At 52.9% G+C, this 115343-nt stretch carries 87 protein-coding genes, 1 rRNA gene and 3 pseudogenes (1 of these 91 only partly in view); 43 read left to right on the top strand and 48 right to left on the bottom strand.

Features of this window, described 5'->3' with window-relative positions; all coding sequences use genetic code 11:
* Positions 1-121 precede the first annotated feature (121 nt).
* Positions 122-430 (bottom strand): hypothetical protein, encoded by a 309-nt coding sequence (locus tag JMJ04_RS31495; protein ID WP_201374304.1) that lies wholly within the window; start codon positions 428-430, stop codon positions 122-124.
* Between the two features lie 65 nt (positions 431-495).
* Here JMJ04_RS31495 and JMJ04_RS31490 point away from each other — a divergent pair, with 65 nt between their 5' ends.
* Genes JMJ04_RS31490 through trpA form a run of 3 tightly spaced genes read left to right on the top strand, consistent with a single transcriptional unit; the run spans position 496 to position 3470 of the window.
* Positions 496-1461 carry a sugar-binding transcriptional regulator gene (locus tag JMJ04_RS31490; protein WP_201374303.1) on the top strand — a complete coding sequence of 322 codons (966 nt, stop codon included), beginning with the start codon at positions 496-498 and terminating at the stop codon, positions 1459-1461.
* 16 nt (positions 1462-1477) lie between these two features.
* Positions 1478-2734, top strand: coding sequence for a tryptophan synthase subunit beta (gene trpB, locus JMJ04_RS31485; protein WP_201374302.1), 1257 nt, complete (start codon positions 1478-1480; stop codon positions 2732-2734).
* A complete protein-coding gene (gene trpA / locus JMJ04_RS31480) occupies positions 2655-3470 on the top strand; it encodes a tryptophan synthase subunit alpha (protein WP_201374301.1) in 816 nt (271 codons plus the stop codon). Before trpB ends, trpA begins: the two co-directional genes overlap by 80 nt.
* A gap of 85 nt (positions 3471-3555) precedes the next feature.
* Here trpA and JMJ04_RS31475 read toward each other — a convergent pair whose 3' ends face one another.
* The 4 genes from JMJ04_RS31475 to JMJ04_RS31460 all read right to left on the bottom strand — a co-directional run bounded on the left by JMJ04_RS31475 (position 3556) and on the right by JMJ04_RS31460 (position 7503).
* Positions 3556-4527, bottom strand: a complete 972-nt coding sequence (locus tag JMJ04_RS31475; protein WP_201374300.1) for a COX15/CtaA family protein — start codon at positions 4525-4527, stop codon at positions 3556-3558.
* 266 nt (positions 4528-4793) lie between these two features.
* Entirely contained in the window at positions 4794-5039 is a 246-nt protein-coding gene (locus tag JMJ04_RS31470; protein ID WP_201374299.1) for a hypothetical protein, read from the bottom strand.
* Positions 5040-5072: 33 nt separating this feature from the next.
* Entirely contained in the window at positions 5073-6113 is a 1041-nt protein-coding gene (locus JMJ04_RS31465; protein ID WP_201374298.1) for a cytochrome d ubiquinol oxidase subunit II, read from the bottom strand.
* A gap of 13 nt (positions 6114-6126) precedes the next feature.
* Positions 6127-7503: a cytochrome ubiquinol oxidase subunit I gene (locus JMJ04_RS31460; RefSeq protein WP_201374297.1), complete on the bottom strand. Its 1377-nt coding sequence runs from the start codon at positions 7501-7503 to the stop codon at positions 6127-6129.
* A 351-nt stretch (positions 7504-7854) separates the two neighbouring features.
* Between JMJ04_RS31460 and JMJ04_RS47180 the strand changes: the two are divergent.
* The 5 genes and pseudogenes from JMJ04_RS47180 (at position 7855) to JMJ04_RS31425 (ending at position 12784) form a co-directional block, all read left to right on the top strand.
* Positions 7855-10315: pseudogene (locus tag JMJ04_RS47180) on the top strand (molybdopterin-dependent oxidoreductase).
* A 19-nt stretch (positions 10316-10334) separates the two neighbouring features.
* Entirely contained in the window at positions 10335-11108 is a 774-nt protein-coding gene (locus JMJ04_RS31440) for a 4Fe-4S dicluster domain-containing protein (RefSeq protein ID WP_201374524.1), read from the top strand.
* Between the two features lie 201 nt (positions 11109-11309).
* The gene (gene nrfD, locus JMJ04_RS31435; protein ID WP_201374293.1) at positions 11310-12119 is read left to right on the top strand and encodes an NrfD/PsrC family molybdoenzyme membrane anchor subunit; all 810 of its coding nucleotides are present in this window, start codon (positions 11310-11312) and stop codon (positions 12117-12119) included.
* Positions 12043-12366, top strand: a complete 324-nt coding sequence (locus JMJ04_RS31430; protein WP_201374292.1) for a hypothetical protein — start codon at positions 12043-12045, stop codon at positions 12364-12366. The genes nrfD and JMJ04_RS31430 overlap by 77 nt, the downstream gene beginning before the upstream one ends.
* 67 nt (positions 12367-12433) lie before the next feature.
* Complete coding sequence (locus JMJ04_RS31425; protein WP_201374291.1) at positions 12434-12784, top strand: hypothetical protein; 351 nt, start codon at positions 12434-12436, stop codon at positions 12782-12784.
* Between the two features lie 10 nt (positions 12785-12794).
* Here the strand turns inward: JMJ04_RS31425 and JMJ04_RS31420 are convergent, their stop codons facing one another.
* Positions 12795-13769: a phosphotransferase enzyme family protein gene (locus tag JMJ04_RS31420; protein WP_201374290.1), complete on the bottom strand. Its 975-nt coding sequence runs from the start codon at positions 13767-13769 to the stop codon at positions 12795-12797.
* 116 nt (positions 13770-13885) lie between these two features.
* A complete protein-coding gene (locus JMJ04_RS31415; RefSeq protein WP_201374289.1) occupies positions 13886-14515 on the bottom strand; it encodes a LysE/ArgO family amino acid transporter in 630 nt (209 codons plus the stop codon).
* 249 nt (positions 14516-14764) lie between these two features.
* Between JMJ04_RS31415 and JMJ04_RS31410 the strand changes: the two genes are divergently transcribed.
* Positions 14765-15895, top strand: a complete 1131-nt coding sequence (locus JMJ04_RS31410) for a M4 family metallopeptidase (RefSeq protein WP_201374288.1) — start codon at positions 14765-14767, stop codon at positions 15893-15895.
* Between the two features lie 91 nt (positions 15896-15986).
* Here JMJ04_RS31410 and JMJ04_RS31405 read toward each other — a convergent pair whose 3' ends face one another.
* The 3 genes and pseudogenes from JMJ04_RS31405 to JMJ04_RS31395 form a co-directional block, all read right to left on the bottom strand.
* Positions 15987-16307 (bottom strand): RNA recognition motif domain-containing protein, encoded by a 321-nt coding sequence (locus JMJ04_RS31405; RefSeq protein ID WP_201374287.1) that lies wholly within the window; start codon positions 16305-16307, stop codon positions 15987-15989.
* Positions 16308-16636: 329 nt separating this feature from the next.
* Positions 16637-18150: pseudogene (locus JMJ04_RS31400) on the bottom strand (ISNCY family transposase).
* Between the two features lie 230 nt (positions 18151-18380).
* Positions 18381-19256 (bottom strand): SRPBCC family protein, encoded by an 876-nt coding sequence (locus JMJ04_RS31395; protein WP_201374286.1) that lies wholly within the window; start codon positions 19254-19256, stop codon positions 18381-18383.
* Between the two features lie 234 nt (positions 19257-19490).
* Here JMJ04_RS31395 and JMJ04_RS31390 point away from each other — a divergent pair, with 234 nt between their 5' ends.
* The 6 genes and pseudogenes from JMJ04_RS31390 to JMJ04_RS31370 all read left to right on the top strand — a co-directional run bounded on the left by JMJ04_RS31390 (position 19491) and on the right by JMJ04_RS31370 (position 28946).
* Complete coding sequence (locus JMJ04_RS31390; protein ID WP_201374285.1) at positions 19491-20759, top strand: M4 family metallopeptidase; 1269 nt, start codon at positions 19491-19493, stop codon at positions 20757-20759.
* The gene (locus tag JMJ04_RS31385; RefSeq protein ID WP_201374284.1) at positions 20743-21051 is read left to right on the top strand and encodes a protealysin inhibitor emfourin; all 309 of its coding nucleotides are present in this window, start codon (positions 20743-20745) and stop codon (positions 21049-21051) included. Before JMJ04_RS31390 ends, JMJ04_RS31385 begins: the two co-directional genes overlap by 17 nt.
* Positions 21052-21126: 75 nt before the next feature.
* The gene (locus JMJ04_RS31380) at positions 21127-22785 is read left to right on the top strand and encodes an isovaleryl-CoA dehydrogenase (RefSeq protein WP_201374283.1); all 1659 of its coding nucleotides are present in this window, start codon (positions 21127-21129) and stop codon (positions 22783-22785) included.
* 683 nt (positions 22786-23468) lie between these two features.
* Positions 23469-23657, top strand: a pseudogene (locus tag JMJ04_RS49035) (helix-turn-helix transcriptional regulator); the annotation flags it as partial.
* A 308-nt stretch (positions 23658-23965) separates the two neighbouring features.
* Positions 23966-26260 carry a tetratricopeptide repeat protein gene (locus JMJ04_RS31375; protein WP_201374282.1) on the top strand — a complete coding sequence of 765 codons (2295 nt, stop codon included), beginning with the start codon at positions 23966-23968 and terminating at the stop codon, positions 26258-26260.
* Positions 26261-26540: 280 nt separating this feature from the next.
* Entirely contained in the window at positions 26541-28946 is a 2406-nt protein-coding gene (locus tag JMJ04_RS31370; RefSeq protein ID WP_201374281.1) for an FAD-dependent oxidoreductase, read from the top strand.
* Positions 28947-29126: 180 nt separating this feature from the next.
* Here the strand turns inward: JMJ04_RS31370 and JMJ04_RS31365 are convergent, their stop codons facing one another.
* The 3 genes from JMJ04_RS31365 to JMJ04_RS31355 form a co-directional block, all read right to left on the bottom strand.
* Positions 29127-29339: a DUF2795 domain-containing protein gene (locus JMJ04_RS31365; protein WP_201374280.1), complete on the bottom strand. Its 213-nt coding sequence runs from the start codon at positions 29337-29339 to the stop codon at positions 29127-29129.
* 225 nt (positions 29340-29564) lie between these two features.
* Positions 29565-31469: an SWIM zinc finger family protein gene (locus tag JMJ04_RS31360; protein WP_201374279.1), complete on the bottom strand. Its 1905-nt coding sequence runs from the start codon at positions 31467-31469 to the stop codon at positions 29565-29567.
* 175 nt (positions 31470-31644) lie between these two features.
* Positions 31645-34401, bottom strand: coding sequence for a N,N-dimethylformamidase beta subunit family domain-containing protein (locus JMJ04_RS31355; protein ID WP_201374278.1), 2757 nt, complete (start codon positions 34399-34401; stop codon positions 31645-31647).
* A gap of 149 nt (positions 34402-34550) precedes the next feature.
* Between JMJ04_RS31355 and JMJ04_RS48205 the strand changes: the two genes are divergently transcribed.
* The 4 genes from JMJ04_RS48205 to JMJ04_RS31335 all read left to right on the top strand — a co-directional run bounded on the left by JMJ04_RS48205 (position 34551) and on the right by JMJ04_RS31335 (position 39093).
* Complete coding sequence (locus tag JMJ04_RS48205; RefSeq protein WP_201374277.1) at positions 34551-35105, top strand: MFS transporter; 555 nt, start codon at positions 34551-34553, stop codon at positions 35103-35105.
* Positions 35106-35200: 95 nt separating this feature from the next.
* Positions 35201-35626 carry a DUF6069 family protein gene (locus JMJ04_RS31345; protein WP_201374276.1) on the top strand — a complete coding sequence of 142 codons (426 nt, stop codon included), beginning with the start codon at positions 35201-35203 and terminating at the stop codon, positions 35624-35626.
* A 262-nt stretch (positions 35627-35888) separates the two neighbouring features.
* Positions 35889-36347 carry a MarR family winged helix-turn-helix transcriptional regulator gene (locus tag JMJ04_RS31340; RefSeq protein WP_201374275.1) on the top strand — a complete coding sequence of 153 codons (459 nt, stop codon included), beginning with the start codon at positions 35889-35891 and terminating at the stop codon, positions 36345-36347.
* Entirely contained in the window at positions 36301-39093 is a 2793-nt protein-coding gene (locus tag JMJ04_RS31335) for a PEP/pyruvate-binding domain-containing protein (RefSeq protein WP_201374274.1), read from the top strand. Before JMJ04_RS31340 ends, JMJ04_RS31335 begins: the two co-directional genes overlap by 47 nt.
* A 28-nt stretch (positions 39094-39121) precedes the next feature.
* On the opposite strand, the gene JMJ04_RS31330 is transcribed toward JMJ04_RS31335, so the two are convergent.
* Positions 39122-41695: a PEP/pyruvate-binding domain-containing protein gene (locus JMJ04_RS31330; protein WP_201374273.1), complete on the bottom strand. Its 2574-nt coding sequence runs from the start codon at positions 41693-41695 to the stop codon at positions 39122-39124.
* 76 nt (positions 41696-41771) lie between these two features.
* The gene (locus JMJ04_RS31325) at positions 41772-42509 is read right to left on the bottom strand and encodes a TetR/AcrR family transcriptional regulator (protein WP_201374272.1); all 738 of its coding nucleotides are present in this window, start codon (positions 42507-42509) and stop codon (positions 41772-41774) included.
* Positions 42510-42759: 250 nt separating this feature from the next.
* Here JMJ04_RS31325 and JMJ04_RS31320 point away from each other — a divergent pair, with 250 nt between their 5' ends.
* Together JMJ04_RS31320 and JMJ04_RS31315 are read left to right on the top strand one after the other, a co-directional pair.
* Complete coding sequence (locus JMJ04_RS31320) at positions 42760-44265, top strand: alpha-amylase family glycosyl hydrolase (protein WP_201374271.1); 1506 nt, start codon at positions 42760-42762, stop codon at positions 44263-44265.
* Between the two features lie 246 nt (positions 44266-44511).
* Positions 44512-44847, top strand: coding sequence for a VOC family protein (locus JMJ04_RS31315; protein WP_201374270.1), 336 nt, complete (start codon positions 44512-44514; stop codon positions 44845-44847).
* 91 nt (positions 44848-44938) lie between these two features.
* On the opposite strand, the gene JMJ04_RS31310 is transcribed toward JMJ04_RS31315, so the two are convergent.
* The 3 genes from JMJ04_RS31310 to JMJ04_RS31300 all read right to left on the bottom strand — a co-directional run bounded on the left by JMJ04_RS31310 (position 44939) and on the right by JMJ04_RS31300 (position 46986).
* Positions 44939-45553, bottom strand: a complete 615-nt coding sequence (locus JMJ04_RS31310; protein WP_201374269.1) for a transposase — start codon at positions 45551-45553, stop codon at positions 44939-44941.
* On the bottom strand, positions 45550-46065 hold the full coding sequence (locus tag JMJ04_RS31305) for a helix-turn-helix domain-containing protein (RefSeq protein ID WP_201374268.1): 516 nt from the start codon (positions 46063-46065) through the stop codon (positions 45550-45552). The genes JMJ04_RS31310 and JMJ04_RS31305 overlap by 4 nt, the downstream gene beginning before the upstream one ends.
* Positions 46066-46311: 246 nt before the next feature.
* A complete protein-coding gene (locus JMJ04_RS31300) occupies positions 46312-46986 on the bottom strand; it encodes a 5'-methylthioadenosine/S-adenosylhomocysteine nucleosidase (RefSeq protein WP_201374267.1) in 675 nt (224 codons plus the stop codon).
* Between the two features lie 332 nt (positions 46987-47318).
* Between JMJ04_RS31300 and JMJ04_RS31295 the strand changes: the two genes are divergently transcribed.
* Together JMJ04_RS31295 and JMJ04_RS31290 are read left to right on the top strand one after the other, a co-directional pair.
* Entirely contained in the window at positions 47319-48194 is an 876-nt protein-coding gene (locus JMJ04_RS31295) for a class I SAM-dependent methyltransferase (RefSeq protein WP_201374266.1), read from the top strand.
* A gap of 36 nt (positions 48195-48230) precedes the next feature.
* The gene (locus tag JMJ04_RS31290) at positions 48231-48941 is read left to right on the top strand and encodes a TetR/AcrR family transcriptional regulator (protein ID WP_201374265.1); all 711 of its coding nucleotides are present in this window, start codon (positions 48231-48233) and stop codon (positions 48939-48941) included.
* A 158-nt stretch (positions 48942-49099) separates the two neighbouring features.
* Here the strand turns inward: JMJ04_RS31290 and pdxR are convergent, their stop codons facing one another.
* Positions 49100-50611 carry a MocR-like pyridoxine biosynthesis transcription factor PdxR gene (gene pdxR / locus JMJ04_RS31285; RefSeq protein WP_201374264.1) on the bottom strand — a complete coding sequence of 504 codons (1512 nt, stop codon included), beginning with the start codon at positions 50609-50611 and terminating at the stop codon, positions 49100-49102.
* 172 nt (positions 50612-50783) lie between these two features.
* On the opposite strand from pdxR, the gene JMJ04_RS31280 reads away from it, so the two are divergent.
* Both JMJ04_RS31280 and JMJ04_RS31275 read left to right on the top strand, forming a co-directional pair.
* Complete coding sequence (locus JMJ04_RS31280; protein WP_201374263.1) at positions 50784-51227, top strand: carboxymuconolactone decarboxylase family protein; 444 nt, start codon at positions 50784-50786, stop codon at positions 51225-51227.
* A 110-nt stretch (positions 51228-51337) separates the two neighbouring features.
* Positions 51338-52651, top strand: coding sequence for an MFS transporter (locus tag JMJ04_RS31275; RefSeq protein WP_201374262.1), 1314 nt, complete (start codon positions 51338-51340; stop codon positions 52649-52651).
* Between the two features lie 87 nt (positions 52652-52738).
* On the opposite strand, the gene JMJ04_RS31270 is transcribed toward JMJ04_RS31275, so the two are convergent.
* Positions 52739-53983, bottom strand: coding sequence for an MFS transporter (locus JMJ04_RS31270; protein ID WP_201374261.1), 1245 nt, complete (start codon positions 53981-53983; stop codon positions 52739-52741).
* 128 nt (positions 53984-54111) lie between these two features.
* Entirely contained in the window at positions 54112-54579 is a 468-nt protein-coding gene (locus tag JMJ04_RS31265; RefSeq protein ID WP_201374260.1) for an Rrf2 family transcriptional regulator, read from the bottom strand.
* Positions 54580-54860: 281 nt separating this feature from the next.
* On the opposite strand from JMJ04_RS31265, the gene JMJ04_RS31260 reads away from it, so the two are divergent.
* Both JMJ04_RS31260 and fumC read left to right on the top strand, forming a co-directional pair.
* On the top strand, positions 54861-56594 hold the full coding sequence (locus JMJ04_RS31260) for an NAD-dependent malic enzyme (protein WP_201374259.1): 1734 nt from the start codon (positions 54861-54863) through the stop codon (positions 56592-56594).
* Positions 56591-58102 carry a class II fumarate hydratase gene (gene fumC, locus JMJ04_RS31255; RefSeq protein ID WP_201374258.1) on the top strand — a complete coding sequence of 504 codons (1512 nt, stop codon included), beginning with the start codon at positions 56591-56593 and terminating at the stop codon, positions 58100-58102. Before JMJ04_RS31260 ends, fumC begins: the two co-directional genes overlap by 4 nt.
* Positions 58103-58154: 52 nt before the next feature.
* Here fumC and JMJ04_RS31250 read toward each other — a convergent pair whose 3' ends face one another.
* The 4 genes from JMJ04_RS31250 to JMJ04_RS31235 all read right to left on the bottom strand — a co-directional run bounded on the left by JMJ04_RS31250 (position 58155) and on the right by JMJ04_RS31235 (position 61598).
* Positions 58155-58970 (bottom strand): hypothetical protein, encoded by an 816-nt coding sequence (locus JMJ04_RS31250; protein ID WP_201374257.1) that lies wholly within the window; start codon positions 58968-58970, stop codon positions 58155-58157.
* Between the two features lie 194 nt (positions 58971-59164).
* On the bottom strand, positions 59165-59596 hold the full coding sequence (locus JMJ04_RS31245; RefSeq protein WP_201374256.1) for a hypothetical protein: 432 nt from the start codon (positions 59594-59596) through the stop codon (positions 59165-59167).
* A 119-nt stretch (positions 59597-59715) separates the two neighbouring features.
* The gene (locus JMJ04_RS31240; protein ID WP_201374255.1) at positions 59716-60105 is read right to left on the bottom strand and encodes a hypothetical protein; all 390 of its coding nucleotides are present in this window, start codon (positions 60103-60105) and stop codon (positions 59716-59718) included.
* Between the two features lie 23 nt (positions 60106-60128).
* Positions 60129-61598, bottom strand: a complete 1470-nt coding sequence (locus JMJ04_RS31235; protein WP_201374254.1) for a serine/threonine protein kinase — start codon at positions 61596-61598, stop codon at positions 60129-60131.
* A gap of 438 nt (positions 61599-62036) precedes the next feature.
* Here JMJ04_RS31235 and argE point away from each other — a divergent pair, with 438 nt between their 5' ends.
* Both argE and dinB read left to right on the top strand, forming a co-directional pair.
* On the top strand, positions 62037-63233 hold the full coding sequence (gene argE / locus JMJ04_RS31230; RefSeq protein WP_201374253.1) for an acetylornithine deacetylase: 1197 nt from the start codon (positions 62037-62039) through the stop codon (positions 63231-63233).
* Positions 63234-63239: 6 nt separating this feature from the next.
* Positions 63240-64328: a DNA polymerase IV gene (dinB, locus tag JMJ04_RS31225; RefSeq protein ID WP_201374252.1), complete on the top strand. Its 1089-nt coding sequence runs from the start codon at positions 63240-63242 to the stop codon at positions 64326-64328.
* Positions 64329-64362: 34 nt separating this feature from the next.
* On the opposite strand, the gene JMJ04_RS31220 is transcribed toward dinB, so the two are convergent.
* The 3 genes from JMJ04_RS31220 to JMJ04_RS31210 form a co-directional block, all read right to left on the bottom strand.
* Positions 64363-64722, bottom strand: a complete 360-nt coding sequence (locus JMJ04_RS31220; RefSeq protein ID WP_201374251.1) for a nitroreductase family deazaflavin-dependent oxidoreductase — start codon at positions 64720-64722, stop codon at positions 64363-64365.
* A gap of 32 nt (positions 64723-64754) precedes the next feature.
* Positions 64755-65435: a VOC family protein gene (locus JMJ04_RS31215; protein ID WP_201374250.1), complete on the bottom strand. Its 681-nt coding sequence runs from the start codon at positions 65433-65435 to the stop codon at positions 64755-64757.
* 129 nt (positions 65436-65564) lie between these two features.
* The gene (locus JMJ04_RS31210) at positions 65565-66578 is read right to left on the bottom strand and encodes a phosphotransferase enzyme family protein (RefSeq protein ID WP_201374249.1); all 1014 of its coding nucleotides are present in this window, start codon (positions 66576-66578) and stop codon (positions 65565-65567) included.
* Between the two features lie 290 nt (positions 66579-66868).
* Between JMJ04_RS31210 and JMJ04_RS31205 the strand changes: the two genes are divergently transcribed.
* Positions 66869-67366: a hypothetical protein gene (locus JMJ04_RS31205; protein WP_201374248.1), complete on the top strand. Its 498-nt coding sequence runs from the start codon at positions 66869-66871 to the stop codon at positions 67364-67366.
* Between the two features lie 280 nt (positions 67367-67646).
* On the opposite strand, the gene JMJ04_RS31200 is transcribed toward JMJ04_RS31205, so the two are convergent.
* The 3 genes from JMJ04_RS31200 to JMJ04_RS31190 form a co-directional block, all read right to left on the bottom strand.
* Positions 67647-68714: an alpha/beta fold hydrolase gene (locus JMJ04_RS31200; RefSeq protein ID WP_201374247.1), complete on the bottom strand. Its 1068-nt coding sequence runs from the start codon at positions 68712-68714 to the stop codon at positions 67647-67649.
* Between the two features lie 3 nt (positions 68715-68717).
* Entirely contained in the window at positions 68718-69506 is a 789-nt protein-coding gene (locus JMJ04_RS31195; protein ID WP_201374246.1) for an SDR family NAD(P)-dependent oxidoreductase, read from the bottom strand.
* A gap of 216 nt (positions 69507-69722) precedes the next feature.
* Positions 69723-70550, bottom strand: coding sequence for a MerR family transcriptional regulator (locus JMJ04_RS31190; RefSeq protein WP_201374245.1), 828 nt, complete (start codon positions 70548-70550; stop codon positions 69723-69725).
* Between the two features lie 347 nt (positions 70551-70897).
* Between JMJ04_RS31190 and JMJ04_RS31185 the strand changes: the two genes are divergently transcribed.
* The 5 genes from JMJ04_RS31185 (at position 70898) to rrf (ending at position 74730) form a co-directional block, all read left to right on the top strand.
* Complete coding sequence (locus JMJ04_RS31185; protein ID WP_201374244.1) at positions 70898-71467, top strand: RNA polymerase sigma factor; 570 nt, start codon at positions 70898-70900, stop codon at positions 71465-71467.
* Positions 71468-72331 carry a hypothetical protein gene (locus JMJ04_RS31180; protein WP_201374243.1) on the top strand — a complete coding sequence of 288 codons (864 nt, stop codon included), beginning with the start codon at positions 71468-71470 and terminating at the stop codon, positions 72329-72331.
* Between the two features lie 89 nt (positions 72332-72420).
* A complete protein-coding gene (locus JMJ04_RS31175; RefSeq protein WP_201374242.1) occupies positions 72421-73389 on the top strand; it encodes an ABC transporter permease in 969 nt (322 codons plus the stop codon).
* A gap of 54 nt (positions 73390-73443) precedes the next feature.
* Positions 73444-74322: an ABC transporter ATP-binding protein gene (locus JMJ04_RS31170; protein WP_201374241.1), complete on the top strand. Its 879-nt coding sequence runs from the start codon at positions 73444-73446 to the stop codon at positions 74320-74322.
* A gap of 291 nt (positions 74323-74613) precedes the next feature.
* Positions 74614-74730, top strand: a 5S ribosomal RNA gene (gene rrf / locus JMJ04_RS31165).
* A 149-nt stretch (positions 74731-74879) separates the two neighbouring features.
* Here the strand turns inward: rrf and JMJ04_RS31160 are convergent.
* Positions 74880-75620 (bottom strand): alpha/beta fold hydrolase, encoded by a 741-nt coding sequence (locus JMJ04_RS31160; protein ID WP_201374240.1) that lies wholly within the window; start codon positions 75618-75620, stop codon positions 74880-74882.
* Positions 75621-75834: 214 nt separating this feature from the next.
* Here JMJ04_RS31160 and JMJ04_RS31155 point away from each other — a divergent pair, with 214 nt between their 5' ends.
* Together JMJ04_RS31155 and JMJ04_RS31150 are read left to right on the top strand one after the other, a co-directional pair.
* Complete coding sequence (locus JMJ04_RS31155) at positions 75835-76389, top strand: hypothetical protein (protein ID WP_201374239.1); 555 nt, start codon at positions 75835-75837, stop codon at positions 76387-76389.
* A gap of 143 nt (positions 76390-76532) precedes the next feature.
* Entirely contained in the window at positions 76533-76745 is a 213-nt protein-coding gene (locus JMJ04_RS31150; RefSeq protein WP_201374238.1) for a hypothetical protein, read from the top strand.
* Positions 76746-76830: 85 nt separating this feature from the next.
* On the opposite strand, the gene fxsT is transcribed toward JMJ04_RS31150, so the two are convergent.
* From fxsT to JMJ04_RS31110, 8 genes are all read right to left on the bottom strand, one after another.
* A complete protein-coding gene (gene fxsT, locus JMJ04_RS31145; RefSeq protein WP_201374237.1) occupies positions 76831-79122 on the bottom strand; it encodes an FxSxx-COOH system tetratricopeptide repeat protein in 2292 nt (763 codons plus the stop codon).
* Between the two features lie 271 nt (positions 79123-79393).
* Positions 79394-79630: a hypothetical protein gene (locus tag JMJ04_RS31140; RefSeq protein WP_201374236.1), complete on the bottom strand. Its 237-nt coding sequence runs from the start codon at positions 79628-79630 to the stop codon at positions 79394-79396.
* A 357-nt stretch (positions 79631-79987) separates the two neighbouring features.
* Positions 79988-81367 carry an MFS transporter gene (locus JMJ04_RS31135; protein ID WP_201374235.1) on the bottom strand — a complete coding sequence of 460 codons (1380 nt, stop codon included), beginning with the start codon at positions 81365-81367 and terminating at the stop codon, positions 79988-79990.
* Positions 81368-81399: 32 nt separating this feature from the next.
* Positions 81400-81960: a helix-turn-helix domain-containing protein gene (locus JMJ04_RS31130; protein WP_201374234.1), complete on the bottom strand. Its 561-nt coding sequence runs from the start codon at positions 81958-81960 to the stop codon at positions 81400-81402.
* Positions 81961-82007: 47 nt separating this feature from the next.
* On the bottom strand, positions 82008-83261 hold the full coding sequence (locus tag JMJ04_RS31125; RefSeq protein ID WP_201374233.1) for a M16 family metallopeptidase: 1254 nt from the start codon (positions 83259-83261) through the stop codon (positions 82008-82010).
* A gap of 174 nt (positions 83262-83435) precedes the next feature.
* Entirely contained in the window at positions 83436-83636 is a 201-nt protein-coding gene (locus tag JMJ04_RS31120) for a hypothetical protein (protein ID WP_201374232.1), read from the bottom strand.
* A 259-nt stretch (positions 83637-83895) separates the two neighbouring features.
* Entirely contained in the window at positions 83896-84096 is a 201-nt protein-coding gene (locus JMJ04_RS31115; protein WP_201374231.1) for a hypothetical protein, read from the bottom strand.
* Positions 84097-84182: 86 nt separating this feature from the next.
* The gene (locus tag JMJ04_RS31110; protein ID WP_201374230.1) at positions 84183-86135 is read right to left on the bottom strand and encodes a RiPP maturation radical SAM C-methyltransferase; all 1953 of its coding nucleotides are present in this window, start codon (positions 86133-86135) and stop codon (positions 84183-84185) included.
* 304 nt (positions 86136-86439) lie between these two features.
* On the opposite strand from JMJ04_RS31110, the gene JMJ04_RS31105 reads away from it, so the two are divergent.
* Positions 86440-87198 carry a DUF72 domain-containing protein gene (locus JMJ04_RS31105; RefSeq protein WP_201374229.1) on the top strand — a complete coding sequence of 253 codons (759 nt, stop codon included), beginning with the start codon at positions 86440-86442 and terminating at the stop codon, positions 87196-87198.
* 18 nt (positions 87199-87216) lie between these two features.
* Here JMJ04_RS31105 and JMJ04_RS31100 read toward each other — a convergent pair whose 3' ends face one another.
* Entirely contained in the window at positions 87217-88242 is a 1026-nt protein-coding gene (locus JMJ04_RS31100; protein ID WP_201374228.1) for a substrate-binding domain-containing protein, read from the bottom strand.
* A 353-nt stretch (positions 88243-88595) separates the two neighbouring features.
* Between JMJ04_RS31100 and rhaI the strand changes: the two genes are divergently transcribed.
* From rhaI to JMJ04_RS31080, 4 genes are all read left to right on the top strand, one after another.
* Complete coding sequence (gene rhaI / locus JMJ04_RS31095; protein ID WP_201374227.1) at positions 88596-89819, top strand: L-rhamnose isomerase; 1224 nt, start codon at positions 88596-88598, stop codon at positions 89817-89819.
* A gap of 78 nt (positions 89820-89897) precedes the next feature.
* On the top strand, positions 89898-91988 hold the full coding sequence (locus JMJ04_RS31090) for a bifunctional aldolase/short-chain dehydrogenase (protein WP_201374226.1): 2091 nt from the start codon (positions 89898-89900) through the stop codon (positions 91986-91988).
* A 16-nt stretch (positions 91989-92004) separates the two neighbouring features.
* Positions 92005-93483 carry a rhamnulokinase gene (locus JMJ04_RS31085; RefSeq protein ID WP_201374225.1) on the top strand — a complete coding sequence of 493 codons (1479 nt, stop codon included), beginning with the start codon at positions 92005-92007 and terminating at the stop codon, positions 93481-93483.
* Positions 93484-93606: 123 nt separating this feature from the next.
* On the top strand, positions 93607-93870 hold the full coding sequence (locus JMJ04_RS31080) for a hypothetical protein (RefSeq protein ID WP_236038549.1): 264 nt from the start codon (positions 93607-93609) through the stop codon (positions 93868-93870).
* A 125-nt stretch (positions 93871-93995) separates the two neighbouring features.
* Here JMJ04_RS31080 and JMJ04_RS31075 read toward each other — a convergent pair whose 3' ends face one another.
* Positions 93996-94727 (bottom strand): thioesterase II family protein, encoded by a 732-nt coding sequence (locus tag JMJ04_RS31075; protein WP_201374523.1) that lies wholly within the window; start codon positions 94725-94727, stop codon positions 93996-93998.
* Between the two features lie 682 nt (positions 94728-95409).
* On the opposite strand from JMJ04_RS31075, the gene JMJ04_RS31070 reads away from it, so the two are divergent.
* Positions 95410-98271: an NB-ARC domain-containing protein gene (locus JMJ04_RS31070; RefSeq protein ID WP_201374223.1), complete on the top strand. Its 2862-nt coding sequence runs from the start codon at positions 95410-95412 to the stop codon at positions 98269-98271.
* 65 nt (positions 98272-98336) lie between these two features.
* On the opposite strand, the gene JMJ04_RS31065 is transcribed toward JMJ04_RS31070, so the two are convergent.
* The 6 genes from JMJ04_RS31065 to JMJ04_RS31040 all read right to left on the bottom strand — a co-directional run.
* On the bottom strand, positions 98337-99389 hold the full coding sequence (locus JMJ04_RS31065) for an ornithine cyclodeaminase family protein (RefSeq protein WP_201374222.1): 1053 nt from the start codon (positions 99387-99389) through the stop codon (positions 98337-98339).
* Positions 99390-99479: 90 nt separating this feature from the next.
* Complete coding sequence (locus tag JMJ04_RS31060; protein ID WP_201374221.1) at positions 99480-101249, bottom strand: ABC transporter ATP-binding protein; 1770 nt, start codon at positions 101247-101249, stop codon at positions 99480-99482.
* Complete coding sequence (locus tag JMJ04_RS31055; RefSeq protein WP_236038547.1) at positions 101246-102919, bottom strand: ABC transporter ATP-binding protein; 1674 nt, start codon at positions 102917-102919, stop codon at positions 101246-101248. Before JMJ04_RS31055 ends, JMJ04_RS31060 begins: the two co-directional genes overlap by 4 nt.
* A 147-nt stretch (positions 102920-103066) precedes the next feature.
* Positions 103067-104044 (bottom strand): 2,3-diaminopropionate biosynthesis protein SbnA, encoded by a 978-nt coding sequence (gene sbnA / locus JMJ04_RS31050; protein WP_420799534.1) that lies wholly within the window; start codon positions 104042-104044, stop codon positions 103067-103069.
* Positions 104045-104103: 59 nt separating this feature from the next.
* The gene (locus JMJ04_RS31045) at positions 104104-108135 is read right to left on the bottom strand and encodes a non-ribosomal peptide synthetase (RefSeq protein ID WP_201374218.1); all 4032 of its coding nucleotides are present in this window, start codon (positions 108133-108135) and stop codon (positions 104104-104106) included.
* Positions 108136-108172: 37 nt separating this feature from the next.
* A protein-coding gene (locus JMJ04_RS31040) for an amino acid adenylation domain-containing protein (protein WP_268887390.1) crosses the window boundary here: on the bottom strand, positions 108173-115343 show its 3' portion. It continues 1466 nt past the right edge of the window; only the last 7171 of its 8637 coding nucleotides appear in the window; its start codon lies off the right edge, out of view; the stop codon is at positions 108173-108175.

Below are 115343 nucleotides of genomic sequence, written 5' to 3'. Positions count from 1 at the left end.
AAGCCTTACCACAAATGCTTCCTCCTTAGGCGTGGTGAGTGTCACGAAGAGGTATGTTCTGCCTATACAATGCTCTCCTCTTGTTCAGGAACAAGAGGAGAGCATTGCTTCTCTGCTCTTCTCACGTGTACTTGCCACTGAGAAAACCACCAGTTAGCAGACGCCAAGGCAAGATAGCGAGACCCGCGTACTGTGTGAGCGGCACCAGTTCATGTTCAATTAGGGGATCATCAGCCACATAGGAGTGCGTTCCATTGAAGACCAGATCGCCCACAAAGGCGACTCCAGGTTCGGTCTCGACCACCCAGAGCGCGTTCGCGCCACAGTCACCACCCGGCCCAAGATCATAGACCTGGTAGGTAATGAAGTATACTAACAGGCCTTCATGTTTACTGTACCGATACTTGCCAGAAATCGAAAGAAGGTGCATAATAGAGATGTACAATATTTCATACCATGTACATTTGTGCAAACATAATTTGCGGAGATAAAAAAATGACCGATCTGCAAAATGAAAGGGTACGATTACTGGTTAAAATCAGTCGGCTTTATTACGAAGATGGACTCAATCAACAGGACATTGCCAAACGATTAGGTATTTCACGACCTCACGTGAGTCGAATGCTCACTGCTGCAAGGGCCGAAGGGATCGTCAACATCTCGATTAACAATCCTTATTCACGAGAGCAGAACATTGAGCAGGAACTCATTGAAACGTTTGGCATTCTCGATGCTTTTGTCGTAAGCACAGAAGAACATTCTGAACAAAGACTTCTCCATCAACTAGGGCGAAGTTGTGCAGTGCTTCTCGAATCTATGCTCAAAGATAACGATATTGTGGGAGTTATGGCTGGGCGTACGGTTACTGCTGTTGCTGCTGAGCTAGAGTATTTTGCACGAAACGGGCTACAGTTTACTCCACTTGTCGGTGGCTGGGGTTCTACTGGCTCATCCTGGCATGCAAACTCGAATACCATGATGTTTGCGGAAAGGATGAAATCTAACTACTGGCTTCTGCATGCACCTGCGGTTGTTGTCTCCCAGGAAACCAAAGAGCTTTTGGTGAAAGAACCAGAAATAGCCAACGTACTTGAGGTTGCTCGGAAGAGTACCGTGGCGGTTGTCGGTATTGGTCAAGTCTCAAAGGAGGCGACGATTGTCCAAACCGGTTACTTTGGAAATGCTGATTTGAACGATGTCCTTCGACAAGGAGCCGTGGCAAACGTATGCGCGTCTTTTCTCAACATTCAAGGAGAGAACATAGCTTTTTCTGCAAAAACAAGAATGCTCGGCATTGACATATCAGAGCTGAGACCACATACCCATGTCATCGGTGTCGCTGGTAGCCAGGACAAAGTCAAAGCGATCACGGCAACGTTGCGAGGAAAATGGATTGATACTCTTGTGACGGATCTCGAGACCGCCCAACGGGTTTTAGATTTTCATAAGCACAATAAATAATAGGGAGATAAAGCAATTGAGTGTAAATGGTTACTACGGATCATATGGAGGGATGTTTATTCCTGAGATCTTATTCCCTGCTTTTCACGAACTAAAAGAAAAGTTCGCTGAAATACAAAATGATACCGCGTTTTGGCAGGACTATCAGGATAGCCTGGCAAACTTTTCCGGTCGTCCAACACCACTCACCTATGCCGCAGGGCTAACAAAGTATTTTGGTGGACCCAAAATTTACATGAAGCGGGAAGATTTGAATCACTCAGGTGCCCATAAACTGAACAATGCCTTGGGGCAAGCGCTGCTCGTGAAACGGATGAACAAAACACGCGTCATTGCTGAAACAGGTGCCGGGCAACACGGGGTTGCAACAGCCATTGTAGCAGCGAAATTCGGTTTAAAGGCTACCGTTTACATGGGGAGTGAAGATGTAGAACGCCAGTATGCGAACGTTTTTTGGATGAAACGCTTCGGCGCGGAAGTTGTGCCTGTGGAAGCTGGTTCTCGCACCTTAAAAGACGCTATGAATGCGGCGTTGAGAGACTGGGCTTCGAGTTTTGAAACAACCCATTACTTGCTGGGAACCGCATCAGGACCCCATCCTTTTCCAGCTCTAGTAGCTTTATTTCAATCGATCATTGGGACCGAGGCCAAGGAACAAATTCTTCGCTTGGAAGGTAAGCTTCCCAATCGTGTCTATGCCTGTGTGGGTGGAGGGTCGAATGCCCTTGGTATTTTCCAAGCGTTCATACCCCACGAAGAAGTTGAACTGGTTGGAGTAGAGGCTGGGGGAGAAGGACCAATGGCCGGAAAGCATGCATCACGAATCGCGTATGGGCAAGGCAGGACTGGCATCGCCCAGGGGTACAAAACCCTCTTTCTGCAGGACAAAGACGGGCAAATGTTAGAGACTTCCAGTATTGCAGCGGGACTTGACTATACAGGCGTGTCACCTCTCCTCGCAAATTTATCAGAACGTGGGCGCGTGCGCTTCGAAGCAGCGACCAACGAGGAAGTTGTGAATGCCCTCCAACTTGTCATGACCAAAGAAGGCATTGTTCCTGCATTAGAATCTGCCCATGCTTTTGCAGGGGCTTTTCGGGAGATGCAACAGTGTTCGGAGGGTGAGAGCGTCATCATTAATATGTCGGGCCGGGGCGATAAAGATATTTTTAACATAGCGGAAGGATTACGAGATGAAGAATGGAAGGCTTTTATCCAGCGGAAAAGCACACAATATCAGCAATCTTGCTCAGGAGATTCTGGAAAAGCGTAAAAGAAAATCTATTTTACTGATGGCGCATCAAATTGTAGGCTATCCCGATTTCGAGACGAATTACGAAATGATCCGTCTGTTTCACGAATGTGGCGTGGATCTGGTGGAGTTACAACTTCCTTTCTCTGAGCCGATTGCGGACGGTCCGCTGTTTCTGAAGGCAAACCAAAAAGCATTGGAACGAGGGACGACCATAGAACAATGTCTGGACTTTGCGCAAAAAGTAACGAGGGATTTCCCTCTCTTTTGTATTTTCATGACGTATTATAATATTTTACTCCAATATGGAGTAAAACAGTTCGTTGAAACTGCCGGATCCATTGGAATTCGCGGGCTGATAGTCCCCGATGCATTTCCCGAGGAGAGCGATGAATACTTTGCTGCCTGCAAGCAAGAGCATGTTGATCCCATTCTAGTGGTTACTCCCTACACACCAGATACGCGAATGGAGTATCTAGCGGACAAGACAGAAGGACTTTTGTATTGTGCTGCAAGAAAAGGCGTGACCGGATCACCAACGTCTTTTGGTGATGCGACAACAGATTTTCTCTTACGATGCCGTCAGTATTCATCCACTCCCATTGCAGTCGGGTTTGGCATTCAGCGTCCAGATGATGTTCGCTATCTCGTCAACAAAAGTGATATTGCCATTGTGGGAAGCACACTCCTCAACGTATTAGAAGCAGAAGGAATTACTGGTGTAAGGGAATTTTTGCTTTCTCTCAGGCCTGAATGACGCGAGCACAAGACATAACAAAAAAGGGGCTGGATGTAAGACAATTTGCCTTACATTCAGCCCCTTTTCTTCAATAGAAAATTCTTTACCCCCGGCTGGAGGCCATCTGAACTTGCTCGACGGGTTGCCGGGCCTTCCAGGGCCAGCCAACCTGCATGCAGAGAAAGCTGAGGACCGCGAAGAGGACCGCGATCAGCGTGGTATGCAGCAGTTCGACGACAAGCTGACCGCCGGTGACGACGGTGAGCATACCAGCCGCGCCCTGCAAGATGACCATGATGAGCGCAAGCCAGGCACCTCGCACGAGGTCACGGCGCTCGCGATAACGGCGCAGAACCCAGATGAGGAGGCCCACGATGAGCAGGCCAATTAACGTGGCAGCATAACGGTGGAACATCTGTACACCGGGATGGCTGGCGAGGTCTGGCACAAGTGTGCTACATCCAGGCCACTGCGTGCCACAACCCAGGGTGGAGGAGGAGTGACGCACAAGGGCGCCCGTGTAGACGACGATGTAGCAGTAGGCGGTGATGCCCCAGACTACGTACTGCATGCTCTTACTCACCAGGCCTGGCTTCCGCTCCTCACGCTTTTCCACAGCCTTACCAGCTTTCATCTGGAAAAGATAAATGGTAAGCAGTATAACGCTGGCAAAGGAGATCAATGCGAAACCGAAGTGCAGCGAGAGAATCCACTCCTCGGCGAAGGTGCCTTCGTACATGACGGTTACCGCGCCTAGAGCACCCTGGAGGATGACGAAGAACAGGCTCATAAAGCCGAGCAGTTTGACGCGCCCATTATGCCTGAAGACCCACCAGGACCAGACCGTCAAAAAAAGGATCAAGAATCCATCGATACCAGAGGCGATACGATGGCTGTACTCCAGCACAGAATCAACCGACATATACGCGGGTATGAGTTGTCCCTTACAGATCGGCCACGAGGTACCACATCCCTGGCCCGCTCCAGTTTTGGTAACTATGGCCCCCATCAGCACCATTATATATGCGCCGATAGAGGTCAGGACGGCCAATATTTTCATCAAACGCAGTGTCATACTATTCCCATTATCTCTTTTTGTATCTTGTGCAGGCAAGCCCCTCGCGCCTGCGGCGCTCGCCCTGTAGGTGGTGCGTCCTGGCTGCCGCAGGCAGCCAGGACGCACCACCTACAGAAGGTAGTTGCTTATTTTTGCATATTATAGCACGGTATGTCAGGTGGAAGCACAGTCCCCGCACATAAGTCCAACGCGTCATGGACCCCTCTTCCCGCTGCAAAAATCAGGGGCTCCCCTGCCTGGATAATTGTCCATCAATCCCTTGTTCATACTCTACTATGCATCATCTGCCGATTTGCCTGCACAGCTGCCAGAATCATGAACAAGAGTAAAAGAGCAAAGGCGATATATCCTGAAACGCCAACTCGCTCCTCGGTCGCGGTTCCCGACTCCTGCGAAGACACAGCTTGTTCAGTTCCAGGGAGGGGCTGCGCAATGAATAACGTCCCCACCACGGCCAGCAGGAGTAGAAAGAAGAGCAGCACAAGGCCATATACAAAGATTATCTCCATAAGGTCATCCTTTCTCGCATGACTATTCCACATTTAGCTTGCTGATCGCTCAAACAAGCGCACGCCTCCTTTCACTTTGAAAATGTAGAAGAGGAACCAGATAGAAGGCAGAATAATGCACAGGCCAATGCTAACGCCAATAACCAGTAAAAGCAGGGTGCTGGGCGCGCCCGCACTACTCTCAACGGTCACATCAGGCGGCACAAGATACGGTACCTGTGAGACACCCCATGATCCCAGGAGGAAAGCTGTTTCAAGCACAATGAAAAAACGCGCCAGCAGGTAATACCTGAAGAATAGTGTGCCAGCCGCACAAATGCCAATCAGCATGGTGGCAATAACAAGCGGCCAGGCATGGTTCAACATGCCATGCCAGAGCAATGGGGCCGCAGATAGCGAGAGCCAGAGCCCCAACAGGCCCAGCAGCGCCATAACCGCGCCCGAGATCAGGCCACGTATGCGAAAGGCCTCAGCAAGATCATGCTCACTATTATTGGTCGCCTCAACCGTTAGATAAATGGCCGCCAGGGTCGCGCAGAGCATGACGGACATCGCACCAATAGTGAGCGCGAATGGGGTAAGCCAGAGCGAACCAAGATCGGTCACGTTCGGTCCATGCCCCACCCGAATCTGCCCGCCCGCTACGGCCGCCGCCGAGAGGCCCAGGAAAAAAGGGGTGATCAGGCTGGAGAGGCTAAAGACCCGACTCCATACGCGAAAGGCTGGCTTCTGGGCATGCAGTCCATGCGTGCGGAAGATGAAGGCCGAGCCACGCAGGACACTGCCAATCAGCGCGAGCGTCAAGGGAATGAACAGCACGGTCGCGATAGCAGCGAAGGGCACCGGGAAGCCAGAGAACAGGCCCACCACAAGGAAGACCAGCCAGACATGATTGGTCTCCCAGACGGGTCCCAAAGCTCTATCGATCAGTTGATGCTGGTGCTCCTTTTGGGAACCAACCGCCAACAGATCCCATATGCCCGCGCCAAAGTCGGCTCCGCCAAAGGCGGCATACGCGATGAGGGCGAACCAGATGATACTGATAACTATGTATGGCAAGCTCGGTAAACTCACGCGACACCTCCTCTTATAAGCCAACCTTCAGTTCTTCGTTTAGCTCTTTATTCTCGGCATGTGGACCGCTAACGACCGTTGGCCACGCCATCACCGGCAAGGGTTTACGCGCCAGGCGCCACAGCAACACTACCATCGTGATCGAGAGGGCGATATAGAGCGCGAAAAACACCGTAAAACTCACAGGTAGGAAGGGCGCGGTCGTTACGGCCTGGCTTGTGCGCAGGTGCCTGTAGATGGCCCAGGGCTGTCGCCCCTCCTCGGTAACAATCCAGCCAAGCTCCACAGCTACAAAACTCAGGATACTGGCAAGCACTACTCCCCACAGCAGCCAGCGCTGCTCCGGTATACGCTTCTTGCGCAGGAAGTAGAGACCCCAGAAGAGGGCCGCAATAAAGAGAGCAAAGAAGCCGCTGCCGACCATGCCATCAAAGGCGAGATGGATAGGGATGGGATTAGGGCGATCCTGGGGCGGCACCTCATTGAGACCATACACTATGGTGTCAGGATTATAGCCAACCATAAGACTCAAGCCATCGGGGATGTCTATGGAGAGATAGTACTTCTCAGTGCGTGGATCTGGGATGCCACCTATGTGCAGGGGAACATGGCTTGATGTGTTAAACACGCCTTCCATCGCAGCCAGTTTGGTCGGCTGTGCTCGTGAAAGATAACGTGCGTTAAAGTCGCCGCTGATGATCTGTAATGGGGTCGCGATAAGCGCTATAGCCAGTCCCAGGGCTAGCCCCTTACGCCTATAGGCGGTCCGCTTGCCACGCGCCAGCATAATCGCATACACGCCCGCGACGGCAAAGCCACATACCACATAGCAGGCCAGGGCCATATGCACCGTCTCATAGGGTGTACTGGGATTCATAATGGCCTGTATGGTATTAATACCTGTTAAGCGTCCCCCGGTAAACTCAAAGCCAGTCGGGGTATTCATCCAGGAATTGGTGGTCACAATAAACCAGGTGGAGGCCAGGCCCGCGATCCAGATGGGGAAGGAGCAGAGCCAGTGCAGACGTGGCGGGAGCACATCCCACCCATAGAGATAGATGCCAAAGAAGATGGCCTCAGTAAAGAAGGCAAAGCCCTCAAAGGCGAACAGAGGGCCAATAACGGCACCAATAAATTGAATATAGTTCGGCCAGAGCAGGCCCAGCTCGAACTCGACGATAGTCCCTGAAACCGCACCAATAGCGAAAATAATGACTGAAGCCTGCGCCCAACGCCGCGCCAGCATCATCCACTCGGGGTCTTTATGCCGTAGCGCAATCCCCTCAGCAATACACATATAGAGCGGGAGACCCACTCCCAGCACAGAAAAAATGATGTGAAAGATAAGCGACATCCCCATCTGGGAGCGCGCGGCAATAAGATCAGGCATACAGTCTTCCCTTTGTCAAATTAAGCTGATTGACGCTACTTGCGTACGCGTATATGGTTGTTATATGTAGACGCGTACGCAAGTAGCATCGGGCACGACAAAGCCTCTCTGCAGCCAACACGAAATGGCATAATTAAAGGTTGCAAATAAAGCGGCCCGGGGCGATATGTTACACCATTGCGTTAGCATTCGTGGGGAAAATAGGGGCCATCCACATTCACTATCAGCAACTTAAAAGAGAAATGTTTGAAGGAGATGAACATACCTGTATTTGCGGCATTATTTGGCAAGCTTGCTCAACGCCTTACTCCGCAGAGTGTAGAGCAGGCATTTCGCGCCCACGTAGGCACTGTGCCTAATCCAGTCAGCGAGCGCAGTAAACAGCTTAAGCCACGCATCCATAACGCCAAGGTGGTCAAAAGCGTTTGCCCCTACTGCGCCGTTGGCTGCGGGCAGCGCGTCTATGTCAAGGATGACAAGGTTATCGATATTGAGGGCGACTATGACAGCCCCGTCAGCAATGGCTGCCTCTGCCCAAGGGTGGAGCAAGCTATCAGCTGGACATCAATAAGCGGCGCTGGACTACCGTCAAGTATCGTCCGCCCTATAGCACAGAGTGGGAAGATAAGCCTTGGACTGGGCCATGGACCGCATCGCGCAGCTAACCTATGAGACGCGCGAGGCCACCTTCCGTGAGTTAAAGATGAGGGTAAACCCATCAATAACACGCTGGCTATCGGCTCGCTGGGCGGCGCGACCCTTGATAATGAAGAGAATTACCTGATTACCAAGCTCTTCCACTCCCTAGGAATGGTGTGTATCGAGAACCAGGCCCGTATATGACACAGCGCGTCTGTGCCGGGTCTCGGCGCAAGCTTCGGGCGCGGTAGCGCCACCACCTTCCTTCAGGATTTACAGAACAGCGATTGCATTCTCATTCAAGGAAGCAATTTCGCTGAATGTCATCCCGTGGGCTTTCGCTGGGTTATGGCCGCCAAGGAGCGTGGAGCCACCATTATCCATGTCGATCCCCGCTTCTCACGCACCTCACAAATGGCCGATATCTACGCCCAAATCCGCGTGGGTACTGATATTGCCTTCCTCGGCGGTATTATCAACTACATTCTGCAAAACAAACTCTACTTTAAAGAGTATGTGCAGACGTATACCAACGCGACGGCAATTCTCAGCAACGATTTTCAGGATACAGAGGACCTCGAAGGCGTCTTCTCAGGCCTGAAAGATGACCATAGTTCCTACAATACGCGCAGCTGGCAATATAAAGTGACTCCAGAGGCTAGAACCAGCGAGAAGCCCGCGCATAAGACCTGCGCTCCCAGCAAGGGCGAGGCCGAAGAGCATCATGAACAACATGTGATGCCTGATGCCCAGGAGGGCCAGGGCTTGCTACCACACGCTCATCCCAGCCAGATTGAGCATGACAAGACGATGCAGCATCCACGTTGTGTTCTCCAGGTGCTTAAGCGGCACTTCGCGCGCTACACACCCGAGGTTGTTGAGCAGGTCTGTGGTATTCCACAGGATATCTTCCTGAAGATCGCGGATACACTGGTGAAAAACTCGGGTCGCGAACGCACCACAAACATCTCCTACGCCGTAGGCTGGACACAACATACCGTGGGTGTGCAGATGATTCGAACGGCGGGCATCCTTCAGCTCCTGCTGGGCATATGGGACGGCCCGGCGGTGGCATTATGGCTCTGCGAGGTCACGCCAACATGCAGGGTTCAACCGACATACCTACACTCTACAACCTCTTGCCGGGCTATCTGACAATGCCCAGCGCCCTGCGCGGTGAGTATGATTTCAAGACCTATATGGAGCATAACTACCAGGACGCGGGCTGGTGGGTACATTATCCCGCCTACTTTGTCAGCTTGATGAAGGCCTGGTATGGCGACGCCGCGACGAAAGAGAACGACTTCGCCTACAGCTATCTACCCAAAGTGGTCGAGGATCACTCAGACCTGGCAATGTTTGTCACCATGAAGGATGACAAGATGAAGGGCCTCTTCATGATGGGACAGAATCCAGCGGCAGGCGGCGTCAATGCCGGCTTCCATCGCGCCGCCATGGAGAAGCTGGACTGGCTGGTCGTGCGCGATCTCTATGAGACGGAGACCGCAGCCTACTGGAAACGCTCCGGCATCGATGCCACCAAGATCCCCACAGAGGTTTTCTTCATGCCTGCTGCGGCCCATGTGGAGAAAGAAGGTAGCTTCACTAATACCCAACGCCTGGTGCAATACCGTGAGCTGGCCGTAGACCCTCCCGGCGACGCCCGCTCCGAAAACTGGTTTTTGACCGAACTCTATGTACGCTTGAAAGAGATGTACAAAGATAGCACACGCGAGCGCGATAAGCCCATCCAGCATTTGACGTGGAACTATCGGCGCGAGGGACCACAACAAGAGCCAATCATCGAGGATATCGTCAAAGAGATTAACGGCTATACCGTTGCCGATGGCAAGGTGGTAAAGGACTTTAACGCTCTCAAGGATGATGGCAGCACCGCCTGCGGTGTCTGGATCTTCAGCGGCATCATGCCCGAGGAGGGGAGGAACCTGGCGCATAGCCGCAAAATGGTCGCACCATCCACCAGATCGGGCTACCCTTCCATTGGGGCTTCAAGGGAGTCGTCACGGGAGATGTGGCCAACGACCTGCTACTCCTGGTCGCAGACCGCAACGTGAGTATGCACGAAGCCAAATCCTTCACCTGTAATATGCGCCCTGGGCGACGCTCACATCAGGGTCAAGATGGCAGTTACGTAGGGCGCGAGCAGCCTTAGAGGAGTGGGAGCTTTGAACATGGAACAGTATGGTTTCTTCACTGATACAACCCTGTGCATAGGGTGCAAGGCCTGCGAGGTCGCCTGCAAACAATGGAACCAGTTGCCAGCAGACGGGTACAAGTTGAGCGGCTACAGCTACGACAATACTGTCTCCCTCTCCGCGACGACCTGGCGGCACGTTGCCTTTGTTGAACGCCCTCGCGTCCCCGATGGAATGGGTAAGCAGGTCAACTGGCTGATGATGAGCGATGTCTGCAAGCACTGCGAGCATCCCGGCTGTATGGAGGCCTGCCCAACAGGAGCTATTATTCGCAACGAGTTTGGAAACGTCTATGTCCAGCCAGACATCTGCAATGGCTGTGGTTACTGCGTCCCCTCGTACCCTTTTGGCGTTATTGGGCGCAACGAGGAGACGGGGTTGGCATCCAAGTGTACACTGTGCTATGACCGGCAAAAAGACGGGATTGAACCGGCCTGTGCCAAAGCCTGCCCCACGGACTCCATCCGCTTTGGCAAGGTCGGTGAGTTACAAGAGCTAGCGCGCAAACGCGTCACAACGCTACATGAGCGGGGTGAGACCTCAGCCTATCTCTATGGCGTGGATGAGGATACCAGCGTTGGCGATCTCAACGCCTTCTTCCTGCTTACCGATCGGCCCTCGGTCTATAATCTGCCCGAGAAACCCCGGCTACCGCAGGAGAACATCGCCACCGGCTTTGTCACCAGCGCGCTTACCGCCGCTTTCCTGGCCCTGGCGACCACCATTTCACTCTGGAGCAGAAAGAAGTAACCACTCAGGCTATAGGTGTCTAACAAAAGCTTGCGAAGGCGCTTTCCCAGCCACGTGAAACGGCTTCTCTGGCCGGTAGAGACCAGCTTTAGCGCATCCCTACCGTGGCCGAACGCACATCTCATGCGAGGAGTCCAAGCCAGCCTGAACCATACAACTTCACGACTGCTCCATTGAGATACAGTTACGAGGAGAATAATCATGAAAAAAACAGTGCCTGCCACCCGGGATACTCGCACGGCAACGACACTCCTTCCTGGCTCCGCTAATGGATATAAGAATTATTGGAGCGGCAAGCCCGGCACATATTATGATGTCCCGCTCATCAAGAAGGCGCACTGGGGTTGGCAGATTGTGCTCTACTTCTTCTTTGGTGGCATTGCCGGGGGATCTTATTTAGTGGCAACACTCGCTCACCTCTTTGGCCTGGATAGAAGCAACACCATCACACGAGCTGGGCGTTACCTCTCGTTTGTCTGTCTGCTTGCCAGCCCGGTGCTTTTGATTCTTGATCTGGGCCGCCCGGCCCGCTTTCATCACATGCTGCGCGTCTTCAAGTTGCGCTCAGTAATGTCGCTTGCCACCTGGGGCCTGAACTCCTTTGGCCTCTGTTGCGGCTTTACCGCCGCCTTTCAGATGGCGAAAGACGGTCTTTTGAACTGGTTCCCATTGATGGCACGCCTGGTAAAGGCTTTGCCCATAAAAGTCATAGAGAGCCTGGGGGCCTTCTTTGGCCTCTTTGTTGCCTCATATACAGGCGTCCTGCTCTCCTCTACAGGTGTTCCTGTCTGGGCACGGGCCAGGAGAATTCTGGGGCCGCTCTTCCTCACTTCGGGACTCTCCACTAGCCTCTCCAGCCTCTCCTTGATCCTCTCGTTCCTACCTCGCAGCCAGGAGAACCCTCGAGAGGCTAGAGCATGCAGAGATTGTCGCCATGACGACCGAGGTTGGCCTGATTTCGGCTCTTCCGCCCACGCTTGGCCCGCTCAGCAAGCCGCTCTTCAAGGGTAAAACGGGCAACATCTTTAAGGCCGGAACCATAGGCGGGGGATTGCTGCTGCCGCTCCTGCTGCGCCTTGGTTGGAAATTAACGCGAAAATCGACTCCAGTCAGCCTGAATAGAGGCGCCTCGCTCCTGATCCTTGCCGGAGGCCTGATCCTACGCTATATCTGGATCGTGGCGGGCCGCGCCTCAGCCGATACGACTGAGGATGTCCATCACTACAACGCTCTTGAATGGCACGAAGGGAATTGCTAACATTAAACACTAATGGGGGATTTATGTTTGAAGGCAGATTATCTCTAGACGAAAAAAACACAATTATGTGCTAGGTGAGAACAATGACCAGGCACTTGTGAGCGGACAACGTGTGGAACTGCGACTCAATGGTCAGTGGGTACCTGGACATATCACAACCGACACCACACCAGCCAGTGCAACTAATACGCGTGCACAACGCCAGGGCCTCTACTCCACTTTCACAGAAGAGGACGAGGACATCGTTACCGAAGCTTCAGAAGAATCCTTTCCCGCCAGCGATCCTCCCGCCTGGAGTATATCCCGGCATACAGAAAACGAGGCGCGTAGCTTCCATGCCGCTCAGGGCGACTACTTCATTGCCGACACAGACGGCCATATCTACGGCCTCTGCACAGGTATGCTGATACGCGCATAGAAAGATTGCCTCAGAATGCGATATCCACAAAAGGGACATCCTCCAGGATGCGCTGACGACGATTCTGCATAAAGCGTTCCGACCATGAACCCTCCGGCAGTTCATATTTGAGTGCAGTCAGCACGATGTAGAGATTGATCTCGCGCTGCTTGAGGAAGTAGGGGATCTCCTGCCACCACGCGGCATCGAGAGTGTAGACCTGGCTATAGCCTTCCATAAAGTGCTGGTAGAACTGGCGTGCGAAGTCTAGCTCCTCCTGCCTCTGGGCCTGGGGCGAGATAGCATAAAATACGGCCATCGCCAGGTCTTCGGCAAACCAGGAGTACTGGCTATCGTCAAAGTCAAACAGGGTGATGCGCCCATTTAGTACATGAAAATTGCCCCGGTGAAAGTCGGCGTGGATCAGGCCATAGGCGTCACGCTCCTGGGGTAGGCTTTCTGGATAGGCGCGAATGGCCTGAAACTTGGCCGCGATGTTGGCATCCACTGCATGTAGATACTCCTGCGCGAAGACATCCAGGTCCTCGTGCCAGGCAGACCTGCGCTGAGTAGCTGGCATATACTCCCTGGTCGTCTGATGCATCTGGCCAACAAAATGCCCCATTGCTGTGAAGAGTTCGGGCGTCCATTCTTCTTTACCTGGATGCTTCCCTGGAGCCTTGTGCATAGCGACAACTGGAACCTGCCGCCCCTCATGCTCAATGATCTCCACAAAATTCCCCCTCTGCGAGGGCAAAGGGTCAACGACCGCAAGGCCTCGCCCGGCCAGATAATGCATCCAATCCATCTCGGCATGGATCATATCAGCCGAGCGCTGACTCTCAGACGAGATACGCAGAATATAACGCTGCTCATTCTGGCCGTACTCATAGACCCGATTCCGAAAACCGCCCAGGAAGCTCAGCGACGCAGGATCAACCTCATAGCGCACAAGTGCTTCACGTAATATGGGATCATCTTCAAAAGATACAGGCGACATGCTCATAGAAGGAGTCTCACTTTCGACTTGCTAAAATAAGGGGGTTGCGCGGAGGATTAAACAGCAGTGAATCGCATTATAGATTTTGCTCTATGTTTCTGTCAATCCTCAATGCATATTTTCTAACGATAAAGCACGCTCCAGATCAAGGAGGCTGCGATAAACCACATGATGCATCCTATTAAGCAATCCAGGACCCGCCAGGCTAGAGGGGAACGAAATAAAGGCGCCAGCCAGCGAGCACCATATGCAAGGGCAAAGAACCAGGTGAGCGAGGCAAGCATAGCCCCCAGGGCGAACAACAGGCGCATTCCAGAGGGATAATGGGCACCAACACTTCCAATAAGCACCACCGTGTCGAGGTAAACATGTGGGTTAAGTAAACTGAAGGCCAGCACCGCCAGCATGATCTCACGGGTACGTGTAGGTTCTCCAGCCACTTCATGCGTGTTAAGTTTATCCGATTGAAAGGCTGCGCGAAAAGAGCGAAGGCCATAGATCAGCAAGAATAATGCGCCACCCCACGTCGCCACCAGGGTTAAGACAGGAAGCGCATTTATCACTGCTCCGAGTCCTCCAACTCCCAGCAAGATAAGCACGGCATCACACAAAGAACAAAGGGCAGCCACCAGAAAAACATGCTGCTTCTTCAATCCCTGGCGCAACACAAACGCATTTTGCGCACCAATAGCAACAATAAGGCTCATCCCAAGGCCAAATCCCTGCAAGAGGGGCAAAACTACCTGTGACATATTCCTTCAACTTTCTTGAATGACACTGCTCCTCATAATTTACCACATCTAGTGAAGCTAATTAGCAAATTATTGCAGTACAAAACATACATTAAATTCTATTTAAAGTAGCACAGTTGTAAAAACTATTGTTATATTTTATACTTATGCTACAGGCGTCTTCCTTAATTAGATGCTTTCTCCCCCTTTAGAGGGTTCTCTTGTGGTGATTGACAGAAGATGTTGTGAGATGAAAGGAGAGACTCTCTCATGAAGCGCTCCACCCGACACTCCAGGTATGGTATCGTTCCACCATACATCCTGTCTTCTATCGCAAATCATGGCACGGCAGAACAGCGTATGCGTGCCCTCAAGACACTGCAACATCAGCAGCAGCAGCATATTCATCCAGCACCCGACACATATGAGCAGGCTGAAACTCATGTCAAGGCAGACAAGTCCGACAAGGAGGATCATACCATCCTGGCTCGACAAGCTAAACGCACCATTTGTGATGTGCAACATACCAGTCGGCTTCCAGGGAAAATCGTCCGTAAAGAAGGCCAGGACTCTAACAGCGATATTGCCGTGAATGAAGCTTATGGTGGTCTAGGCTGGGCATTCAAACTCTACAAACAGAAATTTAACCGCAACTCTATCGATAACAAAGGTCTCGCCCTCAAAGCCAGCATTCACTACAACCAGGACTATGACAATGCCTTCTGGGATGATGTGGGCAAGTGTGTGGTCTTTGGGGATGGCGATGGCGATTACTTCAACCGCTTTACCATTGCCCTTGAAGTCATTGGGCATGAGCTAACACACGGAGTTACAGGTAACGAAGCCAATCTCGACTATAATGACCAGCCGGGCGCGCTCAATGAATCCATCTCAGATGTTTTTGGCTCTCTGGTGAAGCAGTTCTCTCTTAATCAAAGCTCAGAGGAGGCCGATTGGCTGATTGGCAAAGGCCTGTTTACCAGCAAGGTTCAAGGAGAGGCGCTACGCTCCATGAAAGCGCCTGGTACTGCCTACGATGACCCCGTTCTGGGGAAGGATCCTCAACCTGCCACCATGGATGACTATGTTGATACGACCGACGATAATGGAGGCGTACATATCAACTCGGGCATTCCCAATCACGCATTCTATCTGGTCGCCAGCACGCTAGGAGGCTATGCCTGGGAGAAAGCCGGCCTCATCTGGTATAAAACCTTGACTGACCCAGATCTGGAGACCAGTGCCAACTTTAGCGATTTTGCCCAGCTCACTATCAAGCAAGCCAAAGCCCTTTACGGCGCCAGGAGCCCCGAGAAACAAGCTGTGCGGCAAGCCTGGGAGGCCGTCAAAGTCCTTGGGGCCACAACGACTCATTCCCACGAAGGACAGGCTGCCGATTGATCGCTCTCATAGATACCTGTTATAAGAGTAAAAGAGACGCCCTCCCTGAGGGGGGCGTCTCTTGTTTTTTCACTGCTAGTGATCTACGCGCTTAGTAGCGGTCGCGGTAACCACCACCATTTGAGCGACGATCGCGGCTCTGGTAGCCGCCACCACCACCACCGGGAGCGCGGCGCTCGCGCGCCTCGTTGACCGTAATGGTGCGGTTGCCCAGGGTTGAGCCATTCAGCTGCTCGATAGCCGCGCGGGCCTCGTCATCGCTGCTCATCTCAACAAAGCCGAAGCCTTTGCTGCGCCCGGTCTCACGATCGGTGATGACTGTGGCGAAGGTAACCTGGCCGATCTGCTCAAAAAGCTGGATCAGATCCTGCTCGGTTGACTGGTAGGGGAGGCCCCCAACGTAAATTCTCATCTTAATTCTGCTCCTGTGCTGACATCTCTCGACAATTGATGCTCGTGAAACCAACTCTCACAGGAGCGATCCAATTCCTTCTGATGCCATACGTTATCAAAAACAACATATAGGGATAGTCTATTCCCTGAAAAGCATAACGTCAAGACTATTTTTGTGCAGAATGGAACCTTTTTATCATTGTGTGACAAAATTACTTATCCGAGCCAGGCGGCTAGCCGGAATTACCCGGCGGGACTTCTCACTACTACGTGGCTCGCGTGATTATATTAATATGTGGCGTGAAGATGCCGCTGGCAATTTCACACCACATATTAACTCTTTTTTTGCTACGTTGGCAATCTTTCAGTGAGAAGCATTTCTTCAAGAGCGGCTACATACGCTTCGGGAGATTTACGGAAGCGAGAGCGATCACGACATATCGTCTGACGATAATCCAGTTCATTGCGCAGGGTACGCCAGCGAGCAATATCCGTGAGACGAAGGTCATCGCAGCTGAATTGCTGGTGGCAGGAAGCAACCAGCGTAATGACACGAACAGGGCCGCGTATAATCAGACCGGGAGAAGCACTCTTTCGCCCAGTCGCTCGTCGCTCATAGTGCCGGGCCGAACCAAAATAGTGCTCCAAATCATTGTTGGTGCGAGGGAGGTCAGGCACATCGTAACAATGAAACAATCCAGGCCAATAGCTGGTGGTGACTTTGCGAAAGGTGGTCAACATTGTGGTGAGTGCTTTAGAAGATGCCGAGACTTCCGCCATTTCGGTCAGGAGCTCCTCATAGCGTTGACGAACCTGCGCCCCCTTTAGTGTTTCATCATTTGAGAGGATATGTGCTGCTCGATATACCCAATGATAGCCGGTTTGCACATCTGACCACAGGGAGCGTGTGGCCGCTAACCCTTTGGTCAGCATCGATTGTAAACGTTCTAACTCGTGCGGTACATTTCCCCTTTTTTCTGCCACCCTCGTGAGTGATGCGAGGAGAATAGTCATGCGTTCCTGTAGTTTAGACCCGAAGCGGAGAGCGGCGGTCGCCCATCGTCGGTGAGTGCGCTTCGCACCGCCAGACAATAGCCTCGAATGGCTTGCGCTTCAAGGTCCGTTCGTTTTTCCAGACCTCGTTCAATCGGGCGAATACCTCGAAGCTGCTTCTTCAATTCCTTTTTTGCATGACGATCTGCTTCATAGACCGGCTTGGCCGCCTCACGCAAATAGTGAAAATGACATAACTGATGTGGCACTTCTGGCAGAACGGTCTGAACCGCGTTCCGAATGGAGCGTTGGCCATCCGTCACAACGCCGCGAATGGGCACCGGGAGAAACGCTTGGACCTCGCGCAGCAGCACCGCAAGATCGTCTTCACTGGAACTGAGTAAGCTACGAGCCAACAGCACTTCACCAGAGGAACAATCGCGGAGAACCCACAACACTTCATGCCCCACATCTGGTTGTAACCCATCCAGAGCCAAAATCACGAAGCCTTGCGTCAAAAGCAGTTAACGCAAGCGTGTCTGATCGGTCAGATGGAGCGTCACTAACTCTTCATAGCGGGCGAGCAAATTCGTCACTGTGCGTTCAGAGATCAGTACGCTTCGTGTGAGCAACTCTCGATGGATTTCTGGAACGCTGCGGTGATGCATGTAGCGAAGCGAGCCAACAAGCGCGATCACATCGAGGCCGAACTCTCCATGAGGCAATGCCCAGTGCCCTTCTTCTTCTGGACGGTAGGATCGATGATATCGTCCACACGACGGATTCTGACATCGGCGAATAGTGAGGGTGAGTTGGCACAAACCGTTGAGGGTAGTTACCGTGCGAGTTGTGGAGGATGCTACCCACAACCGCTTTCCACATTCCCAGCACTGCGGGTTATGGGGAACGAGGAGACACTCCTGCGTTGCAGCAGGACGGGGATGCTTTCTTGCCATCGTTTCTTTCCCAAAGGGAATTGCAACGTATAAGCTTCATTCCTCGTAGGGAAACTGCCTATGAGGAATGAAGCTTGTACATGTTCTTTGTCCAGAAACGGTTTGCTGCTGTATACCAAAGGCACAAACAGCAACCTCATGCCTCATGCTGGATGCGAGAGAAGGTGTTTTAATGACCCTAACGCTTTTGCCCAGACCTCATTCGCGAAGTACGTGGTCCAATGGTCGTACTCAGCAGGTTCGCAGTCGAATGTTGCCGACCATTGGACAAATGCTCTGTTTCCATCGACAACCGGCGTCACGCGCAGCGTCACGACGCAATTGCGTATCGGATACGGAAAGGGCTCGCAGAACTCATAGGTGTAGAACCGATCAAGGTCCGAGTGGGCGAGGAGCCGTTGGCGATGGAAAACACTGGTATCGCCAAGGCGGGCGTTGCGGATGGCACCGACCTCCACGCCTGATTTCCCTCCCTCAATAGAACTCTCGCTCACGCTTCCCGTCCAGGTGTAGGTGCCAAAATCGCGAATGACGTCCCAAACCTGGTCGGCTGTTTGCTCAAAGATCGTGCTGTAATAGGATTTCGCCATGAGTATTCTCCTTGCTCTGTACTGTAGGCTCGGCGACCTTCTATACTCATCCTCTTTCCTCTCGTTGCCTTCCATGCTCCTGAGGTGGTGCATTTTCTGCTCAATCGCGGCAAGATGGTTTTCAAGTTCGAGCATATGTTCACAAACCTGCTGATGATGGGCTTCTAGCAACGCCAGGCGGGCATTGGCTGTCGCGCTTCCTTGTCGTCGCAAGTCGGCGTATGCTCGCATCTGTCGAATAGACATCCCGGTCGCTCGCAAACGCAGCAGAAAGGTAATCCAGTTGAGGTCATCCGCCGTGTAACGACGATGACCACTTGCCGCTCGATCAACAAGAGGAAGCAATCCTGCGCGCTCGTAATACCGGAGTGCATGAACGCTCAAGCCCGTACGTGCCACCACTTCTTGAATGGTGAATGCTTTTTCCATACAAGCAGTATAAAAGCTAGAGCGCGCTCGAAGTCAAGGGGCAACCAGTCAGTGTGAAGAACAAGGATGAAAATTCGCTCAAAAGAAGATTGCTATTGTTGTTTTTTTGTACATTTTCCGCTTTATGTGCTATATTTTAGAGTATAAGTAACTGACACAAAACTGCGCATCCTACACAGAGTGTTGACCAGGGTTGGTTGAAGATGTTGTGAGACGAAAGGAGACACTCTTCTCATGCAACAGCAGTTCACGCCTCGCATCCTACACACAATTGTTCCACCGCACATACTCTCCTCCATTGCGGAACGTGGCACGCTCCAACAACGCGACCGCGCGTTGAAATCACTGGAACTTGATCAGTATGTACGTGCTGCCCGCTCTCGTTCCATACCCTTGCTACAGGCACAATTGCCGCAAACCGTCGTCGCCAAGGCCGTCGGACCAGAGCGCTCCATCTATGACGCCCAACAGGCAACCGATCTCCCCGGCAGCTTGATTCGCCATGAGGGACAGACTCCTATCACTGATAAAGCGGGAAATGAAGCTTACGATGGCTTAGGATGGACCTATAAATTCTATCAACAGGTCTATAGCCGTAACTCCATCGACAACAAAGGCTTACACCTGGATGCCTCCATTCACTATGATGTCAGCTATAACAATGCCTTCTGGGATGGCGGACAAATGGTCTTTGGAGACGGCGATAGCGACACATTCAATCGCTTTACCATTGCCCTTGAAGTCATTGGGCATGAGCTAACACACGGGGTTACAGGTAGCGAAGCCAATCTCGACTATAATGACCAGCCGGGCGCGCTCAATGAATCCATCTCGGATGTCTTTGGCTCCCTGGTCAAACAGTTTTCACTCAACCAGAGCGCCGATCAGGCCGACTGGTTGATTGGTAAAGGCCTGTTTACAGACAAGGTTCAGGGAGAGGCGCTACGCTCCATGAAAGCTCCTGGTACCGCCTACGATGATCCCGTTCTGGGGAAAGATCCCCAACCTGCTACCATGGATGGTTATGTTGACATGACCGACGATAATGGTGGTGTACATGTGAATTCGGGAATTCCGAATCATGCCTTTTACCTGGCTGCTATCGCGATAGGTGGTCGCGCCTGGGAGAAAACGGGGCGCATCTGGTATACAACATTGTGTGATCGCGCCTTAAAGTCGTCCGCCAACTTTAGTGACTTCGCGACACTGACCGTCAAGCACGCGTCCGCACTCTATGGAGCCAACAGCCAGGAACAACAGGCGGTTCAGAAAGCCTGGGAGACTGTCAAGGTATTGAAAACCAGCATTGGCACCATCCCCACAGATGGCACAGATGCCACAACTGGAATAGTGATTACGACGCCTGGTAATACAGGCAGTTCAAACTGGCCCATTCCAGATGACTCTGAAGACAATGCTCCCTGGCAGTTTCCCCAGAATACTCCTGAGAATTTACCTCAAAATTTATCGGAGGAGCCAGATGAAAGTGACGCTGCGGACTGAAGGCGGCCTGGCATACTTCCCAGGCATGACAAAGTCCCATGTTCTGGATAGTACGTCTCTCTCCCCTCAGGAGGTTAAGGAGCTACAACGCTTGCTTGACAAAGTGCGCGTCTTCGATCACTCCCGACCATCGAAGCACACGTGCCGCGGGGCCGACCAGATGCACTATATGCTTACAGTCGATGATGGAGCCAATCACTATAGTTTGCAGGTCTGCGATCCCGTGCAGGACCCGCAAATAAAAGCCCTCCTCTCGTTTGTCAAAGATCGCCTGCGCGTCAAAAAAGAGTAAAATATGTCTATGATGAATGTGTGGGCGCGCATGCCCACACATTCATCATAGACGTTTACTGCAAAGGAGCATTTCATGGACGTATTCGCTCATCCGGCTATTTCGACACATACTGTTGCCAATCAGCCACCACCTCTTGTTCAATACAACCCCTTTACTCTCGATAGCGCGCTCATCGCTGGAATACAACGCGAAGGCGCTGGCTGGGCTGAAGAGCGCCTAAGCGAGTTGGGGCGCTACCTGGGCAGCAGCGAAGTTATCACTCAGGGCTTTGAGGCTAATACCTATCCACCCGAGCTTCACACACACGACCGCTATGGCCATCGCATCGATGAAGTAAGCTTTCACCCGGCCTGGCATCAGCTTATGGGAGCGGCGGTGAATTGGGGAACACACGCGCTCTCATGGCGCGAGGAGCGTCCCGGTGCACAGGTCGCACGCGCGGCAGGCTTCTATCTCTTTACTCAGGTGGAGGCGGGTCACGGCTGCCCGATCTCGATGACGCATGCCGCCATTCCGGTCCTGCGCCACCAGTCAGAGCTAGCCGAGACCTGGCTTCCCGGCCTCTTCTCGCTCGAATACGACTTCGGCCTGCGCCCCGCAGCCGAGAAGCGCGGACTCCTCTGCGGCATGGGTATGACCGAGAAACAGGGTGGCTCCGACGTACGCGCCAATACGACTCGCGCCGTTCCTGCTGGTGACTTGGGCGCGGGCACCTATCTGCTCACTGGTCATAAATGGTTCTGCTCCGCCCCTATGTGCGATGTCTTTCTCGTCCTGGCCCAGGCCCCCGGCGGGCTCTCCTGCTTCCTGCTGCCACGCGTCCTCCCCGATGGCACACGCAACCCCTTCTTTATTCAGCGCTTGAAAGATAAGCTTGGCAATCGCTCCAACGCCTCCAGCGAGGTCGAGTTTCAGCAGACCGTGGCCTTCCTGGTCGGCAAAGAGGGCCAGGGCGTGCGCACTATCATTGAGATGGTGAATTACACACGCCTGGATTGTATCCTGGGCAGCACGGCCATGATGCGCCAGGCCCTGACCCAGGCCCTGCATCATACGCGTCACCGCCAGGCCTTCGGCCGGCCTCTGCTCGACCAACCCCTGATGCGCAATGTGCTCGCGGACCTCTCGCTTGAAGTCGAAGCAGCAATTACCCTGGCCCTCCGCCTCGCTCGCGCCTGCGAACAGGCTCCCACTAGCACACATGAGGAGCATATCAAGCGCCTGGGGACGGCGCTCGGCAAATACTGGGTAACGAAACGCGGCCCCACGTGCGTGGCCGAAGCGCTCGAGTGCCTGGGTGGAAACGGCTACGTTGAAGAGAGTATCATGCCACGCCTCTATCGTGAGATGCCGCTTAACTCCATCTGGGAGGGCTCTGGCAACGTCAACTGCCTCGATGTCCTGCGTGCCCTCGCCAAACAGCCACAGGTTCTGGAGAGCTTCTTTACTGAGGTCGCGCCCGCCCGCACCGCGAACAAATACCTCTCTGATGCGGTCCAGGCCCTGCAACAAGAGCTTTCGCACCTGGATAACATTGAGTGGCGTGCCCGCTTCCTCGTCGAGCGCATGGCCCTGATACTCCAGGGTGCGCTCCTGGTCCAGCACGCACCCGCACCGCTGGCCGACGCCTTCTGTGCCACGCGCCTGGGTGGCACCTGGGGTCATGCCTTCGGCACCCTCCCTCCTGGCATCGACGCCCAGGCCATCCTGGCCCGCTCCCTTCCCTCTTAATGAAATACATAGATATAGAAGCAGTTTGCGTACATGCGCAAACCGCTTCTATATCTATTATCCCAACGCTGTTGGTAACGAAACACATCTTCTTCCATTCCAAAGCATCAAACGCACTTCTTTTGCTGCCGGGTTATTATCAGGCCTGGTAATAGTGGAATGTGGTAAGGGCCATGCTAGCATTGTAGGGTTACGCTGTTCTACTCGTTCACTACAAAACAGTAAGCAGCATACCAGAAGAACAGCCAACACCCAGCCAAACGCTCGATCATGATGCGTATCCGACGCCATTACACCAGAAGTATATGGAATCAATAGAGGGAGTACAATCATTGCTAATAGCTCGAAGAGCCTGGTAAGCAATATCAGACATGCCATAGTGATGTTGAAAAACCTCTCCAGTAAGCGTTCTTAAGTTACTTATAGTATCGGCTTATGCAGATCAACAGGGCGTATAGACCTCAAGAGAACTCGTAAAAATATGCTCAACATCTTGATGGGCATACCATTTTTCGCACCAAGTTTGGCTCCTGGCCTTTCCCTATCTGGTAGAGCCAGGAAGAAGACAGAGGCTTGCCAAAAGCGGTAAAAGCAGATACCATAGCCACAGAAGACATTTCTTGTGCCGTGGAGGCCCGCTACTGGCGTACGCCAGTAGCGGGCCTCTGGAAAGATCGGGCCTGATGAAGAAACTCACTCCTGCTGGCGCCAATCAAAGACTCAGGGCTGAACGCTTGCGTAAGCACTGGTCTCAGCAAGAACTGGCGGATCGCATTGGTGTCTCTGTGATCACGATCAACCGCTGGGAGCGTGGGGTCACGGTCCCCAGCCCCTATTTCCGTCTGAAGCTCTGCTCTCTCTTTGACAAAAGTGCAACTGAGCTCGGCCTCTTTCCTGACGAGCAAGCAGAACAGGGCACGTCCTCTGAGCCAGGGTCACCTATCGATCACCCGCAGCTTCCCCAACAACTCAAATATCTCCCCTACCGGCGCAATCCCTTCTTTACGGGTCGCGAAGCTCTTCTGGAGCGCTTACATACCCGCTTGCAGGCATCCCCACGCAGATATACGCCCTGTGTGGCCTGGGCGGCATTGGTAAAACACAGACAGCCCTCGAATATGCCTACCGCTTCTATAGCGCCTACCAATCCATTCTCTGGCTCCCCGCCGAGACTACAGAGATGCTGGCCTGGAACTGCCAGGGCCTCGCTCGTCGTTTCGGTACCACTACCATACTTGAGGAACAAGCTCCCGAGGCGACTCTGGAACTGGTACGTATATGGCTTGAAACGCATGAGAGCTGGCTACTTATCCTGGATAACGTTGAACAGGTCGCGGTCATCGAACCCCTCCTGCCTTCTCTCTTTAATGGTCACATCCTGCTTACCACGCGTGCCCAGGCAACTGGCCCCCTGGCACAGCACATTGACCTTAAGCAGATGAGTGATGAGGAGAGCGCGCTCCTGCTCCTGCGCCGCGCAAAGTATCTCGCTGTGTCTGCATCCTTGCACACTATTAAGGAGCAGGATGTGCATGAGGCACGCGCCATCGGCAAGCTCCTCGGTGGCCTCCCTCTGGCCCTCGACCAGGCAGGCGCCTATATAGAGGAGACGGGATGCAGCCTGGCCGATTACCTGGTACGCTATCAGCGCCACCGTAAAGACCTGCTCGCCCGGCGTGGCAGCAATCCTATGGAGCACCCGCTCTCCATCGCTGGCACTATCTCCCTTTGCATCGAGCGCCTGGAACAGGAGCAGCAGCCTGCCGCCGAGTTACTGTACTGCTGCGCCTTCTTGCAACGCGAGGACATTACAGAAGAGCTGTTGAGCTTACTCTCCCCTGAATTGGGAATACAACTGGCTCCGGTATTGAGCGATCCCCTGGCTCTAGATGACGCCATTGCCCGCCTGCGTGCTCTGTCGCTTCTCTATCGCCAGGCCACAACGCACAGCCTGGTAGTCCATAGCCTCGTTCAGGCCATCCTGCGCGATGCTCTATCCCAGGAGCAGCAGGATACCTGGTTAGCACGTATCCTGCGAGGCCTGAACCGAGTCTTCACCGAGGAATTGAGCATGGAGGCCCTACGCTTGAATGAACAACTACTCCCCCAGGTCTTGCAGAGTCTGGAATCCCTGAAACAGACACACTCAGTGCCTCCGGAAGCGACCTCTCTCCTTTATAAGGTGGCTCGCTATCTCACCTTGCGTGGACAATATAGCCAGGCCGAGAGCTTTCTTCATAGGGCATTGGAGCTGCTTCGTCAGTCTCCCCGGGCATCGACTCGGCGTCAGGATGAGGCTAATCTGGAGGCTAATTTGTATAATTGCCTGGGACTCGTCTATGAGGCCAGGGGCGCTTATCAGCAGGCAGAGCAGGCCTATGCCAGGAGCCTGGAGCTGCTTGAGGGCACGCTGTCAGCGGAAGACCCGAAGTTAAGCGAGGCCCTGGAAAATAGCGGGCGCCTCGCGCTCCAGCAGGGCCAGCTTCTCCAGGCCCAGCACCTGCTCCAGCGCGCCCTCACACTACGCCAGCTTGAACTTGGACCAGGCCATCCACACCTTGTTCCGCTTATCAAGCTCTTCGCCAACCTGGCGTATGAGCAAGGGCAGTATCAACGGGCCGAAACCCTTCTCTTGCACGCGGTTGAGCTAAGCCAGCAGACACTTGGGCCTACCCATCCGCATAGCATCGAGAGCGTAAGCAGCCTCGCGACCATCTACAAGCTACTGGGACACTATCAGCAAGCAGAGGATCTCTATCAGCAAACCATTCTCCAGCTTGATAGCAACGACGAGACCACGCGCTACTCGACTATCCCCTCCCTGCGCGGCCTGGGCCTGCTCTATGGACTCCAGGGGCAGTATGATCGGGCCATAGCCCTCCTCAAGCAGGCCCTCGCCATATGTCAGCAAATAGTCGGGCATACACATTCTGAGACCGCTGAGAGTTTGCGCACCCTCGGCCTTGTCTACCGCTTACAGGGTGACCTGTCTCAGGCAGAAGCATTTCTGCGCCGGGCCTGCACGATATTCGCCAGCAGCCTCGGCGCCCATCATCCAGAGGTTGGCACCTGCTTGAATACGCTGGGTCTCGTCTATGGACTCCAGGGAAAATATACCCAGGCCCTGGAGACACTCCAGCAATCCAACCAGGTCTTCCTTGAGATCTTCAGTGACACCCATCCCCAATTCGCTGAGGGCCTGGCCACGCTTGGCATGATCTATGGCTTACAGCAAAATTTTGCCCAGGCAGAAGAGCTCCTCAAACGTGCCCTGCTTATCCAGGAACAGGCGCTAAGCAACGACCACCCGGCGCTCGCCAGCACGCTGCATAGTCTGGCCATGCTCTATCAAGAGCAAGGAGAGCGCGAGCTGGCGCTTCCCCTGTCTCAACGTGCCCTCGCCATCCGTGAACGCGTGTGGGGCGCCGATCATCCAGAAGTTTGCGCCAGTCGCGCCTTGCTAGCCAAATTGTAGAGTCCATGCAAGCATGGACTCTATGAGGTTCTGCGGGATAAGGGTGTGGTGGCAGGGCTGGCTGCGCCAGCCCTGCCACCACACCCTTATCCCTTGTGAAGCGTCGCAGACGCTGAGAACATAGTGACTTATCCAGGTAATAGGTGCACGAAATGCAAAGTGCTAATACGAACAGAAACTGATAGGTAAACTGATATATCTTGTGATTGTTTTGCGCCTGATGGGAGCCTATTCTAAGAAGAGAACTAAAAATAGCAAGACAGTTGCAAGGAAAAGATCTATGTCGCGTCTCGTTACCTATCAACTTGACACCACTACACTTCCAGCCAGGCCGGCTACACGCGATGAGCATGGGCAGCCCTCCTTTACCTTGACCATCGATGGACGAGTAATGCAGGCCTATGAGGGCCAGACCATCCTGAGCGTGGCCATTGATAATGGCATTCAAGACATCCCCAATCTCTGTAATGATGAGAAGTTGGAGCCGACCTCGGCCTGCCGTATGTGCCTGGTGCATATCGAGGGCCAACAGCTGCCGCTCCCTTCGTGCAATACGCCAGCTCAACCCGGTATGGTGGTGACAACAAACTCGGATGAGCTCTTCCATATCCGCCGCACCAACCTGGAGATGATGCTCTCAGACCATAACGCCTATTGCCAGCCTCCCTGCCAGGTCGAGTGTCCCACGCATATCGATATCCCTGGCTACCTGGAGTTGATCGCGCAGGGTTCAATGAAGGAGGCCGCACGCCTGGTAAAAGAGGTCTTGCCCTTCCCCTATATCCTGGGCCTGACCTGTCCGGCTCCCTGCCAGGACGGCTGCCGCCGTAAGCTCGTCGATGAGGAGATCGCCATCTGCCGCATGCATGGTCACGCCGCCGAGACCTGTCTGCTTGATCCTCCCATACCATACGAGAAAGATCCCACCACGGGCAAACGCGTCGCCATCGTGGGCGCGGGCCCGGCGGGCCTCTCCTGTGCCTACTACCTGGCGCTACGCGGACACTACGTCAAGGTCTTTGATAAGCAGTCCCAACCGGGCGGGATGCTGCGCTATGGCATTCCAGAGTATCGCTTGCAGAAGGATATGATGGACCGCGAGCTACAACATGTCTTTGATCTGGGAGTAGACCTGCAAGCCAATATCGAGCTGGGCAGAGATTTTACCGTTGATGATCTCTTAGCACAGGGTTTCGACGCCGTCTATCTCGCCATCGGCTGCTGGACTAGCAATCAGATGCGCATCCCCGGCGAGGACGCCCATGGCGTGGTCAACGCCATCAAGTTCCTCTATGACAAGGTCGAGGGCAAGGCCACACCCGTCAAAGAGGGAAACGAGGTCGTTGTCATCGGTGGAGGCTTCACGACCTTTGACTGCACACGTACCGCCCTGCGCTTGGGCGCTAGAGTCCATACGACCTATTACCGTACACGCAAGGATATGACGGCGACGCTTGAAGAGATCGAGGACGGCGAGGCTGAGGGAACGCACCTCCTGGTCGGCGCGGCTCAGCAACGCGTGCTTACGGAAAATGGGCGAGTCGTTGGAGTCGAGTATGCGCGCACAAGGCCTGGCGAGCCGGATGCCAGCGGTCGCCGCCGCCCCGTCCCCATTCCCGCCTCCGAGTTCACAATACCCTGTGATACGCTCATTCCAGCCATCGGCCAGAAGGTCGATACCTCCGTGCTCAATGAGCAGGCTGGGGTGCAATGGACGAAGTGGAAGACCATCCAGACCAATCCCTTTAACTTTATGACCGACCACCATGGCGTCTTCGCAGGCGGCGACTGTCAGCTTGGAGCAAGCACAATTATTCAATGCGTGGCGCAGGGAAAGTTAGGCGCGCGCTCAATCCATGCCTTCCTGATGGGTGAGGACATGGACGAGGTCGCTCGCCGCCTGGAGTTGGAGGAGCGCAAGCCCGATCTCTTCGACATCGTGCCCTATAAGCCAGTCAAGCCTAAGGTCAAGATGCCGATGCGCCCCTATGAGGAGCGCAAACACAATTTTAGCATCATCGAGATTGGCTACCTGCAAGAGCAGGCCCAACGTGAGGCTGCTCGCTGTCTCCAGTGTGCCTGCCCAGCAGCTGGGCAGTGCGACCTTCAGCGCTACAGTATCGAGTATGGCCTGGCCGATAACCGTTTCCACGACGGCGAGCCGAGCGACTACCATGACTACGAGACTGATCTCTCGCACAGCTTCATCCTGCGTGATCCCAACAAGTGCATCAACTGTACGCAGTGTGTCCGCGTCTGCCATGACGTCATCGGCCCCGACTGCTATGGCATGTTTGGTAAGGGCTTTGATACTATCGTCTCGACACCGTTTAATGTCAGTCTGCATGACACCGACTGTGTCTCCTGTGGTGCCTGTGTCCAGGTCTGCCCGACCGGCTCACTGATGATGGCCGAGCGTCACCTGACGCGCTATGCCTTCGCGCTGGACCGCTGTATCTTCTGCGGTGACTGCGTCGAGGTCTGCCCTCACGGTGCGCTGGGTGAAACCCCCAACTTCGAGCTCTCGTTCTTCAACCGCTTCGGTGAGGACGTGACTCTGGAGAAGCACGACCTGGCCCAGGCCCCCGACTACCTGGTTCGCCAGCGCCTCCCTCGCAGCAAGAAGAGTCTGCCCGTCATGAGCCCGCTAGTTCGCCCCCTACCCTCCCGCGGCATCCGCGAATAATAAATAGGGGTAAAATTTGTGGCGATGACCAGCAGGACGGCAAAGCCGTCCTGCTGGTCATCGCCACAAATTTTACCCGCGAGCCAAGCAGTAGTCGCGTACGCAAGTAGCGGGCGGCATATCCATTGGGTATGCCGCCCGCTCTCTTTTGCACCATGCTTATAACGCGCTTAAACCGTGTTAGCGCTGGCTGCGGTTCATCTCACCGATAGCCTTGGTCAAGCCAACAGGGCTGTCGAAGCTTCTCTCGGGCAGGCTCTGGAGCGCCTGGCGGATCTCGTTGGTCGCGCCATGCTGGTTCGCATACTCGATAACTTCCTGCTTGTCAGCGGGGAAGTCAAGGCCTTTGATACACTTCTCAACCTGGACTGGATTAATTGGCTGCTGGGCCATCTTTTTCCTCCTAATGAGCAGCTTGCTCACATGAGGCACTTGCGCCAAAGTGTGGTACCGGTACGCAAACGCTTCACATGTACAGCTACTGTATCTTAAATACTCACTCTGACATAACAAAAGCAGCTTCCCGGCGGCGACACTAACACTTTCGTAACGCCGCTCGGTTTGTTACTCTGTTCCTAGTATGCAGAACCAGGCGAAGAAGTATATGCAAACTCATCATCAAAGCTTTTGCATCAACTCGATCAGCTTCTTTTTCGACCGGTGCTTATCACGCAGGCGCCTGATATATTCGCCCCACTCTCCACCTTTGTTCGCAGACATATATGCCTGCTTCATATACCCCAGGTAGCGCACAATATCTGCATAGTAAGAATGGTGTACCCTTGCCAGAGCGTCTTCAATCAGAGGGTGACAATAGCCAATTACCCACTCCGGGCGCTTGCTAGCAGCGGCCTCCAATACTGTCTGTGCCTTGATGTTCCTTAGATTTTCCCCTCCTGCATACCCCGGCTTCTCGACCAGCTTGATAGCGTCATCGATCATATCCTCGCGCAGGAAGATCCGTATCGCATCATCGCTTTTTTCCTTCTTTACATGCTCTAATACCTCTGAGCGCAATTTTGGCCAACCCTCGCCCGCGATCTCTTTGACGTTGAGGTAGCTGGTCAGAGTACAGCGCTTTAGAAAGACATACCATGCCGATGCCAGTGCCAGATCCTTTCTCCCCGCCTGCCTGGCGACTCCCATTGTCCACTCTGTCAGGGAGAGCTTCACATTGCCATAGCCTGGGGTATGATCCGGAAGCTGGAGACCATGTTCTGCTACCCGGAGCGCCTCGTTGACCGTGCCGTTTGCATAGACTCTCTGTGCCAGTTCCAACATCTCACTCTGGCTCTGCAAATGCTTCAGGCCAAAGTCAATGGCCTCCTGCTGCCGACCCATTTTCAGCAACTGCTGCACATATTCTTTATAGCGCTTCATGGCCCGCGCCAGGTTCAGGTACTCCTCCCAGCGCTCATGACGCGCCAGGACATGCAGGCGCACCTCGACGATATCGCCTACCTCTTCGTCGTCCGAGATCTCAACTTCCTCATCTTCCTCATCCTCGAAGTCTTGCTCCTCGCCCCAGAAGTCTGCCACAGCCTCGGCCCCTTCTGCCTCCTCGGCATCCATGATTTCTCCGGCCAGTATCCGCTTGAGAGACTCCTCCTCCCAGCCCTCCTTCAGGACCTGCTTCATTACGAGAAACACACGAGAGTTCGCCCAGCTATCGCTAAGCTGCATCTCCCACTTCTTAATCTGCTTCTGCCACTGTTCACGCTCCTGCTTCGTCAGTTCAGCCCCCAACAGAGCCTCCGCCAGCAGGGAGGTAATTTCTATTCCAGTCGAATACAGCATGGATAGATCGACATACTCATCATCCGTGTCCGCCCAGTAGTCAATATAAACATCGAGCAGCGCCTTGAAGGCCTCCAGCACGCCGCGCTCCTGCCGTGCGTTTATCATCGAGGTAAACAGTTCAAGAAACGAGTCTACCTCATCCAGGCCAGGATTGGTATATTCCTCATAATAATCGTCGTAATCATCCCAGTAATCGGCGGCCTCATCAAAGGCCTTTTTCAGCCGTTTACGCACAAATACAGCTTCTATCCCAGGCAACTCCTGCCTACCCTGTGCCTTTGGCCCTGGCTGACTCTGCGTGGCCTTCAAGACCTCCACCATCATCTCTACCTGCTCAATAAGCTTGTCATCAGATGCAACCAGCTTTTTCACGATCTGTACCATTTGCTCGGTTGTCAGGCCCGCCAGTAGTTCATCCAGGCTGAGAGCCTCCTCCACAGCATCAGGCTTATAAATGATCATCAGGCACACGGCGACCATATGCTTGCATAGGCCACCATAGTTGTATGGGCAACTGCACGCTGCCTTAACGGCTCCCGGCTGATTAACTACCATCACATGGTATGGCTCGTACTCGCTCCCCTGCACCCGCGCCTCATATGTATCGCCACGCAATACAAGCGAGGTAACAGCCCCCTGGTTATAGTAGACCTTCCCGCGCTCATACGAGTTACCCGTCGCATTACTACGAACGAGCTCTTCTGTTAAAAATGACACTGGCATGCTGCAACCCATCTATTATGAGAAACGCTTCTGTTCAGACATTAAAGGGATTTTATGGCCAAAAGTTTAGCACAAATCTGGGAAAAAGCCATATTAAATATTAATATACTCTGGAAAAGAGACAGGCTGGAGCGTGTTGCACTCCAGCCTGTCTCTTTTCCAGAGTATATTAACTCTATTCCCCTTCTACGGGGCCGTTGTAGTTGCTCGCGACCTGCACATCATCGAAGTAGAGCGTCGTCTGGGCGTTGCTATACATCATAATGCGCTGAAAGGGATTGCCTGTGGAGAGATTCTGGTCAATGCTACCCTGGGACGCTCCATTTAACCAGACCTGGGCATGCCCCGCCTGATCCTGGAAGTCCTGGATCTCCAGGCTATACCAGGTGTTGGCATTAACCGAGTTATTGGGCGTCGAGATGCTATAGACCTGGTTCGATGCCCCCCAGAAGTAGATGTCAAAGGCGTGCGTGACATTGTCGTAGTCAACCTCCCAGATTGAGCCATTATTCTGGTTGCGCCCAATCGCCACAATACTGCCGTAGGTGGTACTCGCCAGGCGCACATAGAAGCGCGTATAGGTATGGGCCTGGGCCGAGGAGAGCGGCGCATACAGGTAGGCATACTGGTTACTACCATTGGTAATGGCCGCGGCCTTCGTTCCGCTATGGACCTGGCTCGACTCAACCGTTATGCTTCCTGAGCCATCGCTATTAGGCAACGACCACTTACTCGTGTTACCACCCTCAAAACCATCGCTAAAGTAGATCGTGGAGTTGACGCCCGTCCCGGTCAGGGCAATCGCGTAAGGGCTTCCCGCCGCGCTATCATTCACGGTTAGGGTCGCGCTCCGACTTCCCAGTCCGGCCGGTGTAAAGGTGACATTGATCGTACAGGAGGCACTGGGGGCCAGCGTACTGGAACTCGCGGGACAACTGTTGCTCTGCGTATAATCGCTAGCATTTGTACCACTGATGCCAATGCTATTGATCGTCAGGGCAGCGGTCCCGTTATTGGTCAGGGTAATCTGTTTCGCCCCGCTGGCAATGCTAAGATTCTGCGTTCCAAAGTCCAGGCTCGTGGGACTCAGGCTACTCCCTGGCGCGGGCACAACGCCAGCTCCCGTCAGTGCGGCTGTGTGCGGACTCCCACTGGCATCGTCATTGATGGTCAGCGTCGCGCTACTATTCCCCTGCACGCTCGGCTGATAGGTGACGCTAATAGTACAGGAAGAGTGCGCCGCCAGGGTACTCGGGCTTATCGGACAGGTATTGCTCTGGCTAAAGTCGCTCGCGCTGCCACCGGTGATGCCTATGCTATTAATCGTCAAGGCGCTGCTGCCATTGTTGATCAGCGTCAGACTCTGTGGGCTACTGGCGGTATTGACGTTCTGGTTGCCAAAATTGATACTACCAGGATTCAGGCTCACTCCCGGAGGGGCTGCACTGATAAAGTTATTAAGCAGGTTAGCAGTCATCTGCTGAATGCCCGCGTTGGCGTAGGTATTGCCCTGGGAGTTGTCCAGGCCCAGGCTCCATTGGATGGTACCCGAGGCAAAGACGCGTGCCCCACTGGGAGCCGTGTAGATCGTCGTGTCGGCGTGTGAATTGCCCGTACCACAGCAGGCATTCACCGGCGAGGAACCCAGCACGATTAAGCCTGGTGGGGTTGCGCCGTTATCAAACACTCTGTCATACTCGTAGCCAATGATACCTGGAACCTTGCTGCCATCAGTAAAGCCCGTGCCGGCATAGATCCAGTGTGAGGTATTCTTAGCCACAAAGGTATAATCCTGGTATACCTGCTGCTCATACATAACGCCTGCCATACCGTTCTCCGGGCGGTTAATATGCGGATCACGCCAGAGGTCGGTGAGCACAGAGTTATCCACATTAAACATGGGATCGGGTCCCGGCGGCGTGTTAAATTGGGCGAAGTCTTTATACCCCACCTCGATCCGATTGGCGACGCCTTTACTATCGGACTCCAGGCGAATCTGCCAGTAGGAGGTATTCGCGCCAAAGAAGCCAACATTCACGCCCGCCTTGATGGCATTCTCGACGTTGTCGCGCATCGACTTGGTCCAGTACTCATCATGCCCAACCGAGAGGAAGGCCTTGTGATTGGTCAGGGGGTTGGTATTGGCAGCGGTATCGATATCCGTGGTATAGGTCAGGTCATAGCCACGCGACTCCGCCCAGCGCACGAACTTATACTCCCAGAAGAAGTAGTGGCCCGCGCCATTGCTATCGCCAGGGCGGAAGGGACGGTTAAATGAAACCTTCGAGGCATGCGCTCCACTAAAGATCGCTTTATTGGTCTCATTATTATAGAGTCCAGTCCCACCCCAGGTGTTATACGCCTGGTAGGTCGTTACACTCGTCTGGAAGACGATATCCTCGTGCCCGCCGTCGTCACGCACCACAAAGAAGATGAAGCTTGACTTATTCGTCGAGGTGGTCAGCTTCGCCAGGTAGACCCCCGTCACCCAGTCAGACGGGATATTCAGCGTGGTCGTCTTTGTCCAGTTACAATCAATCAGGCCAGTTTTGGGATCAGGATTAGGCATTGGCTGATGCACGCCGGTAAAACTGCCCAGCGAAGTCACCTTGCGCGCGCCTATTCCCCCATACCAACCCGTGCGAAAGACATCAATGCTAAAGCTGGGCGCGGTCGTTGTAACATACAAGTCCAACGAGTCGCCATGATTGACACTAATTTTCGAGCCATAGCCAGAAATCAGATCATACTGCAAATCAGAGGCAAAATCATTCCAGCCATCGGTTCCCGGTTTACTATTCTCGATCTGGATCGCGTTCTGTGTCGCATGCCTTGCCCCAACCACCAGTCTTGCGGTCACATAGATGACTGGTAGCGCGGCCGCTATCAAGAGACATACAAGAATGATACGCATTGGGCGCCATCGAGACATCAACTTTCTCATCACCCTGCTCCCAATTTCTCTCAAGCCATGCTCGAGATAAAATTCTTCTGCCACAAAATGGACGTGTGGGCAATAAATCAACCCACTTCAACCCACTTATAACTCTAGCGATTACATGTGTTTACCTTGTAGCGGAAATGATGGTGAATTGGTGGAGACGGGCAACAAAAAATGGATATCAAGTATATACATTCTTAGTCAAAAAGCTTCTGACCGACGCTGTAAAGCTCCTACACCACACTAGCAATAAAGCCACCGCTGTCACTAAAAGCTTAATTGACAAAAGCTCACATTTTAACGCTTCCTACGCAAAGATTGCTGGCAGGCGCTGGCTCATTGGTTTAAATATTATTGGGAACGTGGTCATGTTTGGTGTCCCCGCCCTCAGCAGCAATCCCTGGCTTGTCGGCGCGGCAGGCTTCCTTGGTGGCATAGGCGGCCCTATGTGGACCATCGCCGCACACTCCCTGCTTGGGCGTAAGGTGCCCTCACCACTCTTAGGTCGTGTCAGTGCCGCCTATAATTTTCTGGGTAATGGCATCGCCGCCAGCGGCCCCTTGTTAGGTGGCCTCCTGGCCCAAACGCTTGGCCTACAAACTGCCTTCGCACTCAGCGCCGCCTGCACCCTTCTCATGCTTATCCCTTTCTTCCTCTTTATCACAGAGAAGACCATGACTTTCGACATACCTTGAAATGTGTCTTTCCATCCTTCCTCCCGGCATACGCTTGAGACTATACTTCTCTCGATCCCTACAACTGAGTAGATAAAATATAAGGAGAACAAATCATGGCATCCACGATCTCGCGCAAACAAGTAGCTTCACGCAAGCTTCTCTGGGTCGGTCCACTGACGCTTATCGTCGCGGCCCTTGTGAATAGCCTTATCCGTACGTTAGCCGTTGCCTTCCTCGGGGTTCCCGAGAGCTTTGCAAGCTTGCAGTTACCCTCAGTCATAGGTAGCACCATTTTCTTTGTGCTGCTGGCTCTGCTAGCCTTTGTGCTGGTCAGTCGCTTTGCACAGCGACCCATTCAGTTCTACCGCGTTCTGGCGCTTATCGCCCTGTGCCTCTCGCTGCTCACGCCCATCATGGCCCTGACTGGCCTCTTCCCCGCTCCCGGCATGAACCTGCCCATCTTCTGGACCATGTTGACCATGCATATCATTACCGCCGCCCTCGTCGTGGGGCTGCTAACCACCCTGACGCGCAAATAGGGGAGGCCCGCTCCTGGCGTACGCGGCTACTCGGTTGGGGAACCTGTAGCCGCATACGCCAGGAGCGGGCCGTCAATTCAGTTCTCCCACATAGCTCAAGGTTTCCCATCATTGCTGTCAAACACTGGCATAGGCTGAGCCCCTTGACTTATTGCTTGTGCGTTTGCTATAGTTTACCTAATGAAAAAATTGCAAGTGTGCAACTAAAGAAGGAAAGGGGCCGTCAATTCATACAACTGACCAGGAATTGCTCGCACAGAGCATGCGCACTCTCAGGCGGGCCATTTTCCAGGATTTTATTATTGGTATGCTACGCGCCGATCAAGCATTTGATCTCTCATTTGCGCAGGTAGCTACCTTAATCACGTTAGAGACAAAGGGTGAATTGAGCATCAAGCAGATCGCCGAACAGCTAGGCCGTTCACTCTCAGCCACCAGCCGCCTGATCGACCAGCTTGTGGTACAGGGGCTGCTAAGTCGGCGCGAAGACAAACGTGATCGCCGTACCAAACAGGTTGCACTGACCGAACATGGTCAAGCATTGATCGCACAAGTTGAACAACGGCGCGCCGATGCGCAAATTGCCGTGATGGCTTATCTTTCACCAGAGGAGCAGGCACAGGTATTGCAGGCAATGCTGCTCCTGGCTGAAGCAGGAAAAAGAAAGGGGAAGCATGATGTCTCTCCAACCGCAGAGTCAACCATCTCTCAATCAAGCTGAGAAAGCAAAGGCTGAGCTGACGCCTCGCTCTAATAGCGCAACACAAGCAAGCACACCGCTGCCAGGACAAGAGGACAACGCTATGCAAGCTCTGGATGCCTTTGTGATCCCGTTGGCAGGGCTGCATCGAGATCAGCTAGCGCGGGTTGGTGGCAAGGCAGCGAACCTGGGCGAAATGATCAGTGCCGGGCTGCCCGTTCCCCTGGGCTTCTGCGTCACCACGCATGCCTATGCCCGATTCGCCGCTGACGCCGGAATGGATTCATTGCTGGCTGAGGCTCAGACAGGAGACAACAATATCCTGGCCGAAGCAGCTCGTACTCGCCTCCTGAATACAGCACTCCCTTCTGAGATCGTTGAAGTCATCCTTCATGCCTACCAGCAGCTTGGCGAGGACACTCCTGTAGCCGTGCGCTCCTCCGCCACTGCCGAAGATCTGCCCGGAGCATCCTTTGCCGGTCAGCAAGACACCTACCTCAATATCGTTGGGCAAGAGGCCTTGCTCACTGCTGTACAGCGCTGCTTTGCCTCTCTCTGGAGCGACCGCGCCGTCAGCTACCGTTCCAATCTGAAGGTTGATCAGCGCACGGTCCGCCTGGCCATCGTCGTACAAACAATGGTTGATTCCACGGTCGCGGGCGTGCTTTTCACCGCCAATCCGCTCACTGGCAAGCGACACCAGGCCGTTATCGACGCTAACCCTGGCCTGGGCGAAGCAGTCGTCTCCGGTGCCAGCAACCCTGACCACTTTGTCGTCAATAGCAGCACCGGCGAAATTGTCGAGCAGCATCTCGGCGACAAAAAGCTCGTCATCAGCTCCATCGCGGGCGGCGGCATCTTCCACGCCGAGAATCAGGCCACCAGTGATACAGCCTGCCTGACCGATGAGCAGGTGCGTGCAGTGGCGCGGCTCGGCGTACAGGTTGAACACTACTATGGCACTCCACAAGATATCGAATGGGCCATTGACGCCAACAGCAAACTGTGGCTTGTGCAGTCCCGCCCCATTACGACGCTCTATCCTCTGCCAGACAACGCTCCCACCTCTGATGATGACCTGCGCGCCTATTTCTCCTTTAATGTCTTCCAGGGTGTCTTTGGCCCCATCACACCTGCTGGCCGTTCAGCCCTCCGGCTCTTTACAGGCACCATTGCCACCTTCATGGATCTGGGTCCCAGCGATCCCTGGGATGGTCCAGCTATTTTCATAGAAGCAGGCGAACGGATCTATATTGATCTGACCCGCGTGATCCGTAGCGAATTGGGGCGCAAGCTGTTCCGAGGCGCGGCCTCGATTGGTGAAGCGCGCAGTGTCGAATTGATCGAACAACTCAGCAACGATCCACGCCTCGCCCCACTTCCCAAACAACGGCTCCGTTTCTGGCGCATACTTGCCACTTTCATCCTGAACACCCATCTGCCAATTAGCGTCCTGCGAGCTCTCATCAATCCCAGGGGCACACAGAAACGCATCAAACAGCTCCGCGAGCACCTCGAAGCCCTGGTCGCGACAGAACATGAAACTGACGCCGTTGAACGGCTGCAACAATTTGAGCAAAGCTTTCGCCAAGAAGTCAAACGCATGTTCACTACTATTGTGCCCATGATCCCTGCTGGACTGGGTTCGCACGCCATCGCCACCTATCTCCTGGGCAAGGATGCCTCTCCAGCCGATATGCAGATCGTGCTCCGTGGCCTGCCACACAATCCCACCACCGAGATGGATCTGGAACTCTGGGCCATAACGCAACGCATCAAAGCGAGTCCTCCCACCGCTCACTTTGTGCGTGAAACCTCCATCGCCGAGATCGTGCAAGGCTATCTATCTGGTAGCTTGCCTGCGCTGTTACAAAGCGAGCTTACAGCCTTCCTGCGCCGCTATGGACATCGTGCCGTCGCCGAGATCGATATGGGTGTTACGCGCTGGTCTGAAGATCCCACGCATATCATCGGCATGCTCGCCAACTACCTGCGCCTGGAGGATGACATCGCCTCACCTGATGTCCAGTTTGAACGTGGAGTGCGTGAAGCTGAGGCTATGGTCGCCGAACTGACCAGGCATGCCCGCCGCAGGGGCTGGCTACGGGGCAAGCTTGTTGGCTTCTTCCTGAGCCGTGTCCGCGCCCTGGTTGGCTTTCGCGAAATGCCCAAATATTGCATCATCTTACTGATGGCCCACCTGCGCAAGCTCCTGCTCGCTATCGGCAAACAACTGGCAGCTAGCGGACAACTAGAAAATGCGCACGATGTCATCTTCCTCAGCGTGCCCGAAGTCCAGCGCGCGCTGGCCGGTGAAGATCTCCACCCCCTGGTCCACGAGCGACGCGACCGCTTCGACCGTGAAATGGCTCGTCGCCACATCCCTCGCTTGCTTCTCTCGGATGGCACCGAGCCATCGCCCGTCCCTACGGGTGACGCGGCAGCACACATCCTGACAGGTGCGCCCGCCTCCCCAGGACAAATTACGGCTACAGCGCGTGTCGTTCTCAATCCAAACGGTGCGCATCTGGAGCCCGGGGAGATCCTGGTTGCCCCTTCCACTGATCCTGGTTGGACGCCGCTTTTCCTGACGGCAGGCGGCCTGATCATGGAAATGGGTGGCATGCTCTCACACGGTGCGGTGGTCGCTCGCGAGTATGGCATCCCGGCTGTGGTTGGCGTACCCGCTGCGACCGAACGCATCACCAGCGGCCAGCGCGTCACTATCGATGGCACGAGTGGCACAATTACCCTCAACGAAGAGTAAGCGTATGCGCGTACCGTAGAGGTGCTGGCTACAGCACCTCTACGGTGCCTTTACCTCCGTCTACACGCAGCCAGTCGCCGCTATGCAGGCGCATGGTTGCGTTGCCACAACCCACGACGGCGGGTATGCCCAGTTCACGGGCGACGATGGCGGCATGCGAGAGTGGCGCACCAACATCGGTGACGACCGCGGCGGCCCGGGGGAAGAGTGGCGTCCAGCCCACGTTTGTCTGTGTCGTGACCAGGATCTCGCCGGGCTGGAGTTGGTCGCCCTCCTCGGGTGAGACGACCACGCGTGCACGCCCCTCGACGATGCCAGCCGCGCCGGGAAAGCCTGTGATAGTCTGGCTAGCAGGAACCGTCTGCCCCCGCTCGTCAAAGACATCGCTGCGCCTCCGTGGGTCCACTGCCCATTTGAAGGGATCAAAGTGGCCGCGAATCAGCGCGGGCAGAGGCGGCAAAGTGCTGTAGCGTTCATAGGTCGCGCGCCGCGTGGGTACAGTAACGAGCGCTGCTTCATTCCCGCCCAGAAGGGCCAGAATTTCCTCAATTGAGAGGAAGAAGAGGTCCTCGCCCTTACCAGTCAGCTCACCCACGCGCAAGACAAAGGTGCGCAGAACCCAGAAGACACGTACGACCTCTGAACGGGCGGCCTCGCGATCATGAGCCGCGGCAGCGGCCCGATCGACACGCCGCCGGAGCGCTGCTGCTTTGCCTGGATAACGCTGGCGCAGGCGCTCCCAGGCCGCCGCTTGCGCAACCTTCTGCCGAGCTAAGAGCGCGTTGACATCCAGCGGTGCCTCGCGTAGGCCTGCGAGCTGGCTCTCGATCCATGTGGGATCTTCAGCCGGACGTGGTAGCGAGACCTCAAACTCATGCGGCCCCCGGTGACCATAGGTACGGGCAAAGGTTTCGTGGTCAATCTCACCTCGCTCCAGTCGCGCCAGGCCCAGTAGCAGGCCCAGGCTCGCCAGGTGATTCTGCCCTACACTCAGGCCTGAGAAGAGCGCGTTGGCCTCCTCCTCATCTACGAGCTTGCCCAGGTCACGCCGAATGAGGGCGAGCGCGTTCCCGTCTCGCCTGGCACCCGCCTCCAGCATATGACAGCATTCGCGGAAGAAGGGCGTGATCTCATCGCGCCACAAAGCGAGCAGTTCCTGAGAGCTGACGGCGTTGCGGATCTTTGTTTGTAGCTCCTCGCAACGCGCCGGGGCCACGGCGATAAACGCGGGCAGGCGCTTCTGATTGGTGCGCACACGCTTCTTGAGCCTTATCGCGACTGGTACCAGGGCTTTAAGCAAGCGCCAGCGTGACAACGGTAACCCTGGCACCTCCAGCCCCTCGGGAATACGCCCAAAGACGCCCTCGCTGATCCTGGTAAACTGCTTCTGGTTCATGCCCGCCAGTCCGGCCAGCGACGCGGTAATACTCAGGTTGAGGTAGAAATGGCCGCCGATGTTCCCTATCGGCTTATGCGCCGTGAGGTACAGGGGCTCCATTGTGTCGGCGATAAAGATCTTGATAAGCGACCAGGTGCAGGGCGTCATCACATCGGGCACCGCCTCGCCAACGTTGCCGTTCGTCCAGAGGTAGTCGCCGCTCAAACTATCGTTCCACTCCTCAAACCTCGCCTCCTGAGCACGTAGGGTCGTAATTGGCCGCGCCTGTACAATGTAGAAGCATCCATCATACAGAGCCCATTCTACATCCATAGGCTGAGCATATAGAGCTTCAATGCGCATACCAAGCTGCGCCAGCTCCAAAGCCTGCTCAGGCGTGAGCGCGGCCTGTGTGCGCCGTTCCTCAGGGACTGGTTCCTCGCATGTGCCAGTAGTGGTCCGTACGGTCATCACTCTTTTAGCGTTTATCTGCTGCTCGCTTATCGCCCTGCTGGCCTTCTCAAAGATAAAGGTATCCGGCGTGACCTGCCCGCCTACAATGGCCTCGCCCAGCCCCCAGGCGGCGTTGATCACAACCTGCTCGCGTGAGCCTGTGAGCGGGTTAGCCGTGAACATAATTCCCGCCGCCTCGGCGTTTACAAGCTGCTGGACCACGACGGCCAGGGCCACATCCTCAGGTGCTATGGCATGATGCGCGCGATAGCCAAGGGCACGCGCCGTCCAGAGCGAGGCCCAGCAGCGCTTGACGGCCTCCACCACTTCCGCTTCACCCTGAATGTTAAGATAGCTCTCCTGCTGGCCCGCAAACGACTGCTCAGGTAAGTCTTCAGCCGTCGCCGAGGAGCGTACCGCGACGGCGAGCTGGTTCCCGCCTAGCTCCGCATAAGCCTGGCGAATCGCGCACTCAATGCTCTTTGGCATAGTGCCCTGCATAAAGAGATGCCCTATACGCTTGGCGGCCTCTTCGAGGGTCGCTGGCTGCTCGCTATTAATCGTTGCGACGGCGGCGAGTATCTCCTCCTGTAGCCCGTTCTCGCTAACAAAACAGCGGTAGGCCTCCGTGGTAACATGAAATCCAGGGGGTACAGGCAGGCCAGCTTTAACCAGGCGTGCCAGGGAGGCCCCTTTCCCTCCCACATGCTCCAGTAAAGCCATCTCAGCATCCATAACTAAGACAAGGGGAACAGTTGTAGCATCTTTCACAGTATATTCTCCTACAGTGAGCGACCCGACCTACGAACGTACGCAGGTCGTGCTTTTTACATCCTGCGTAAATGGATCATTCAACCTCTTGTTGAAACATCTGCTGGCTCGCCGCCCTATCGCGATCCAGATACTGCCCAAAGGCATGTGAGGCGACTCGCGCCTCATTTGACATATCAGCCCCATCGAGCACAAGTGCGCGCTGCACAGCCTCGGCCAACCATCGCGCCAGTTCCTCATCGGAGAGCATATACTCTTCCGGCATCAGGGGCGCGATCAGGAAGAAGCCCATAAAGATCGCCGATAGGGTATACACCTGAGCAGACATACTCATATCTGTACGCACCAGGCGGTGTTCACGCAGGTACTCCAGGTAGACGATAAAGCCCTGCAACTTCTCCTGGTACAACTCACTGCTATGCTCACGATGCACCAGCTTCCCGATAACATCCATATCGCGCAGGAGCACCGCCTTCAATAAAGGACGCTTCAGCAGTGCCAGCGCCGAATGCCTAAACAGGCCACGCAGCGTTTGCCCCTCTGGATCTTGCGCTACACGCTGCTGTACATCCTCCGTCAACACCATCTTCTCACGCTTCATCAGCGCGCCAAACAGGTCCTCGCGCGTCTTCCAGTGCAGGTAGATGGTACCCTTCGCGACTCCAGCCTCCCTGGAGATATCCTCAATGGTTGTTTTGTTATAACCCCAACGCAGAATCAGGGTCGCCGCCGCATCCAGAATACGGTACGCCCGCGCCTCACGCCTGGATTGCTCCTGCTCCTCCAGGCCTGCTTCCCGGCTCAGCTCTGCCACAATATACTCCTTCCATCACATGACTAAATAAGCTTATTTGGTCATATATCAACAACAATAAATATACAGCACAACAAAACCAAAAGCAAGAATATAACATGGAAAAGAGAGGTGGTCGTGGTGTTCGCCACGACCACCTCTCTTTTCCATGTTATAATTTCTCCATAAGGATCGTTTTCTTCGTTAGGACGTGCACAACCACGGGCTTGAGTTGGCACAAGCGGAGGCAACAGGAGGATATTACAACCACATGAGAACAGGATGTTCTTTATCAATCACCAGGCACGGAGGCCTCTGGCGCCGGGCGCTATTGCTCGCGACCCTCTTACTCGTCTTCACCCTTGTAGGCACCGTTCTCCTCGTCATCTCGCCATCCAGGCGGGTCTATGCCCATTCAGCCAATGAATGGACAAGTCGCTCCATCTACTTTATCATGACGGACCGCTTTAGCGATGGTAATACCGGAAACGATAACTATGGCGGCTTCAACACCAATCGCTCGGATGCCACCGCGTGGCATGGCGGTGACTTCCAGGGCATTATCAATCACCTGGACTACATCAAGAATATGGGCTTCACCGCCATCTGGATTACACCCGTGGTAATGCAGCATGACGCCCATGCCTATCATGGCTACTGGGGCTATGACTTCTACTCCATCGATGGTCATCTCGGCAGTATGAGCGACCTGCAAAGCCTTGTGACCCAGGCGCATAACCGCAACATCTGGGTTATGCTCGACGTCGTGGCCAACCACACCGGCTCCTACAACTACACCGCGCCTACCTTCCCCAACTACAGCAACTACCACCACAACGGCAACATCCAGGACTACAACAACCAGTGGGACCTGGAAAACGAGGATGTGGCAGGCCTCAATGATCTCAACCAGGACGACTCCACGACCCACTCTACTCTACTCAATAATGTGAGCTGGCTGGTCAGCACAACCGGCGTCGATGGCCTGCGCGTGGACACAGTCAAGCACGTCCCCAAGTCCTTCTGGAGCAGCTATGCTCAGAGCGCGGGAACCTTTACCATCGGTGAAGTCTATAGCGGCGATCCCGGCTACGTCGGCGACTATACCCACTACCTGGATGCCGTGCTGGACTATCCCATGTACTACACCATCCATGATGTCTTCGCCCAGAATAAGAGCATGTATGAGATCCGTGATCGCTATAACTCCGACGGCTCCTATCGAGACGCACGCACCAATGGTGTCTTTATCGATAACCATGACCAGGATCGCTTCCTCTGCGATGCCTCGGGCAACCCCGCGCAAACCTGGGACAAATATCCCCAGCTTGAGATGGCCCTGGCCTTCACCTTCGCCAGCCGTGGCATCCCGATCATGTACTACGGCACCGAGCAGGGCTTCAGCGGCTGCGCCGATCCCGCCAACCGCGAGGACATGTTCAACTCCTTCAACACCAGCGGCACGCTCTACAACTATGTCGCCAAACTCAATTACGCCCGCAACCTCAACGCTGCCCTGCAAAACGGCGCGCAGTATGAGAAGTGGGTCGACGATAGCTTCTACGCCTTTGAGCGCGAGAACGGCGGCAGCAATGTCCTTGTTGCCCTCAACAACTGCTGGTGCACCCGTACCGTCACCATCCCCAACCTGGACAACTTCGCCAGCAGCCAGACGCTTCACGATGAGTTGACCGGCACCGCCTACCATCTCCAGGGCAACAGCATCACCCTCACGCTCCCCAGCCACCAGGCCGTCGAGCTCACCAACCGCTATTAAACATAGCGCCGGGCCGCCCTGCATAAGCGGCTCGGCGCTACTGGCGTACGCTCCTACTTCCTCAATGGGCCATTAACCATGCACGTTGAAATATCCCATATCTATATTCAAGCGGTAAATCTCCTTATACGTGATTAGATCGTGCGCTTATGTTAAGATAAAGAGCGAAAAATTGTCACATGAAAGTGTCGACCGGAGAGAAAACATCTTCTCTCCCTACCTTGTGTGAGGAAGTATCTAGCGGCTATGAAACTGAATCATGTCAATCTGACCGTCACTGATGTTCCTGCGGCGACCAACTTTCTCGAAACGTACTTCGGGTTACGCAACCAGGGCGGCAACAAAGGGTTTACTGTACTTTTCGACGACGATAATCTGGTACTCACCTTGATGAAAGCTGGTCAGGTGAGCTATCCCGGCACATTTCATATCGGCTTTGTCCAAGAAAGCGAGGAGCGCGTCAACGAGATCTATCAACGCTTGAAAGACGACGGATTTGAAATGAAGCCCCCGGAACGGAGTCATGCCTGGACATTTTATGTTCAAGCGCCAGGCGGATTCCTGGTCGAGGTTCTGGCCTAAGTACAATTACACCATGTTTTCGGGATGTATCCCATTTATCAAGGGCGCTAATGCCGAAAAAGTTCTGTGATTGTACTAAGTGGTGCATTCGCTAAATACGCATAACTTTGACCTGGCAAGAGAATGTGTGAGACTGACGAAGTGGCTGGTGACGACGACGACGTCCCCAGCCAAAGGGATGCTTGTGCGCATTCCAATAGGCTGTGGCGGCTTCAACGGCCCTCATCACCTCCTCCCACGTTTCAAAACGTCTTCCTTTTAAGGCAAGGGAGCGTAGGGTCTTCCACCAAGGTTCAATCAAATTGAGATAGGCGGCGCGACTGGGTTGATAGACAAATTCCCAACGAGAATGGTGGATCTGGAAGAGCAGCAAATCGCGGCAATGGTGCATATCCAGATTGTCCAGGACAGCGTAGATGCGCTCAATCGAGGCATCAAGCCAGTCATTTACCTCACAGAGAAAGTCGATAAAATGAAGCAAGCAACGACGTGGATAGCACTGGGTGAAACATTCTCCTGTCGCTTCTCGTAAGGCCCCATAGACATACCCCTTGGCACGACGGCCATAATCAATCTCTTGTTTGGCTCGCTGCGCGGGACGCACGTTGATATTGACCGCCTCTTGTCCTGGATAACTCTTTGCCGCAACTGGTCCCATTTCATCGATGTCTACAATCACACTGCCTGCTGGGGTATCCTTTCTCAAGGCTTCAATAGCCCCCTTTTTTGGGCGAACTCGGGGTCGAGTCGCTCACCAAACCAGATCTCTTGCTGCCGCCAACGCAAGCCTTCTTCGTGCAAAATTTCAAAGATGCGTGTCTTTTTCATTGCAATCCCGAACTGCTGTTGAATAGAGGTCGTGAGTCGGTCAAATGTCCAACAGTTGAATGCGAGCCCCAAGTTGGCGGGTCGGGTGAGAGCCACCTCAATGATCTTTGCACGATCCAGGTCGCTGTAGTGTCTTGGGGTTCCAGGGCGCCCGACATCCTCTAAACCAGGGAGTCCCATCAGCTCAAAGCGCTTCCACCATTTGCGAACGGTTGGCTCTGAGAGGTGCAATTGCTGCATAATCTGCGGGATCGTCTGTCCCTTCTGGGCCAGTTCAATGATCTTTGCCCGCTCCACCAAGCGAGCCGAAGCCGTACGTGAGTGGGCGAGTTTGCCAATCACCCGTTCTTCTTCAGCTGTTAAGGCACGCATTCGCAATGGTCCACGCATCTGATTTCTCCTTTCTGTGCTCGCTTCTCCTTTCTCTATTCTACAACTCTTTTAGCGAATGAGCCACTTAGTGCAAAATTACGATACCTTTTCGGGAAGAGAGGATATTTCCTAACTCAGAAATCCGCCTAATACACATTTTTTCTGAGTTAGGAAGTGCAATGTTGGTGTCAGGCGGGAAGCAGATGAAAATAACCATGACCAAGCGATTGCGCCTGGGGTTATTTTCAGGTGAAATACCCTCGATTACCTCATAAACACTTGTACAAGAAATCTGCCCAGGTTTTCCATCGCAATGCTCAGGTTCATCTCAAAAACCGCGGGTGCATCATGATCCGCCGTGTCGGTGATGCCACGGATTTCCAGGTAGGGAATCCCACTAAAGCGGCAGGAGCGCGCTACGCCTGCACCTTCCCAGGCAACGGCAAGCGCTTTCGTTTGCAAATGCAGCGCCTGTGCCCGTTCAAGATCAACGATATCTTCATCACCACTGGCAATGATACCATAGTGCACTTGTGCTGGATGCAGAGTATATTGACTGCTGCGCAGCATACTCAGTGCCTCTTGGGAACCAGCAAATTGCGGGGCGGGACGCTGTACAAATCGTAGTAAGTAATCATGCTCAATGGTCGTTTCTGCGACAACAAGATCACCAACCTCGATACCAGGAGATAAGGCTCCCGCCGCTCCAGCACAAATAACGAGATCGATATGTTCGTTATGGTCGATGAAATGTTGCGTTTGCAGAGCAGACTGCGCTTTGCCATGCCCGCCGAGAGCGAGCGTTACTCCTAATTTTGGGAAGCAATGCCCGGTAAGCTTCCCCACAGATTGAATGCTCTCTGAGAAACCTTGTGCTTGCAAACTTTGGGAGAGAAAAGAAAGTTCTTCTTCAAGAGGTGTGATGATAAGTAACTGCATGAGTTTCCTTCTCGTTTCTGGTATCCTTGGGTCAAACAATACAGCATCAGGTTGCTTTCATTGCTGAAAGATGGCTTAGCCCGATGCTACGCTGCTTCATATAATGCTCAGTTTACCATTATTCAGAAAACTTCCCACTCTGGGCTGTAGCGATCGTGGGGAGATGGCTCAACAGCGCTCAAGCTAGGCATTCATGCACCAAGTTCAAACTTACCAGTGTGCCTGTGTTCCTCTTGACAACGGCTTGTTCATAGACTATGATTTACCAATCATAAACCGAGGCTCGGTTTATGATTGGGTAGAGAAAAACTCTGATTGAGTGAGGTTTCCTTATGGCAAATCAACGTGTAAGCAATACAGCGCTTGGCGCAGCAATATGTCGTTTGATCGAACAGTACCAGCCCGAGAACACCCGGCTGTTTCATGATTCGATGGTCAAAGACCTGGTTGGCACCCCCATCCGGGCGCTGATGCAGTTCAAAAGCATGCGCAATTTGACGATCCAACAGATGGATGTCATTACGCCAGGGATTTACGGCGTCCAGATATCTCGGACGCGCTTTATCGACGATGCCGTCCGGGATGCCCTCTCGCAGGGGATCGAACAAGTGGTGATCCTGGGCGCCGGGCTTGATACACGCCCCTATCGCCTGACCGGTATGGAGCACACGCGCGTGTTTGAAGTTGACCTTCCATCTGTGCAGGAAGACAAAAAGAAGAAGCTACACAAACATTTTGGTCGGCTACCGGAACAGGTCACGTTTCTCCCCATCGACTTCGACACGCAGAGTCTGGAAGCCGTCTTCAGCGGGACACCTTTCGACCCTGCCAGTCCGGCGATCTTTGTGTGGGAAGGCGTGACGCAGTACCTCTCGGAGGAAGCCATCCACAGGACACTGGCCTTCGTTGGCACCTCGGCCCCTGGGAGTATTCTTGTGCTTACCTACGTCTTGAAAAGCTTTATCGAACGACGTTCGGATATTCCGGGCACGAAGAAAATGATGGATATGATGGCGAAAAGGGGCTCTCCCTGGCTGTTCGGGCTGGAACCTTCCAGTGTCGCATCCTACCTCGCCCCCTTTCATCTCCGCCTGACAGCAGACGTGGGGAGTACAGAGCATCAAACACGCTACTTCAAATCTGTGAGACGGGAACTGGTGGTGTCCGAAGTCGAACGGATTGCTCAAGCGACCGTCATTCGTCCCTGATACTGGTCTTCTTTTACGAATGAGAGGTGAGAAGTCATGGTACGCACCATCAACGAAGCCGCTCACGAGGCCCGCCGCAACGCCATTCTTGGCGCAGCGCAACGTGCCATTGAAACCAGGGGCTATGAACAAATGGCAATTGCCGATCTGGTGGGCGAATTGCACATCTCCTCTGGAGCATTCTATCACTACTTTGACTCCAAACCAGCCTTGCTTGAGGCTCTGGTCGAGCGTATCGGGAACCAGATCGAGCAGTTAGTGCTTCCCATCGTTCATGATCCAACGGCTGGCGCGCTCACCAAACTCCAGCGCTTCTTTACCGCACTGGACCACTGGAAACATGCACACAGGCACTTCGTGCTCGCGTCTCTGCGCGTCTGGTATGGCGATGAGAATGTCGTCGTTCGCCACAAACTCTACATTGCCCGCTTGAAACGTTTCACGCCCTGGCTGGAGGAGATGATCCGTCAAGGAATCGAAGAAGGCGTCTTGACGACTCCCTACCCGGATCAGGCGGCGAGAATGGTCATCTCCCTGTTCGAAGACCTTGGGTATGCGACAGCCGAGATCCTCTGCGCGCAGGACCATTCGCCTGACGATCTCCCCCGGCTCGCTCGGATCATAGAAGCCTGTGCTGATGGGCTGGAACGCTTGTTGGGAGCGCCAGCAGGCTCGATACCTCAAGCCGAGCGCTCAGATCTCCTGGAGTGGTTGGTTCCACCCACACAATCGAGAGAGGATGTATAGCTTCTACAAGCCGAGCTCCTCTGAACACGAAAATGGGATGCGCCTCTTTCCGAGGCTCAAAATGAATTCATATTGTGAACGGACCACGGAGCAGTAGCCGCGTACGCCAGTAACGGGCCCGCTGCTGGCGTACGCGGCTACTTAAGTGAAAATGGCGTCTATGTAAGCGCACTCCGCAACACACGCGCCAGGGCATGCACATCTGCCCGTAGCGCCTCTGGGGTCGCATTTGCGAAACCAAGCACGAGACCATCACGCTTGAGGGGTTGCATACTAAATCGCGAAACAGGCAGTATTCTCATACCTTGCTTTGCTGCCAGTTCGACCACTCCCTGGGCGCTTACCCCCTCCGGCAGCCAGGCAACCAGGTGGATGCCAGCTTCTGGTATAGTAACGTCCAGAATATTGCTCAGCTCCTGATTCAAGGCCTTCACCAAAACATCGCGCCGCTCCATGTAGAGTCCACGCATCTTGCGTAGGTAGCGCGCGAAGTGCCCCTCGGTAATAAAATCGGCCAGGGCCATCTGCTCCAGCAGCGGTAGGTGTACATCGACGAAGCGGCGGGTGGCAAGAAAGCCCTCCAGCAACTGTGGTGGCACGACCATATATCCCAGGCGCAACGAGGGAAAGAGCACCTTACTAAAGGTGCCAATATAGATCACGCGCCCCGCACGATCAAGGCCATGCAACGCCTCCAGAGGCCTCCCGCTGTAACGATACTCGCTATCATAGTCATCCTCTGCGATCCAGCCTTGCGTCTCCCTCGCCCATTCCAGCAACTCCAGGCGCCGACCCAGGCTCATAGTGACCCCTGTAGGAAACTGATGTGAGGGGGTCACTACTGCCAGGCGCGCCTCGCCTTTAAGCTGTCGTCCAACCTCTACACTGATGCCCTGGCGATCCACAGGCACTGGCAGCATAGTGGCTCCTGCAGCCATTAGCGCACCCCTGGCCCCAAAGTAGCCCGGATCCTCAACCCAGGCCCGCTCGCCAGGATCGAGCAATACGCGCGCCACCAGGTCGAGCGCGCCTTGCGCTCCAGCGGTCAGTATGATCCGTTCAGGCATACAATGTACACCACGCGTAATGCCGATGTGAGCCGCAATGGCCTCGCGCAAAGGTCTATAGCCCTGCACATCCTGATAACGTGAGTGGGCTTGCAGCGATTGCCGGGCGTGTTTCGCTATCAGCCTGGCCCAGATCTCATAGGGAAAGTACGCCACTTCAGGCTCACCCACTAAAAACACATCCTTGTCTGGGCTTACCTCTACCTCATGTCCCGCAGCAAACTCGTCGAGTAGGATTTGCCCGCGCCTCGCCAACAAAGTATGCTGAGTCGCTGGCGTTCCCATCCGACCTTGTTTTGACACCTTCCCGCCTGCCTGTGCCAGTTGCTCCGACTCCAAACGGGCCACCCGCGTCCCATCTCCCACCCGGCTCTCCAGATATCCCTCCAGCAATAACTGTTCGTAGGCCAGAGCCGTCGTATTACGCGATACCCCTAGCTGGCTAGCCAGTATCCGCGTCGAGGGAAGACGCGCTCCCGTCTCCAACTGGCCCGCCAGGATTTGCGCCCGCAGGCGCTCATAAAGCTGGCGATAGAGCGGCGCCTGCGCGTTCTGATCAAGTATAATCTCCGGTTTATCCACCGGTCTCGCCCGCTTTGGCATAAGTTACTGCTCCCTTTGCTGAAAGCGCTCAAAGCTTTTTTTTTGCTTAAAAATGGCACCTCTATAATAATACAAATTGGCTCTTTTAACAAGTCCATTATTGAGGTATACTACCACCAGATAGAAGACAACTACACGAAACAATCTGATGATATTAAAAGGAGCTTCAATCATGGGAACAAGACTAAACTACGGTAAAGCTGCACCTGGAGCGATGAGGGCTATGAACGGCCTTGAGACATATATCAACAACTGTGGGCTCGAGGCCCCTTTGAAGGAGCTGGTACGCCTGCGCGCCTCTCAGATCAATGGATGCGCATATTGCGTCAATATGCATAGCTTTGATGCCCGCGAGGGTGGTGACACGGAGCAGCGCCTCTACGCACTACCAGTCTGGCACGAGACACCTTTCTTCAGCGACCGCGAGCGCGCCGCCCTCCTCTGGACTGAGAAGCTCACGCTAATCTCCCTCGATCGCGTACCCGATGAGGTCTACGAGCAGGTGCGTCCTCATTTCACTGATGAAGAACTGGTGAACCTGACCCTACTCATCGCGACCATCAACGCCTGGAACCGCTTCGGCATTAGCTTCCGTGATGTACCCACTGCCAAATAAAGGGTTTTAAGACATGGTGGAGGAAATCACCGGAAGCGATTCCCACCACCACGTCTTAAATAACCTGCGAGCCACGCAGGGCGAGAAGTCACATGAAAGAAGGAATCATTATGTCCACCAGCACAATCGTTACTGAAGAGCCAGCTATAAACCGACCGGTGGAGCGGCAGGCCCAACCTCGCTTTATTCCCACACTGCCGACCCTTGCCTGGCTTATTCTGGCAGGTGACCTCGCATACTGGTTCAGCATAGGACTCTTCATTCCCTTCTTCGTCATCTACCTGCACCAGGTACGGGGTATCGCGCTCGCCACTGGCGGTGTTATTGTCTCAACTGGCTTTGCCTTCGGCTTAGTGACCGCGCCCCTGGCTGGCATCCTCAGTGATCGCTTTAGCGCGCGCTGGACGCTTATCGGATCCCTATGTTTAGCGATAGCAGGCGTAAGCATCCTACCCTTTATTCAAAGTACCTGGCAGGCCTTAGCGGCCACGCTGCTCCTGCTGGGATGCGGACAAAGCGTAGTTATGCCAACCACAGCAACTCTGCTGGCATCCAGAGTATCACCTAAGCAACAAACTGGAGCCTTCACGGTACGCTACACCGGCGTAAATATTGGCTTTGGCACGGGCGCAACCGTGGCTGGCTTCATTATAAATACTAGTCAACCGTCCACATTTCTCATCACCTATATCGCTCAAGCACTCCTGTACGGCATATTTATCGTAATTCTTCTGACCCTGCCGCCCCAATCGCGGCCCGCCCAGGTAGAGGCTCAGGATAACAGCAACAAGTCCGCACCAATAAGCCTAAGTCATTTGCTAAAAGATACCTCCTTCTGGCTGCTATGGCTAATCGCGCTGCTATTCTACACGGTTGGAATATCTCAGCTTCCCAATGGCTTCACGCTCTATGCCACCAGTCCCGGACACGTTGACACACAAACCCTGGGCCTCGCACTCGCACTCAATAGCCTCGTTATTGTGGTCCTCCAGTTTGTTGTTCTGCGCTGGATGCGCAGCCATCTGCGTACCCGCGCCCTTGCCCTGCTCTTTCTCATCTGGGCTACCGCCTGGGGTTGCGTCATTCTAGCGGGCTATCTGGGTTCTTCGATCTCAGCCGCAATGCTCTTCTGCCTATCAGCCAGTCTGCTTGGCCTGGGTGAGACCCTGATGGCTCCCTGCCTCTTCCCGCTCGTAGTCAGCCTCGCGCCCGAGGGCATGCAGGGAAGGTATACCGCCACCACCTCGCTAGCCTCTACAACTGGCTTCGTGCTGGCTCCCATTCTCAGCGGTTTCCTGCTTGGCTCCGGTAGAGAGAACCTGTTCCTCCTACTCATGCTACTTGGCTGTGGCATAGGCAGCGTTCTCTCCCTACGCCTGGGACACCACCTCCCGCACCACCACAACCAGGTTACTTCTATGTAGCATCACCTGAGAAACATAGCAAGAGGTGTGAGTAGCACGCAAAAGCCTCACCACTCACCCCTCTTGCTATAAAAAGACTCTTCTGCCTTATTCAGGAACAACCACTATGTCTTCAGCAGGCTTCTTATACCCCTGCAACCTCTCCTTATTCAGCCGTATACTGCCAAAGAGCAGTAGCAGAGCCAGAAGAACACAGGCCGCCCCAATCCAGCCTAATTGGGTTACCGCAACGGAGCGGAGAGATAACCCTCCCAGAGCGGCTCCCCCGGCTATGCCCAGGTAGAACATAGAGTTATTCAGGGCCAGGATCACGTTCGCGTGGTCAGGAGCCACGCTCAAGAGGCGATGCTGCTGCGGAATGAAGAGCAACGATCCCGATATTCCCCAGACGAAAAGCGCCAGCAGTCCCCCTAACCATGTTGTCATCACTAGCGGAATAACAATTTCCATAATTAATAATAGGACCATGGAGACAAGCAACGGGCGCTGTGGACCGACACGGTCTGCGATCATACCACCCGACCAGTTGCCAACTACTACGCCCAGACCAAAGGCGACCAGCATACCGCTAAGGTCCACAAGATGCATATTTTGCTGCAAGAGCGGCCCGATATAGGTATAAATGGTATAAATACCCAGGTTGTACAAGAACGCGGGCAGCAAGGCCAGGACCAGGCGAGGCTGAGTTATGGGCGCGAGTCGCTGCCGCAGCGATACGGTTGGCGGCGTCGCAATCCTGGGCAGACCGCTGATCAGGAAGGCCAGAAATCCTATTCCGGCCAGACCCGCCACCAGGCCAAAGGAGAGGCGCCAGCCAAAGTGCTCGCCAACCCAGGTTCCCAGCGGCGAGCCAAGCGCGGTCGCCACAGTAAGCCCGATAACGACCAGCGCCAGAGCCTGGCCGCGCTTCTCCGGCGGTGCAAGCGCGATTCCCATGGTATAGGCCAGCGGTGCATACATCGCGGCAAAGCAACCAGTCAGAATGCGCGTCAGCATCAAGAGCGGGAAGGTTGGCGCCAGGGCTGACCCTATATTTGCCAGACAGAAAAGCCCAAGAGCGATAATCAACACGCGATGCGGCAACCAGCGACTGATAAGGACAGCTAGCAGCGGCGCCCCCAACCCATAGGTAAGCGAAAAGGCCGTAACCAGTTGTCCCGCCACGCTAACGGGCACGCCCGTTTCATGAGCAATCACAGGCAGCACACCAGCTACGACAAAAGCGTCGGTCCCCAGCGCAAACATGCCCAGCGCCAGCAGGAGAATACGCGGATTTATACGTGTCGCCCGATGGGCTTCAGCCAATAAGCGTTGTTGAGTCATTTGTGACATTAAAATAATAGCCTTTCAATGCGGTGTAATAAAAATTGTTACACCGCAGCATAAAAAAAGGGGGTTATGTCAGTGCCTTCTTGACGGTGTAATAATTGACCCATCGAGGAAACTGACTAATAAATCAATCATTCGTTCTGCCGCGCATGGATAGCAGCGGTGGATGCAAGCGTATCCCGCAAAACATCGGCAATCGTTGTGCGCGCCAGTTCCTCCTCCATTGCCTCCTGGACATTGGCGTAGACCCCCTGCAAAGCGGGACCTATGCCGCATCCGATAGGACATTTTGGATTGGGGGGTGTGTGATGGAGCGTGAACATAGTATGCGGCTTAACAACCTGGTATACCTCAAGGAGCGTAATCTCCTCTGGTTTGCGCGCCAGCTTCCAGCCCGCGTTACTCCCGCGTTGAACTGTTACCAGGCCCTGCTCCTCCATCATCCCCAGCAGTTCACGCAGCGTGACTGGATTGGTGTTGACACTCTCAGCAATCGCTCGCGACGTGGAGAAATCATACTGATCGCCATAGTTCGCCATTCTCCGCGCCATCCAGGTCAGGGTATGGACCGCCAATGTTAAACGACTATTACCGCTCATGCTCTCTTCCTCATTCCACTACACTGTGGGTTTCTCTTCTAACCTCTCCGATGTAACAATATTCACTACACCCGGATGTAAGAAGTATACTTACATCCACAGCAAATGTCAAGGGCATTGTGGAACTGCTTATCTCGTCTCCAGGCGATGTGTTCTCACCCTTAACTCTGCGGGCCACTTAGTGGCGAGAAGTCCTGATAGACATCTGCCGTGATTGATAGACAACGTAGAGTAAAGCTAGAGGGGTCTTACTGCGTAAAAGAAGAGAGAGGCATACCATAATGAGAAATTACCGCTTACTTCCCAACACATTCGATGGAAATCGACGCCTGGAGACAGAGGTCACTGGCCTGAATCTTCTGAGCGATCCCATGTTAAACCGTGGAACTGCCTTCACGGCGCAGGAGCGCAAGACACTTCACCTCGATGGCCTCTTACCGCCCGCGATAACGACCATCGATGAGCAAGTCAAACGCACCTACACCCAGTACCAGCAGCAAGCAGGCGATGTGCAGAAAAATCTGTTTCTGACCGCCCTCCAGGACCGTAACGAGGTCCTCTTCTACCGTCTGCTCTCCGAACATCTCTACGAGATGCTTCCAATCGTTTATGATCCCACCATCGCCCACGCTATCGAACACTATAACCATGAATACCGGAGACCACATGGAGTCTACCTCTCCATCGACCATCTCGATGAGATCGAAACGGCATTTCGGAACTTCGGGGCCGGTCCCGATGAGATCGACCTGATTGTGGCGACGGACGCGGAAGAGATCCTTGGCATCGGTGACTGGGGCGTGGGCGGCATCGAGATCTCAGTTGGTAAACTTGCCGTTTATACCGCTGCGGCGGGTATCGACCCGGCTCGCGTCATTCCAGTCATGCTCGACGTCGGCACCAATCGCGAGAGCCTGCTCAATGATCCCTTCTACCTGGGCAACCAGCATGCCAGGGTGCGCGGCGCGCGTTATGACGCCTTTATCGAGGCCTATATCAAGACCGCAACCAGGCTATTTCCCCATGCCATGTTGCACTGGGAGGACTTTGGACCTGGGAACGGGCGCCGCATTCTGGAGAAGTACCGCTCGCAGATCTGCACCTTCAATGACGATATGCAAGGCACTGGAGCCATCACCCTGGCCGCCTTGTTCTCAGCCATGAAGGTCACCGGGCAGTCTCTACGCGATCAACGAGTCGTCATCTTTGGCTCAGGCACCGCTGGGATTGGCAATGCTGACCAGATACGCGCCGCCATGATGCGCGAGGGCTTATCGCAAGAAGAGGCCACACGACGCTTCTGGTGCGTCGACATTCAGGGCCTCCTCGTCGATAACATGGGCGAGGCGCTCCGCGATTTCCAGGTTGCCTATGCCCGGCCCGCCAGCGAGGTCTCCGGGTGGAAACACGATATGCCCAATGGAGGCATCAGCCTGGCCGAAGTCGTACGCCAGGTGCATCCCACGGCTATGATTGGAACTTCAACGGCTCCCGAGACCTTTACCGAGGCTATAGTCAAAGAGATGGCGGCCCATACGGAGCGCCCCATCATCTTCCCCCTCTCCAATCCTACATCTCTAATGGAGGCTACGCCGACCAACTTGCTCTCCTGGACTGATGGACACGCGCTTGTCGCAACAGGCGTCCCCTGGCATCCCATCACTCTCAAAGGGACAACCTACACGATTGGCCAGGCCAATAACGCGCTCCTCTATCCAGGGCTTGGATTGGGAACGATTGTTTCACGAGCGCAGCGCGTCAGCGATGGCATGCTTATGGCGGCTGCCAGGGCTGTGGCCAGCCTGGTAGATGTACACCAGCCTGGAGCCTCACTCTTGCCACATGTGGAGAACCTGCGCGCCGTCTCTGCGACCGTCGCCGTAGAAGTCGCCAAAACAGCCGCCGCCGAAGGACTGGCCAGGGCCAAGCTTCCCAATATCATTCAACAGGTGCAGGACGCGATGTGGAAGCCCGTCTATCCCCAGGTTGTCGTCAGGCAGGAGGTCCGTGTATGAGCACGCCTCGTAGGAGCAATCCGAAGAAGAGCACACAAACAGTCGTTATACATGACCTACCCGTTGATACTGGAGCAACTGGCACCCGGCAGGAAACAGACTCCATGGGTGCCATCAATGTTCCAGCAGAGCATTATTGGGGAGCGCAAACCCAGCGCTCCCTGATCCACTTCTCTATTGGCGATGACTACATGCCAAAGGAGGTCTATCACGCCTATGGATATGTGAAGAAGGCGGCAGCCATCGTCAACGCCGAAGCAGGCAAGCTCTCACAGGAGAAAGCCGAACTGATCTGCAAAGTAGCCGATGAAGTTATCAAGGGTAAGCTTGACAGTGAGTTCCCTCTATACGTATGGCAAACGGGTTCGGGTACTCAATCAAACATGAACGTAAATGAGGTCATCTCCAACCGCGCCATTCAACTCTCCGGAGGAAAACTAGGCAGCAAAAAGCCTATTCATCCCAACGATGATGTCAACATGTCGCAGTCCTCCAACGATACCTTCCCTACGGCGATGCATATAGCAACCGTGTTCATGTTCAATGACCACCTCATACCCAAAGTGGAGGCTCTCATCCAGGTAATGTGGGAAAAGGCTCAGCAGTGGGTCGATGTCGTCAAGATTGGCCGCACGCACCTGCAAGACGCCACGCCCCTCACCGTCGGACAGGAATGGTCAGGTTATGTAACGCAACTTAAGGATGCGCTCGACCTCGTCAAGCAATCCATGAAGGGTCTCTACAAGCTAGCCGCAGGTGGAACCGCCGTGGGAACAGGGCTTAACACCTTACCAGATTTTGGGCCCAGGATCGCCACGGAAATTGCCCACCTGACGGGGCATCCCTTTGTCAGCGCCCCCAACAAATTTGCCGCCCAGGGGTCGCTGGATGCCATGGTCAATGCAAGCGCAGCCCTACGCGCCCTCGCAGTCGCACTCATGAAGATTGCCAACGATCTGCGTTGGCTTGGGTGTGGTCCTCGCGCGGGCCTACACGAACTGAATATCCCTGCCAATGAGCCAGGTTCCTCCATTATGCCCGGCAAGGTCAATCCCACGCAAGAAGAGGCCATGGTCATGGTGTGTATTCAGGTCATCGGCGATGATAACGTGGTCGCTATCGCTGGTTCCCAAGGGAACTTCGAGCTAAACGCCATGCGGCCCATCATCATCAATAATGTGCTCCACTCAGCGCGCATCCTGGGCGATGCCTGCGAGAAACTGCGCCAATACAGCCTTGAGGGGATCACGCCAGATACAGAGAAGATCAATACTTACGTCAATGAGTCACTGATGCTGGTGACAGCCCTGAGTCCAGTCATAGGCTATGATAAAGCCTCAGCCATCGCCCATAGGGCGTTTGACACTCATACCACCCTGCGCGAGGCTGCGCTTGCCAGCGGCTACATCAGCGCCGACGAGTTTGACCGTGTTGTAGTCCCCGCACAGATGGTTGGAGACCCCACAGGGACCTACAAACAACCCATAAGGACCTTTTTGCAGAAGTAGAGAAAGCAAAATCGAGATAGTCGAGGAAGCGAGCTTCCTCGACTATCTCGATCTACTTGAAATCATCATAGAAATGATCCTGGCAGGAACGTAAGGTCTGGTTGAGGTAGTATACGCTTTCGTGGTATTGACGCTGAAGCAGGGGCGCTGGAAAAGAGAACTCACCCTGCTGCGAGAGCAGTTGAAGGGCGAGTTCAGGTCCATAAATATCAAAGGCGGGAAGCTGGTAGGTCGCAATGCTCTGCCTTTGATTCTGCCACGCGGAGGTCAGGACTTGCTCAATTTCCTGGTAGGTAAAGTGCTGCTGGTTGGGGAGCCGCTGTTTCGCACGATACCAATACATATTCACGCGAGGCGCGCTTGAAAGAAGCAGCGCATGCAGGTGCTCGCTCAACTCAAGGTTGCGCCAGAGGGCCTGTAGATGCAGGGTCGAGAACATTTGCGCATCCTGATACTCGCCACCCTTGGGATTGCTAGCCTGCGCCATTAGTAGCTGCTCGGTCGCATGCAGGCGCGTGTAGGAGTAATGGAGATTACGTAAAACGACCTCAAGTTGGAGGAGGCAGAGTGCCAACGCGCGAAAAACCTCTTCAAAAGCAGTCTCAACCTGTCCCCTTGCGTGCGTAGGAGGCTCAGTATAGGCAACATCGTACATATCTCCAGGCTGGACATCACCGGAGAGATGAATATATTCGGTACTGAGCACAGCGCTGGCTACTGAACCAATAGCTAAGGGAATACCCGCATTGAGCATCTCCGAACCCTCATAGAAACAGAGCGTGCTTGCAACCGCCAGATTGCTACTAAGATCTCTAGTCGCGCCCACACAGGCCTGTAAACACTGCTTGTATTGTTGCATAAACTGCATATCCGCCTCCCAAATTCTTTTTGCTCGCAATTATTGAGATAACAACCCGCTGACTAGAGGTAGCATACTGCCCCACCCCAAAGTGGACTATAGCGCTTCTCCTACATTCAAACAGGCAAACAAAAGCGAGATGATTGAGGAAGATCGCTTCCTCAATCATCTCGCTTTATTCTATGCTATTGTGCTTGCCCACCTTAGCTCTCAGAGCCGCCTAGCTCGCGTGAAGTATCTTCTGTCTCCTCCACCAATATGTCTTGCACCTCAACTTTGATCATACGCAAGAAGGCCTCGACCGTCTCAACGGCCTCGTTGGCGCTGGGCAATACTGGCTCCTGCGCCGGCTCCTGGCACTGTCGCTTCCAGGGCAGGCGGGCAAAAAACTTCTGTACCGCGCCCTCTTCTGCCCGCATATAAACAGCTTTCTCGGCTTGAGCTGCCACCGAGGTATCGCCATAGTAACAGCGCGTACAGATCAACCAAGTCTGCGCCGCCCCACTCAACCCGCTATGCGTGCGTCCACTCTCAACCACATGCCGCTCACAGGCCCCACCCCCACAACGCGAGCAGACCGCGCAGGCCATATGTGTAGCCGTCGAATCTTCACAAATACACTGGTAACAGATCACGCTTAGCCTCCTCTTGTTTCCTGAGCGAATAGCCTCCAATTTCAGCACCCACCATCCCCTTTCGACCACTCACCACTTATCTATGAAACGCTCACCCAGAAGTAAGGTTCAGCTCTGATCTATGCTTTTCTCTTAAAACCCTTTGGGTCTCGCAAATAGGCTTCGAGGTCTGGGTCTTCCTGCTCCTCCCAAGACTCATCAACTACTTCAAAACGCTCTCCCAACTCCTGCCGCACAGCGCTGAGAAGCTCTTTTGCCGCCTGATTAAACCGATCACACTCTTCCTGGCGCCAGGGACCAGGATCAGGAGGATACTCCCAGTTCAACGCCTTGTCATGCCATTCTATCAATTCATTGGCTCGCTTGATCGTGCTCTCCGACAACGGTAATTCCTCCGGCTCAATAGGAGAGTCAAAGCGTTCTCGGGCGGCATCATTACCACTCCAGAAGCACGACTCTCTCCATTCAAAAAAGAAGCGGATAATGTATTCTGTTTTAGGATTCATCATAATCTTTAAATTTCTTCATCACTTTAGCACTTACATAGGAGCAGGCATCGACATATAGGAGTGGGAGTTGGTTTGGGACCTGAGGTGGGGGTTGGTCTGGGACCTGACGAAGTTGCCGTTGCCGTAGGCAATACGTTGGCCGTTGGGGATGGAGTCACTCGCGCTTTCTGCGTGGCGGTTGGCAAAGGTGTAATCGTTGATTGCGCCACCGGTACTTGCGTTTGTGTCTTTGTCGCAGCCATAGACGGCGCGGTCGCGTTGAAAGTAGGTCTCTGTTCCTGTTTGCCTAATGACAAGAATTGAGGCAGCAGGCCGATGCTAAGAAGCAGCACGCAGGCGAGAGCCAGAAAGCTCCCTATGAGAACAGCCTTTCTGCTACGCTGAGTCGGCGTTTTTGTCTGAACCCGGGAAGGCTCTTTCTGGGTAATCTGGAAGGCGCTCTCTGGAGCTCCCATTATGGGTGCGTTGCTTGTCTGAGAGAGTATAAGGGGCGCTGGTTTGTCTGTTCCACGCTCCTGAGCCTCCGGCCGAACATTGCCGCCCTTTGGCCTGGGCGGCGTAGCGACAGCGATACTCTCTCTGGGTGAAAGAGGGCTGCTCTTCTTGTTCTTGCTTGTCAGCAGGGAAGCGGGTGGGGATGCCCCCTTTTCTCCAGTTAAAAGTGGTAGGAGCATCTCTAGAGATGGGTTCATTGTTACATTCACATGACCTGCAGTAAGAGCCTCGATAAAGGCGGCAACGTTCTCGTGACGCTCCAAAGGATCATTTGCCAGGGCTTTAGGTAATGCATCATCGAAATAACGGGGCAATGCAGGAACAATGTGCGATGGTAGGACAGGATAAATCTGGGTAAACTGCCCTTCGGTGAAGGTGGTTGCCGCATGCGGAGGTTCACCAGTCAGCAGTTCATACGCCATAAATCCCAGGGCATATTGATCACTCTCTCTACAAAAGGTGCCTTTTTTTTGTTCAGGCGCCTGATACTGGCTATCCTCCTGCTCAAGGTGGGAGTGGGGAAAATAACTTTTAAACAGGCTTGGCGGGATAAAGTCCGCTAGCATGGCCTCATCCTGGGCATTAAAAAGCACATTTTCTGGTTTGAGGTGTGCGTGAACAACGTTCCACCCATGTGTATGCGCTAGCGCCTGTCCTATCTGCATGAGGATCAGGAAAGAGTTCTCCAATGTGAGAGGTCTAACACTCTTGAGGCGCTGACGTAACGAGCCATTAGGCGCATAACGACTGATGAGATACGGGCGGCCTTGCTCAATACCTCCATCGAGAAGAGAATTAAGAAAGGGATGGCGCAGCTGTATCAATTGATCTACTTCGTTATAAAAAAACTCTTGATCTATCCCTGAATCCAGAGAATCGAAGATCTTAATGGTTACTTTCTCTGTAGGTGCCGTTATCGGTCGGGCTAGATAGAGACTACTCTTCGTTTTCTTCGCGAGTTGGGTGACGAGTCGATATCCACGAAATTGTTCGTTCATCTGTAAACCCTCATCATACAATGCTTCGAGCGAATGCTTTTCCCCTGGCGATCAGCTATAATTCCTCGTGCTCTCCAATCTTTAAAGAATGAATGGCAAGCTTTTCATTCTTTAAAGATTGGAGAGCACGAGAGCGCCCCAGAATATAGGCATTCTTAAACTTAAGGCTATTATACCTATCTCAAAATAGTTTCTGGCCCGGCCGCTTAGAATGTAGCCTGATGGTACCACTTTTTAGCGACATACATGCACTAATGTAAGAGTTTAAAAAGTAGCGTGAAAGAGAGCATTTTGATAGAAACTTATTCACGACACATCAAGTAAATTGTATTTATCGCACTATAAATAAAGTCGCTATCCCATCCCTCATATCATTCCTGACGTGTTATGATAAAGTAGCATTACGCGACAAATATGCAGAGGAGAGACGATACTACTATGACATCGCTGCAACAGGGAGAGCTATGGGAGCTTTCGCGCCGCCTGATCGGCTTTAATACCGTTAGCGCGCTCAGCAATCTAGAGGCCGCCGAGTATCTTGCCAGCTATCTTGAGGAGAGCGGCCTGACGGTGAAGGTGGCTCGCGACAAAATTGAGGACGTGACCAAGGCCTCGGTGATTGCCTGGGCTGGTCCCGCGGTCGAGGGCGGCCTGATTATCTCGGGCCATATCGATGTCGTTCCCTTCGAGGGCCAGCCCGGCTGGAAGTCGGACCCGCTGGAGCTGATTACGGATGGCGAGCAACTGTATGGCCGTGGCGTTACAGACATGAAGGTCTTTCTGGCCCAGGCCATCCTGGCCGCGAAGCAACAGGACCTCAGCAAGCTGCGCCGTCCCCTGATGTTTATCCTGACTTATGATGAGGAGGTCGCGGGCCAGGGCTCGCAGCGCCTCGTCAAGCAGCTACCAGGTATACTCCAGGGCTTTCCCCTACCCAGGACTGCCCTCATCGGCGAGCCGACGAACTTTGAGATCTTCCCCGCCCACAAGGGTTACGCGACCTTCAAGATCTCCGTGCGCGGCCAGGGAGGCCACAGCAGTGCCGCCGACCGTGGCCTGAACGCCATTAACCGCATGAGCGATGTTATTCAGATCATCAAGGAGACCGGGCTTGAGCTAAAGCAACAGGTCACATCCGAAAACCAGCGCCTCTTCCCCGAGAATCCCTCGACGGCCTTCAATAACGGCGTTATCCAGGGTGGCCTCGCCGCGAATATGATCGCCGAGACCTGCGAGCTGACGACCAGCATGCGTGTCGCGCCCGGCGATAACGTTGAGCAGATCATCGCGACCCTGCGCGAGCGTATCGAGCGTGAGATCTCACAGGAGATGCGCAAGGCCGCGCCCGAGTGTGGAGTCTCTGTCAGCGATGCCATCTCGACTCCTCCACTGAACTCGCCCGTTAATGATCCCTTTATCGAGGTCCTGGCTCGCGTGATGGGACGACGCAGCGAGCAGGGCGCACCCTACGCCACCGATGGTGGTCCCTTCCAGGCCATCGGCATCAATTCTTATATCTGTGGCCCTGGGCTAATCGAGCAGGCCCACCAGCCCAACGAGAGCCTGCCAGTTGAGCACTTCCACTCAGGCCAGGAGCGCCTTGAACGCCTTATCCAGGCCTGGTGCATGCAATAACCAGCAATGTCAGACTCAATTCGCAAGATCATTCACATTGACATGGACGCCTTTTACGCCTCCATTGAGCAGCGCGATCGCCCGGAACTACGCGGCAAACCGGTCATCGTCGGCGGCGACCCCAATCGCCGTGGCGTGGTCGCGACTTGCTCATACGAGGCGCGCCGCTTTGGCATTCACTCCGCCATGCCCTCGCGTACGGCCTTCAAGCGCTGTCCACACGCCATCTTTGTCCCGCCACGCTTCGAGGTCTACCGTGCCGTCTCCACGCAAATCATGCAGATCTTCCACGACTACACGGAGCTGGTCGAGCCTCTCTCGCTCGACGAAGCCTTCCTGGACGTGACCCACAACAAATTCGACATCCCCTCCGCCACCCATGTCGCACGCGAGATCAAGCAGCGCATCTACGAGCGCACCCAGCTCACGGCCTCTGCTGGCGTCTCCTATAACAAGTTTATCGCCAAATTAGCTTCAGACTATAAGAAGCCCGATGGCCTGACGGTCATCACGCCCCAGCAGGCTTCACGCTTCCTTGAAAGCCTCCCCATCCAGAAGTTCTTCGGTGTAGGACGCGTCACCGCCTCGCGCTTCCAGGAACATGGCATCCATACCGGGGCCGACCTCAAGAGCTTAAGCGAGGAACGCCTGCGCGAGCTCTTCCAGGAGCGCGGCAGCATGTTCTACCGCTATGTGCGTGGAGAGGACGAGCGCTCAGTCGAACCCATTCGCGTGCGCAAATCGGTTGGCAAAGAAACCACCCTGGCGGAGGATCTCGCCCTGTCAGAGCATGAAGAAGTCATACGCATCCTCACAGACCTCGCTGAGAAGGTCGAGCGCCGCCTGGTTGAGCTCGATCTCCAGGCCAGAACCGTGGTCCTCAAACTCCGCTGGAGCGATTTTCAGCTCATGACACGCCGTGCCACGCTTCCTCAAGCCTTTCAAGCGAAAGAGGTCATGCTCCACCATATTCAAGACCTCCTTGATCAAGTTGGCCCCCAGGGTCATGTACGCCTCCTCGGCGTCACCGTCTCCCAGCTCGAAAAGCGCGGCACCCCGGCTCACCACGCCCCCACCCTCTGGGACCTCGCATAGGGTAAGAGTATGTGGTGGAGAGAAGTTGTTCCCTTTACACTATATCCACCGCCACGGTCAGGGAGCGGCGCGACCAGTCGCGCAGATCCTCGTTGGAGCGGGGGGCATACTTGGAGAAGACAAACTGGCGCGCTCGCGCATCCTCTTCGCTGCCCTCAGCCACTACCCGCCCTCGCCCTTGCATACGTGTGGCCTTGATGCGTACCTCCACCTCAGGCTGGTGCTGAATGTTCTTGACCCAGTCCGCCTTGTCGCGACCTCCCGAGAGCATGTAGAGCGTTGAACCCTCCAGGGCAAACCAGATCTCGATGGTATGCGCCTTGCCGCTCTTACGCCCCGTCGTCGTGAGATAACAAAAATTCTCGCTTACATACATCTGTAACACTTCTTGCATCCCGGCAATCCTTTCGTCCCAATACAGTACGCTTACTCTGAGACCTGCTCCAGCATGTAGGGCAGGCCCTCTATCTGCTGCTGAGCCTGGCGTGGCCCACGCATCCGCACCGTGACTGGCGCCACGACCGCTCCCACCTCCGTTGGATACCAGGCGCGGCCAATCTCCACCACGATCAAGCGCCCATCCAGGTCGCCTACGGCGGCAAATTGTGGACCCTCGCTCTCACGAAAAGCTAATTGCGCAAAGTCGCGCTTCAACACCTCAACCTCGGCTGGCACAGAATGGACCGGCAGGCCAATCTCGCTAACACGTAGCAGGTCTCGCGCCGGCTCAAACGCTCCCGGCGCATCATTCTCCAGATCATGTAACGCAATAAACTCGACGTTATTGCCGGCAGGATCATAAAAGTAGACCGAAGAGTTATTCCAGGACCCAAAGAGAAAGCGATCCTGACCATTCTGCATTAGTGGCTCTGTCAAGGCACTGATCCAGGCATACGCAGCCTCAAACTTATTGCGCGGAATGGTAAAGGCGAAATGATAAACGCTATCCACCTGCTCCGTCGCGCGAAACGTCACGCGTGTCGCCCCTGCGTCAAAGGTAAAACTCTCCTCATCCTCCTCTACCACGGGTAGACGAAAGGTATCTATATAAAAGGAACGCAATTCCCTGAGCTTATGTGTTGCAAGCACCAAATGTGTAAACTGCATACTGACCAGTCCTCCAATACAATGTGAGAAGTAAGTGTTAGATGCTAACCACTTGCGGTGCATATAGCATACCAGAAGCACAAGCGACCCACACTGTACGGAGGGGAAGGAAACAACTGTCCAAAAGGGCTACAGCTTCACCTCCCACTCGCGCAGGAGGCGCATGGTTCTCTGCATCATGCGCTCAAAGCCCCTGGCCCCAGAAGAGGGCTGGAGCGAGGCCACAAGCGCGGTATGCCAGACCTCGCGAAGCGCGACAAACGCGGGAATGCTCGCCAGGTCCACTTCGGCTAGTGGACGGACCTCGGTATAGCCCTTGAGGAAGGACTGCCAGAGCGTATCGCCGGGGTCCCAGTTATAAAAGCCCTCGCACCAGCGTACCACGGCCAGGTCATAGGCCCGCCAGCCCGGCGCGCAACAATCGAAATCGAAGAGGGTAATCGTGCCATCTTCGTCCATATGCTCGTTCAGCATATGGCTATCCCCGTGACAGGCGCCCCAATCTAAGCCCTGTCCCGCGAGTTGCCGGATTCGCGCACGCAGGCGCTCTACCAGTTCCTCCAGGTATGCCCAATCAGTGGCAGAGCCAGTATAGAGCGGCTGAATCGTCTGAAGTGATTGATCAGCGAGGAGCGAGAGATCGAGAGGAGTGCGCTGTCGGACGCTTGTAAACCCACTGGCAGCGTTATGCATAGCTCCTATCACGCGACCATGCAGGTAGCTGTCTCTGGCATCATGCCGATCCAGCTCCACGCCGGGCGCATAGGTGAATAACACAGCCTGGCGTGGCCCCTCGGGAGCTTGAAGCGTACTGACAAAACCGCCATCCCTCTGAGACACAGGCATGGAGACAGCAATCCCTTTCTGATCGAGATAGCGCACAACATCAATCTCATACAGCACATCCGAGAGCGAGCGCCAGCCCGCGCGATAGACACGCAAGATATACTTCGTCGTGCCTGACTGTACCAGATAGGTATCATTGACACCACGCGTCAGGAAGAGGCAACTAACCTGCTCATCCAGGTCATACAGGGGCAGCACCTCGGCAAGCAGAGCCTCCGGCGCGAGAATAGAATGCGTTACGGGGAAAGGAACGCTAAAAGCTGGCTTATCCGCCAGCGTATCCAATATATGAGACATGATAGCTCTCTCCATCTTGTTGTAGAGTATCTTCAACAGGATCGAAAGCTCTCGCCATCACGCTCCATCAATGAGGTATATATACAATCCATAGTATCCATGCTTGCATGGACTAAAAAATGCACAGCGTGACAGGAGGCTTTCGCATCAAAATGAGGGACATTTCTGTGGTTTTCATAGGCACCTCCCCTGGACGCATTTGTCACGCCGTCCACACGTAGATAGAGAACCGCTTGATGAAGAAGCGGGCTGATAAGATATTATTGTATCATGAAAAGAGCAGGTAGATAATGGGAATACAACATGAGTTCTGGCTTTTAAGAGAAGATCAGTATGCATATACAGTAGATTGGCGGGATCTAAAATCTCAGCGTGACGCTCCTGTAAGTTTGCATGATGAGATTTTGCGCTATTTCTTTGACTTCCTGCAATGGATACCCACACTCAATCCCACAAAGCCAGGGCTACCAACAGGCTATGGTCTGAATTGGTGGGGTCTAACCATCATTAATCACACGGGTGGCTCAGTATTTTACCGCGTGTGGAGCGCGTGGAGTCAACTTCTCTCATGCGGTCCAGAAAAGTTACGGCTACAGGGCGCTTTTACCTGGCAATGGCCCTTTCCTGAATCAGAACATCTTTTAAGGGAAGACCAGCTAGACACCCTGGGACACTATGAAACGCTAGAGATTGATCGAGACGAGCTAGCGAGCACCTGTACCACACTTGCGCATTTTGGAGAACAGGCCGCCACAAGTGAATTCTTTATTCTTCACGAGGGCATCTAGCGCTATTTTTGTCGCTCCTTACGAAGAAGGTTGGGCGAAGATACTGGATTGGCCAGGCGGCGACTATAGGAATAGAACACACAGCGAAACTGAAGCTGATTGATGCCAGGACGCATCTCTCTGGTGTCGCCGTCCTGGTCTACCAGCCAAAAAAGTAGCAATACTTCCCATACACTCGTTCTCAACTCGCTATTGCTGATGCAACGCCAGCCTTTTCCTCAGAGAAAGGGCTGGCGTTGCATCAGCAATAGATCATGCGCGTTGCGGGAGGGCAGGATTATCAAGCGTGGCGCAAAAATGCCTGAACTGAAGCCATCGCCTCATTATATCTATCACGATGAATACAATGTCCAGCACCTTGTATATGCGCAACTTCTCCGTTATGCCAGAGGCGACTGGCTTCCTGCGCAAGGTTAGGCGTGATAATGGCGCCTGCTTCTGGATCTCCAGTGACCAGCAGAACCGGGCAGGCAATACGTGCCAACGCCTCACGCCAGGGAATATTTGCCTGCAAATGGTGAAATACCTCGGGGTTGAATTCAACCTTTGAATCTGCCCAGGGAGCAAGCTCAGCCTCATCCCAATTGGGATTGTCCTTTCTGGCCACGATCAGTCGCTCTTCTAGCGAAAGCGTTCTCAGACTCAGAATCCACTGCAACATCTGCTGATGTCTGGGCGCTGGTTCACCATCACGCTTTTCAGCCTGAGGCTCGTCCCCAAAAGGCGGATCTTCCAACACAATAGCCCGCACACGTTCAGGAGCCTGAGCAGCCAAAACAGCCGCGGTCATCGCACCCATGGAATGACCAAATACATAGGGCTTTTGTAGGTCCAGCGCCTCAATAAAGGCCGCGACATCCTCCGCCAGCACGCTATATGAGAAATTCTCCAGTGCGCCACCTGTACGCCCATGCCCGCGTGCATCAAGCATATAGACCGCAAAATCCGCCTGCAGGTCGCGTGCCACAGGCGTCCAGCAAAGTCCGTTGTCCATAACGCCATGCAAAAGAATAATAGCTGGTTTCGCTGTATCACCTGCACGATGATAGTGAATTGTCAAGTCATTGACCTGAACACAATGCTCGGACCATTCTGTCATTGTTACGTCACTCTTTCTCAAGAAGAAACGCTCTTCTGTTTTCCCGGCTCCTGGACCACTAGAGCGCGTGGTCACAGTGAGCACAAAGGTACCTGTAGTGAGGATAACAGACGATGGTGAGCCAATCAAGACCTCAAACTCACCCGCTTCCGCGTGAGAGAAATCGTCTGGGCACAGGTGTCTTTGGGGGAAATGGACGATCCCACCAGGGACAAGCAGAGCTATGTTGTGTGCTCTCTCGATCCGCAAGAGCTAGCCAATTCCCTCCAAAATGGCTCTTCCCTGGGGATCCGCCGCGCTCCATTCCGTCGCAATCAAGCGACGACCGGTGAGATCTTGCGAAGCGTCCGAGGCGAGAAACACAGCTGGAGCCTTCATGATCTCTGGCTGGAGCAAACGCGCCTGTACATCCGCTGGCGTCTCAGCGGGGACCATACCGGTATTGGTTGCGCCACCCGGCAGCAAAATATTGACACGAATACGCGCCTCGATCAGCTCCTGTGCCCAGATGGCCGAGGCAGCCTCAAGCGCAGCCTTCGACGGTCCATAAGGAGAAAAACCGCGCCGCTTCATCGTTTCATAGCTCATACCGATCCCGATGATACTTCCTCCACTCCCCTTCGCTAACATGCGCTGAACAGTGGCGCGGGCCATGTAGAATGGCCCGTTGACATTGGTCTCTATGATCATGCGCCATGTCGAAGGCGCCACGTCCCAAAAGTGAGTGGGCTCCGTCAGAAAAGAAGCATTGACATACTTCATGCCTCGACCGGCGTTATTGACCAGGATATCGACGTGCCCAAACCGTTGGATGGTCTGGTCCACTACCTGTTCACATGCCTCTGGATTCGTCACATCGGCGAGCAGTGCCAACACACGTTCAGACCCATCCTGCTTCGCGAGTTGATCGAGTTCGGCCTGTTCACGCGCAGCCGTTACGGTCACTGATGCTCCTTCTTTCAAGTACGCCTCTGCAATCGCGCGCCCTATCCCTCGCCCAGCTCCGGTCACAATCGCGACCTTTCCATCAAGCTTTCCCATCTCAGTTGCTCCTTTTTTGTTTCTCCAAGACAAACTATCAACACATTTCAGCGTTCTTCTCTTCCTCAAATGAACATTTGGACCGCTAATCTTTTCCTTGCATTGCGCGCATTGGTGGGATTGAGATTGAGTGGAGATGCGCTCTCACAGAAGCAAGGAATGGGTCTTTCCTCTTCTCTCCTTCCCTGTTACTCGGCTGCACATCCCGCCTCTCGTTCATGCCACTTTCTCGACGGGAAACTGGATCTCGGTGAGCGCGTCGTCAAGATTGTCTTCCCGGCGGAGGCGAATCTTGCGGCGTGGTCCAACGATGCTGTAGGCATTGTTCTCCATCCAGGTTCCCAGCGTTTGATAGGCCGACAGCACCAGCGCGGGATGTCCATGATGGAGCGTACTGGCCATTCGGGGAAAAGCTGGCAACTCGCACCGTGTCAGCCGTCCCTCACTCCGTGTTATCAGAGTATTGGTGTCTCTCCAGTCAACAGGTACGACAATCTCCACGGAACCTGGGGTGCACTCGTCCTCACTTCCAGCATGAAGGACGAGCAGATGGTCGATGGGTTTGATCTCGTAGCGCTTCAGCATGGCGTTGATGGTGCCAATCCAGTGCGCCTGATACGCCAAATCTGTCGTCGTCAGGTGCAGTGAGACTCCTGTGATCGGCTTGGCCTCTTTGAGCACGACTTCATAGATCGGCAGACAACTGCCTTGCTCAAGAGAGCGTAGGCGTGCTTCGATGCGCACAAGTTGCTCCTGTTCAACCTGGATATGCTGCTGGAGTTGTGCCTGTCTGAGCCGCAGCATCCCTTGCAATGCCTCAGGAGAAATGCCTTCGTCCAGAATCTCGACGATTTGTGTGAGTCCCAGTCCAAGCTCTTTGAACGCCAGAATGCGATGCAGATGCGGCAACTGATCCATCGTGTAGAACCGATAGCCGGTCTCAGGATCGACATGGATCGGCTTGAGGAGTCCGATCTCGTCGTAGTAGCGCAGGGTGGTCATCGATACCTCCGCGAGCCTGGCAAAATCGCGAATCTTTAACATCTCATCTCATCTCATCTCTTCTCTTCCTGCTCATTTGCAGATAGGGGAACAATTCTTGTCATGAGCATACAACGTTCAGGTAGGGTGAAAGTCAAGAGGGGCACGAATGGCGCAAAACTTCCATACACCCTTCACTTCTGAGGAGGTATCTTTGGTTGAATCTGCCAATTATCCATTACTTGATTGGCATTCTATCGTATAGTGATGCATCCCCAGAATGCAGAAACAAGGTCCATCAACGATGAACTCCCACCATTGAAATGTGCCTCGCACTCGCGAACCTTTTGTGGCTCTCGCTCGTAACAGGAAACAGCATACTACAAAAGGAGCCCACAAAGCCAAGCCTTATGCAAGAAAGAAGCGATGAGCAGTTGATGGCAGCGGTTCAGGTAGGCGATCAGGTGGCATTAGCCGAGCTGGTCACGCGTCACCATGGCCCATTACTCGGCTACCTCTACCGTCTCGTCGGAGGCGATCGACAGCTTTCCGAAGATCTGGTTCAGGAGACCCTGCTACGTGTGCTGCGACAAGGCACCTACCAGCCTGCTCGCCCATTTAAGCCCTGGCTCTATACAATTGCCACCAACCTGGCACGCGATCATTTCAAGTCCGCTGCAGTGCGCCAGGGCTGGCGAGGGGGAGATGAGGAGAAAACACTGCTCCACATGTACGACAGCACTCCTGGCCCAGAAGAACGCGCTCTGGCGACAGAGCAGGACAGCGAGGTACGGGCAGTGATTGCTCAGCTTCGTGAGGAGTATCGCATTGTGGTAGTGCTGCGTTTTTATCAAGGCTTCAGCTTACAAGAAATCGCTGAGACGCTTCACATTCCGCTGGGTACGGTTAAATCGCGGCTCTCGGTGGGCATTCATCGATTACGCGCTATGCTGGCCCCAGTACAGGAAGGAGTGGATTAGATGTCTCATTCCCAATCACCCTGGCCGTTTGAGCGACCAGAGCGGTTGGCAGACTTGCTACGCGAGCAAGGTGCCTCGCCAGATGAGTGTGCCGATCTGCTCCCCGTCTTACATCGCCTGCCCGAGTGGCAGGCACCACAGCCTGAACCCGCAGACACCCGGCGTCTGCTTGCCCGGCTGACGACAGAACTGCCGACACTCTCACCTGTGCGCCAGGCCATCCGCGCGCATCAGCAGCGTCGGCACGCGAACTTCTCCTTGCTACTGGCAACAGCCCGCGCCCAAGTCAGCCTCTTCGGCCTGGGCTTCTGGTTGGTGAGCGCGCTCGTGACCCTGGTGGGTTCAGTGGTCGTGTTGAGCAAGATCCTTTCCGATCAGGAAATGGTGCTGCGCGCCAGCGGACCACTTCTGGCCTACCTGGGGACCCTCGTCGCTTTTCGCGGGAGAGGGGCGCGAGTGCTGGAATTGGAACTGGTCTGCTCGCCCTCGCCGCTACAGCTGGTCATGGCCCGGCTGGTAATTGTGCTGGGCTATGATGTTGCTCTGGGTCTTGCGCTGGGTCTTGTGCTCTGGGCGGGCGGCGCTGAGCATGTGCTGGCGCTAACACTCTCCTGGCTCATGCCCCTGCTCCTAGTCGTGGGGTTGGCTCTGCTGCTCTCCTTGCGCCTCCCGGTCCAAGCAGCAGCAGCCGTGGCCTATGGGAACTGGCTGGCCATCCTGACTATCTGCAGCACCACCAATCTCCAGACGCTCCTGCTCACGCCTGAGCTTTCGGTACTGCCGGGTTGTATTGGCGTCGCGCTGCTGGCCATCGCGCTACTGCGCCTCCACGCTGACATGCACCACCTGCTCCCTCGTCCATAAGGTTCACGAACCTTTTTGAGGGCTGGCTCGTAAGAGGCACGTGCAACAAATGTCGCACTTCAAACTCAAATATATAAAAGGAGAGTAGCATGAATATCACTGCATTGACCGGCACCAGTCAACAAACCCGAGCGATTGGGCGCCCGAGTCCGCTCCTGAGCGTTATGGCCTGGGAATTTCGCCGCTTTCTCGCCAGCCGCCTCTTCTGGTTTCAGGCTCTCGGTTTCTTTGGTTTCTTGCTCCTCATGACATGGGCCTTGCACGCGCCAGATCAATTTAGTGTAGGCGTGAGTAGCGGAGGGGGAGCGAGTGGTGAATCGCTCAGCGGCTTCGTTGCCGGAACCAGCGCGGGGGGACTTCTTCGTACCCTTCCAACAGTTCTGGTGATGCTGGTTCTCCTTCTGCCCTTTCTCACGGCTGATGGAGTAACGCGAGATGTACACCGGCGCACCCACGAACTGCTCATGACGACCGCGCTACCGACCTGGGCGTATGTCTGGGGACGCTACCTGGCGGGCCTGGTGATGAGTCTGGGACTGGCGCTACTGTTGCTGGCTTCCATCCTGGGGATGGGCGGGCTGTTGCATCTGACTATCACCGACTATCCGGCGCCAGAGATTGGCAATGTGTTGCTTCTCTGGGTCGGCATGGTCTTACCGGCGACGATCCTGGTCAGCAGCTTCGGTTTTGCCCTGAGCACCCTGCTCCCACGCCTGTCCACACTGGTCAAGGTGGTGATCATGGTGATATGGATCGTGGGGGCGCTGGTGATCCCCCTCGGGCTGGGCGGCAATACTACTCCCCCTCCTGCCTGGTACGTCAATTGGGACCCGACTAGCGGGATAACCGCGCTTGGGCTGCTTCCTTCCTATGCCATTCACCTCAACCCGACGATCACGAACGAGGCGCAACTGCAGCAGTTCATTCTCTCCGTTGAGAACAAGATGCCCGACCTCGCGGGCTGGTTCGCGCCACACCTGCTGCTGGCCGGGCTCAGCCTGGTGCTAGTGCTGGTGGCAGCCCTCGCCTTTAGGCGGTCTCGCGACGTGCTTCACTAAGATGCTCGTGACTCCCTTCCAGGGAGGGAGCGCGCTCAAAAGAAAGAGAGAACAATGATGGATTTGACAATTGAACGCCTGAGCAAGCGCTATGGGCAGCATTGGGCGCTGCGTGAGCTTTCGCTGCACTGCGAACCGGGCCTGCTGGGACTGGTTGGCCCCAATGGTGCTGGCAAGACAAGCTTGATGCGGATGATCGCGACTCTTCTGGAGCCCACCGAGGGGAGCATCCGCTGGAACGGCCAGGATATCCGTGCTCATGGCGAGGCGCTCCGGCGGGTGTTGGGCTATCTGCCACAGGATTTTGGCATCTACCCGGAGTTCACTGGACGACAGTTCCTGCGCTACCTGGGCGCGATGAAAGGGCTGCCCAAGTCGCTCGTCAATCGGCGCGTCGATGAGGTGCTGGAGATTGTGAATCTGGAGCAGGAGGCCGATCGCAAGTTGCCCACCTATTCCGGCGGCATGAAGCAGCGCATCGGCATCGCGCAGGCTCTGCTCAACGACCCCGAACTCTTGATTGTTGATGAGCCGACCGCGGGACTCGATCCCGCCGAGCGTGTGCGATTCCGCACGCTGCTTGCCAGCCTGACTAGCAATCGGATCATTCTACTGAGTACCCATATCATCAGTGATGTGGAGGCCGTTGCCAACCGATTACTGATTGTGCAGGAGGGGCGCGTGCTGGCCGATACAACGCCTCCGGCGTTGTTGGTACACACCGCAGGATCGGTCTGGAGTGTGACCACCGATCAAGCCACTGCCTTGCAGTTGCAGGCGACCTATCAAGTCAGCACGATGGTCAACCAGATGAACGGCATCACGCTACGTATTGTCAGTGCCGCCCGCCCGCACGAGGCTGCTGTCGTCAGTGACCCCAGCCTGGAAGAAGCCTATCTGCTGGCAACGGGCAGACAAGCTATTCGGGTCTGACAGGAGTGCGTACTCTCCTCCAGGAAGCTCGGTGGGTTGATCCGCCGAGTTCCTTCAGAGTTTCATCAGCGAGCTCTGGCCTACATACGGGGATTAATGAGCGGAGCCTCACAAAAAAAAGGATGGCAGAACAGGATCCCTTCTCAGTAAAGGGGAGAGTGTGCCATTTTCCTCCCTGACTTGCTGTGTGTTCATAGAGACCCTCTGAAGTTGGCAAAAAAGTGTTGACAAATCGCCAAGAGGATGGTATTATTCACTATGTCAATCGGAACCGCTTGTATGCGCAGGCGAACCGGTGGTTATTGCGAAGAGGGTACACCCGTTCCCATCCCGAACACGGTAGTTAAGCTCTTCAGCTCCAACGATACTTTGGGGGCAGCCCCACGGGAAAATAGGACACCGCCGTTTCACCCGCTCACACAAGCGGTCTTTTTTTATTATCAAGCTGGACACCGTCTTCGGCCAGATAGTCCGTTATCTGAGAGGTGAACACGGATCAGCAAGAGTGTGGTCTCGCCTCTTCTCTGCGGAGATAAGCGCGCCGCGCAGAGAAACGCTTATATTTTCAGAAACCGCTCGACCCAGGCTACCATGCGCTGACGAGACGTTTCCCACAGGTGTGGTGAAAGTCCATGGCCAACATCGGGATATTCCAGGTAGCACAGCCGCTCCGGGGCAGAGGCGTACAGCGGCGTGAGCTGCTCGTGAAATGCACGGATGTAGCGGGCTGGTACCGCCTCATCCGCCGCCGCCGCTTGGGAAAACAGAGCGACCGGAAAAAAACGCTCAACATGCCGGTGCGGGCTCTCGGGCCAGGGTAATTCCCACTCAGGAGAGCCAAGTATAGGGGTCGCCACGCGCAAGCGGGATTCGTTGACGACGGCCGCGTAGGTGATTTCGCCGCCCATCGAGATCCCCCCGATGCCCAGACGCTCGGGTTGTGCACACCCACAGAAGAGCAGTTCGTCGATGATTTGCGGCACTTCAGCTGCCGTTTGGCGCACAATCGCAAGATAATCTGCCTCAGTGGCTTCTGGTTCCCTTACCCAGCGCTCGTCATTGAACAACTCCGTGAAGTGGGGGTAGCGTCGTTGCCCATGCCCGACGGCATCCAGGCTAATCACCAGAAACCCGGCCTGCGCGAGGCTGACTGGATGGGCTTCGATCTTCTCTTTGTTCCCGCCAAAGCCATGGTAGAACAATACCGTACCTCGCTCAGCACATGCCTCTCTCGAATCGTGGAAGTAGAGAAGTGCAGGAACAGAGGCAATAGTGGTACCTTCTTTCATGAGAGACATCCAGGTAGATCCTTTCTGTTGAGTGGAGCTTCAATAAAGGAAAATCGGGTGGCAACGAACCCCTTTGCTCTAATGGTATGTCTATAGGCCCACTCGAAGCTGTGAAGCAGTTCACAGCCAAACTCCAAATTTTTATATATTATCCATACGGTTATAATGCCCCATTACAGGGAAACGAATTCTCTTTTACTCTTCCCATGAAAAGGAGTATAGCATGCAGTATCAAGATAATCAGATGGAGGAACCAACAATAATCTCAACTTCACAAGCTCACCGATACACTCCGTCACAACACTCAAATACGATAAGCGTGCTCAAGCATGGTTTTTTAGTTGGGGCTATCCTGGCAGGAATTGTCATTGTTACCACAATCATTTTTACCACTCCAGTTGTGAGTAATGCGCTCTTCAGCATATTTGCCAGCTCATATCTTTTCGGTTTACTGTATCAAGGAAACATCGTGATCAGTCTAATCGTTACTGCTCTTTGTACTCCAGTCTACTTCTTTACTGGTTACTTCACGCGGAAATATTCAGCATTAGCTTGTTTAATCGCTCTGGCCTGTTTTCTCTTTGTTGATGCCTGTTCCTATCTCGTGATCCTTTCCGGCTCGATCTCACGATACACCTCATTAAAAGATACACTCGTTATTTATATTTTTGCCTATCTTGTCGATCTTTTTCTAGCATTGATCGTTGGATTTGGGGTTACAGGGGTAGGGGCTGCTTTTAGAAAAAATCAAGAAGGAAAGGCATTTCCGAGATACTAACATCAATGTGTACCCCGTCTGACAGAGCCTCTCATTTCCATCAAAAAACACATCTATTTTGTGAATGCTTTAGTGTAGTATTGGCATTGTAAAAGAATATTTTTTTCATATTTCAAGCCAGGTACAGAAGAGAGGAAAAGCATATGGCTACACAACTATGGGAAAAATACCGCTTCTCGTTGACGAGGGTCTACTTCTTTTTACTTCTTTTTTTGCTTTTAGCAATAAGTTTCCTGGTGTCTGGTTTTGGAACCGCTTTCAGCCCGCAAGAACTGACGTTGAGTAACCCCAATGCCTGCATGCAACAAATAGAGTGGGAACCGCATTCAATAGAGAGAATTTGCCTTGACAGTTGAGTGCAGCAGGGGCGAGGCAAGAAGCCATATTGGACAAAAATTTTTCCCACTACTATTTGTCCAATATGGCCCATCTCGGGCTGATTCAGCCAGCTTCTGAAATATCAGCTTCAGAGTAGGAGGAAGGCTCCTGCAGAAAATCAGACTGTGCTTGCGAACACGCAGCCGCCACCTCGGAGGCCATCACTGTATCGGCGTGCTCCAGACCAAAGGCCTCCTGAAAAATAGTAAAAGCCCGTTGAGAATAGGTGAGAGCTAAAGCGTATTCCCTTTCAGATTGGTAAAAGGACGCCAGATCAAGCAGGCTACGAGCAACTCGCGGGTGATTGGGGCCTAGAGCCTCTTCCCTAATAGCTAGCGCTCGCTGAAAAAGGGTATGAGCTTGAGAATTTTTTTCCTGCTTCTGATAGAGCTTGGCCAGATTCGCAAGAGCAAAAGCCAGGGTTGGATGCCTTTCCCCTAAAACCTTTTTCCAGATTGTGCTTGCTCGTAGCAGAAATGACTCCGCCTGCTCATATTTTTCCTGAGCTTGATAGATGCTTGCCAGATTGTTCAGGCTGATTGCGACATCGGAATGATCGAGACCAAGATTTTTCTCCCAGATCGTGAGCGCCTGCAAACACTGCTCCTCAGCCTGTATATATTTTTTCTGGCTGAAATAGACGGTGGAAAGGTCGTTTAAACTCTCGGCGCATGCCTGATGCTCCAGACCTAAACAACGCTGACGGATAGCCAGCCCTTCTTGAAGCATCGACTCTGCTTGTGCATAATTCCCAAGAACGTGATAGAGCGTCGCCAGGTTATTGAGACAATCAGCAACGCTTAACTGCTCCTCAGGTACGTTCCGGTATCGGTCCAGAGCTTGCAACAAGAGATGCTCAGCCTGTGTATACTGAGACTGTTGAAGCAAAAAAAGACCAACCTGGAACAAAAGCTGTGCAGCCTCTGGAAAAGTAAATTTATGTTTCTCGATTAATAGGGTGCAAAGCTGCGCATGAGAAAGATACTTCTGGCAATCAGACCAGTTTGTAAATGTTCTGCTATCAGGAAATTTGTTATTGACAGCCCGTACGGCTCTCTCGGCATAGAAATACAGGCTCTTTTCATCCATCATATTCTTGATAAGATCCTGCACTAAGCGATGAATCGAAAGGAGCCTTGAACGAGCATCTCGCTGAAGCAAGGAGTATGTCAGCAATTCCCGAATTACTTCATTGAGTTGGAGAGGATTTTTTGCGAGTGGAGCAAGGGGTGAATCATTGAGCATAGCAGCCTCATAAATAAGTTCCTCTGGAATAGCCTCTGGAGAAAGGAAGGCGCAGAAATAGAGGAGTTCAATTGCCAGAGGGATCCTTTGTCGTATTTTTTCAAGGCAAAGTGATAATGTTGCGTAAACCGTGTCAGGATGGTCAACAATAACGCTTCCACGATGTTGTAACAAGTATGTTCCATACCTCTGGTAGAGATCCAGATAATCAGAAATACGACAACGCGATTCCTCGATGTATGCGCCAGCTTGATCAAGCGCCAGGGGCAGCCCTCCCATGACCCCTATCAGTTGGGTAACGTCTTCATGCTCATAACGAGCAAGACCGAGGTTAGTCGAACGTATACGACGGAGTAAAAAGCGCACCCCCTCAATGTGTGTCATCGGCTCGAGTTGTATGCTCTCAGCGAGCGCCCCCAAAGTGGAAAGTTGAGTTGTAAAGAGGAAAGAGCCTTTTCGGGCGACAGGAAGTAGGGGCGTAATGAGGGCGCTATCTTCTACATTATCTATGATGAGTAGCCAGTTACTGTGTTTGTTTAGCCATTGAATAGTTGCAGTAACAATCTGGCTTGACTCTCGTGTCTGATATTCAGGGAGACGGAGAAAATCAGCGAGAGCAATATAGCTGGAGAGAAGGCTTTCGTACGTTTCGGCATGAATCCAGAAAACAGCAGAGTACTCCTGAAAATGGCGATATGCATATTCGATGGCAACCTGCGTCTTCCCAACACCTCCCAAGCCGCACAATGCGCAGGAGTGAGAAACACTATCGCTCCTCTCAGGAGAGAGACATTCGTAAAGATGCGAGAGAAGGCTTTCACGGCCAGTGAAGAAGGGATTGCGTTGATAAGGCACATTCCAATATGGAGTAAGAGCGGTCAGGCTGGCCTCCAGCAATTGATGGGTCTGATCCTCATTCAATCCTAACTGTCTTGCTAATGTCAGGACGACGCCTTTACTCTCTGGTAAGCAATTGCCTCTTTCCCACATAGAAATTGTATTATAGTGAACGCCCAATCTTTCCGCTAGCTGTCGTTGAGTGATCTTCTTCTGTTTGCGCAGCGTCTTCAAGACATCACTGAAAGAAGTGATTGAACCCGTTTCCTCCATCTGTAGACCTCCTGGTTGGATTACACACTTTACCAATTCGAAGTTACGTTGTTCGTTGGAAACATGCATTTTCACTCAAGAGCTTGTGTAATTTCTGTGGGTGGAATGTGCGCCGGGCAGTACAAAAACACAGGGTAGTATCTAGACGAAGCATCAGCACTTAAAGCGTTTTTAAGAGCAGGCCCTCTCGAAAAAGAAAGGGGAACAAACAGGCACGATTTGGCAAGAAAAGGCGTCGGGCAAAGAGGAATGTATTCTCATCCTTCTCCTGTCAAAGCTTGTGCTCAAAGAAGGCATCTATCAGGTATAGGGGATGGGTTATCAAGTGATGTTCTTCATCCGAGAGCGCCCGTTGGTACCATAGCGTTGTGTGTTCGTTTTTTTGTTGCTCTCGATACAGGTTGGCCAACCTGCCCAATGGATCAACCGGGGAAGAGGTCCCGGCCAGCATCCCCTGAGACACATGGTCACATAGCCGTTTTTGACACAAACGTTCGACAGAATGCATAGTACATCCTTATTTTCTGCACAATTGACTTATTTGTTTGCACAATGTTTAGTAACTAGTATAGAAGAGTAAAACTAATTTGTAAAGTATACTTTAGGCAAGGGAGCAGAATATAGCATATTATATCTAATGAAGGCGGACGTACTATTGGCAACGATGGATAGCTTGAAGCATCACTCTCCTTGACTAAAACTATAAGAAAAAGCAAGATGATAGCAGCGCTTCCAGCAAATGCTTGGAGGGAAACGCAACTACGGACAAGTGCACCTCTAGCACTTGTCCGTAGTTGCGTTTTCTTGGATAGAAGGAAAGGTAGCCTAACTATCCCCTATCAGGGTAGATAAATGCAGACTTTTCTCATTTCGCTTGGAGGGACGCTGCTTCCTTATCCACAGATGAGGGCGTTGATGATGAGCGCAAGTACATAAAGGCATATATACCGCTAAGGAGGAATAGCAGCGCTGAGAGGGTAAAAATAGTATCAATTGGACCAATGGCAAAGCCCAGAACAATGCCATGAATATCCTTAAAAAGATTACTGGCAAGGTAGCCCGCAAGTGAGACGGATATAAGGCTGGAAAGTACACTTAATGAATTGATCGTTCCTATAACGCGTCCAATCATACCACGTGGCACACTCTTTAGCGCGATAGGGACAAGGGTGACATTGACCGTGGCCTGAGCCAGACCCAGCAAAAGAAGAATAGCCAGGGCGATGAGCAGATTTGAGGTACGGGCAAGTAATAAGAAGAGCAAACCAAACCCCAGGATAGCCAGAGTATACATCCGAGTTTCTTGAAGCCGACTCGAAAGCACCGATACCAAAAGAGCGCCAATGATCACACCCACCCCAAAGAAGCCATCTAATAAACCAACATAGGTAACATTTACATGCAGGTTATCGCTGACAAAGAACACCATAAGCGCGTTAATGGCTCCTGCTCCTAACGACACAACAACGATCGTCACGAGCAGTACACGAAGCACTCTGTTATTTATAGAAAATGTAATACCCTCAAGAAATTCACGAGTAAATTTCTGCTGCTCGACTTTGCCACCACTTTTCACGAATGCGGGTGCCTGGACAGCCAGAACGCAGAGAAAAGATATCAGGAACGTTCCAGCATTAAAGAGCAGGGCCCACTCGACCCCAAAACCAAAGAGAACGGGCGCAGCGAGTGGTGGTCCCATAATCAATGCAATACTTTGGGAAACTTGCGCCAGTCCCGCTGCTCGCCCTAATTGTTCTTTATCAACAAGATCATTAATGAGCGCAGCTCGTGCTGGAGAGAAGAATTGTGAACAGATGCTTGCCAGAAAGACAGTCACGTAAATGGCGCCAAGTTGGACGGCTCGATCAGGTTTCCAGGGGAAAAAGGAGGAGCCAGATACAAGGACCAACAAGAGAACCAGGAACATGCGGATACAATCCGCCCAAAGCATGACACTCTTTTTCTCCCAACGATCAACAAACACTCCCGCAATCGGTCCAAAGAGCAGGGATGGCAAGGCGACGGCTATCAAGACACCACTTACCGCTACTGGTGCCCATGTCGCCGCTTGTCCATCAGCCTGCCGTGCAATGAGGGCAGCGATCCACACCACTAACGTCAGATCGAAGGTTGAATCACCCAATGACGAAACCGCTTGCCCGCCCCATAAAAATGCATATTCGCGGTTAATAAGCAATTTACCCAATGATCGCGGTAGTGTTTGAAATAGCATGGCCTTCTTCACCCCTCTACGACTGTTGGCACGCTGGCACAATTTTATGGATGCGTCTCCTCTGCGCCAACCTGGTAGAAGGCGATGCAGAGCCGATAAGAATTTCTCTGAGGTGCCGCGAACAAAGAGCCGTCTGATGCTTCAAGTGGTGCAGGCGTCTGCATCTCTTCAAACTCATTCATCAGCTGAAACAAACGGTCTACTAACTGATGGGCAACCTCCGGGGTAAGGATCAAACGTGAATACCATGCCTGAATACTTTTGCTTTGTTGTACCGCTTTAGGCAATTCATTGCGGACAGCATCAAGAATCTGCAAGACATAAGGGATCGGATTTTCAGACAACTCGCTTGTTAGTGTTGCCATTGCCGCCTCGCCGTCCGCAATCCGATAACGCGGCTCATTAAATTGATCGCGCGTTAACGGTGTCGTCTCGATAATCAGGTGCCGATCGAGCAACTCCTCGAGAATGCTGTTGACTTTTGAAACGCTTAAGTTGGATTGTCGTGCAATATCGCTACATGTGCGCTCACCTTCCATCAGCGCTAACAAGACTGGCAATACAAGCAAACGTAGCGGAGATTGACCCTCAACAGGTATAGCCATATGAACTTTCCCTTCTTTTTGTATGCCCGCCAGGCAGGCGTTTCACACTAGGCAACGCTATTGAGTAATTCTTCTCGACTTAATCCATACGCCACAATTGCAAGAGTATCTTCATTCAAGTACTGACGAGCGACACGTGCAGTATCATCCGTTGTAACCAGTTTCAAACTCTGGATTTCAGTATCGACAAATAACGTAAGCCCATTGACGGCAAATTTCCCGGTAGAAGGAAGCATCAAACGTGAATTCTCGTGTTGATGAAGCAGACCCGTTGTTCGTATCGTTCGCGCTCGTTCTAGCTCTGAATCATCCAGGCCTTGATGCAATTTTGCAATCTCCGCGAGCAACACTTGAATCACCTCGCGCACCTTATTTCGCTCACAAGAAAGCCGAATGGTCATATACCCGGCGACACCATAAGTGGTTGGTGTCGCTTGTATTTCATAGACCAGTTGACGTTCTTCACGTAAGGAGTTCCAGAGCCGTGATCCGACTCCTAACCCCAGGCAATCTGCTATCAGCGAAAAAGGTAATCGGTCAATATTTGTCAGGCTTGGGCCGCGAAATGCAACGTATAAAGAAACTTGCTGGGACGAGGTAGGGATGCCTATCATTTGCGGCACATCCTCGAATCTGGGTGGAGGAATAGAGGTAGGCTTTTGCGCCCAATCATGGAAAGCATCAAAAACTTTCTCCAGCACCTCAGTTCCTTCTACAGCTCCCTGACAGATAATGACCGTGCGCAAGGGCGTATAATAGGTGCTGTAACGCTCCTGCAAATTCGCTTCGTTAAAGGTGTCTAGATTCTCACGTGGCCCCAGTGTAAATAATCCCAGGCTCCTATTGCCAAAAAGCGCTCGCTCAACCCACTCATCAAGTGACTTCCGGGTGGACATAAAGGTCTTGATCTCCTGATCAATGACCCCCCGTTCTGTTTCAATAAGCGACGTATTGAACGAGGGTCGACGGATCAATGTCGCCAGACTCTGTAAAGCGGCATCATTTTCAGCAGGTACCGTCGTCACCGAAAACTGAGTATATTCCTTTGTGGTGAATGCCTCAACAATTGCTCCTTGCTGCACCAGTCGAGCAAGCTCAGACTGACTACGATATTGAGCATTAAAGATCACATGCTCCATAAAATGGCTTATGCCATTACTTTCTTTGGTTTCATCACGGACTCCATGATTAACAAAAATGCCCCAACTGGTTGTACGCGCATATCTGCGAGGCTGTACTAATATTTGTAATCCGTTGGGGAAAATAGATTTGATCAAGTAGTCAGCAGCGAACATGTTCATCGCCCACACTTTCTTTTTGGTGCGACTCCTCTATAAAAAGCAAGAATCGCACCAATGAATCACCCAGGAGGAGAACAAAGTTAGCCAACAACCGGTCAGGGGATGTACAACGATGCGTTGGAGAAACAAGCGTTGTGTTTCACAAACTCATCAATCCAACCGGACGCTGTGGTACTAGAAAACTACTGCAACGCCAATCCCATGGCCATTGGCATCATCATCGTCTGCCGCAGCGCGCAATGCATCAGCAAATTCTGGCGCAGTCAAAATGACCTTCCCATCCTCGCTGATCGTAAACTTTGAGGGATCGAGCGTAATGCGTTTCTCTTCGCCTTCTGGCTTCTGTTCATTTGTTGGATTCTGTTCGTCTGCCATTGGAATATCCTCCAATTTTTGTAAACTAGAGGCTAACGCTTGCATTCGTTAGCCCTATCAATACAGCTAGAGCTAGCACAAAGAACTTGCTGAACCGCTAAAGCGACTCGAAATAGCCGCTTACCTGACCTGGCGCCTGGCATCTTCTCAAACAAATGACAAGATCACGAACCCTGTTCTCCTCCTGGATGATCCATTGATGCTCATCATGAGTTGGTCTCGATGGGTGTTCCTGAAAGTTCCTGTGTGTTGTTGAAAACTACCAGATTACGGCAACGCCAACCCCATGGCCGCTATTCTCATCATCGTCTGCCGCAGCGCGCAATGCATCAGCAAATTCTGGCGCAGTCAAAATGACCTTCCCATCCTCGCTGATCGTAAACTTTGAAGGGTCGAGCGTAATGCGCTTCGCTTCGCCTTCTGGCTTCTGTTCATTTGTTGGATTCTGTTCGTCTGCCATTAGAATATCCTCCAATTTTTGTGCCCTAATTGAGTACATCCTAATTACCTGCTGTATACAATTCGGGTCTAAAGTCTAATATTTTCTTATGAGACTGCGACTGGAGTTCTAATGTGACCAGCGACGGTCGCTTGCCCTGTGCCGTCAAATATGGAAGCCAGGAAGCGCTGCGCTTGACCTGACGGCTGGTATCTCCCCAGACGAATGGCGAGACCAAGCACCCTATTCTCCTCCTGGATGATCCACTGGTGTTCGTCAAGAGTTTGGAGCATCATGGAGAGCATTTCTGGATCCATATTCAAATGTCCGGCCAGGTCGCTTTTGATGGCAATCGCATCAAGCGCGTCAAGCAATGCCAGGTACTCCTGGTCAAGCAGCCAGAGGTGTTGTTCCGTTCGCGTATCAACGAGCAAGGTGCGGGTACCAACGGGGCAATAGAAGAGGGTGGCGCTGCTATGCGCGCTCGTCCATTGCCTGACCGTTTGAATAAGGTCCGTTGTATAACCGCTTCCCGGTTTTTCTTGATAATCATAATCAAAGAAGTAGGCCAGGTCGAAACGCTCCTGTGGTGATAATCCAGGAAAGATATGTTCATAAGCCAATGTTGGCTTGATATCTTTAATACCAAACTCCTGGGCTTCATTGAACAGCGGGCTGAAACGATCGAGCCGAACTGGAGCAAAGGCGACAGGTGGACGCAGATGGAAGATGCGCTTGGCCCATTCATTGGCCTGGGCATAATCTTCTGGTTGCTCGCCAGGAAATCCCCAGAGAATATTCCAGTAAGGCGTGATCCCATACTCGTGGCACCACTTGAGCATCTGCACGTTATTCAATGCTGAAACGCCTTTACGCATCACTTTGAGTACATGGGTGGACAGGCTTTCGATACCAGGTTGAACACGGTCTATATGGGCCTCTGCGAAGTTCGCGATTTGCTGCTTCTTGAGATTCGCTTTGGTTTCATAAAATAAGCTAAACCGCTTGGGATGTTGTGCAAGCTGTGGCAGAAGCGTATTGATATAGCGGTAGTCGAGGATGTTATCAACGGCAAGCACATTCGCTGCTCGATCCGCATAGCGGTCCCACAATTCCGTGATTTCCCGTAAGGCTCGCTCTGGACTTTTACTCCGGAAGGCCATATTCAAGCCATTGAGTCCACAGAAGGTACAGTGCGAGCGTTGCCCCCACCAGCATCCACGAGAGGTCTCTACCATGATAGAAGGCGAGACACTATCCTTGATCTCGTTAACATTATGCTGTGCAAAAAAATCCTCGAAGATGGGATACGGCAGCTCATCCATTTTTACTGCTGGAACCTGGGCTGATGTAACGGTTCGCCTGGTCCATACTCCTGGTACATGGGCATAATCTTCCTTATTAAGGACAGCCTTTACCAGAGGGATAATTATATTTTCCCCCTCACCAGAGACAACGGCATCAACCCAGGGGAATGACCGTAGTAGACCGCGACCCATTGGGCCTTCAACATTTGCTCCACCAAAGACGATCGTGAGGTGCGGATAGCGTTCTTTTAATATGCGTGCAAATGCAAGGGAGGCGACATGCTGCTGAAATACGCTGGTGAAGCCTACAAACTGTATCTCATCCCACTCGATAGCATTGAGAGTATCTTCAAAAAAAGCAGGTATGAGCTGACGCACATGCCTCACAGTATCGGCATCTTCCTGAGCAATACCCCTGGAATAGAGAACATCCAACCAGTTCTTGGGCTGTTGTAGATACTGTAAATACTTTTCATCATACTCACTGTCCCACGAGGAATTCTGTGGATCACTCATCAACCAGGGAGCAAAGATCCATTCACCAAGCAAGTAGTTAGAGGGGTATTTGCCATCAGCAATCTCTTCATAGAATTTTGTTCCTACTCTGGGAACAAAGGGGAGAAAGGGGTACCAAATAAAGGAGGGGATAGAAGACTCTTGAAGCTTTGCTTGAAGAAGGCTCAGTCCAAGAGAAGGACGCCGGCTCGAAGCAAATGGCATGCTCATAAAAAGAACTTGTTCACCAATCCGCATGAATCTCTCCTCTTGCTAAAAAGCATCTCTTCATGCTTTATGCAGCTTTAACCTAAATAAATTAGGAATTCTGCAACTTCCACGAAGTGCGTCTGGCGTTTGCATGAAAAGAGTATAGCATTTACAATTCACAGATCAGTTGTGGTTTTATGAGCATTTTTGGGTTCTCTGGAAACCATCCATGGCACACATGCGCCATCTTGTAATCAAGAACGATGCGACCAATCACCCTCCTGCCTCGTGTACCCTATGATCCGCAATGAAGAGAAACACCTTTACCAGGACAATTCCGGAGGATGGACTTATGATCTGGATTGGCACATCAGGTTGGATCTATCCGCACTGGATTGGGCGTTTCTATCCAACACATCTACCCATGCGTGAGCACCTGGCATACTACGCTCAGCACTTTCCCACAGTCGAGATTAATCGAAGTTTTTACCGTCTGCCCACATACGAACAGTTTCACGCGTGGAGTGAGCAAACACGCTCGCATCCCAGGTTTCGCTTCGCGGTTAAGGGTAGTCGCTACCTTACGCATATGAAAAAGCTTCTGAACGCAGAAGAAGGGATAAACCGCCTCCTCACTACCGCCGAGGGACTGGGAGAACAGTTGGGGCCATTCCTTTTTCAGCTCCCTCCTCACTGGCATGCCAATCCGGAGCGCTTGGAACAATTTCTCAGCCAGCTTCCACACAAGCTTCAGGTAGCTATTGAGGTCCGCGATGTCTCCTGGTTCGCAACAGATATGGCGACCAGGATAGCGCAGCTATTTACACCCACCAGCAACACTACGCTAGCCATAGCGATTGGCGGAACGCTCCCGACGCCCCTCGATCTTCCTCCCCTGGGATCATTTGGATACGTGCGTTTTCACTCCGGGGCCAACGGCATTGGTCTTAGTGACGATGAGCTGTCCGTCTGGGCCCAACGACTCGCACACGATGCGGAACAGGGACGAGAAATCTATGCCTATTTCAACAATGATTCCGAGGCATACGCCATCCATAACGCGCTACGACTGCGCGAAATACTAGGATCACTCGCTGCCTCACCCAGCTGAAATGCACCCTTTTTCTTGTCAGAACGCGGACGCGTTTTTCATCAGGAAGGTCGAGGTCCGTATAACCAGTTCTGGCTGGTAGATGATGTGCTGATGCTGATGTTTTTCACGATTTGCCATCTCGTCCAGGAGGAGTTCTGTCGCCGTTCGTCCCAGCAGGTACTTCGGTTGACGAATGGAGGACAGCGCGGGCGAAAGGGCACTGGCAAACTCGATATCATCATAGCCGATCAGGGCCATCTCATTAGGAATCTGGATGCCACGCTGGAGCAAGCCGCGCATCACGCCGAGCGCCAGTAAATCATTGGCACAAAAGACAGCCGTTGGCTTGCGCTCATGGTGCAATAATGTCTCTACGCATTGCTCACCAGCACGAGTATTCTGCGTTCCTGCAGAAATCTCAACTATCACCTGGTTAGGATCAAGGCCTGCTGTTTTGATCGCCTGATACATGCCCTCTTGCCGCTCTTCACACTGACGAATACTGAGGGGACCACTCACAAAAGCGATACATCGGTGCCCACGTTCCAGCAAATGGTTTGTGGCCAGCGCCCCTCCTTGTCGATCATCAACAGCAACTGAGCAAAGACTCTGCGTCTGGTCTGGTCGATCAAGGAGCACCACTGCGATATCCTGCTGGTACAAGCGTTGGAGATCGCTCAGGTCATTGCTGGCCGGAGTAATCAAGACTCCTGCAATTCGCTGCTCTTCGAGCATATGCAGATAGCTGCGCTCTTTCTCCAGTGAACCATCTGAATTGCAGAGGATGACGATGTAGCCAGCCTCATTTGCCGCGTCTTCAACACCACGTGCCACTTCGGTAAAAAAAGGATTGGTTATATCTAGAACTACCAGGCCGAGGTAGCGACTGCTCCCAGCCCGCAATTGATGCGCTGGGGCATTGCGCACAAATCCCAGTTCCTTGATTGCTGCCTGCACACGCTGCCGTGTTGTCTCTGCGACGATCTCCGGGCGATTGAGTACATTGGAGACCGTTCCCAACGATACTCCCGCCTTTTCGGCAACATCACGAATACTTACCATGCGCTTTTCTTTTCCCTGCTCTTGAGAAGAGCATAATCTCATCCCCTCTGCGTGTTGCGTCATTCCTAGTGAAACGTTTCATTAGTGTTCTGTAGTATAGCAGGCCGAAGGCTGATCGAAAAGGGGCCGGCTGGAAGCATCTGCTTCTGGAAAGGGTTTGTTACTTCTATAAAGGGCAATGCCTCCTCTTGTGTGCTCTTGACAAGAGCGCACTTCATCTCCTATACTAATTGAAACGTTTCAAGTGAACTGGTTCAGTTTTTTGTTTTCCGCCGATGGGGCTTTCAGAACGTTTTCACTCGTTCTCAGAGGGATGCTGCATCTGGATTTCGATGAAGAAGAGGAGCAAAGCTATGGCCGAACACTTTGAACAGATACGTGCGACACTGGCTCGACAGGGCACTGACATTGAACAGGTGATCGCGCACATACAGATATTTTCCATCGAGACTCCTTCGTGGGGCTACGGCAATTCGGGGACGCGCTTCAAAGTGTTTCCCTGGCCAGGGGCGGCGCGCGACCTGCGCGAGAAGTTGGCTGATGCTGCCCAGGTGCAGCGCGTCACAGGTTGTTGCCCAACGGTCGCGCTGCACATTCCCTGGGACCAGGTTGATGACTGGCAAGAGATCAAGACGTATGCCGAGCATCTGAGTTTGCGCCTGGGTGCGGTCAATCCTAATCTCTTCCAGGATCATGCTTATCGTTTTGGGAGTCTCAGTCATTTCGACAAGGGAGTGCGCTCCCAGGCGATTGCGCATGTCCTCTCCTGCATTGAGATCGCGCACAGCATAGACTCGAATGTGGTCAGTCTATGGCTGGCTGACGGTACCAACTATCCTGGCCAGGATGACCTGCGCCACCGTCGCCATCGCCTCCTCGATTCACTCCAGACCATCTACTCCGCCTTGCCTGACAAGATGCGTCTCTTGATTGAGTATAAGTTTTTCGAGCCAGCCTTTTACTCGACGGATCTTCCTGATTGGGGAACGTCGCTCCTCATGACACAGAAATTGGGACGAAACGCCGAGGTGCTCGTGGATACCGGCCATCATCCCCAGGGAACCAACATCGCGCAGATTGTCGCGCAGTTGCTGGATGAGGATCGCCTGGGTGGGTTTCATTTCAATGATCGCAAGTACGCCGATGATGATCTGATTGCTGGATCACTCAACCCCTTTGAACTCTTTTGTATTTTCCATGAGATTGTTGGTGCGCAGCACGAGAACAATGCCAATGCCAGTCGCATCGCGTATATGATCGATCAATCGCACAATATCGAGCCCAAGATTGAAGCGATGATTCAGAGTGTCCTCCATATCCAGACGGCCTATGCGAAAGCACTGCTGGTCGATCGTGTGGCCTTGCAGCAGGCGCAGGAGAGCGGCGACGTTCTGGGTGCATATCGCGTGCTCCAGGCTGCGTATGAAACCGATGTGCGCCCGCTGCTCGCAGAAGTCCGTGTGCGTCAGGGACTCGATCCCGATCCCATTGCAGCCTTCCGCTCCAGTGGCTATGCTGAGCAAGTAGCTCGTGAGCGCACGCTGGGCGAAAGCGTAAGTGGCTATCCTGGTGCATAAGCCGGTGCGCAACTGACTCTCGCTTCCTGAGAAGATAGTGCTTTATTACTTCTGTTTAAAAGACCCGAGGAATTGATTATGGCATCTTTGCTTTTCTCGTCCACCCTGGCCCAACTCGTCGAGCGGTCACGCCGGCTGGGAGCTGACCGTTCCGTCTGCAACTGGGGCGGCGGCAACACTTCTGCCAAAGCGGACGAACGGGATTTTCGCGGACAAACGGCCCGTATTCTGTGGGTCAAAGGCTCTGGCTCGGACCTGGCAAGCTGCACTGAAGCGTCGTTTACTGGTCTGTATCTGGATGATTTGCTGCCCTTACTGGAGCGCGAGCAGATGAGCGATGCAGAGATGGTCGCGTACCTGGGACACTGCTTCTTCGATCCTGGTCGCCCACGCCCCTCTATCGAAACACTCTTACACGCGTTTTTGCCCTTCGCCCATATTGACCATACCCACGCGGACGCGACCAATTATTTTGCCTGTGCTGCCAACGGAGAAGAGCTTGCTCGCGCGTGCTTTGGCGAGGATCTGCTCTGGATACCTTACCGTCGCCCTGGCTTCGGGCTGGCTCGCGAGGTTGCCCTGGCCGTGCATGCACATCCAGAGGCCAGGTTAGTCATCCTAGCCAAACACGGATTGATCACCTGGGGCGAGACCGACGAGGAGTGCTACGCCTCTACATGCTCGACAATTGCCCGTGCGCGTGCATTTGTGGAAAATCGAATCTCAGAAGCACGACGACCACTCTTTGGTGGCCTGCGTGTCCCTTCTCTCCCAACAGAAGAACGAAGGTCCATTGCCTCGCAGATCACATCGACGCTACGTGGATTGGTCTCTGTGGATAAACACCAGATCCTGCGGTTTGAAGATGACGAAGATGTGCTCACCTTCGTGTCCAGCCAGGATGCTTCTCGTCTGACCACCATCGGCGCGGCCTGCCCGGATCACCTAGTCCATACCAAACCCTGGCCTTTGCTGGTCGAGTGGACTCCCGACCAGGGCCGTGAAATCCTGGCTGAAGCAGTGGAGACCGGGATCGCGGCCTATGTGACCCGTTATCGCCAGTATCTTGCAGATAACCTCAGCCAGAACCTTGATCCTGATGCCTCCCTCCCGGTCTTTCGTGAAGCAGATGCGGCTAGTGATCCGCATCCTCGAGTGATTCTGATTCCCGGTGTTGGTATGTTTACCACAGGCAAAGATATGGCTCTGGCTGATGTCTCAGCGCAACTCTATCATCGCGCCATTGCCGTCATGCGTGGGGCTGAAGCCTGTGGCGGTTTTATTTCGCTTTTGGACGCGGAAAGCTATGCGGTCGAGTACTGGCCACTGGAGCAGTATAAACTCAAGCTCGCTCCTCCTGAGCGCGAGTTTGCGCGACGCGTGGTACTGGTCACTGGTGCGGCTGGCGGGATTGGCTCGGCCATCTGTCGACGCCTCGCGCAGGATGGCGCGCACATCATGGCCACCGATATCGATCTTGCCGGCGCGGAACAACTGGCCACCGCTCTTAATCAGCAGTACGGTGCGGGGCGAGCGCTTGCTCTCAGAATGGATGTGACCAATGAGGAGAGTGTGCAGGCAGCGTTTGAGCAGGCAGCCCTGACCTTCGGTGGCATCGATATTATTGTCAACAACGCAGGACTCGCCTCCAGCGCACCCATCACCGAGACCAGCCTGGCCGAGTGGAACAAGAACTGGAATGTGCTCGCCACTGGCTATTTTCTGGTGGCGCGCGCTGGTTTTCAGCTGTTGCAGCAACAGGGATGTGGAGGCAGTCTCGTTTTCGTTGCTAGCAAGAACGCGTTGGTCGCGGGCAAAAATGCTGCCGCCTATTCGACTGCCAAGGCAGCCGAAGCCCACCTGGCACGCTGTCTTGCCGAAGAAGGAGGCCAGTTCGGCATTCGCGTCAACACAGTCAATCCTGATGCAGTGCTTTCCGGCTCGCGCATCTGGGGAAGCTCCTGGCGAGAGGAACGCGCTGCGACCTATGGGGTTGCGCCTGACCAGTTGGAAGAGGTCTATCGCAAACGAACCACGCTTGGCGTCAATATTTTGCCCGCAGATATTGCGGAAGCAGTAGCGTTCTTTGCCTCGCCAACGCGCTCCAGCAAGAGCACCGGCAATATGCTCAACGTCGATGGAGGGGTCTCTGCTGCGTATCCGCGCTAAGAGAGGAGAGACATGTATGACGACACGCAATGTCGCGGCGGTTGATCTTGGTGCCGAGAGTGGACGCGTCATCCTGGGACGTTTCAATGGCAAGAAGCTCCTCCTGGAAGAGGTGCATCGCTTTGCCAACCGACCGATCACCATCCATGGACATCGTTTCTGGAATATTGCGAGCCTCTGGGACGAAACCCTGGCAGGGCTGCGCAAAGCTCGCCAACGGGCTGGATCATTGGACAGCATCGGGGTCGATACCTGGGGAGTCGATTATGGGCTGGTGGATCGCAACGGATTCTTACTCGGTTTGCCCTTTCAGTATCGTGATCAACGCACGTCGACCATTATGGAACAGGTCTGTGCCCTTATCCCACGCGAGCGCATCTATGCCCGCACCGGCATTCAGTTTCTGCCCTTTAACACCCTGTTCCAGCTCACGGCACACGAGTATCAGCAACCAGGTACCCTTGCCCAGGCTCACCGCCTCCTCATGATTCCAGATCTGTTTCATAACTGGCTAAGCGGATCAATGGTAAGTGAGCGCACAAACGCTTCGACGACACAATGCTGGGACGCGGTGGCGGGAGTATGGGACGTGGATCTTCTGACGCAACTGGGTCTTCCTACAAGCATGCTTCCTCCGGTGGTTGAGCCGGGCACATCACTTGGTCCGGTTCTCGCAGAATGGCAGGATGATCTGGGTTCCGCATTGGTCATCGCTCCTGCGACTCATGACACTGGGTCGGCCATTGCGGCTGCGCCAGTCTCCTCTTCGGATGGTTGGGGGTACATCAGTTCGGGAACCTGGTCGCTCGTTGGGGTCGAACTGCCCCAACCTCTGATCAGCCCAGAGGTGCTGGCGGCCAATTATACGAATGAAGGGGGCGTGTTTGGCACCACGCGTTTCCTGAAAAACGTGATGGGGCTCTGGCTCTTGCAGGAATGCCAACGTCAGTGGGCGCGAGATGGGCTTACAATGGATTACGAAACCTTGTTGACCGATGTGGCAGGAGTACCAGCCTTTGCTGCTCTGGTTGATCCAGACGATCCACGCTTTCTCGCTCCGATGAACATGCCAGCCACCATGAACGCGTATCTCCAGGAGCACGGGCAAGAACCGCTTCAGGCCCCAGCGGCCTTTGCCCGCTGCATTCTGGAGAGCCTGGTCTTACGCTATTGCGAGGTATTTCGACAGATGAGTGTTCTAACAGGCAAAGACATCAAGGGTGTTCATGTTCTTGGTGGAGGTGCCCGCAACGCCTGGTTGAATCAGTGGCTGGCTAATGCGCTTGGAATACCTGTGATTGCTGGACCACACGAAGCAACTGCGTACGGCAATGCCCTGATGCAACTAGTAGGCTTGGGAGATCTCCAGAGCTTGGCAGAGGTGCGCACGGCGGCCCAACGCACCGCTACTCGCCTCTTTGAGCCACAGGCTACCCAGCATGAAGCCTGGCAAGAAGCCGCAGGACGGTTCCGCGTGTTGACTGGTACCCATTGAGTGTTCCGAAAAGAGAAAGCACGCGTTTTTTTCTTGCTCTCCACAAAAAACATGCTGTGTGCGGTATACTCTCTATAGAGCATGCAGAGCCACCAGGTCTTCTCAACAGCGCGAAGAAAGCAGGTGAACCCCATAGACAACACGCATGACATACAGCTCTCAGATGGGCGCGTCGTCCGCCTGACTCCAGAACAGGCCCTTGCCTTCCTCACCTGGCTTCACGGCCAGATGCCGGACCTACCTGAGGCCCTCGCTGCCTGGCTCGCACAGCAGCAGCCCGCCCACGATCTCCCTCCCCTCGAACCCTATTGCGTGGTTGAACGCTCACCTGATGGCCTCTATCATATCGCCGACTTCGGCTTGGATCTCCCCGACGATAGCCTCTAACCATCTCTCTCCTCCTCTTCGAATAGCTGCTCGCCGCGAGAAGATAGCTGTGTTTGTGTAGCGCACTATCACAATGAAAAAAGAGATGTAGCATGCCTATATGAATAGGACCCTTCTATCCTCATCTACAAATCCCTGCTTGTGCTCTGTAATCCTGCCAGGATAGCAGCCAAAAGGTTCGCTTGTTCCTTGTGCAAATAGAAATGATCGCCCATAAAAAAACGAGCTTGAAAAGAACCCTGGGTTTGTTCACGCCAAGCCATAATAGCTTCGCGGGAAACTTCTGAATCATCCAGCCCACCGAAAGCGGAAATAGGGCAGGTCAGTGGTAACTCGGATCTATAGGCATACGTTTCGCAGAGCGTAAAGTCTGCGCGGAGTAGTGGAAGCAAAAGCTGCAAGAGCTCAGAGTTGTTGAGCACCGCCTCCGGAGTTCCATTAAGTTGGCGGAGGGTCTCGATCAATTGAAGGTCAGAGAGATGATGTACAGGTGGCCTCGGATCAGGCAGATGTGGTGCCCTATGTCCAGAAACAAAAAGATGTACTGGTCCTGCGACCTGGCCCTTCAGGCGTATCAAGCGCGTCAATTCAAAACTAATGAGTGCTCCCATACTATGCCCGAAGAATGCATATGCTCCATCAAAGTAAGGCAAAAGAGCCTGATAGAGAGATTTAACAAGCACATCTAACTCTGTAAAAGGTGTCTCTGTAAAACGTCCCTCCCGGCCAGGTAACTGTATAGGGCAGATTTCAATATCTGACGGCGCCTGTTCTAGCAAGAAATGAAAGGCAGATACTCCTCCTCCAGCATATGGAAAACAAAACAAACGCACCTGGGCCTGCTTTTTCCGGGGCATAAGTTGGAGCCAGGGAGTAGAAGAAATATTGTTTTGTATCAATGATAGTCCTTTTTCCCCTACACATGTAAAAACAAATATCTGAACTTATAATAACATTCATGTTATGAACACGTCTATAACAAACAATTTACACAAAAACTCATAGAAATCCACCTCTTTCCATATACATCTCGCAAAATAGGCATATCACCAATTGATGCGCTCCTATAATCTTAGCAAGTCAGGAGTATTTTTAGACCCTCCCAGAGCAACCTGGCGATATCAAAATGATATAAATGTGATATTACCTTTCATATTGATGGTGATTATCATGATATTATCACGTCAATAGCTGATCAAAGAAGTAGATAGGAATGATAGAAATATGTAGTGAAGGAACTTTTGCAAATTCCTTTTAAAGAGTAAAGCGCCTTATCATTATTTTTCTTAACCATACAAGGGTCAGATCCAAGTAGAGGCTTTTAGCTGAATGCTTGCTTATATAGATATTTATGGTAAAGGCGCAGCCACGATTATTGGTGCATCAGTAAAAACACAAAGGGCCAGAAGAGTCATACGAGCATGACCTTATGCTCACTAGTCCAGCGTTTCTGCCCACAGGAGCGATCCAAGCCAGTCTGGACCCTACAACTTTTCGGATGTACCAATTATGGATCTCCATTCCGAAAGGATTACATAGATGAAATCTGCTGCAGTAGCAATACCCAACACGCTCCTACGCCAGGCACGCGAACTACGAGGATGGTCTCAAAAGTTTGTCTCTGAGCAGATTGACGCACCTGCTATTTGTTATATCAGTCGCTGGGAAAGAGGCCATACCATTCCCAGTCCTTTTTATAGAGAAAAACTTTGTACACTGTTTGGTAAAGATGCACGTGAATTAGGATTACTTCCTAATAAAGAGCAGTCAGAGATGCCATCTCCTTCACAAAAAGCTGCGCCACTTGCTCAAGCTGATGTTTTCTCGCCCTCAAAAGTCTTTCTGTTCAAGAGCCCGGAGTCCTTCGTTTCCCATTCTTCGCATTTAGTCGGACGCCAGAAAGTCATTGAGCTTCTTACGCAGAAACTATGCACAGAGCCAGAAAAGACCATTATTGCTCTGCATGGCCTACCAGGAGTAGGAAAGACATCACTCGCAAGAATATGCATTTACAACAAGCAAATTCAGGAGCAATTCCATCATGGCATACTCTGGATTAACCTCGGACCACAGCCTGAGAAAGCAAAGCTGCTCGCAACTTGTGGTGCACTCCTGGGCCTTTCAACAAATGAGCTAAGGCGCTACGCCAGTGAAGAAGAGCAAGTAAAAGCCATTACGCATATTTTGCATGCACGCCGCATGCTCATTATCATAGATGACGTGTGGAGTATTGAAGAGTTCCTGCCTTTTTTCAAAATGGGTGGAACACAATGTGCATATCTAGTGACGACGCGTCTCCCCTCTATCTCTTTGCGACTAGCCAATAATAACGCCTTTGTGATTCAGGGATTAGAAGAGAAAGAAAGTCTGGAGCTTTTAGAAAATTTTGTCCCAACGTTAATCTATCAGGATACCCAGACTATGCATGCCCTGGTACGCTCTGTGGGAGGGTTACCTCTAGCGCTGACTCTCATAGGGCAGAATCTACAATTACATGCTCATGGAGGACAGCCGAGACGAATTCAAGCAGCACTAACACGTCTTTCCCAATCAGAGGGGCGTCTACGTATTTTTGAACAACAGATCGTCAACAATCAAAGTTTTGACCACTCAGATAACTCAGCTACTTCCCTCAAATCCATCATCGAGATAAGCGATAATCATCTCTCGCCTCTCGCCAGGCAAGCACTCTATGCCCTGGCTGTTCTGCCTGCCTGGCCCAAATGTATTTCAGAAGAGGCCGCGTTGGCAGTTGCGGAGGCACCGGTAGAGATACTTGATGTCCTGATAGATGCAGGGCTACTAGAAGGTGTTGGCGCAGGACGCTATGCGCTTCATCAGATAATTATAGATTATGTTCGCTTAAAGCACGTCGATGGAGAAGCCAGAAATCGACTCATTGATTACATACTTAACTATCTGGAGCAATACCATACTATAGATGCTGCATTAAACCAGGAGCAAGATATACTTCTTGCTGGACTGGAAGCGATGCTTGATCTCAAGCAAACACACCAACTCATACGCGCTCTCGCTCTATTTTCGCCCTTTTTTCAGAGGAAGGGCTGGTATGATTTATCTAGTAAATATCTGCAACACGCATACCAACTTGTCATTCCCCTGGAAAAACAACCAGACACCCTGCGCTATACTTTGCCAATTTTCTGTTCTTTCGCTGAAAGTATCCAGAAAGGCGGTGATGCCGCACAGGCCAGAACATTGTATCAACAAGCTTTAGACCTGGCACAGCACTATGAAGAGCAGTACGCAAAGAGCAACCTTCTTTTTAAGCTTGGCACGCTTGAATTCGAACAAGGGGAATATCTTCAGGCAGAAGCCTATTTTCAAAAGACATTAATTGAAGCGCGCCGTTATAGTTATCATACACTCCTGGTAATGCTTTTCTCTTACTTAGGAGCAATTGTGGCTCGTCGTGGCAACACCTTCCAGGCTCAAGCCTATTTTCAAGAAGGGCTGGCGCTGGCACAGCAATACAATTACCCAGAGGGTTTAAGCATGCTCCTGGGGGAACTTGGCCAGATTTCGCTCATAGAGACAGCCTACCCCGACGCAAACCACTATTTTCGGCAGAGCCTGGAGATAACTTGCCAGCTTGGTTATCCTGAACTCATCTGCAATGCCCTGCTAGGGCTGGTCTACCTCGCACTGGAACAGGGGGATTATGTTCAGGCACATGCATATCTGCGGGAAAGAGAAACACTTATTCATCAATTTGAGCCGTCGCCACACTTACGATGTAGAATACTACAAACGTTAGCTACTCTTGCACTCAAAGAGGAAAGCTATGTCCAGGCTGAAACATTTTTGCAAGAAGGACGTACCCTTGCACAACAGGCAGGCTATCGTGAGTGCTTGACCCAGTTGTTACTTTTGTCTGGCATCGCCGCACTGGGACTTCGAGATGAGGTTCAAGCCGAAGTCTTTTTGAACGAAAGTCTTTCCATGGCCTACCAGCTAGGCTACAGCGAATATATCAGTCGTTCGCTCGTTTACCTAGGCATAAAGGCTTTCAAGTACAAACACATTCAGCAAGCAGAGATTTATTTAGCAGAAGGTCTTGCTGTGGCGCGTTCAATCAGGCAAAAAAGCCTTCTACGTCTCGCGCTTTCTACGTTAGGTGAATGCACCCTCTTACAACAGAAGAGCGGGCAAGCGGCTCTTTATTTTGAAGAGCTGTTAGTATTAACCTCATCGTGCGACCAGGAATATCGGGCCAAAGCGCAATTTGGAGCGGCACGTGTCGCACTGGCACGCGGCAACATTGCGGAGGCACAGCGACTTGGTATATTGGCGCTGACTCTTTATGAGCAACTTGAGCATGATGATAGGAGTGATATACAGCAATGGCTGTCTTCACTCCCAACTTTGCTCATACGTTAATCGTTTTCGATACCTGGCTATCCTCAAGAGGAGAACAGCATACGTTCCAACTATTTCTACCAGAGCTAGCGTTTCAAGGGTGTTCCGAGGTGCAGACGCAACGCTTCTTGATAGACATAAGTTGCAAGCGCAATATCTTCAATGGACAAGCCAAATGGGTTGACGAGAATGATATCGTTGTCGCTCTCGCGTCCGACGCGCTCTCGCATTACAACATCTCCCAGATGCGCATCTATGCGACGGGCGCGGCTTCCTTGAGGGTGGGGATCATCGGGTCCAATAATTTCACCTGAGCGATACATTCTGCCTAATAAACGCCGGGTATCATTTTTGATCAGGTCCCAATCATCAACAATAATTTTATCAGCCTGCAACACGACATCAGGCAAAGGATCATCAAGAGAAACGTTCACCAGAATAGCACCCGGTTGAAGCCAGGCATAGGGGATATAACCGGTTGTCGTTGTAGTAACAGGAATAATTAATTGCGCTCCCTCAACAGCCCTTTGCGCGCTTGTTTCCTCTATAAGCACGACGTGTGAGTCTTCAAGTAGTGGGGTGAGCAGGGTGCGCATATTTGCCACCCTTTGTTTATCAAGATCAAAAAGCGAAATCTTTACCAGAGATGGTATTTGCTGTACTAGTAGTTCTATATGACGTTGTGCTAACACGCCCGCGCCGATGATTGCTGCGCATTCGATCGGTCGCCCGGCACAAAGCCGCGTTGCTAGCAATGAGACACTGGCTGTACGTAAGCTGGAGATATATGCCCCTTCCATAATACAGGCGATACGTACAGTAGTAGGGTCATAGAGGAGCGTCAGGCCACTGGCGCGAGGAAGCCCTCGGCGTGGATTCGCAATATTGCCATTGATTATTTTGGTACCAGCCTGGTTGATTGAACCGCCAACATAGCCAGGCATATTCAGACTTCTGACGCTTTCTCCCAGTGGATTTGCCCAGGCCAGATACGCTTCGTCAGGCAGTATTGTTTCTCCTGAGGCGTATAGCCTGAAAAGCTCATGCATCACAGCTATACTATCCAGGTGCTGGCAGGCCAGCTTGACCTCATCTTCACAAAGATAGAGAATACCTGCGTCATCGTGTGAAAGAGTCATCCGATCCCCCTTAAAGTTAAAATAACATAGGACGCATATTCGTGCCTGGCGACAGCACAAAAAGAATATCATCCCATACCAGTTACACAGTTATAATTGGTGAATTTCTTCCTCATCCGACCATAAACGTTGCATCTCAATGCACTCACTGAGCAGTGTGTCCAGCGTTCCTTGTGCTACGACTCGACCACCGTGCATGACGATAATATGATCCGCATGGAGAAAGGCCGCTTTACGATGTGATACAACTAGACAAGTACGCTCTTGTTGCTCAAACAGGCGTTGCCAGAGTAACTGTTCGGTTTTGACGTCCAGTGCGCTAGAAAGATCATCAAAAACATAGAAATCAGCATTGTGGACAAACATTCGTGCCGCGGCAGCCCGCTGGAGTTGTCCGCCGGACAATTTTACGCCGCGTGGACCAATCGGCGTTGCGAGACCTGCTTCCAGGGACAAGAGATCATCTTCTAAAATAGCCAGGCGCAGAGCAGCCTGGACCTCTTCTGATGAGTATGGCTGTCCCAAAAGAATATTTTCGCCCAATGTTTTGCTAAAGAGGCGAGGGACCTGCGGGGTATAGGCACAAAGGGGAGGGGTAAAAAACTTGGCGAGCTCTGTCACCTGTGCATTATTCCAGAACACTGTTCCTTCCTGTTTGGGGAGCAATCCCAGCAAAACGCGCAACAATGTTGTCTTGCCTGCCCCGATGCGCCCGGTAATAACCGTAAAGGATCCCCGCCGTAGATCAAAATTCACCTGTTCAATACCATTACGCGATTGAGGATAGTGATACGTTAGCCCCCTGACCTGAAGCCTCTCCAAGCTTTCGGTCTCGCTTCTGATGAGCGCTGGCACCGGCGGAAACTCATCACGCAGATAGACGGGATGATGAGCTACTAACAGCTCTGGCTGACTTTCGGCAAAAATAGACTGCATGCGCTCAAAAGAGACTCCAGCCTGTTTGTAGCGCATCAAAAAAGATCCAAGGATATTGGGAAGGGTAGTAGTAATTACAAGGTACGAAATAAACAGAGCGAAATCTCCCAGGGTAAAGCGACCTGTACGTAGCAATGGACCAGCAAAGAGCAAAACTAGCCCCATGCTAAGATTAACAATATTGGCGGAAAAAGTTTGTAGAAGCGAGGTAAACATCCGCTCTACAAGGGCGGCCTTGCGGCGAACGTCGTTTACGCTACGAAACTGATCAATCACACGCTCCTCGGCATTCGCCAGCTGAATAGCCTGGACAGTTTGAAACATCTCGCGAATGGCCCTAGTAATATCGCCAGTCGCGCGCCGACTGGCTCCTCTGTATCTGCGCACACGCGAACCAATCAGGCTAATTAAGAAAAAAATCAACAAAAAAGGTAGGAAAACCACCAGAGTCATCAGCAGACTGGTTCTCGCCAGAATAAAAATAGCCACCAGTGATGTAAGTAAGGTCCCGCCTGCGACCACACTGGAAACAATAAACATTGCTATCTCAGCTACATCATCGCGAAAATAGCTGATCATCTCCCCTGGTGAGCAGCTTAGCGCCTGCGCACCAGGCTGCTCCATAATATGTGTGAAAAGGTTACGTCGCAACAATGCTCCTATACTGTGTCGGAGGGTAGTTTCTATGACAGTATTCGCTACCAGCAAAAGAGTCCTGACTACTCGTACAATCATAAAAAGCAGGATAATGCTCCATACCATCAGTTCGGCGGTCATTTGCCCTGTGAGCGCATTGACGAACGAGCGAATCAACAAGCCTTCTCCTAAAAAAGAAAGCGCATAAATGATCAGTAAGAAGCTCAGACCAGTATAGATCCAGGGTTGATAGCGCAGTAAACGCCATAAATAGCGATATGTGTTCATAAAACTCCTTGCTCTTCTTGCGTTTGAAGTAAATCATGGAGCAGTGTCTCTGTATTCGTACTCAACTCGCTATAGTTGCCCTGCTCGACTATCTGCCCATCCTGCAAAATGAGAATAGTATCAGCTCGCCTGATAGTGGAAAGTCGGTGCGCGATAATAATACAGGTGCGATTGTAGAGGAGTTTATCTATAGCTTGCTCAATCAAACGCTCTGTCTCCGGGTCCAGGCGCGATGAAGCTTCATCAAGAATCACCAGGTCGGGATTTCGTAAAAAGACGCGAGCAAAGGCGAGCAATTGAGCTTCTCCTGCCGAAAGCCCACTCGCAGGATCAAGCAAAGTATCCAGTCCCTCTGGCAATGTTTGATACCAGGCGCTTCTTCCCAGGTTGTCTAAAACAGTCAGAATATGCTGATCGGTAATACCGCGGTCAAAAAAAGTCAGGTTATCGCGTACAGTAGCATGAAAAAGTTGGACATCCTGCGTCACCAGGCCAACACGAGCACGAATATCACGCACTGGAACCATACTGCTATCGACACCACCCAGGCGGATGGTTCCTTGTGTGGGACTATACATACGAAGCATAAGGCGCGCAATGGTGCTTTTACCGCTCCCGGTACGCCCTAACACGCCTACTGTTTTTCCTGGCTCAAGTTGAAAAGAGATATCATGTAGCGTTGGCGTCGCAGGATTGTAGGCAAAGGAGACATGTTCAAATGCCACAGAAAGCACCTTTTCCGGAAGAGAGAGCTTCTGGTCCTGCCGCATCTGACTCTGGATGCGAAAAAGCTCTTCAATGCGTTTGATGCTAGCCAGGGCTTTCTGTAGATCATCCAGCTGAGCCGTAACCTGCTGGATTGGTGTTTCGAGTAATTGGATATACTGTATGACGAGAAAGACCGCGCCAATTGTAATCGCATGTGAGAAATAGAGATAGGCACTTGAGGCAAAAGCAAGCGCATAACCAAAAGTGAAGAGGAGTACGCTGGTAGCTTCAATAAGGGAGCTGGAGAGGCTGGCTTTGCGCTCAAGATGAAAGCGTTTGCGCAATAAGCGATAAAAATTTTGCATAATATATGCTGTGGCTCCCTGTGAACGGATATCTTCCCGCCCATCGAGATGTTCCTCAAGGAAGCCAAAATAGTCTGCGCTGGCCTGTCGGGCTTGTTGCCAATAGGGGATTGCGATGTTGCGCACACGCCCCATCACCAGCAAAGCCACCAGGGCAAAAAGCCCAAAGACGATACCCAGCCTCCAATCATCTAGTAGTAGCGCTATAACAATCCCAAATAACAGCAGCACACTGCCTAAAAGTTGTACCACAAAGTTGGATAAGAAATTCGCCAGGTAGCTCACATCGCCATCTATGCGCTCAATAAATTCTCCAGGAGTATGAGCGTTATGAAAGGATATGTCGAGAGAGAGGCAATGGACCGCCAGATCTGCGCGCAACATGTTGGTTGCCGTCCAACTCACATATTCTCCGATATAGGCCGCACCAACCGTAAGAAACAATGTCAGCAGCACCCCAACCAGATAGAACAGCGCAATGATCAGTAAGGAAGATAGAGCGCTACGAGATTGAGCCGTATCGATATAAAAACTCAGAATTTGGGGCGTCACCAGGTCAGCTATGATGCTACCCAACAACAAAACTGCCAGCAGCACAACTCTCCAGCGCTGAGGCTTAAGATATCTAGTGAACAGGTAAGTATAGCGATAAACAGGCATAGTTTCACCATTTCTATTTGGAGGGATCAACTGTGCCGAGAGCCCCATTTGCAAGGCACATCCGACGACAGAAATATATATCGCTCATCGCAGGACACCACGTGTTGGTAGTGCAGCGACCCGACGAGCAGCCGCCCAGGTGTCATCATAAATAGTATCCAGATAGCGATCTCCCCGGTCAGGGAAAAGTGTAATAACCCGATAGGATGGGGGGAATGTTGGCAAGAGTTTGTGCAATGCTGCGACAACCGAGCCAGATGAGCCACCTGCGAATATACCTTCTCGCATCACGAGATCGCGGCATCCTTGCAGTGCCTCATAATCATTGACGCAGATAACTTCGTCTATTTCATCCTTACATAGGAGTTCAGGTGCTCGGCTAGCCCCAATACCTGGAATGTCCCGCGGACCTGCAGGTGCGCCAAAGATTACCGAGCCAACAGCATCAACAGCAATCACGCGCAATCGAGGATATTTCTCGCGCAAACGCCTGGCCAGTCCCAAAATAGTTCCGGTTGTGCTTACAGCAATCACCAGGCAATCAGGAGCACGATCAAGTTGATCACATATCTCGCTACCTGTGGACCAGTAATGAGCTTGCCAGTTCAACTGATTGGCGTACTGATTAATCCATTGGCTGGCAGGAATACTTTCCAGCAATTCATGTACCCGCTTGATACGCGTTTTTAAGTATCCATTCTGATCATCAGGCGTTGTTACCATTTCGATATTCGCTTGCAACTGCTTCAAAATGCGCAGATTTGTCAAAGCGATCTTTGGATCAACAACGCAAGTAAAAGTAAGGCCATAGATCCTGGAGACCATCGCGAGTGCAATCCCCAGGTTACCGGATGAGCTTTCGATCAGGTGCGTTTGAGCAGTGATATGTCCATCTTTTAGCCCTTGCTCAATGATGAAGCGGGCTGGACGATCTTTTACACTGCCACCAGGGTTTAGGAACTCCAGCTTAGCAATGACCTCCTGCTTGGGTGAGGGAAATAAACGCTTCAGAGCGACTAACGGTGTCTGACCTATGCAACTAGCAATAGAATCGTGGATCATCATCTGCTCCTTTTTTTGCGAATTATTGGTAACTTGCTCCAGAGTACGAAAGATCACGCTCATTCCACAGTCATCTGGGTTAAAATGCGGGACAGAATGTCGGCCAGAGCGATTACATCTGGCTCGTTCATTAGTGTTGCATGTTCGCCAGGGACAATATGCAGTTCCAGTTCACTTATAGAGAATTCAGCCCAGCGATCAAGAGCGTTGTTGGCACCCACTTCGGCTGGAGCTGATACGTGCTGGCTCTCAAGCGCAGCTGAGGTCGGAGTTCGAAAAAGAGTAATCCTTCCTGGATACACAGCAGGGGTATAACTACGCAAGGCATGGAGTAACTTTTTTTGCATATGCGCAAAATACCTGAGATGCGCAAGACTGATGTCCTGGGGGACACGTTGTTGTATTTTTGCCTGTTCAAGCACATAGGGCAATCGCTCGTCCTCTTGTAGAGTGTTAAGAGCGAGAGGAGACGGGGCCAGTTGAAGTTCCTCTAAGATGCTCCGCGCTAGTTCGGGATCACGAAGATCTGGTGGGGCAAGAGGCTCTCTTTGGCCGAGAGGTGCTGAACTATCGAAGAGTGCTAGCAGGGCAACACGCTCGCCTTGCCTACGTAGCTGGCATGCCATTTCAAAGGCTATGACGCCGCCAGCCGACCAGCCTCCCAGAAAATATGGTCCCTGCGCCTGCGCCTGGCGTAGAGCGGCGATATATTGTGTAGCCAGTTCAACTACGGAAAAACTGTTCTGCTCCCACACGGTGGGGTCCGGTGCTTGTATACCGTAGACGGGCTGATCAGGCCCAAGACAACGGGCGAGAGTATAATAACAAAAAGCGGTTCCACCAGAGGGGTGAACACAGAATAGTGGAGGTCTTGAGCCATTCGTTTGGATGGGTACAATAGTTTGCCACGTGTTTGTATCAGTATAGTGACGTAAAACAGTAGCCAGTTTCTCAATCGTAGGGTACTGGAACAGTGTCGTGACAGGCAGGTCATGCCCAAATGCACGCTGAATTTGCGCAATCAGTGCTACGGCAAGGATGGAGTGTCCCCCTAACTCAAAAAAGTTGTCGGTGATGCTCACTGGCCAGACGTGAAGAAGATTTTCCCAGATGTGCATCAGTTTGAACTCCACCTGGTCGCGTGGGGCCACTACACTCTTCTTAGGAGAATGAGGCTTGAGCGTTTTTAATCGCTGATAATCTATCTTGCCATTTGCTGTCAGCGGCCACTCCGCCAGCGGCACAATCACTGTGGGATGCATATAAACAGGCAATTTTTCACTCAGGAAACGACGGAATTCCGCCAGGTCAGGCATGGTTTGCGTGTACTCTCTGGCTATGAGCACGTATGCTGCTAGTTTTTGCTCTCCAGGCGTATCTTCCTGGAGCAGCACCATACTCTCACGCACAGCAACGTGCTGTTTGAAAACGGCTTCGATATCTCCTGGTTCAATACGATAGCCTCTGATCTTGATCTGTCGGTCAAGGCGTCCAAGAAATTCAAGCTGCCCTTGCTCAGTATAGCGAACCCGGTCCCCTGTTCTGTAGAAGCGCTGAGGAGTTGACTCACAGGAATAGAGGGGAAACTGTTGGTCTGTCAATTCAGGATTTCCCAGATAGCCTGCAGCCAGCCCGGCTCCACTAAGCCATAATTCGCCAGGAATGCCTACAGGTACAGGCATGTGGAACTGATCAACGATGAGAAAACGCATATTCGCGATAGGCCTACCTAATGATACGCTGGTAGTCTCCTCCCTGCCACGCTCAAGCGTGCTTAGTTCATTCACCAGAACCCCAATGGTTGCCTCCGTCGGCCCGTAGTGGTTCCAGACTTTACATGTACAACCAGTAATTCGCAGGCGTTCTATCAGTTCCCAGGAGAGGGCTTCTCCGCCTAGAATAAGGTATTTGCGCGGTAATATGCGTTGGCCCTGCCCCCCGGTCAGCAACGCAGAAAAATGAGAAGGAACGATCTTCAGGACATCTATTGGATGTTCGTCAATATAACTCGCGAAAGCTTCACTAGAGGTGACAACCGTGTATGGCAAAATATGCAGGCAGCCGCCAGTGGCCAGTGAACAGAAAATCGTGGTATTACCCAGGTCTGCCGCCAGAGTGGAGACAGTAGCAAAATGCAAGCCCTTATCGCTATTCAGGCGCTGACACATGTCCTGTACATAATTACTGATGCCTTGCTGGCGAATGGCGACACCTTTGGGAAGACCAGTTGAACCAGAGGTGTAAATGACATAAGCCAGATGTTCTGGCTCAATTGTTGTTGCCAGGTTCGTATTCATTTCCTCTGTCAGGAGTTCAGACGCGCAATCCAGACAGAATAAACACCCAGTGTAAGCTGGCAATTGTCCGAGCAACGATTGCTGGGTCAGCAATACAGATGACTCGATTTGTGTAAGTTGTTGCTTCAATCGCGCAGAAGGCAGAGATGGGTCCAGTGGCACATATGCGCCACCAGCCTTCAAGATACCCAGCAACCCAAGCAGCATATCGATGCCTCGTTCAACATACAAGCCTACGAGCACATCAGGACCAACGCCCCGTTTTTGCAACCAGCGCGCCAGGCGATTTGCCTGCTGATTCAGTTCCCCATAGGTCAACGATTCACCGTCAGAGATAACTGCTGTTGCTGAAGGAGTTAACCTGGCGATTTCCTCAAAGAGCCACGTTAAGGGCTGGAAGGCAAAGTCGTCGTGAGGGCCAATCCAGTGTTGCAACAACCTTTGCCGCTCCACTCTATTCACAAGTTCCAGGCGGTCAACAGGATCAGCCAGGCGGGCTAGCGCACTTTCCAGCAACATCAGTACAGTATCGGCGAGTCGTTCAATTTGTCTGGCTGAAAAACATGTTGGATCATACTGCAATTCAAGTTGATATGTGCCGCTCGCCTGGACGACCCTCAATTTCAATCCGGCACATTCAAGGTGGCTGTATTCTTCCAGATAGCAATAAGAGATTGTCTCTGTTTTCCAGGTTTCTGTTTGCTCCACATACTCAAAGGCCAAAGGAAAGTATCGCGTATCAATACCTTCCAATGCTTCCTGCCTACGCCAGGAAAAATACAACTGCTGCTCACGCGCCTGCTCAAGGATGGCACGCATGGCAACGACGTTTTGAGAAAAGGTACGATCGCTCCGGCAATAAGTAGCCAGCGGAACAACACGGGCACAGTGACCAGGTATTGTTTCAAGTTCTTCATACATACGCCCATCACAGGTAACGCCTATGAGCAGATCAGGCTCGCCGGTCAGCCGACTCAAGGCAATTTGCCAGATGGTCAGTAACACTGACTCGTAAGAGCAAGCATTGTGTTGCGAAAACTGTTGGAGTTGTCGCATGATTTCCTCGGTAAGCCCGAATGTGAATCCCTGTGCGGCCAACTTTTCCGCTTTTTGAACCTCTGACTCTGATTGTATGGTTCTACCTGGTAGAAACGGCAAGGGCTGGGTATGTAATTTTGACAAATCGATCTGGCTCCAATACGCAAGGGGTTCAACCGCGTCTTCTTCCTCTAAGAGATCATTCTGCCAGGCTGATACTTCCGTATACTGCAACACCTGCTCAGTCGTGCTATCTTCTCCACGCAGATGCGTCTCGTAGGTCTGGCCCAGTTCTCTGAGAAGCAGACGTAATGTCACAGCATCGGCGCACAAGCCTGGAAGGCAGAGGAATAACTGGTGAGCAAGAGCTCCGGTACGCGCTAGCGTTACGTGTAACAGTGGGCCATGTTCCAGATCAAATGGCCGTGATCTCATTTCAACAAAGTGAGCATCAAGTTGTGTATCTTGTTGCTTTCTATCTAGCTGACTCAGATCAAATTCTTCGTAGAGCATTTCAACCTGAGAGGAAACAATCTGCATGGGAACATCCATGCCTGGCGGACAATAGAAACGTGTGCGCAAAATGCTGTATTGCGCGATAATACGCTTAAACGCTTGCTGCAAAATTTCAGGATCCAGAACTCCTTCAAGCAGCACGCGACCAAGAACACGATACGTCTGTATATCTTCCTCCAGAGTATAGAGGCGAGCCTGCTGAAGTGATAAAGGAAAACCTTTTAAGGTATGTACCGGCATTTACTTACTCCTTCCTCGTCAGAGAAAATACAGTCGCTTAATCCAGATCGATGCTTTCTTCTTTGACTGTTCTCAGCCTGCTGCGTAAGGAGTCCCGGCGCGTATCCAGGCTCATTTTATCGCTGCCTGGAGCAATTCCCAATACATGTATCGGGTCCTCAGGATGAGCAAGAATATTTTGTAGGAGAGCCTCATAGCGTTGAACAAGCTGCGCAATAGTACGCTCCTCGAAGAGGTTGGTATTATAGTTGACCATTCCACGCAATCCCGCTGGCCCTTCGACCAGGAAGAAGGCCGCGTCAAACTTCGCATGCTGGGTAGCAGTATCACCAACCAGCTTGACAACAAGTTCTGGCATACGAGTTTCAGTTGGCATCTCTGGCACATTTTGCAGTACAAAGAGGACATTTATAAGCGGCGTCATACCGTCACGACGCTCCAGGTGTAATTGATCAACCAGGTAGTCAAAGGGCAGGTCCTGGTGAACGTAAGCGTCGAGGACCATCGTGCGTACTTGCTGTAAAACCTCCCTGAACAGGGGTTGCCCATCTAGCTGGAGGCGTAATGCTAACAAATTAACAAAAAAGCCTATCAAGCTCTCTGTCTCTACCTGGGTGCGACTGGCAATGTCTGTACCAACGACGATATCCTTGCTGCCTGTTAAGCGTGCCAGGAGTACCTGGAAGGCTGCCAGTAAGGTCATGAAGAGCGTGACCTCTTCGCGCTTACTATAGGCTAGAAGTGCTTGAGAAAGGTCATCTGGCAAGCGGAACGTATAACTGGCACCACGATTGCTTGTTCCTGACTTGCGTGAATGATCTGCGGGTAAGTCAAAGGCACGAGCGCCGCGCAGTTGCGTTGTCCAGTAGTCCAGGTGGGCCTCAAATGTGCGATTCTGGAATGAGCGGCGCTGCCACTGCGCGAAATCAGCATATTGGATCGGTAACGCTGGTAGCGGCGACGGCTGAGACTGCGCGAAAGCGGCGTAGAGCGTGACCAGTTCATGGCGGAAAAGCTGTAATGACCAGGCATCAGCAACAATATGGTGCATTGTTACGAGGAGCAGATATTCTTGCTCCTGGTCAAACTGTACCAATGCAGCGCGGAACAAAGGTCCATGCGCAAGATCAAAGCGATGTTCGGCCTCGGCGCGCATAAACTTCTGGGTTAGATGCTGCTTCAGCGTACTATCCTCTACGTGTAAAACATGCTGCTCCAGACAGAAGTCATCTGCGGAGCCAATAACCTGCACCACCTGCTCTCCGTCAAAGCGATATGTTGTGCGTAAAATTTCGTGCCGTCTGACAATTTCCCGCAATGTCTGCTCTAAGGCATCAAACTTGAGCACTCCCTGTACATGCATAGCCAGTGGGATGTTATATGCTGGATTTCCCGGGTCCAATCGATCCTGGAACCAGAGGCGCTGCTGTGCAAAAGAGAGGAGCAATGCCTGTTCACGAGGGACGGGAACCAGCACAGGTCCTTCAGGCACGGCCTGCGCACCATACTGATCGTGCTCGATACGCCGCGCTAGCTCCGCAATATTCGGCGTCTCAAACAGCACTGAAACAGGGATGTTCGGTGTAAAGATGCGCCGGAGTCGGGTAACAACCTGTGTAGCGAGTAGAGAATGTCCTCCTAATTCAAAGAAATTATCATAAGTCTGTATACCTTTTCGTCTTAACACATCCTCCCAGATACCAAGCAGGATACTTTCCACGGGGCTGGTCAGTTTCGCAGGTTGTTCGATGTTTTCTCCGTAAACCTCGCTTTGCTGAGTGAATTCGGCAAGGGCGAGGCGGTCGACCTTCCCGTTGGGTGTGAGCGGAAAGGCTGGTACCACCTCGATCCGTTGCGGCACCATGTACCCTGGCAGGTGTTGGCGCAAACGGCTCCTGAGCGCCTGTTCCTCGATCATCTTCCCTCCCCTGCCTACGACATATCCCACCAGTTCCCCTTCCTGCACCACCACCACTCCTCCTTCTACCTCCTCCTGCTCCTCCAACGCTCCCTCGATCTCTCCCAACTCGATGCGATACCCTCGCACCTTTACCTGCTGATCCTTTCTCCCTATATACTCCAACTTCCCATTCTCTGCCCACCTCACTTCATCTCCCGTCCGATACAGCCGTTTCCCTGCCTCGCTCCCAAAGGGATCTGGCACAAAACGCTCTGCCGTCTGTCTCGCATCTCCCCAGTAGCCTTCTCCCACGCTTGCTCCCCCAATGTAGAGCTCTCCTATCACGCCCTGCGGCACCACTCGCCCTGCTTCATCCAGGACATACACCTGCGTATTCCCTATCGGTGTCCCGATTCGTATCCGCTCCTCTTCCCCCTCGATCCGCTCGCACGTCGACCAGATCGTCGTCTCAGTCGGGCCATACAGGTTCCATACCGCTCGCCCTTTCCCTTTGAGGGCTCGCGCCAACCCTCTGGGCAAGGCCTCTCCTCCACACAGAATTGTCATTCTGTCCTTTCCCTGCCATCCTGCCTCCACCAGCAGTCGCCAGGTGGCCGGAGTGGCTTGCATCACTGTGGCCTCGCTTCGCTGGAGCACCTGCTGCAATGCCTCGGCCTCGCTGGCCTCTCTGCGACTTGCAATCCAGATCTGGGCTCCACAGGTTAATGGCTGCAACAACTCCAGCCCGGCAATGTCAAACGAGATCGAGGTCACCGCCAGCAAGCGGTCCTGCTCCCCCAGACCCAGGCGTTGCTGAAGGCTAAACAAGCTATTGCGCAAAGCTCCCTGTCCGATCGCCACTCCCTTGGGTTGGCCCGTCGAGCCCGAAGTATAAATTACATACGCCACCGACTCTGAGCTGATCTCCTCCAGTGCGGCATCCAGCTCGCCCATCTGCTCGGTATCCAGTTCCCCCGCTTCGAGTAGCACCATCGCCACCTCTGCCCCCCATGTCGTGGGCAACTTGGGCGTCACCATGCTAAGCACAACACGCATGCCGCTTTGGGTCACCATATAGTGCAGGCGCTCTTGTGGATAATCCGGGTCCAGGGGGACATAGGCAGCCCCCAGTCGCAAGATAGCCAGCATACCAACCACCAAGTCCACTGAGCGCGGGAGGCAGATACCAACACGATCACCCGCTCGCACCCCGGCGGCGCGTAACTGGGTAGCGATCCAGGCACTGCGACGATCCAGTTGCGCATAGGTGAGTTGGTGTTGTCCATCGGTGAGTGCCAGGTGATGGGGCGTTTGTCGGGCCTGGTGTACAATGCGCTGAGGCACCAGGGCGATGCCCTCCAGTGGAAGAGTCGTCGCATTCCAATCCCGCAAGAGTTGCTGAGACTGGGCCTCTTCCAGCAACGGCAGAGAGCGGAACGGTTGATCGGGCTGCTCCACCAGAGCGGCTAGCAGGCGCTGCCAGTGTCCCAACAGCCTTTGGATGCTTGCCTCCGCGAACAGATCCGTATTGTATTCCGCTACACACTGTAGCCCCTGCTGGCTCTCTGTAAGCGAGAAGGTCAGGTCAAATTTGGCGGTCAGGTTCTCTGAAACCAGGGGCTCCAGAGAAAGGTGCTCACTGAATGTCGTTCCGGTAGCAGGCGCATTCTGTAAGACAAACATGGCCTGGAAGAGGGGAGAGCGACTGAGGTCACGTTCTGGATGCAGAGCTTCCACTAGCTGCTCAAAGGGAGCATCCTGGTGAGCGTATGCATCCAGGGCAACCTTGCGTACACGCTGCAGCAGTTCACGCAGGGTTGGGTTGCCAGAGAGATCAATACGTAAAACCAATGTGTTCACAAAAAAACCGATGAGTGGCTCAAGTTCTTCCTGGGTACGATTGGCTACAGGGATCCCGACAGCAATATCATTCTGACCAGAATAGTGCGCCAACAACGCTTGAAAGGCAGCCAATAACGTCATAAACAGCGTTGTACCTTCCTGGTGACACACTTGTTTGAGCTTTTCTAGCAATTCAGGCTTAGAACGTACTGTTAGACGAGCGCCATGGAAGGTTTGCACAGCTGGACGGGGATAATCTGTAGGCAAGGCCAGTGGCTCAAGCCCACTAAGCTGATTTTTCCAATAATCTAGCTGATGCTGGAGCGGCTCTCCTCGCAGCCAGGTCTGCTGCCAGTGGGCGTAATCAACATATTGCACAGGAAGCTCTGGCAAGGGCGAGGTTTTTTTCTGCTCAAAGGCACTATAGCAGGCTGCAAGCTCACGCACCAGAATACCTATAGACCAGGCATCAGAAATGATATGATGCATATTTACCAGTAAGATGTGCTCTTCGCTGGAGAGACGCAGGATCGTGACTCTAAATGGCAGCTCCTCTTGTAAATTGAATGGTCGTAGTATCTCAGCCTGAAGGATCTGTGAGGTGCGAACCTCCTGCTCAGTATTACTCCAGCTGCTGCCATTGATAAATTGAACGCGGAAATCGTCTACTGGATGGACCAGCTGGACGGGATCGCCATTTTTCAGAGGGAATGTTGTGCGTAATGTCTGGTGCCTTAAGACAATTTCGTAGAGGCTCTTCACCAGGACCTTCATATCCAGGCTACCGTGCAGACGTGCCGCGAGTGGTAGCGTATAAGCTGGATTCGCTGGTTCTAGCTGGTCCAGGAACCAGAGCCGCTGCTGCGCAAACGAGAGAGGGGCTTCCAGCATTTGTGTCGCACGAAGCGCGGGAAGGCTAAACTGGACCTGCGACTTATGCAAGCGTTGCGTAACCTGACGAGCTAGTCCAGCCAGGGTAGGCGTCTCAAAGAGGCTACGCAGGGGAAGCTCGACACCTAGCATGGTCCGTATGCGTGCCATCACCTGGGTTGCCAATAACGAATGTCCGCCAAGGTGGAAAAAGTTGTCGTAAATGGAGATGGTTTGACAATGGAGGAGATCTTGCCAGATCTCAGCTATGGTCTCCTCCACCGGGTTGCGCGGCTCCTCGCTCTGAGCAGTGACGTCTCGACCTATAATCTCAATTTGGGACAGCGCTTTGCGATCGACTTTGCCAAGCGGAGTCAACGGAAGCGCATCCAAAGCCATAATATGGGTGGGATGCATAACTTCTGGCAGCTTGCCTTGCAGATAAGTACGCACTTCTTGACTGTCGAGAACATGTTGACTGTCTGAAACCACATATGCCACAAGCGATTTTTCATGTTGCGCGTCTGTATGTACCACCACAACACTCTCAAGCACGCCAGGGTGTTGAGCCAGTACAGCCTCTATCTCACCCACTTCAATTCTGTGTCCACGAATCTTTACCAGGTGATCCACTCGTCCAAGGAACTCTATGGCTCCTTCGGCCAGGTAACGGGCCTGGTCTCCCGTCTTATAGAGCCGTCCACCAGGGATCGTACTAAAAGGGTCTGGGAGAAAGACAGTCGCTGTACGACCTGGATCACGCAAGTATCCTCGTCCAACGCCAACACCACCAATATAGAGTTCGCCAATGACTCCTGGTGGAACCAGAGACAGAGCATGATCTAGAACATAGGCTTGCATATTGCTGATAGGGTAGCCAACTGGCGCAATGGGTACTAACTCTGGCTCAAATGTGAGTTGCTGAATCGCGTAATGGCACTGATCATCAGAACACTCAGTTGAGCCGTAAGTATTCAAAAGAGGAATTGCAGGATAGCTCTCTAACCAGCGCTGACAAAGTTCTGTAGGCAACGCATCGCCCGTTGGAACGATCCAGCGCAAAGTGGTGAGAGACGGGCGCTGTTGCCCACGACGCTCGGCCTCGTATATGATTTCGCGCAACATAGATGGTACGATTTGGAGTATACTGGCATGAGATTGCTCAGTCTGTTCCAAAAGCCGAGAAGGATCAAAAGCTATTTCATCCCTAAGAATTTGAACGCGCCCTCCCACAAGGAGCGAGGCAAAACATTGCCAGATAATAATATCGAAGCAGGGCGGACCGTTCTGGATGACGCAATCTTCCTGCGTAATCTGGAGATCAGAAATTTTGCCATAGATATGATTGAGCATTCCACCATGCTCGACCATAACCCCTTTGGGCGCACCAGTTGATCCAGAGGTATAGATGATATATGCCAGGTTGTGCGGCTCACAGTGCGCAGGCAAATTAGTTATATTTGTGCCTTGCTCTAGCAGCATTTCTATGGCTGCGAGGGCGAGCAATCCTTCCTCTGCTACTCTTGTCGCAGGCAGAGCGGATTCTAATTGTGCCTGTAAATGCCTGTTCGTTAATACCAGAGCACAGGCACTCTGATCCAGTATCTGTGCCACGCGCACTGCTGGATAGTTCGGATCAATTGGAACGTGAATGCCTCCTGCCTTCCACACAGCCAGTACCGATATGAGAAAGAGCGGGCCGCGCTCAGCGTATAGGGCGATTGGCACTTCTGGCCCGACGCCACGCGCTGTTAGTTCCCAGGCAAGCCGATTCGCCTGGGCGTTTAGTTCCTGATAGGTAAATCGTTCGCCTCCACAGATGACAGCTATAGCCTGTGGCGTTCGCTCAACCTGGGCCTCAAAAAGCTGTGGCAGACAGCACTCGCGCGGATATGCTTGCTCAGTCGCATTTATAGCCAGGATTTGCTGACGCTCGGTTTCAGTTAGAAGCGGTAGATCCTCAAGGTGTGCGTCTGGTTGGGCTGCAATACCACTTAATAACCTCTGCCAGTGACCGAGTAACCGATTAATGGTCTGTTCTGAGAATAAATCGGTATTGTATGCCAGTTCGCAGAACAAACCCTGCTCCAACTCAGTCATAGTGAGCGAGAGCTCATACTTAGCTGCGGCATGTTCACGCTCAAACGATGAAGTGGTGAGGCCAACGAATGTATTATTGACGACAGGCAGATTTTGGAGTACTAGCATAACTTGAAATAACGGAGAACGGCTCAGGTCACGTTCAGGCTGCAACTCTTCTACTAGGCGTTCAAACGGTACCTCCTGGTGCGCATATGCACCCAGGCATACCTCGCGCACACGCGCAATCAGCTCACAGAAGCTAGGATTGCCAGCCAGATCTGTACGCAGCACCAGGGTATTAATAAAAGAGCCGATGAGTTTCTCTATTTCTGTATGCGTGCGGTTAGCAATCGGTGTCCCAACAGCTATATCCTCTTGCCCACTATAACGGGCCAGCAAGACCTGGAAGGCCGCGAGCAAAAGCATAAACAAAGTTGCATCCTCGCGCTGGCTTATCTGCCGCAATTCTTCAACCAGTGCCGTCGGTAGAAGTAGTGTCTGTAGTGCACCATTA

The sequence above is a fragment of the Ktedonobacter robiniae genome (assembly GCF_016587375.1).
Taxonomy (GTDB): domain Bacteria; phylum Chloroflexota; class Ktedonobacteria; order Ktedonobacterales; family Ktedonobacteraceae; genus Ktedonobacter; species Ktedonobacter robiniae.
This window is presented reverse-complemented; position numbering and strand designations above follow the sequence as displayed.

Bases quoted from the DNA above. Each gene is read 5' to 3' on its own strand.
- JMJ04_RS31150 (WP_201374238.1), top strand. From the start codon at position 76,533: ATGGCTACACAACTATGGGAAAAATACCGCTTCTCGTTGACGAGGGTC.
- JMJ04_RS31075 (WP_201374523.1), bottom strand. From the start codon at position 94,727: ATGCCCCGGAAAAAGCAGGCCCAGGTGCGTTTGTTTTGTTTTCCATAT.
- JMJ04_RS31110 (WP_201374230.1), bottom strand. From the start codon at position 86,135: ATGCGGATTGGTGAACAAGTTCTTTTTATGAGCATGCCATTTGCTTCG.
- JMJ04_RS31240 (WP_201374255.1), bottom strand. From the start codon at position 60,105: ATGATGAATCCTAAAACAGAATACATTATCCGCTTCTTTTTTGAATGG.
- fxsT (WP_201374237.1), bottom strand. From the start codon at position 79,122: ATGGAGGAAACGGGTTCAATCACTTCTTTCAGTGATGTCTTGAAGACG.
- JMJ04_RS31070 (WP_201374223.1), top strand. From the start codon at position 95,410: ATGAAATCTGCTGCAGTAGCAATACCCAACACGCTCCTACGCCAGGCA.
- JMJ04_RS31185 (WP_201374244.1), top strand. From the start codon at position 70,898: ATGCAAGAAAGAAGCGATGAGCAGTTGATGGCAGCGGTTCAGGTAGGC.
- JMJ04_RS31215 (WP_201374250.1), bottom strand. From the start codon at position 65,435: ATGCAGTTTACACATTTGGTGCTTGCAACACATAAGCTCAGGGAATTG.
- JMJ04_RS31045 (WP_201374218.1), bottom strand. From the start codon at position 108,135: ATGCCGGTACATACCTTAAAAGGTTTTCCTTTATCACTTCAGCAGGCT.
- JMJ04_RS31375 (WP_201374282.1), top strand. From the start codon at position 23,966: ATGCTGGCCTGGAACTGCCAGGGCCTCGCTCGTCGTTTCGGTACCACT.
- JMJ04_RS31155 (WP_201374239.1), top strand. From the start codon at position 75,835: ATGCAGTATCAAGATAATCAGATGGAGGAACCAACAATAATCTCAACT.
- JMJ04_RS31335 (WP_201374274.1), top strand. From the start codon at position 36,301: ATGATGTCTCTCCAACCGCAGAGTCAACCATCTCTCAATCAAGCTGAG.
- JMJ04_RS31410 (WP_201374288.1), top strand. From the start codon at position 14,765: ATGAAGCGCTCCACCCGACACTCCAGGTATGGTATCGTTCCACCATAC.
- JMJ04_RS31195 (WP_201374246.1), bottom strand. From the start codon at position 69,506: ATGGGAAAGCTTGATGGAAAGGTCGCGATTGTGACCGGAGCTGGGCGA.
- JMJ04_RS31495 (WP_201374304.1), bottom strand. From the start codon at position 430: ATGCACCTTCTTTCGATTTCTGGCAAGTATCGGTACAGTAAACATGAA.
- JMJ04_RS31395 (WP_201374286.1), bottom strand. From the start codon at position 19,256: ATGGAAAAAGCATTCACCATTCAAGAAGTGGTGGCACGTACGGGCTTG.
- JMJ04_RS31115 (WP_201374231.1), bottom strand. From the start codon at position 84,096: ATGGCAGACGAACAGAATCCAACAAATGAACAGAAGCCAGAAGGCGAA.
- nrfD (WP_201374293.1), top strand. From the start codon at position 11,310: ATGAAAAAAACAGTGCCTGCCACCCGGGATACTCGCACGGCAACGACA.
- JMJ04_RS31390 (WP_201374285.1), top strand. From the start codon at position 19,491: ATGCAACAGCAGTTCACGCCTCGCATCCTACACACAATTGTTCCACCG.
- JMJ04_RS31430 (WP_201374292.1), top strand. From the start codon at position 12,043: ATGACGACCGAGGTTGGCCTGATTTCGGCTCTTCCGCCCACGCTTGGC.
- JMJ04_RS31490 (WP_201374303.1), top strand. From the start codon at position 496: ATGACCGATCTGCAAAATGAAAGGGTACGATTACTGGTTAAAATCAGT.
- JMJ04_RS31345 (WP_201374276.1), top strand. From the start codon at position 35,201: ATGGCATCCACGATCTCGCGCAAACAAGTAGCTTCACGCAAGCTTCTC.
- JMJ04_RS31460 (WP_201374297.1), bottom strand. From the start codon at position 7,503: ATGCCTGATCTTATTGCCGCGCGCTCCCAGATGGGGATGTCGCTTATC.
- JMJ04_RS31370 (WP_201374281.1), top strand. From the start codon at position 26,541: ATGTCGCGTCTCGTTACCTATCAACTTGACACCACTACACTTCCAGCC.
- JMJ04_RS31065 (WP_201374222.1), bottom strand. From the start codon at position 99,389: ATGACTCTTTCACACGATGACGCAGGTATTCTCTATCTTTGTGAAGAT.
- JMJ04_RS31235 (WP_201374254.1), bottom strand. From the start codon at position 61,598: ATGAACGAACAATTTCGTGGATATCGACTCGTCACCCAACTCGCGAAG.
- JMJ04_RS31275 (WP_201374262.1), top strand. From the start codon at position 51,338: ATGTCCACCAGCACAATCGTTACTGAAGAGCCAGCTATAAACCGACCG.
- JMJ04_RS31180 (WP_201374243.1), top strand. From the start codon at position 71,468: ATGTCTCATTCCCAATCACCCTGGCCGTTTGAGCGACCAGAGCGGTTG.
- JMJ04_RS31470 (WP_201374299.1), bottom strand. From the start codon at position 5,039: ATGGAGATAATCTTTGTATATGGCCTTGTGCTGCTCTTCTTTCTACTC.
- JMJ04_RS31320 (WP_201374271.1), top strand. From the start codon at position 42,760: ATGAGAACAGGATGTTCTTTATCAATCACCAGGCACGGAGGCCTCTGG.
- JMJ04_RS31170 (WP_201374241.1), top strand. From the start codon at position 73,444: ATGATGGATTTGACAATTGAACGCCTGAGCAAGCGCTATGGGCAGCAT.
- pdxR (WP_201374264.1), bottom strand. From the start codon at position 50,611: ATGCCAAAGCGGGCGAGACCGGTGGATAAACCGGAGATTATACTTGAT.
- JMJ04_RS31300 (WP_201374267.1), bottom strand. From the start codon at position 46,986: ATGCAGTTACTTATCATCACACCTCTTGAAGAAGAACTTTCTTTTCTC.
- JMJ04_RS31405 (WP_201374287.1), bottom strand. From the start codon at position 16,307: ATGAGAATTTACGTTGGGGGCCTCCCCTACCAGTCAACCGAGCAGGAT.
- JMJ04_RS31060 (WP_201374221.1), bottom strand. From the start codon at position 101,249: ATGAACACATATCGCTATTTATGGCGTTTACTGCGCTATCAACCCTGG.
- JMJ04_RS31100 (WP_201374228.1), bottom strand. From the start codon at position 88,242: ATGGTAAGTATTCGTGATGTTGCCGAAAAGGCGGGAGTATCGTTGGGA.
- JMJ04_RS31315 (WP_201374270.1), top strand. From the start codon at position 44,512: ATGAAACTGAATCATGTCAATCTGACCGTCACTGATGTTCCTGCGGCG.
- JMJ04_RS31420 (WP_201374290.1), bottom strand. From the start codon at position 13,769: ATGAGCATGTCGCCTGTATCTTTTGAAGATGATCCCATATTACGTGAA.
- sbnA (WP_420799534.1), bottom strand. From the start codon at position 104,044: ATGATCCACGATTCTATTGCTAGTTGCATAGGTCAGACACCGTTAGTC.
- JMJ04_RS31355 (WP_201374278.1), bottom strand. From the start codon at position 34,401: ATGTCTCGATGGCGCCCAATGCGTATCATTCTTGTATGTCTCTTGATA.
- JMJ04_RS31475 (WP_201374300.1), bottom strand. From the start codon at position 4,527: ATGACACTGCGTTTGATGAAAATATTGGCCGTCCTGACCTCTATCGGC.
- rhaI (WP_201374227.1), top strand. From the start codon at position 88,596: ATGGCCGAACACTTTGAACAGATACGTGCGACACTGGCTCGACAGGGC.
- JMJ04_RS31090 (WP_201374226.1), top strand. From the start codon at position 89,898: ATGGCATCTTTGCTTTTCTCGTCCACCCTGGCCCAACTCGTCGAGCGG.
- JMJ04_RS31260 (WP_201374259.1), top strand. From the start codon at position 54,861: ATGAGAAATTACCGCTTACTTCCCAACACATTCGATGGAAATCGACGC.
- JMJ04_RS31140 (WP_201374236.1), bottom strand. From the start codon at position 79,630: ATGCATTCTGTCGAACGTTTGTGTCAAAAACGGCTATGTGACCATGTG.
- JMJ04_RS31250 (WP_201374257.1), bottom strand. From the start codon at position 58,970: ATGCAGTTTATGCAACAATACAAGCAGTGTTTACAGGCCTGTGTGGGC.
- JMJ04_RS31280 (WP_201374263.1), top strand. From the start codon at position 50,784: ATGGGAACAAGACTAAACTACGGTAAAGCTGCACCTGGAGCGATGAGG.
- JMJ04_RS31440 (WP_201374524.1), top strand. From the start codon at position 10,335: ATGGAACAGTATGGTTTCTTCACTGATACAACCCTGTGCATAGGGTGC.
- JMJ04_RS31380 (WP_201374283.1), top strand. From the start codon at position 21,127: ATGGACGTATTCGCTCATCCGGCTATTTCGACACATACTGTTGCCAAT.
- JMJ04_RS31295 (WP_201374266.1), top strand. From the start codon at position 47,319: ATGGCAAATCAACGTGTAAGCAATACAGCGCTTGGCGCAGCAATATGT.
- JMJ04_RS31220 (WP_201374251.1), bottom strand. From the start codon at position 64,722: ATGCAAGAAGTGTTACAGATGTATGTAAGCGAGAATTTTTGTTATCTC.
- JMJ04_RS31210 (WP_201374249.1), bottom strand. From the start codon at position 66,578: ATGTCTCATATATTGGATACGCTGGCGGATAAGCCAGCTTTTAGCGTT.
- fumC (WP_201374258.1), top strand. From the start codon at position 56,591: ATGAGCACGCCTCGTAGGAGCAATCCGAAGAAGAGCACACAAACAGTC.
- JMJ04_RS31270 (WP_201374261.1), bottom strand. From the start codon at position 53,983: ATGTCACAAATGACTCAACAACGCTTATTGGCTGAAGCCCATCGGGCG.
- JMJ04_RS31290 (WP_201374265.1), top strand. From the start codon at position 48,231: ATGGTACGCACCATCAACGAAGCCGCTCACGAGGCCCGCCGCAACGCC.
- trpA (WP_201374301.1), top strand. From the start codon at position 2,655: ATGAAGAATGGAAGGCTTTTATCCAGCGGAAAAGCACACAATATCAGC.
- JMJ04_RS48205 (WP_201374277.1), top strand. From the start codon at position 34,551: ATGATGGTGAATTGGTGGAGACGGGCAACAAAAAATGGATATCAAGTA.
- JMJ04_RS31265 (WP_201374260.1), bottom strand. From the start codon at position 54,579: ATGAGCGGTAATAGTCGTTTAACATTGGCGGTCCATACCCTGACCTGG.
- JMJ04_RS31205 (WP_201374248.1), top strand. From the start codon at position 66,869: ATGGGAATACAACATGAGTTCTGGCTTTTAAGAGAAGATCAGTATGCA.
- JMJ04_RS31175 (WP_201374242.1), top strand. From the start codon at position 72,421: ATGAATATCACTGCATTGACCGGCACCAGTCAACAAACCCGAGCGATT.
- JMJ04_RS31365 (WP_201374280.1), bottom strand. From the start codon at position 29,339: ATGGCCCAGCAGCCAATTAATCCAGTCCAGGTTGAGAAGTGTATCAAA.
- JMJ04_RS31130 (WP_201374234.1), bottom strand. From the start codon at position 81,960: ATGGCTATACCTGTTGAGGGTCAATCTCCGCTACGTTTGCTTGTATTG.
- JMJ04_RS31305 (WP_201374268.1), bottom strand. From the start codon at position 46,065: ATGCGTGGACCATTGCGAATGCGTGCCTTAACAGCTGAAGAAGAACGG.
- argE (WP_201374253.1), top strand. From the start codon at position 62,037: ATGACATCGCTGCAACAGGGAGAGCTATGGGAGCTTTCGCGCCGCCTG.
- JMJ04_RS31120 (WP_201374232.1), bottom strand. From the start codon at position 83,636: ATGGCAGACGAACAGAATCCAACAAATGAACAGAAGCCAGAAGGCGAA.
- JMJ04_RS31160 (WP_201374240.1), bottom strand. From the start codon at position 75,620: ATGTCTCTCATGAAAGAAGGTACCACTATTGCCTCTGTTCCTGCACTT.
- dinB (WP_201374252.1), top strand. From the start codon at position 63,240: ATGTCAGACTCAATTCGCAAGATCATTCACATTGACATGGACGCCTTT.
- JMJ04_RS31105 (WP_201374229.1), top strand. From the start codon at position 86,440: ATGATCTGGATTGGCACATCAGGTTGGATCTATCCGCACTGGATTGGG.
- JMJ04_RS31340 (WP_201374275.1), top strand. From the start codon at position 35,889: ATGCGCACTCTCAGGCGGGCCATTTTCCAGGATTTTATTATTGGTATG.
- JMJ04_RS31415 (WP_201374289.1), bottom strand. From the start codon at position 14,515: ATGTCACAGGTAGTTTTGCCCCTCTTGCAGGGATTTGGCCTTGGGATG.
- JMJ04_RS31085 (WP_201374225.1), top strand. From the start codon at position 92,005: ATGACGACACGCAATGTCGCGGCGGTTGATCTTGGTGCCGAGAGTGGA.
- JMJ04_RS31190 (WP_201374245.1), bottom strand. From the start codon at position 70,550: ATGTTAAAGATTCGCGATTTTGCCAGGCTCGCGGAGGTATCGATGACC.
- JMJ04_RS31360 (WP_201374279.1), bottom strand. From the start codon at position 31,469: ATGCCAGTGTCATTTTTAACAGAAGAGCTCGTTCGTAGTAATGCGACG.
- JMJ04_RS31125 (WP_201374233.1), bottom strand. From the start codon at position 83,261: ATGAACATGTTCGCTGCTGACTACTTGATCAAATCTATTTTCCCCAAC.